Origin of the sequence: Prauserella halophila, assembly GCF_024171895.1 — a bacterium.
Lineage (GTDB): Bacteria > Actinomycetota > Actinomycetes > Mycobacteriales > Pseudonocardiaceae > Prauserella > Prauserella halophila.
In genome coordinates, this window is sequence record NZ_JAMTCQ010000009.1 from 1,104,429 (window position 1) to 1,217,032 (window position 112,604).

Sequence of the window (112,604 nt, forward strand, 5' to 3'; positions counted from 1 at the left end):
CACAGCGCGCTGACACTCGAGGCGTTCCGCACCTCGTACACGTTCGACCGTGGCTTCCTGCACCCGGGCGACACTCCGGGACTCGGCGTGGAACTCGACGAACAGGTCGCCGCGCGCCACCCCTACACAGCCGCATACCTACCGGTGAACCGTCTGCTCGACGGCACCGTCCACGACTGGTGAGTCGGGAAAGGACACACGTGATGAGCGAACGTCGGGCACTGCCCCGGTGGACCGCCGAAACGCGGCTGGTCGTCGTCCTCCGCGGTGAGCGCGCCGACGACTACGCGCCGGTGATCGACACCATGGTCGAATCGGGGGTGCGCAGCTTCGAGCTCACGCTCACCACGCCGGGAACGGTCGCCGCTCTGCCCGGGCTCGTCGAACGGTACGGCGACACCGCCGACATCGGCGTCGGCACCGTGACGCGCCCCGACGAGGTCGACGCCGCCGTCGGCGGGGGAGCGCGCTACGTGGTAACCCCGGTATCGGACATCCCGGTCGTCGACCGGGCCCTGGAACGGGACGTCCCGGTCGTCCCCGGTGGGCTCACTCCCACCGAGCTGTGGTCCACGTGGCGCCGCGGGGTCCCCGCGGTGAAGGTGTTCCCGGCGGGCCGGGTGGGGCCTGGGTATCTCGAGGACCTGCGTGGTCCGTTCCCCGACCTCGCGGTGGTGCCGTCCGGAGGTGTGGACCTGGAGTCGGCGCAGGCGTGGCTCGCGGCCGGTGCGGCGGCTGTCAGCGTCGGCGGGCCGCTCCTCGGGGACGCCCTCGGCGGCGGTGACCTGGACGCGCTCGCGGCGCGGGCGCGGAAATTCGTCGACGTGTGTGCGGGGAGGGCAGGCGCATGACCGGCGGGGTTCTGACGTTGGGCGAGACGATGGGCCTGATCACGGGCGGGCGCCTCGGAACGCTGGCCCATGTGTCCGAGGCGCACGTCGGCATCGGCGGCGCCGAGACGAACGTCGCCGTCAGCCTGAGCCGCCTGGGCGTGCCCGTCACGTGGCTCGGCCGGGTCGGCGACGACTCGCTCGGCAGGCGGATCGTGCGCGAAGTCCGCGGTGAGGGTGTCGACGTGCGTGCCCAGGTCGACACCGAGGCGGCGACGGGGCTGATGCTCAAGGAACTCACGGGCCAGGGAACCGCGCGGGTGCACTACTACCGCGCGGGCTCGGCCGGTTCGCGGCTGGCGGCGACGGACGTGCCCGCCGGTCTGGTCGAAAGCGCCGGACTCGTGCACCTGACGGGCATCACGCCGTTGCTGTCGGACTCGGCACGGGAGACGTGCCGGTCGGTGGTGCGGCGCGCGCGGGAGGCAGGCGTGCGCGTCAGTGTCGACGTGAACTACCGCGCGACACTCGCGCCCGCGCACGTGGCCACCGAGGTGCTCGGGGAACTGGCCGAACAGGCCGACCTCGTGTTCGGCTCCCCCGGCGAGCTCGCGCACCTCGCTCCCGACGGTGACCCGGCGATTCCCGAGCAGGAGGCCGGCGTCGACATCGGTGCGCTGGTCCGCGCGGTCGATCCCGGTGGGACACGCGAGATCGTGGTCAAACGCGGTGCCGACGGAGCGAGCGCCTGCCGTGACGGTTCCCTCGTCGATGTTCCCGGGCATCGCGTCGGCGTCGTCGACACGGTCGGCGCCGGGGACGCGTTCGTGGCCGGGTACCTCAGCCGCGACGTGCACGGGTGGAGTGTCGAGAAGAAGCTCGCCCGCGCGAACGCCTGCGGAGCTCTGCTGTGCACGATGCCCGGCGACTGGGAATCGGCGCCCACCCCGGCAGAGTTGGAGGCCTTCCTGGCGTCGGGAGGCGATCCGGTCCGGCGCTGAGTCGGCGTCTCGGATACTGGCGATCCTGCGGCGCGCGGGGACGCGTACCGGCCGGTCGTGCTCACTGAGCGGAAACGGGGCCCGAGGCGAGTGGGTGCAGGTCTGCTGTGGGGCCGACCGCTGGAGCTTCTCGTCGGGGTGCGACTACTCGTCATGGGCGTTGCTCGGTGCGATCCTGGTCGGCGAGACCGGTAACCCTGTCGACTTCCTGACGGTGCTTGGGCCGAGGTCGGAATACGCGATCGAGGATGTATTGGGACGTCGTCGGACTACGCGGGGCCGCCAGCGACGACATCGTGACCGAGAAGACGGCGGCTCCCCGGCGCCGGGTCATGCGCAATGACGACCAGGCGCAACTGCGCTGCCCCGGGCACAAGGTCAATGAAGGCCCCTTGACCGCGTCCCGTTCGGCGCCATGTTCACCAATGCGGTTGCGTTCGGGAGGAAGATCCCGTGCACCGCGTCCCGAATCGCGCCGATCGATCGCCGTGGCCAGTTCGTGCAGCTGGTCGGAGATATCCCGCTGGTCGTCGTTCACTCGGTCTCCGCAGTGGGATCCGCTACCGACGCCATGCCACTGGCAAGCAGCTCGGGTGATTCCGCGCGGCCGTCGAGCACTCGGCTGGTGCGGGTGGTGACCAGCCAGCCGTCCGCACCTCGCCGCAGGCGCCAATGGTTGGCGGTCGCCCTGCGTACCACGAATCCGTCATCGCCAGTGACGATCATCAGCGAATAGCAGACCGCGACCGCGTCGTCGCCGTTCACGCTCACGCGCGGTGCTCCGATGACATGTGCGCAACCGTTCGTGATCCAGTGCTGGTGGAACTCCGAGGTCACCATGGCGGCGATCTGCTCACGTCCGTTCATCACCAACTCGTCGACGTCGTAGACGCCGTCGGGTTCCCAGATCGCGGCCACGGCGTCGGCGTCTCCACTGTCGACGAGCGGTCCGTAAGACAGGATCAGGCGGGTCACCTCGACTTCGTCCTCCAGAGCTTGGAGCCGGTGTTCCAGCTGAACGAGTCGCTCCGCCTGTGACAGCTGATCTGCCTGCCCCCCTCGATCACTGCTCTCGGTCATCGGGCCCTCCGAGGTCGGTGTGGAGATTGTTTTCGCGACGGCAGTTCCTGGCGCTGCTGTCGGTGACGGCCGGCGGCTCGCCGAGGATCGTGACGAGCTGCGCCGGCCTTGGTACCGCACGGGGGCCGCCCGGGTGGACGGGGTCCCGTTCACCGGGAACGGGCGTGCGCGGGCCGGCCGGGACGAGCCGGCGCGCGCCGCGCGATGACGGGACAACGGGTGGTCTCGCTGGTCGGGAGGAGCGCGTCGTGCGGTGCCATGGGTCTGCCACAGTCCCGGCCAATACCTGTTGGCGTGCTACCGGAGAGCTGGGGCCACATGTCGGAACCGAGCTATGAATCGACGTTGCGTGAGCTGCACGCGGATCACGTGTGTCCTCCGCTGTCACGAAGCGGGCGACGGTCCACCGCTGGTGATGCTGCACGGATCCGGCCCCGGTGTGACGGGGTGGCGCAACTGTCGCGGCAACCTCGCCGCCTTCGCCCAGCACTGTCGATGCCTCGTACTCGATGCTCGGCCTTCCCCGCGACCTCGCGCCCACCACCGCGTCATGAGTTTCGCCGCTTTCCACTGTCTACTGTGCACGAACGTGAGGAACACATGCCCATCGACGTCGACGTAGCGCTGGCAGCCCCGGCTGCCACCAAGGAGGTCTCCTGGACCTGTCGCGACGTGCCGCTGTACCACTTGTCTCGCGGCGCCGGCCGGGACGCCGCGGTCGACCCTGAGCCGTCCTGGCCGAGATCTACGTGCAATACGACGATACACAGGAAGTGGTGACTGTCGGATGATCGACGAGCAGCGTTATGGACCGTGGGCTGTCATCGCGGGCGGTTCGGAAGGCGTGGGCGCCTCGTTCGCGCACCAGCTCGCCGACGCGGGCATCCACGTCGTACTGATCGCACGTAAGCCCGGCCCGCTGGCCGAGACGGCGGATGCGGTGCGGCGCAAGGGTGTGCAGGTGCGCACCCTTGCGATGGACCTGCTAGATCCGTCCGCCGTTGACGAGATTAGACAGTCCACTCAAGACATCGACGTCGGGATTCTCGTGTTCAACGCGGGGGCCAACAGCTACGGTCACGAGTTCCTCGAGGGTGAGCTCGAGGGCTTCCAGGGCGTGATCGACCTGAACCTCGGTACGCAGCTCGCGCTGACGCATCATTTCGGCAGGCAGATGCGCATGCGAGGACGTGGCGGCATCATTCTGGTCGGTTCGCTCGCCGGTTACCTGGGTCAGGCACGGCAGAGTGTCTACTCGGGGGTGAAGGCGTTCAGTCGGGTCTTCGCCGAGGGCCTGTGGCTGGAGCTGAGCGAGTACGGCGTCGATGTACTTGAGCTCGTCCTCGGGGTCACCCGGACGCCCGCCATGGAGCGGGCCGGGCTCAACTTCGACATCCCCGGCCTGAACGTGAGCGAACCCGACGATGTCGCACGGGAGGGCTTGGCCAACGTGGCGAACGGCCCGGTGTACATCGCGGGTGGTAACGAGACCGCCGCGGAGCAGCGCAGCGGGTTGGACCGGGCGGGATTGGCGCTCGGTGCCCACGAAGCCACCAAGCGGCTGCTCCCGGACGAGTAGGTCGTCAACCGATACTCGTGTCGCGGTGCTTCCGGTAACCGGGAGACCTCGCCCATGGTGGGGTCGGCCGCCGCACTCTATGCCCCATGAACGCAGCAAAGACACCCGTACGACGCTCCGTGGCCCTCGTGACCGGCGCCAGCCGTGGTATCGGCAGACAGACCGCGCTGACGCCGGCTCGCGAGGGCTTTGACGTCGGTCCGGGCTCGCGGCGGTACCAGTACGGTCGCCGAGCAGGCTGTTGCGACGAACACGTCGCACTCCGAGCGTTGCCGAAGCCCGGCTCCCTGTCAGGGAGATGCAGCACAAGCGCCGTGCCCCGGGCTCTTGACCTACCGGAATTCCCGATGACTCAACGGTCGCCGCAACAGATTGCGGCCACAGCATGCCGCAACAGGAGAAGGGAGTCGCTATGCATCGCTCACTCGGAGCTTCCCGGCCCCGGCGTCCTATGCGGACGGTGCGGAGAAGTGCGATGTCTCTGTTCAGAACAGATTCAATCTCGTCGGCCGGGATTCCGAGAGCCATGGGTCAGGGTGGAGCGATCCTGGTGAGGTGATCTCGGCGAGGTCGACGTGAGTCGGCCGCGTTGGAAATGGGTGAGCACGAGTGCGGCGTTGATGATGTCGGCGCTTATCTCCACCCCACCCGGACTCAGTCAGCAGGCCCGGTGAACGCACAACGGCATCAACCGGACCTCGCTGAGCTCCCCTCAGTACAGGATCTTCTCGTGGCGTTCCCGATCGAACTCCGGTAGCGGACGCCCTTCCCGGAGGGTGGTGGCCAGCCCGGGGTCGGCCAGATGCAGGCGGCCGATCGCGATCAGATCGAACTCCCCGGCAGTCATCCGCCGTTCCAGCTCGGGGATGTTGTCGACGGTCGGCACGGAACCCTTGAGCCGGCCCTCGCGCAGTGACCGCCCCAGCCCGACGCTGCCGACCGCCATCGTGGTGGCACCGGTGAGCTTCTTCGCCCACCCCGCCAGCGACAGGTCACTGTCGTCGAACGCAGGGATGTCGAAACGGCGGATACTGGCGTCGAGCACGTCCACGCCTGCGTCGACCAGAGGCCCGAGAATCACGCCCAGCTCGTCCGGAGTCGCTGCGATCCGCGCCGCGAAGTCCTGCTGCTTGTGCTGGGAGAACCGATACACGATCGGAGCACTCTCCCCGATGGCACGGCGGATCGCCTTGACGACCTCGACCGGGAACCGCGTGCGGCGGGTCAGATCCCCACCCCAGTCGTCGTTGCGCTGGTTGGTGCTCTCCCAGAGGAACGAGTCCAGCAGGTAGCCGTGGCCGCCGTGAATAGCGACGCCGTCGAAGCCGATGTCGATGGCGTTGGCGGCAGCCCGTGCGTAGGAGTCGATGACCGAGGCGATGCCGGCGTCGGTCATCGGCTCGGTGGGCACCTGTGCACGCGAGACGTAGTCGTCAGGGTATGAGGTGAGCCCGGGCGTGCCCCACAGCCCGGACGGGCGCATCGGTGTGCTCGCCGGATCGACCTTGCCCATCGCTCCCCACAGCGGGCCGACATGCCACAGCTGGGGGACGATCGTGCCGCCTGCTCCGTGCACCGCATCGATCACCTCGCGCCAGCCGGCCAGGACCTCATCGCCGTGCAGCCGCGGCACGTTCGGGCTGTCCACGGCCGTCGGGTCGTCGATCGCGACGCCTTCGGTCACGATCAGGCCGGTGCCACCTTCGGCGCGGCGGCGGTAGTAGTCGGCGACGTCGCGGCCGGGGACACCGCTGGGCGACTGTGCCCGGGTCATCGGCGACATGACGATGCGGTTTCCGAGTGCGACCGAGCGCATCTCCAGCGGCTGGAACAGGGGCGTGGCACCGGTCGAGTCGGTGCTGGGACTGGTGGACATCGCCTGCTTTCTTACCCCAGGCCCCGGTCACCGGGCAGCGGCTTCCCGGTGACCGGGAGTCCGCTCGCTGCATCCGGTCCGGGCGGAGCAGCATCGCGCCCACTGCGCTGGGGGTCGAGGCCCGTGTCCGCAACAACCACGCGCGGCCGGGTGTGCTCGACGGCGTAGGCGATCTCCTGCGGTGACCACCAGGCATTGAAGGCGACAGCCACCGCGCCGACCGACACCGTGGCCCAGAATGCTGTGACCCATTCCGGCGTGTTGGCGCCGACGATGGCGGCGGTTTTGCCGGAGGGTGCGTTGTGAGCAGGTTTCCCGCTACGGCCCCGGTGCGGGACCGTGCAGGGGGCGCTGCTGTCCCGGACGAGACGTCCTCACCGCGCGGTCGCGCCAGCTCGCTGTGCGCCGAGTCGACGCCGCCGATCGCGGCGATCCGCTCGCCGAGCAGGTCCTGCAGTGGTGTGCCGAGCGTGGCCACGGCCGTGGTGTTCATGGTCGCGCACGTGGTCGTGGCGGCTGTCGTCATCGCGTTGCCGGTCGGCCGGCCGGGCACTGGGCGTCGAACCCGCCGGCGCTGAACCCGGCGGTGCCGGCCCCGGCGATGATCACGTGCGGGGCCGGCACCGGGGCGTCATGCGTCGAGGTCGAAGACGTCCAGCGACTTCACCGTGACGTCACCGCCGGTGGCGAACGCACCTGCCCGGTTGTTGCCGTCGTCGGGGAAGACCAGGTCGGTGATCACGGCCTGACCGCGGTCCCCGAACACTTGCACGTTGGCCCGGTCGATCACGGCGCGGATCCGGAGGATGTCTCCCGCCGTGGTCAGGGCGACCGTGTGCCGTGCGGGGAAGGTGTCGTGGACCGTCGTCTGTCCGGAAGCGCGCCGGTCGACGAACAGTTCCTGCGTGCTGGCGTCGTAGCCGATGCGGGTGCGGCAGGAATCGCCCGCGAAGACGTCGAATCCGAACGTGGTCGCCGTCGCTCCGACGAGCTGGAATTCGGCGACGATGTCGAGCACCGTTCCCGAGAATTCGGGAGCTCCGCGCTGGTCGGAGACGGTGCCGTTCCAGGATCGCCGGTTGCGGCGCACCCGGTTCAGTTCCTTGACCGGCTGCTGCGCGAGCCGGGTTCCGGCCGTGGTGGAGACCAGTTCGAGTTCGCGCGGGACGGACATGCCACCGCGCCACGGAGACGTGGGGATGTCGCCCGCGTAGTTCCAGTTGCTCATCCAGCCCACCCATAACCTGCGGCCGTCGGGAACGTCCGACCAGGACACTGCGGCGTAGAAGTCCGATCCCTCGTCAGCCCACAGGACCTCGCCGGGTGCGTTGTCGGCGGTGAAGGTGGTGCCGTCGAAGTCACCCAGGAAGTACTGCATTCCCGAGCCACCCGCCGGTCCGCCCGGATTGATGCTCACGATGAGGACCCACTTGCTGCGGCGGTGGTCGCCGTCCACCGGTAGCTGGAAGAGATCGGGGCACTCCCACACGCCGCCGTGCGCGCCGTGATTCGCGCCGAACTCGCTGAGTTGCTCCCAGTGGAGGAGGTCAGGCGAGCCGTAGAAGCGGATGCGATCCCCCACGGCGATCGACATGACCCACCGGTCCGTCGGCGAATGCCAGAAGACCTTCGGATCGCGGAAATCAACATCGCCGGAGCTGGGGATCACCGGGTTCCCGGAGTATTTGGTCCAGGTGCGGCCTCGGTCGCTGCTGTAGGCCAGGCTCTGCTGCTGCGTGTCGCCCGCACTGGTGTAGAGCGCGACCAGACCGGGCTTGCCGCCGAAGAGACCGCTGGTGTCGTGGCGGTCGACCACGGCGCAGCCGGAGAAGATGGCTCCCAGTTCGTCGGGCTCCAGCGCCACCGGCAGGTGCTGCCAGTTCACGAGGTCGGTACTGACCGCGTGGCCCCAGGACATGTTGCCCCATTGGTCGCCGTACGGGTTGTGCTGGAAGAACAGGTGGTACTCGCCCTTGAAGTACACCATCCCGTTCGGGTCGTTCATCCAGTTGCGCTCCGGGGTGAAGCACACCGAGGGACGCCACTGCGACGTTTCCGAGTCGGTGCCGGTCGTCGTGGCTGCGGCACGGGCGGTCGGTGAACCGGGCAGGGTCGTCGTCACCCCCAGGCCGGCCAGAGCGCCGGCGCCGGCCAAGAAGCTGCGGCGCCCGAATGCTCGTTTCAGTGACTGTCGTGCATCGGTGGCGTTTCCAGCGAAGTGCTCCATCACTACCTCCTCGGTGTTCCTGCCGCCCGTGTGGGCATGCGGGAGTTCATGGGCGGTGTTCCTGCGGATTCCGGGACGGGGTCTACCGGTTCCTGCCGGGTGTGGGATCCGGGTCGTCGCGGGCGGCGTTCCACGAGGAAGCCGTGCCGGTGCACCGGGGGACCCGGCAGAGATGTGCTCGATGGTGGCGAGCCTGCAGTCACGCGATCCTCCTTGATCGGGAAGTGACGGCTTGTGCGGAGGGATGCCGCTCCGGAACTGGGTCGAACGGAACTGGGTCGAACGGAACTGGGGCGAAGGGCGGGAGCGGGTTCGGCGAGCCATGGGGCAGCCGGGCAGCCGGGTAGTTCCGTCCTCACGCCGCGCGTCGGGGTCGACAGGCCGCTCGCCGGCTGCCGGTGGTCGGCTGGCTCATGGATGCCCGGTTGGAGCCGGTTCGTCTTTGGTGCCGACTGATTGTGCTTGCTGCTGCCGGATTGTCAAGGTTGTGGAACCGGCTGACGGGCCTGCCGGATCCCGCGGGGCCGGGGAGCCCCGCATCACCGTCGTCGTCGGGGTCGCCGGTTCAGGAGTGCTTACGCGACGAACGTCGTGAGCACCGACGTCGCCGTCGACGCCGTTGTTCAGGCGGATTTCCGTGGGGTGTGCTGCTCGTTGTCGGGCCGCTTCGTAGCAGGCCGGGTGGCGGTACCGTTGTCCGGTTTGGCCGTGAGGGTTGACAAGCACGTAACAGCAGTCAAAATCAGGCAACACCAAAACACACCGGAGGGAAACGGGCATGTACGGCGCGGAGCGTCAACAGCTGCTGGCACAGCAGGTGCGCACGGACGGACGGGTCGATGTCACCGTCACGTCCGAGGAGCTCGGTGTCGCGCCCGAAACCATTCGGCGCGATCTCGCCGCGCTGGAACGGCAGGGACTGGTTCGCCGGGTCTACGGCGGCGCGATCCTGCTGGAACGGCTGGATTTCGAACCCGCGGTCAACGAGCGTGATCAGACCCGCTCGGACGAGAAGGACCGGATCGCGCGTGCGGCGCTCGACCTGGTGCCGCAACGCGGAACCGTGCTGTTGGACGCAGGGACCACGAGCAGCCGCCTGGCGGCGTCCCTGCCGCAGGGGCGGGATCTGACGATCGTCACGAACTCGCTGCCCATCGCCTCGCAGCTCGCCACCCGCTCCGATGTCAACCTGCACATGCTGGGCGGCCGCATCCGGGGCACGACACTGGCGACGGTCGAGTCGTGGGCACTCGACGTCCTGGACGGTCTGACCGTCGACATCGGATTCTTCGGCGCGAACGGCTTCTCGGTGGCGCGGGGGTGTACGACTCCGGACACCGCCGAATCCGCGGTGAAGGCAGCGATGATCCGGTCCTGCCGTCGCCGGGTGCTGCTCAGCGATCACAGCAAGTACGGCGACGACCAGTTCGCCCGGTTCGCCACGCTCGGAGAGATCGACGTCCTGGTGACCGACAGTGGTCTCGACGAGCAAGCCGTCTCCGAACTCAACGAGGCCGCGATCGAGGTGGTGCTCGCATGATCTCGATGCGCGCAGGTGCGGGACGGCACGACTCCTGCGCCTGCCGGACGGGCGGGTCGCCCCCGGCCCACCAGCGGCACGGAAAGCCCCGGTGCCTCCGCGGAAGGCCGTGACCCCGCGAAAGACCGTGGCCGCGCGAAAGACCGTGGCCGCGCAGAAGACCGTCGCCCGACGAAAGACCGTGGCCGCGCAGAAGACCGTGGCCCGACGGAAGACCGTGTCCCCGCGGCAGATCCGGTGGCTGCGCAGAACCGAACCCGGTCGATTCGCCGACTCCCCACCACGCTCCCCGTTCCCTTCAACGAGGAAGGTTTCCCGCCATGAACGATGCACCACCCCGGGCAGGTAATCCTGCCGGGAAACGACTGGCGCTACGCAGCGCCGTCATCGCCGCGCTCGGCGGCCTGCTGTTCGGTTTCGACACCGCCGTGATCTCCGGTACCACCGACGCACTGAAGGACGTCTTCTCGCTGAACGCGGGCGGCCTGGGCTTCACCGTCGCGACCGCCCTGATCGGCACCATCGTCGGTGCGGCCGCGACCGGGCTCTGGAAGCCGGCCGACGTGTTCGGGCGCAAGAAGGTCCTCTACGCGATCGGAATTCTCTACCTCGTATCCGCCATCGGTTCCGCGCTCGCGCCGGACTGGGGCACCTTCATGGCGCTGCGCTTCATCGGCGGCGTCGGGGTCGGCGCGGCGGCCGCGGTCGCACCGATCTACAACGCCGAGGTCGCCCCGCCCAAGCTCCGCGGCAGGATGGTGGGGCTGTTCCAGTTCAACATCGTGCTCGGCATCCTGCTGGCCTATCTGTCGAACTACGTCATGCTTCAACTGGCGCCGGAAGCGACGGCGTGGCGGTGGATGTTCGGTGTCGAGGCGCTGCCGGCGCTCGCGTTCGCACTGCTGCTCGTCCTGGTGCCGGAGAGTCCGCGCTGGCTGATGAAGGTCGGCCGGGTGGCAGAGGCCGACCGTGTGATCGAGGCGCTCGCGTCGGACCCGGAGGAGGCACGCCTCGCCCACAAGGAGATCACCGAGGCGCTCGAGACCGACGACGCGGAACAGCGCCCCAAGTTTTTCACGCGCCGCCACCGTAAGGTCATCTTCCTCGCGCTCGCGATCGCGGCGTTCAACCAGCTTTCCGGGATCAACGCGGTGCTCTATTACGCCCCGTCGATCTTCGAGTCGGCAGGGATGGGCGAGAGCGCCTCGTTCCTGAGCAGCGGCGGTGTCGGGCTGATCAACCTGATCTCGACGATGCTCGCCCTGTTCGTGATCGACAAGCTCGGACGGCGCAAGCTGATGCTCATCGGATCGCTCGGTTACCTGATCACGCTGGGCCTGCTCTCGGCGACCTTCCTCAGTCAGGGGGCGGACTTCTCCGGCACGGCCAGCATGTTCGTCGTCCTGCTGGTGATGCTGTTCGTCGCCGCGCACGCCTTCGGTCAGGGTGCGGTGATCTGGGTCTTCATCTCCGAGATCTTCCCGACCTCGATCCGGGCCAGGGGACAGGCGTTCGGTTCACTGGTCCACTGGGGAGCGGCGGCCGTCATCTCCTGGATCTTCCCGCTGCTGGCCGAGGTGGTCGGCGGTGGCATGGCCTTCGCCTTCTTCTTCGTGTGCATGGTCGGCCAGCTCGTCTGGGTGCTGGTGTTGATGCCGGAGACCAAGGGGGTTCCGCTGGAGAAGCTCAAGGGCGTGCTCGGAGTCGGTGACAGCCGGCCCGTCCACTCGGAGTCCGGCCGGTAGCGACAGGGAAACGCGCGACCAACGACGGTCTCCCCGGACGCGCACGTCCGGGGAGACCGCTGCTGTCCGGGGACATGGCGTCGACCGCCGCGACGCTCGAGCTTGCGCCCGAGAACGGCCGGCCGTTGTTTCCCGACGTCCCGATCGAGACGTTCTCACTGCGCGGCGGTGAGGTCCCGCCAGTATCGCTTGCGGACGTCCAGCAGGACCGACACGTCGAACGACAACACGCCGGGCAGCGCGCCGAGGTCGCCGGTCAGGAACTCGGCGAGGCCGTCCTCGTCGCGGAACACTCCCTGGTGGATCACCGACGAGTTGCCGCCGACGACGGAGACGTACCGCGCCGAGGGATGCCGGCCGAGTGATTCGCTGACGGCGCGGATGGAGCCGGGAGCCACGGTCAGTGCGACCACCGCTTCCAGTCCGTAGCCGAGCAGCCGGGGTTCGATCTCGACGCGTGGCCGCACGATGCCGCGTTCCAGCAGCTGGTGCAGCAGGCGGTAGGCGGTGGACTGGGTACTGCCGAGCTCCCTGGCCACCTGTGCCGCGGTGATTCGGCCGTGTTCACGCAGCAGTCGCGCCACGCGCAGCGCGTCCTCGGTGAGCTCGACGGGCGACTCGGTCCGCAGCTGTTCGGTCTCGGCGTGCGAGCGCAGTATGTCGAGCTGCTCGTCGGACAATCGGTGCAGCCGCCACGAGTCGGCCAGGGCCACACCGCGTAGCACCAGCTCGCTGTGCGCCGAGTCGACGCCGCCGATCGCGGCGATCCGCTCGCCGAGCAGGTCCTGCAGTGCGTTCCGTTCCGTGGCCTGCACGGCGCAGTAGACGTCGGCCCGGCCCGCGGTGGTGGCCACGAGCTGCGACTCCGGGAGCTCCGCGATGGTGGTGGCCACTTGCCGGCCGCGACCCGGTCCTGCGTTGACCCACACGTGCCACGGGTTGCCGTGCCCGGTCACCGACCAGTCGAGCTGCCCGATGACCCGGAGTACGCCGTCGGACTCCAGCCGCGCCATCCGTCTGCTGACGGTGCTGGACGAAACGGCGAGTGTCGAGGCGAGCGCGGCCAGCGGCGCACGCGGCGCGACCTGCAGTGCGGCGACGAGGTCGAGGTCCTCGGGTTCCAACTCCCCGGTGCCGGCCGAAGCGTCAGTGCTCATCGAATCCCCGATGCTGATCGATCCCCCCAGCGTTTCCCAATGCTCCGTGTGCTGTCCGTACCCCCAGCTTTCATCGAACGAAATTAGCACTCGAACCGGGTTCGGCGGTCGAAACGTGCGACACGCACTCGCAACTTGACCAAACCGTTCGTTAGCCTCTCTAATCAGGCGTGTTCCTCACCCACGGCGAATGGGGCCTCGTGACTTCCACGGAAACGAACGCGGTGCCGCCCGCGACCTCGCGGCCGATGCGGTTGCTGTTGCGGCTGCTCGGTGTCATCGAACGTGCCGGCAACAAGCTGCCGCACCCGTTCTGGCTGTTCGTGCTGATGGCGGGCGTCGTCATCGTGCTCAGCGCCGTATTGGACGCCGTCGGTGCCTTCGCGATCTCGCCCGCCGACGGCGAGCGGGTCGAGATCACGAGCCTGCTGTCCCAGGCCGGTCTGCACCTGATGCTCGGCGAAGCCGTCGACAACTTCGCGACGTTCCCTCCGCTGGCGCTGATCGTGGCGGTGATGCTCGGCGTCGCGGTCGCCGAACGCAGCGGCCTGCTCACGGCGTTGCTGCGGCGCACCGTGACCCGGGTGCAGCCGAAGTACCTGACGTTCGCGCTGTCGCTGGCCGGGATCTCCGCGAGCGTGGCCTCGGACGCCGCCTACGTCGTGCTCGTGCCGCTGGGCGCGCTCGTGTTCAAGGCGGCCGGGCGCAGTCCGATCCTCGGTCTCGTCGTGGCGTACGCGTCGATCGCCGCGGGCTACGACGCCTCGGTGTTCATCACCGCGGGCGACGTGCTCTTCGCCGGGATCACGACGAGCGCCGCCGAGCTGGTCCAGCCCGGTTACGTCGTCAGCCCGCTGGCCAACTACTTCTTCACCGCGGCCTCGGCGATCGTGCTCGCGCTGGTGATCACCGCTGTGACCGAGTTCGTGCTCACGCGGCGGGCGCAGAGCATCGAGGTCGACGGGGACGGGGTCGACGAGGAGCTCGGCTCGATGAACCTGTCCGACGCGGAGCGCAAGGGTCTGCGCAACGCGGGCTGGACGCTACTGGGCATCGCCGCAGTGGTGGCGCTCGCGCTGATCCCGCCGGGTTCGCCGGCGCGCGGCGAGGACGGCGGGCTGCTCGACTCGGCCGTGGTCACCGGTATCGCCGTCGTGCTCGGGCTGACATTCCTGCTCACGGGATACGTCTACGGCCGCACCACCGGCAGCCTGACCAGAGCCCGCGAGATCCCCGTCGCCATGGCACAGGGCGTGCGCGACCTGGCGCCCGTGATCGTGCTGTTCTTCGCGGCGAGCCAGTTCATCGCCTACTTCAAGTGGACGAACATGGGCGAGGTCGTCGCGATCCGCGGTGCGGAGCTGCTCGAGGACGCGGAGGTGCCGACGCTCGTGATGTTCCTCGGCATGCTGGTCGCAGCGTGCGTCATGGGCGTGCTGCTGACCAGCGGGTCGGCGTTGTGGACGCTGATCGCCCCCGTGTTCGTGCCGATGTTCCTGCTGCTGAACGTTCCGGCGGAGACGACACTCGCGCTGTACCGTATCGCCGACTCGGGCACCAACCTGATCAGCCCGATGAGCCCGTACTTCGCGATGGCGCTCGGCTTCCTGCAGCGGTACCGGAAGCAGGCCGGTATCGGGACGTTGATGTCATTGACGTTGCCGATCGCGCTGAGCGTGATGACGGCGTGGACGTTGTTGTTCCTGGCCTGGTGGGGAATCGGTATCCCGCTCGGGCCCGGCGCACCCGTGCGCTGACGAGAAGGGGAGAGAACATGTCGGAGTTGACCATTCACGGCTGGGCCGAGCGTGCCTTCCCGGAGATGACCGCCGATCTGCGCACGCTCGTCGAGCTGGAAACCCCCAGCGACGACAAGGCGCTGCTGAGCGCGGGGATCGCGGCGATCGAGCGCTGGCTCACCGAACGGCTCGGTGAACCGGGCGAGCGGCGGATGCACGACGGCGGGAAGTACGGGGACGCGCTGGAGGTCTCCTATCCCGGCACCGCACCGGGAACGGTGCTGGTGTTGTGCCATTACGACACCGTCTGGCCCGAGGGAACGCTGGCGGAGTGGCCGCTGACCGTCGACGGCGACCGCGCGAGCGGGCCCGGCGCGTTCGACATGAAGCTCGGTCTCGTGCAAGCGGTGTGGGCGTTGCAGTGCCTCAGCGAGCTCGGCATGCCGCGTCCGACGGTGCGGCTGCTGCTCAACGGGGACGAGGAGATCGGCAGCCCGGTCGCGCGGCCGATCATCGAACGCCTCAGCGAGGACGTCCTCGCGACGCTGGTGTGCGAGGGGGCGGCGGACGGCAACCTGAAGACCGTGCGCAAAGGTGTCGGGCTGTTCGACGTCACGGTCGCCGGTGTCGAGTCGCACGCGGGACTCGATCCCGACGCGGGTGTCAGTGCGATCCACGAGCTCGCGCGGCTGGTCGGTCAGATCGCGACGTTCGGGGACCGGGAGCGGGGCACCACCGTCAACGTCGGTCTCATCGAGGGCGGCACGGGGTGCAACGTCGTCGCCGGGTCCGCGACGTGCGGCATCGACGTTCGGGTGTCGGAACCGGACGAGATGGCCAGGATCGATGCGGCGTTCGCGGCGTTGCGGACGTCGGACTCCCGGGCGAGCGTGACGGTTACGGGCGAATGGAACCGGCCGCCGATGGTGCCCAATCCCGGTTCCGAGGACCTGTTCGGCATCGCCGAGGGGGTCGCGGTCGAGGCAGGCTGGGAGCTCGGCCAGGTCGGTGTCGGGGGAGCCAGCGACGGCAACTTCGTGTCGGCGCTGGGCAGGCCGGTGCTGGACGGGCTCGGGGCGGTCGGCGGCGGTGCCCATGCGCGGCACGAGCACGTACTGCTCGACCACGTCCCGGGCCGCACGGCGCTGATCGCGGGCCTGCTCATGGCGCTGGCGGGGACGTGACCGGGCAGCCGCCGCGCGAGCCGCGCTGTGGCCGGGGCAGTCGCCGAGCTGTCGGTGACCATCCCGGCCGTGGTGATCTCGATGGCAGCGCCGGTGTCCTTCAAGGAGCCGGGGTTGGTCGTGGTCACCAGACTTCTTCGTTGATCAGGCTGGAGGTGTCGATGCCGTACGCTGCGTTGTAGTCCCCGTTCCACACGTGTAGGTCGCCGAAGACCGGCTGGCACATCGCGGATACCGCCGCGTCCTGGAGGGCTTGGTGGGGCAGCGCGACGATGTAGGGTTGCAAGAAGCGGATCACCTGTCCGGTCTCTTCCGGCTCATGCCGCAGAATGTGCCGCAGCACCCTGCGCCGGGCAAGGTGGTACGGACCGTCGGCACCGGCCGAGGTCGCAGCACTGCGCTTGGCGCGCCGTCGCACGGCTTTCCCGGTAATGCGGTAGGCACGCGCCAGCCGATCCTCCGGCGCGCTGCCGTCGGCAGCACTCCCGTCCAGCAGCAGGAAGACAAACCGGACCAGTTGCTCGTAACGGTCGCTGTCAAGGTGGTCCGCCGCTCTCGTGAGCATCGCCCGGAGTGTAGCGGCACGCCGAGCCGGCCCGGGCACTCGGTTTTCAGCCGGGATCCCGCCTCTCTCCGGAAAATCCACGGCGTTGTTCGACGCACGCACCGTCGCAGGTAATCGGGCACGACTGCGACATGATCGGGACACGATACGTGCCGCATCCGGACATTCGATCGTGAGCATGGAGACGTACTCGACACCGACACAGGGACTGGAGTTCGTCTCACATGAGCCAACCGCGAACCACCCCACGATGGCGCGCCCACATTCCACACGGGCGGCTACTCGGCATCGACGTTCTCCGCGCGCTGGCGATACTCGGCATGGTGTGGACCCACTTCGCACTGTCCGGATGGGTGAGTCCGGGGCAGGGACCCGAGACACCCGAGGTGCTGGACTGGGTGAACGGACTCGTCCATGTCCGCTCCCGGGAGATTTTCTTCCTGCTCGCGGGCGTCACCGTCGCACTCGCCACGGGCGGAGCCGCCCCGCACCGTGGGCGGACACTGGCCGGAAGTTCGCTACGCATGCTGGTGCGCGCGGTGGTGTTGCTGATCCTCGCGCTGGTGCTGGGCGAACTGGGATCGTGGGACATTCAAATCCTGCACTACTACGCGCTGTGGCTCGTGCTGCTACTGCCGTTGACGCTGCTGCGGGCGCGGACACTGTTCATCACCGCGGGGGTGCTGGCGCTCGTCGCGCCGGTCGGCAAGCTCCTGCAGAACAACCTGAACCTGTTCGAACCGGACATGTCGGTGATGATGCGGCTACAGGAACACCAAGGTTTCAGCTTGCTCCTGCACCCGGGAGACTGGCTGCCGACGCTGCAACACGTCCTCGTCGGCACCACCCCGACGGCGCAGGACACGATCGCCGTGCTCCCGTTCCTCGTGCTGGGACTCGCACTGGGCAGGCTCGACCTTCGCGAGCACGCAGTGCGCACACGACTACTACGTACAGGCGGCGCCACCGCGCTCGGCGCCGTCGTCGTCTCACTCGCGGCGATGTACCCGTTCGGCACAGCAGGCATTGTCAATGCCGCCGGTGAACCGGACGCCGCCGGCAACGCCCCCGCGCCGTGGCAGGAACTGGTCACACTCGGATCGCCCGGCCCCGCGCACACCATGTTCAGCATCGTCGAATACGTCGGAACGATGGGCCTGATCGCAGCGCTGCTCGGCGGACTCCTCATCGCCGTGGACCGGCAGGCGTGGCGCCGCCTCCTCTGGCCACTCGCCGCGTTCGGAAGTATGGCGCTGACCTGGTACTTCGCGCATTTCCTCATCCTGGACTCCAGCATGTTCACCACCACACAGGGCATGCCAGCCAACCGCACGCTACTGGCGTTCGTCGTGTTCGCCGCCGTCGCGCTCGCCGGTTCCGTGCTGTGGCGGTTGTGGGCGGCACGGGGGCCGCTGGAGTTCCTGCAGCACCGGGCCATCGGGCTCGTACCGCAACGACAGCCCGCGAAGCAGACGGAGCCCGAACCCACCGTCCGGTAACGCACCCTGTCACCCCGCGACCCCTCGGGAGAGCTGTCAGCCAGCGGTGTGCCGGGTCGACCGCCAGAATCGGTGCCCCGGCACACCCTGTTCACCCCTCGGTTTTCACTCATGCCGTCACGGGGGCCGCGATCTCACCAACCGTGTCGAACAGCGCGTGCAGTTGCTCGGGGGTCTGCAGCAGGAGGCGTGCGAGTTTCGGGCGGAGGTAGGGCAGTGGTGTGTAGTCGCCTGCTTCCCAGCGGATGACCGTGGATCGGTCGATGTGCAGCGCAGCGGCCAGGCTTTCCTGGGTGTGGCCCGCAGACTTGCGTGCGGCCGCCAGGTTCGTTCGTCGACCGGACATCGTGGGGCCTCCCCTCAGCTTCCGGGAGCCATATCGGCAAGAGTGTGTTTCCGCAGGTCAGTTCGCTGAGTGCAACATTTGGGCTGCGAAGGTCCGTCGTTTCTGCTCTGGGACCCCGCCCGCTGTGGCGTTTGGGTTGGTCGCAGGCGCCCGGTGCCGGGATGTTCCTGCCGGAGACGGACCTGTTCCCCGACGCCGATGTCCGCGCGGTTTTCCCCGGCGCCGGGTGCTTCCACAACGGAGGAGGGGCGATGGCACCGGTAAGAGCCACGATGACCGGCACAGCAGCGACACACGACGAGGACACGGCGGCGACCTGGATGACCTGTGCGCCCGATTTGGTCGAGCACGTCGTCACCGACGAGTCGTTCGCGGCCGGGCGTAGCGAGGGCGTCTTCGACAGCGTGTGCGGGGCACGCGTCGTTGCGGCGTCGATGCTCAGCGCCCCACGCACGAGATGCTCTATCTGCAGACATCGCGTAACCGCACCGCACTACTACTCGGACGACGAAGGCATGACACCGCGGCAGAAGCCCGGCCGGGTCCGGCGACTTCTCGGGAGGTGGTTCCGATGACTCCGTCGGAGCCACTGTTGCGGTTCGTCCGTCCGCTTCCCGGGACGGTGGGTGAGACGCAGCGGGTCTGTCACGTCGTCCCGGCCGACCGGGACGCAGCGGCGCCACCGGACGTGCTCGTCGCTTACTGCCGCGTGCAGCTGTCACGCGAGCGCGTCGAGTTCCTGTCTCAGGTTCAGGGACAGCCGTGCTTCCTGTGCCTCGTTCGCGTACTCGCCCCGGAGACGGTTGACCGGTAGCGGCGGGCGGCTGCCCCGTAGCGCTGATCCGCGTGCGCCCCGGAACTGCTGGTCGAATCGATCAGCGGGGTATCGTGGAGCAGCGCAGGATTGTTCGCCTTGCTGCACGGTCGAAGGAGGCCCGCCCGGATCGGCGGACAGCGCGTGAAGCTGCCGTCCATCGCAATGGGGAGTCACGTGACCGAGAGCTGGCACACCGGCAACGCGGCCGACGACGGCGCCGGCACGCGAGGCCGGCTCGTGGGCCACTTCCTCGACCCTTCGCACGGCGTTCGCTCCACCGGAGACGTCGAGATCAAATGGGCGAACCATCCGGAGGGCGACGAGCGTCCCGAGTGGACGGACGGCGACCAGCGGACCACCCTCGTCCTGCTCATCAGCGGCCATTTCCGTGTCGAGTCGAGCGAGGGTGCGGCCACGTTCACGCAGGCCGGTGATTATGCGATGTGGGGGCCGGGTGTGGACCACACGTGGCATGCGCTGGCCGATTCGGTGGTGCTCACCGTCCGGTGGCCGTCCGCCTGAGGCGAGCGTGAGCGTGGCTTCATCCCTCATCGAGGAGCCATGCTCAGCGCGCCGTCGAGCCGGATGGTTTCGCCGTTGAGATACCCGTTTTCCGGAATGCTGCAGGCCGAGTGGCCGAATTCTTCGGTGTCGCCGAGGTGGGACGGGTTGGGCACGGACCCCTCGAGCGACGCGCACCTCGCCGTCCAGCCGGGGCGTGTCCATGATCCTCGGTGCGAAACCTGCAGGCATACAGGCGGGGACGGCAGTACGTGGCCGATCCGCCGCGCTTCGCACCGCCGACGAGTACGAGGTCGCCCGATTGGCGCTCGTTTCGGCGACCGACGCCGAAATCGCTTCCCGATTCGGCGAAGGCGCCGTCACGGCCTGGCCTCTCCACTCTCCGCTGCTCAAAGCCATGGGCATGAAGCGCAAGCCGCGGCTGGGGTCATGGTTCCGGTCCGCGTTCACGGTGCTCCGCGGGATGCGCCGAATGCGGGGAAGGACCATCGATTGCCGGCGGTGCCGGTCAGCCTCCACGTCGGTCTTGCCCATGACCACGAACACCGCCGCATTGGGGGATCGCGCTGGTCCGGTTGCGCCATAGCCAATGGATAGAGGCACAACTGGCTCGGGGTGCAACGCGGGATCACCATCATCGACGCCAGTGCGGGTGGTCTGGGCGGCTGCCCCTACGCCGGCAGTGCGACAGGCAACCTCGCCACCGAAGACCTTGTGTGGCACCTGCACGGACTCGGCATCGACACCGGTATCGACCTGCAGAAGCTGGTGGATACCAGTGCGTGGCTCGCCGGATACATGGGCCGGACGTGCCTGGCGCGCACTGTCGCCGCACTGACCTGACTCTTGTGCGAGTCACAGGGTCCTGGGTCGGCCTGCCTCTGATGTCCGTTTGCTGTGGACGGTCCGGAGGGTGGTGGTCTCACCCTCGTTTTCCGGGCTTCGCGTTCGGGGTGCTGAGGTGTTGGCTGAGGATGTGGGCTTCGTGGAGGAGTAGTGCGCCGAGTTCGGGTTGCCGGGCGGGTGTGAAGCGGGATTCGATGCCGGTGAGTGTGAGGGCCCAGGAGGGGCGTCCGGCGGGGTCGAACACGGCGGCGGCCATGCCCCAGCTGCCTTCGACGACGAGGCCGGGGTTGACCGCGTATCCCTCGTGGCGGGTGCGTTCGATGCGGGCACGGATGTCGTCGGGGGAGTGGGCCTGCCCCCAACGGTGGGTCAGATCGGTGCGGTCGAGGTAAGAGTCGATCTCGGAGTCGTCGAGGAAAGCGAGGGTGACGAGTCCTGCTGAGACGACGCCGAGGGGGAATCGGGCGCCTTGGTAGAGCACGAACGAGCGGATGGGGAAGTCGCCGTCTTCGCGGATCAGGCACACGGTTTCCTCGCCGCGTAGTGCGGAGAAGAAGGCGCTTTCGCCGGTTGCTTCGGCCAGTCGGTGCACGCCGGCGCGGGCGTGGTGGGTGACGTCGTAGCGGTTCCCGGCGGTCTGGCCCAGTAGGTAGAGCTCCGGGCCGAGAAACCAGCGGCCGGTCCGCTGGTCACGGTCGACGAAGCCTTCTTCGGCCAGCGCGTTGAGCAAGCGGTGCACCGTGGGTCGTGGGAGGTCGGTGTCACGAGCCAGGTCGGCGGTGAGGGCGCCGCTGTCGTTTCTGGCGGACAACGCGCGCAGCACGCCTCCGACTCTGCCGACCAAGTGTGCGTTCGACGCTTCGCGCATGGCTCGATCGTAGGCGTTCACTGAGTGAACGCACAGGAACAAGCGCGCTCGGTGGGCGATCACTTTAGGGCGGATCTACCTCGACATATTGCCAAACAGCGAGCGAGTCGCTGTACTTCTCGCCGTTCGCTGTTCGGACACAAGGAGGTGGTGAGGTGTCGAAGCTGCGTGTTGATGCGCGGGAGGCGCTGGCCGATGTACTCGTGGACGGGATGACGCTGGCTGTCGGCGGGTTCGGTCTGTGCGGGATCCCGAACGACCTGATCGAGGTGGTGCGGGACAGCGGGGTGACCGGGTTGACGGTGGTGTCGAACAACATGGGCGTCGATGGCAAGGGCCTCGGGATTCTGCTGGAGAACAAGCAGGTGGCCAAGGTGATCGCGTCGTATGTGGGGGAGAACAAGCTGTTCGCCCAGCAGTTCCTCGACGAGACTCTGGAGGTGGAGTTCGCGCCCCAGGGCACGCTGTCGGAGCGGCTGCGTGCCGGCGGCGCGGGTATCGCGGCGTTCTACACCCGTGCCGGGGTGGGAACGCCGGTGGCGCAGGGTAAGCCGCTGGCCGAGTTCGACGGGCACCTGCACGTCCAGGAACGGGGGATCGTCGCCGACGTGGCGCTGGTGCACGCGCACACGGCGGACCCGGCGGGCAATCTCGTCTATCGAGCCAGTGCGCGGAACTTCAACCCGGTGGTGGCGACCTGTGGCCGGGTGACGGTGGTGGAGGCCGAACACCTCGCCGGTGAGTTCCTCGACCCGGAACGGGTCGTGACGCCGGGTATCTACGTGGACCGCCTGGTTCGAGCGGCGCCGCGTGTCAAGGACATCGAGAAGCGTACGGTGCGCCCTCGCGCCGACGTGCCGACCGACTAGGAGCTGCTGATGGCTTGGACACGTGACGACATGGCGGCGCTCGCGGCCGCCGAGCTGCGCGACGGTGATTACGTCAACCTCGGGATCGGCATCCCGACCCTGGTCGCGAACCATGTGCCGGACGGGGTGGAGGTGACGCTGCAGAGCGAGAACGGCCTTCTCGGTGTCGGGCCGTTCCCGGTCGAGGGGGAGGAAGACGCCGATCTGATCAACGCCGGGAAACAGACGGTCACCGTCAACCCCGGTGCCAGCTATTTCGACTCGGCCGCATCGTTCGGCATGATGCGCGGTGGGCACATCGATATCGCCGTCCTGGGTGCGTTGCAGGTCAGCAAGCATGGCGATCTGGCCAACTGGGCGATCCCGGGGACTCTCGTCAAAGGGATGGGCGGTGCGATGGACCTGGTCGTCGGAGCCCGTCGCGTCGTCGTGCTCACCGACCACGTGGCCAAGGACGGCACCCCGAAGATCGTCGACGAGTGCACCCTGCCGCTGACCGGCTCGGGCGTCGTCAACCGGATCATCACCGACCTCGCGGTGCTCGACGTGACCGCCACCGGCCTCCGACTGGTCGCGCTCGCCCCCGGCGTCACCGAAGACGAAGTCCGGGCCGGCACCGGCGCCCCGATCGCGGAGACGACCGTGGCCGGTCACGGTTGACCGCCGAACGAGGCAATGCCGCGTTCAGCCAGGCGCGCCGGCGTCCTACGCGTAAGAGTGATCTTTGAGCTCCTCCCCGCTTGTCCGGAGGCGTTGGCACACCAAAGTCTCCGGCATCACGGGGGTTCCTCAGTGACTGCGAGGCCACGTATTGCGGCGCCCGTACGAAGGTCTTCTCGATCTCGTCCAGGCTCGTGCGGTATCGGTCCGGCGGGAGGTAGCCCTTCTCGCTCAGGGGAGGTGTCAACGAGTCCCACTCCGCAGTTGGGCAGTTGTGATACCTGGGGCACAGCTGTAGCGAGTAGGGGCTCGCTACCGGATGCGATCAGGCGATATCCGACCGCGATATTTCGGCCACGGGCGTGAACGCTGCCCCGACACGGTCGGAGTCCGGAACCGCCAGGGCGGGACGCCAGCCGGGCATGCGCACCGATGGAGTCGCTGCGTGATCACGATCGGGCGCCCGTCGCATGGCACGTCCGGCCGCTCGTTCGAGGCATGTCGCGAACATGACTGGGTAGACAAAGGGCCCCTGGCGTTCAACGAGGGGGAGGTGGAACGCCAGGGGCGCCGAGAAGGATGACACACCGGCCGGCGGCCACGATCCCCGCACTCTCTCCGGAGGGTGCGGGGATCGTCTCGTGTCTCGGGCAGGTAGTGGTGTACACCCTGCGCACGAGTGGTGCGCGGTTATGGGCCGGTATTTGTCCGTCTCCGGGTGTGGCCGGCGCTGTCCAGCATTCCGGGTGGTGTGGGGCCGCCTGCCCGGCCGGGAGCGAGGGGTGTCACCGGGCGGGCAGACGAGATCACCGGCAGACGAGATCACGGACAGCCCCTGGCCTGCTCCCTGGTGAACTGATCTCCAGCGGGGCTGGACAGTTGCTGGATCAGTCTCGAGCACGAGAAGGACGTGGCATCGGAGCCCGACTGTCGGTGCGGACATGGCTGTCGGCGGGGTTCGTCATCACCACCGTGGGGTTCGCCCTGATGGCCTCGCTCCAGTCCCCGACGGTCGTGTTCGCCGGAGCGGCGGCCTTGGATCTCGGAAACTCTGTGGTCGGGGCGGTGGCTGGTGTGCTGCAGATCCAGCACACCCCGGCGCTCTCCGTGGACGAGTGCCCAGCGTCAAGACAGCCCTGCTAACGGTCGCTGCACCGGCGAGGATTGGGCTGGCAGGTGTGCTCGCCGAGATCGGCTCACCGCTGCTGGCGGCGGTGAGCGTCACCGGGGTCTGGATCCTGGTGCTAATGGCCGTGCTTGCCTCGCGCGATCTGGAATCGAAGGAGATACTCGATGCTCAGCAGTGAACTCGCCGATCTGGCCGGCGTCACCGTGCGCACGCTGCGCCACTATCATCAGATCGGCCTGTTGCCCGAGCCGCCGCGATCTGACGGAGACTACCGACAGTACGGCATCGGCGATCTCGTGCGCGTGCTGCGGATCACAAGGCTCACGGCGTTGGGAATTCCACTGTCCGAACTCCCCGCGGTGCTGGACGACCCCACCGCTGCCGGTGAGCTCCTCAACGAACTTGACCGCCAAGCCGCGGCCGAGATCGAACGACTCAGCGCCCGCCGAGCCAGCATCGACGTACTGCGCCGCACCGGGGCACTGCCCGATCTGCCGCCGGAGCTCTCCACCTGGCAGTCGGCTCCCGATCCGGATGCCCCCAAGGACATGCTCCAGTACGAGCATGAGCAGCTCATTCTGCTCGGACACCTACTGGATGACGACGGTCGGGCAGGTCTAGCCGCCCTGCTCAATGCCTCAGAAGACAGCAGGACGACCTCCGCCTCGCTGACGGCACGCTTCTATGCCCTCGATGCCGACGCACCAGACCACGAGGTCGAGACGCTCGTTGACGATTGGATCGCCCACCTCCGACCACTCCTGGCACACACAGACGGCTTATCGTCTCTCAGCCCTCGAGCCCCCGCACTCCTGGACCAGTTGAACGAACACCGTCTCAGGCCGGTGCAGCACCGCGTCCTGCGTACCCTCCAGTGGCGCCTCACTCATTCGGGCGACACCTCACCGGTACGCAGCCGCACAACACGAGAATGATCTTAATCACGGCCACTGCGCTTGAGTATGACGCGACGTCGGGGATTTGACTGAGACTCATCGCACCCGCCGATCGGAAGGGAATGCCATGACAACTGTTCCCGCACTGTTCTCTGTCGAAGACTTCTTCGCACCACCCACCCGCAGCCGCGCCGTACTCTCCCCGAACGGGACGCAGATCGCCTACCTCGCCCCTTGGCGCGGCCGGCTCAATGTTTTCCTGCGTGACGTGGACTCAGATTGGTCCACTCCCGACCTCGACGACGACTCGGGCACTCTGAACGCCCGCCGTGTCACCTCCGAGACACGGCGCAACATTGACCTGTTCTTCTGGAGCGTCGACGGGCGTTACCTGCTGTTCCAACAGGACACCGACGGGGATGAGAACTGGCATCTGCATCGCGTCGACCCGGCGCGACCCCAGCAGCCTGCCGTTGACCTGACTCCGTACGAGGGCGTGCGACTCATCGGTACGCAACTGTCGCCGGACCAGCCCGAGACTGCGTTCGTGCAGCTGAACAAACGGCGTGCCGATCTGATCGACTTCTTCAAGCTCGATCTCACAAACGGTGACCTCACCCGCATCGCCGAAAGTTCCGGCGACGTGATCTCGTGGCTGCGTACACCGGAACGAGTGCTGGCCTTCACTATTGGGGAGGGAGGCGAACACATACTTTCGGAGTGGTCCGCTGACCAGACGCGCACGATCGCCCGTTTTCCCTCGTCAGATATTCTCCTCGGCATCCTCCCTGTTGTTCCTACCGCGGACGGCACAGGGTTGTGGATCGGGTCCTCACGCGGCTCGGATCGCACCCGGCTGGCCCGTCTTGATCTGAATACCGGTGAGGAGACAGAGGTGGACAGCCATCCGGTGTTCGATCTGGATACTCCCCGGCCGGAGACTGATCCACGGTTCGCCTCCTCGCTGATCCTGCATCCAGCCACCGGTGACCTCCTCGGGGCTCGGTATCTCGGGGAGCGTCAGGAAATCCACGCTCTCGATACACACTTCGCCGAGGTGCTGCCTCACCTGGCCGAGCTCTCGGACGGGGACCTCTCCCATGTCTCGTGTGACACGACAGGACGGCGCTGGGTCGTGGAGTTCACGCATGATCGCGACCCTGGCGTGACCTGGTTCTATGATCACACCTCGGCAGAGGCGCGCCATCTGTTCCACCCCTTCCCCCACCTCGATCCCAAGCAGCTGGCCCCTGTCACCCCCATCGCCATCACGGCCCGTGACGAACTCTCCCTGCCCTGCCATCTCACGTTGCCGCTCGGCATCGAGCCACGTGGCCTGCCAACCGTGCTGCTCGTCCATGGCGGGCCGTGGTACCGCGACAGCTGGGGATACGACCCCGAGGTGCAGCTTCTCGCCAACCGTGGATACGCGGTGCTGCAGGTCAACTTCCGTGGATCCACCGGATATGGCAAAGCCCATCTCGACGCCGGAATCGGTGAGTTCGCCGGGCGCATGCATGACGACCTCATCGACGCTCTCGACTGGTCGATCCAGCAGGGACACACCGACCCGGAACGAGTGGCAATCTACGGCTGTTCGTACGGTGGCTACGCTGCGCTGGTCGGAGCCTCCTTCACACCCGATCGGTTCGCCGCAGCGATCAGTTACACCGGCATGTCAGACCTCGTCGACCTCGTCGAAGGGGTCGTACCGTTCGCTCGCCGAGCCGTCGAGAACAGCTATCTGCGCCACATCGGCGATCCTGAGATCCCCGAACAAAGAGCAGACATGCTCGCACGCTCACCCATCAGCCGTGTCGACGAAATCACCTCCCCGGTGCTGCTGATCCACGGCGCCCACGACGTCCGTGTTCACCGCCGCAACGCTGACCGCATGGCCGAGGCGCTCCGCGCCCGCGGCGCGGACGTCGAATACCTACTCAACGAGTCCGAAGGCCACTGGTTCATCAACCCGGAGAGCAACATTGAGTTATACAGCCGGCTCGAGACCTTCCTGGCCAAGCATCTAGGAAGAGATGCATGAGGGCTGAAGATCATTGATGCTCACACCACCGGGACGCGTCGAAGTGTCGCGTCGCCGGCATGCGATCTGAATCCGCCTTCTCCATGAGCTTCAGAGACTCAGCGCCGGGTAATCGGTGTAGCCGCGTTCGTCCCCCGAGTAGAAGGTGAAGCGGTCTGGGCCGTTGAACGGCCCGCATGAGAGACGAGGCGGGGTCGATTTCGCAGTCGCAGAGGAGTGTGCCGCCTACAACGAATGCACAGCGTACACGGAGGTCTACGGCGACGCGGTCATCGACATCGAACATGCGGACGCACTCCCGAAGTTTCGCCGAGATGTGCCAAGACAGGGCATCACCAGGACCGATGATCCTCCGAGACCGCGACCTCGTCACCCCGATGACGACGACTGCGTCTTCCAGACCTGCACATACCAACACCCGAGAACTATTCGCCGCAGGCAACCTCGCAACCCCAGGCCATTCGCTGCTCAGTTGAGAACCGCGGCAGCTCCTCAAGGTCAACGCGAAGCCGAAGCTCGTTGACAGTCACGCGGAGGCGCTATCGGACTCTCCGGTGATCGACGCGACTGCTGCCATGACCGCACGCCGGTGTTGGAGAATCCGATCAGGAGCGGAAGGATCGGACCCGTCAGCGCGGAGCAGCCCGATAGGCGTGAGCACCCACGCCTGAGCGATTGCAGAGATGATGACAAGAAGGTCGACCGCGGAGATCACGCCGTCGCGCCCGTTACCGGCCGAGACTGTCTTGGCCGGGTAGGCCTCCACCGGCTCTGCAGCTACGTCCGGCCGCTCCAACTGCGCCCACAGACTCACCCGCAACGCGGTCGGGTCCGCCTGATGATAGTCGAACAAACGCCCCGCCCATTGCGCCAGTGCCTCAGACTCGGGTGGCAGTTTGGCAACAGCTGCATGAGGTGTTGCTGGCCCAGCTCAACGCCGCCGGGCTGATCGACTGGTCCCGGGCAGCGGTGGATAGGAGAGACGGACTGCCGGGCGTTGTCATGCCAACGGGACTGATACCTCGCTCGACGGGTTCATCACAGAAGGCCCCACGCCGATATCGCCAGGCCGGCGACTACCACGAGAACCAGGGTTGAGACAGTCACGGCCAGGAGTCCAAGGAACCCCAGGATCTCGGTGTGCCGGTTACCCATCGTCCACACCTCCGCGGCCGGGAACGCAAACAGGACCGGACGTCATTGTCCGTCCGAGTCCAACCCCGCGCAGGCCGACAAGCCCACCCAGGCGCCACGACGGACAGCTTTCAGTCCGGGCACACCGCGCTTCAGCAGTCGTTCGGCGAGCTGGAGCAGCGGGCGGAGCACATCCGCGTGTTCGAGACCGTGCTCGTGCCCGGCCTGGTACAGACCCACAGCTACGCCCTGGCGGTGTTCCGCGGACTGTCGGCGCTGCGTGGCACGACTCGCGACCCCGACCAGGCTGCCGCGGCACGTATGCAGCGCCAGACGATCCTCTACGAACCGTCAGCCCAGGTCGACATCCTCGTCAGCGAGGCCGCGCTACGTACACCGCCGCCCGGCGTCGACCCGGATGGCGACTGGTTCGAGACCATGGCCGGCCAGATCGACCGGCTACTTGCGCTCGTCGGCGGCCCTGCTGTCGGCTTTCGCGTGCTCCCACTCGGCATGCCTCTCCCGACGGCGCCACTCCACGGGTTCACGATCCTCGATGACCTCGTCGTCGCCGAATTGCTGCACACCAGTATCCGCACCAGCGACGGCAACGACTACGCGTTCTACGACGACCTGTTCCGGCAACTCTGGGACGCTGCCGCGGCCGACGACGCTGCTCGGTCGATCCTGCTCGACGTTTCGGCCGGCTACCAGCAGGCACGACGGTAGCCGACCGAACGGGTCGAGGCGCGACTTCACAGCACGTATCCCAGCATGCTCCTCGATGACGCTGTCGCGATTGCCTCGAACGTCTGCCGATCGACACGTCGCCGCGTTCGATGTTGCCGAGATACCCGTGCCAGAGCCCGGCGAGCTGCGCGGCGGTTTCGAGGTTCAGCTGCCGCCAGGACCGGGCCTCGCGGATCCGGCGGCCGATGGGGGTCGTGTCGTTGTCGCTCGTGGGCGCACCTCTCACGTCTGCGGAGTGAGGTTCAGCTGCGGAACGCCCCCGGTGGCCAAACCGGGGCCGTTCCTCCGCAGATGAGATGCGCCCATTCACCGTAGCCGGTGAATGGGGCAGCCTGCGAGCGATCATCCGGACGGCTTGTGCACTCAGCCGCAGGCCTTCGTCTGGTTCGCGCCGTAGGTGGCCTGCTCCCTGGTGAACTTATCTCCGGCGGAGCTGGACAGTTGCTGGATCAGTCTCGAGCACGAGAAGGACGTGTAGTCCAGGTAATCCTTGGCGGAGGTTGCTGCCTGCTCGTTCCAGTCCACGTCGAGGGTGCCGACTGCCTGGGTCGCGACGTCCTTCGGGTAGTCATCTCCGGCGGAGCTCGACAGCTGCTGGATCAGCCCGTCCCGCGAGAAGGCCGTGTAGCCCAAGTAGTCCTGGGCCGCCCGGACCGCTTGCTGCACCTGCGGGGGAAGTTGGGGTGAGGTCGGCTGCTCCGAAGTGGTGGGCTGCTCTGAAGCTGTGGGCTGCTCGGTGCTGGTCGGCTGCTCGGTCGACGTGTCCTGACTGGAGGGTTGCTGCCGGCTCGTGTCGCTGCCCGTCGCCACGCTGGGCGCAGAGTTGCCGTCGTCGCCGTTGGTCATCGCTGCGATGATGATGATCAATGCGGCGAGACTGCCGAGGAACCACGGCCACTTGCGGCGCCGTTTCGGTTGCTGCGTCGGCGGTTGCTGCGTCGGCTGTTGCGGGTAGGGCGGGTTGTTCGGAACAGACATCAGTGCTTCCTTTCGCGGGTTGCCGTGTACAGCCGTCGTTCGGTGTGCGACACGTGTGAGCTGTGGTTATGGGAATGCGTGCGGCATCGTGTCGCCGCTGTTACCTGTGGTCGCCGGACTCGGCTGGAGGTGTCAGGAACTGTCTGGTTCCTGCCCGCTGACCAAGGCTTTTCGCGTCACCGCACTCAGTCTTCCGGGGCGTCGCGGTCGGGCGGGTCCTCGGCGAGCCACGCGCGCGGTCGGGCGAGTAGGTGGCGCAGCGCGGCGATCGCTGGGTATGACCCCGCGACTCGGCCCACGACGGGTAGTCGATGAGCGTGAGTGCGTCGACGATGTCCCGGTCGGTGTACACCACGTCGCGTGCGTCAATCAATCGGTCGCGGTACGGGGTCGCGTTCGAGTCGAGGAGTCACGAGCCGCAGTCGGCGACGATCTCGACGCGGCCGCCGAGCAGGCGCACCTGCTGCGCGTGCGTCCACTCGTGCCGCACGATGTCGGCGACGCGGTCGCACGGCTGGTCCTCGTCGATGGACACGTTGCCGTTGTCGTACTCGACATAGCCGGAGCAGTTGGTGGGTATCTCGTCGGCTGGCACGACGGACCAGCGGGCGGGGTTGCTGACGAGCTCGCGGATCGCGTCGGCGAGCTCGTCGTTCCAGACGCACTCGGCTGGCGGGGTCGGGCCAGTCGTGGCGGTCGGCGGCATGGCCGCGGCTCGGGCGAGATCGTCTGGGCGGCTGAACCGATCAGGGTCACGACGGGGTACGTCGCGATGATCGGCCACATGGCGAGCCGGGGTCAGATGCTGGCGGACGGTGCGTGGGCGCCGCGGGTGCGGCTCGTCGAGTCGACGGCAGACGCGGGCGAGTGTGCGGTGTGCGCGAGCAAATGGACCGTTTTCGGACCACCGCGCCCGTGGGGCTTCGTGGAGAGCAGGCTGCGCATCTTCTGACCTGCAGAAACTGCAGGCCAGAGAGAGGGCGCCCCCGGCAGGACTCGAACCTGCGACCTAGAGATTAGAAGGCTCTTGCTCTATCCAACTGAGCTACGGAGGCCCGGCGTGACCGTACCGACCGCGGTGAGTCAGCTTAGTCATCGCCGCACGTGTGATCGCTCGATGTGTCCGATTCGTTTCACTCGTGTCCCGCGGTGCTGTGTGGATCACATTCGGTGGACCGCATTCGGCGGACCACACGGACGGCCGCAGTGCGGCCGTCGCGTCCGTATCACCGACACGTCGGCGGAGGTGAGTCGACCACGCACGATCGCCAGGATACCGACGGGCTGTCTCGTTCGTGAGTGGTGGCCGCGGGAACGGTGGCCGAGCCGCGGCGGGTGCCGTGGGGGCGCCGGGCGCGGGGCAGAGCGCGGGGAGCACGCTCCGGCATACGGCGCCCCCACGGCGCGGTCACGCTCGGGGCGACGTGACCGCTTCCGGGCCGGCTTCCGTGGTGTCACGGGTTCCCCTTCCGTGACATCCGCACGGGCCGGCCGGGATCGGGGAAGACGGAGGCGTCACTCCCAGATTTGAATCGCCCGTACGACGTACGGCGCCTGTGGAACGAACGTCCCCGGGCCCGGATAGGTACTGAAATCCGCCTGGGTGGCACATTCCCGGTCCTGGTACACCGTGATGTGACGTTCCATTCGGGTAGCGAACGAGTGTGCCTCCATAGCATTATCGAGTGCTACGCAGTCGTCGGTGTGTGTATTTCGGAGATCGAATCGCTGGAGCTTTCCGCCGTAGAACTCGTCCTGCCAGGCACAGAATTCTCCCGAGTCGCAGGCGAACTCCGGGTGGTCCGGCTGCGGTGACGCGGCTGAGGATGCGGCTGAGGACGGGGTCGCGGCAGGTGCGGCCGGACCCTGGGCCGTCCCTGCCGCGGCCGGTGTCGCCAGTCCGGCCGTCGCCGCGGCGACGCTGAGCAGAACGGCGGGCAGGGCGGTGCGGAAGGTGACATGACGTCGAGTCATCGGTTTCTCCCCCAGAGGTGAATCGTCGGGTTGGGTCGGATCCAACGATGGCGAACGTCGACCGGAATGTCAGCAGGAAAACGCGATTCTGTGGACAACTCGCGATGTTCGACTCGTTCGAGTTACGGGCACCTACTCATGTTCGGCGGTTGTCCACAGATTCTCGGAAGCCGCTTGTGGCGCGTGGCGATCGCTGCTAGTCGAGCGCGAGCGTGCCCGGCATCACGCGGTGACCGGCGGGACCGCACGCTGACGCTCGGCCTACCCTCATAGGCGTGTCCACCGAAGCCGACCTCGAGTCCGACGTCCGCGCGCCACGCGGGGCGGGCATCGCACCTCTCCTGGCCGTCGGCGCGCTCCTCGGCGTCGTCGTCGCGGTCGGACTGGTCGCGCTGACGGGCGGGCTCGGGGCAGTCGCCGGCATCTCCGACCCCGGCCCTCTCACCACCTACGGCATCACCGCCGTCCGGGTCGCGGCCGACCTGGCCTCGGCGGTGTGTATCGGGTCGCTCCTGCTGGCCGCCTTCCTGGTGCCGCCCCAGCGCTCCGGCATCCTCGCCGTCGACGGCTACGCGGCCGTACGCACGGCCGGTTACGCCGCGTGGGCCTGGTTCGTCCTCGCCCTGACCTCGGTGTTCTTCGTCGCCGCCGACGGTGCCGGCCGCCCGGTCACCGAGCTGCTCGACCCCGATGCCTTCCTCAACTTCGTCGGGGCCATCGAACAGCCCAAGGCCTGGCTCATCACCTCGGGCATCGCGCTGCTGCTCGCCCTCGGCTGCCGACTGGTGCTGACGTGGAACTGGACGACGGTGCTGTTCTTCGTGTCGGTCTTCGGGCTCGTCCCGGTCGCCGTGACCGGACACTCCGCCAGTGGCGGCTCGCACGACATGGCCACGAACAGCCTGCTGTACCACCTGCTCGGTGCCGCACTGTGGGTCGGCGGGCTCATCGCGCTCCTCGCGCACGGGCGCAGGCGCGGGGCCCACCTGACGCTTGCCGCGACCCGGTTCTCGAAGGTCGCGCTGGTCGCATGGATCGTGATGGCCGCCTCCGGGATCATCAACGCACTCGTGCGGGTGGCGCCGGGGGACCTGCTCACCACCGACTACGGCCTGCTCGTGCTGGCAAAAGGCGTTCTGCTCGCGATGCTCGGCGTGTTCGGTCAGCAGCAGCGCAGCCGCAGCATCGCGGGTCTGCGCGACGGTGCGGGCGGCGGTCAGCTGCTGCGCCTCGCCGGCGTCGAGGTGCTGATCATGCTCGTCACGATCGGCCTCGCCGCGGCGCTCGCGCGTACCCCGCCACCGGCCGAGATCGCCGCCGAGCCGTCGACGGTCGAGTTGCTGCTGGGCTACGAGCTCGCCGGTGAGCCCACGTTCTGGACGCTGCTCACCGCGTGGCGGTTCGACCTCGTCTACGGCACCGCGGCAATCGTGCTCGCGGGCGTGTACCTGGCCGGTGTGCGCAGGCTGCGCCGTCGCGGTGACGCCTGGCCCGTGGGCCGCACCTGGGCCTGGGTGCTCGGCTGCGCCATGTTGCTGGTGGCGACCTCGTCCGGAATCGGGCGCTACTCGCCGTCGATGTTCAGCATGCACATGGTGAGTCACATGTTCCTGTCGATGGGCGTGCCCGTGCTTCTCGTCCTCGGCGGGCCGGTCACGTTGGCACTGCGTGCGCTGCCGACCGCGGGCAGGAACGCGCCTCCCGGACCCCGGGAGTGGCTGCTGGCGTTGGTCCACTCGCCCGTGACCCGCGTGCTGACCAACCCGGTGGTGGCGACGCTGCTGTTCGTCGGGTCGTTCTACGGTCTCTACTACTCGGGGATGTTCGACTCCGCGCTGAACTATCACTGGGCACACCTGGCGATGAAGGCCCACTTCCTGCTGGCCGGTTACGTCTTCTACTGGCCGGTGATCGGCATCGACCCGTCGCCGCGCCGGCTGCCGCACCTGGCCAAGCTCGGCATGGTGTTCGTGTCGATGCCGTTCCACGCGTTCTTCGGCGTGACGCTCATGAACATGCAGACCGTGATCGGGGCGTCGTTCTACCGGGGACTCGGTCTGCCCTGGATCGACGACCTGCTGCTCGACCAGCGGACCGGTGGCGGCATCGCGTGGGCGACGGGTGAGATTCCCGTGGTGGTCGTGATGGTCGCGCTGCTCGTCCAGTGGGCCAGGGCCGACGACCGCGAGGCGCGCCGCCGTGACCGGCGGGAAGAGGTCACGGGCGGGCAGGATCTGGCCGCCTACAACGCGATGCTCAAGGAGCTCGCGAGCGGCAACCGGCGCGAGTAGCACGGCGTACCGACGATTTCGGCGTGATCCGGCCTCGCCGCGGCCGGGTTGTCCACGTCGCCGTCGGTTGTCCACAGATTCGCCGCGGCGGCGTTCTCGGCCGTACTCGCAGGGCACGGTGGAACTCACCGAACATCCCGGCGAGAAAGGAACGGCAATGGCGATCGGCGAGACCACGGTGACCGTGGTGGGCAACATCTCCAGCGACGTGTTCATGAAGGACACCCACAGCGGCGCGGTGGCCGCATTCTGGCTGCGCAGCAATGAGCGGCGCTACGACAAGGAAGCAGGGGAGTGGTGCAACGGCCGGTCCCTCGCGGTGCGGGTCTCGTGCTGGCGGCGGCTCGCGGAGAACGTGCGGGACTCGCTGGCCAAGGGCGACCCCGTCGTCGTGACCGGCCGCTTGTACACCACCGAGTTCGTCACGGACGGCCAGTCCCGCACCGTGACCGAACTGGATGCGCAGGCCGTGGGGCCGAATCTGTCGTGGTGCACGAGCGGTGTCCAGCGCAGTCCCCGGGGCAAGAAGCGTCCTGAAGCTGGTCACAGCGCTGTGGAACCGGGAGAGCCGGTGGCGGCGGCCGTTCCGGCGGCCTGAGTGTGCCCGTGGCGGCCGAGTGCCGAGCCGCGGATCCTGGTTCGGAGAAGGCGAGGCGCCGTCAGCCGGTTCGCGGCTCGGCTCTACGATCGCGGTATGGCCGAGTTCATCTACACCATGAAGAAGGTACGCAAGACCGTCGGGGACAAGGTGATTCTCGACGATGTCAGCACCGCGTTCTTCCCGGGCGCGAAGATCGGCGTCGTGGGCCCGAACGGTGCGGGCAAGTCGACCGTCCTGAAAATCATGGCGGGACTCGACCAGCCCAGTAACGGCGAGGCGTTCATCCAGCCGGGCGCGAGCGTCGGCATCCTCCAGCAGGAGCCGCCGCTGAACGAGGAGAAGACCGTGCGCGGCAACGTCGAGGAGGGCCTCGGCGAGATCAAGGTCAAGCTCGACCGGTTCAACGAGATCGCCGAGCAGCTCGCGACCGATTACACCGACGAGCTCATGGCCGAGATGGGCAAGCTGCAGGAGGAGCTCGACCACGCCGACGCGTGGGAACTCGACTCGCAACTCGAGCAGGCGATGGATGCGCTGCGCTGCCCGCCCGGTGACGAGCAGGTGGAGCACCTGTCCGGTGGTGAGCGCCGCCGTGTCGCGCTGTGCAAGCTGTTGTTGTCCAGGCCCGACCTGCTGCTGCTCGACGAGCCCACCAACCACCTCGACGCCGAGAGCGTGCTCTGGCTGGAACAGTTCCTGGCCAACTACGACGGTGCGGTCCTCGCCGTGACACACGACCGGTACTTCCTGGACAACGTCGCCGAGTGGATCATGGAGCTCGACCGCGGCAACGTCGAAGGCTACGAGGGCAACTACTCCACGTATCTCGAGAAGAAGCGCGAGCGCCTCGAGGTGCAGGGCAAGAAGGACGCCAAGCTCGCCAAGCGGCTCAAGTCCGAGCTGGAATGGGTGCGCTCGAACGCCAAGGCCCGGCAGTCCAAGTCCCGGTCGCGTCTCGAGCGGTACGAGCAGATGGCGGAGGAAGCGGAGAAGAGCAAGAAGCTCGACTTCGAAGAGATCCAGATCCCGCCGGGTCCGCGGCTGGGTAACACGGTGGTCGAGGTCGAGAACCTCAAGAAGGGGTTCGAGGACCGCCTGCTCATCGACGGCCTGTCGTTCACGCTCCCGCGCAACGGCATCGTCGGTGTCATCGGCCCGAACGGCGTCGGTAAGACGACGCTGTTCAACACGATCGTCGGCCTCGAGAACCCCGACGAGGGCAGCGTCAAGATCGGCGACACCGTCAAGCTGGCCTACGTGGACCAGACGCGGGCCGGTATCGACCCGAACAAGTCCGTGTGGGAGGTCGTCTCCGACGGGCTCGACTTCATCAACGTCGGTCAGGTCGAGATGCCGTCGCGTGCCTACGTCAGCGCCTTCGGATTCAAGGGGCCCGATCAGCAGAAGAAGGCCGGCGTGCTGTCCGGTGGTGAGCGCAACCGTCTCAACCTCGCACTGACGCTCAAGCAGGGCGGCAACCTGCTCCTGCTGGACGAGCCGACCAACGACCTGGACGTCGAGACGCTGGGCTCGCTGGAGAACGCGCTCGAACAGTTCCCGGGCTGCGCCGTGGTCATCTCCCACGACCGGTGGTTCCTCGACCGCATCGCCACCCACATCCTCGCCTGGGAGGGTGACGACGAGAACCCGGCGAAGTGGTTCTGGTTCGAGGGCAACTTCGAAGGTTACGAGAAGAACAAGATCGAGCGCATGGGCCCGGATGCGGCGCGTCCGCACCGGGTGACCCGCCGCAAGCTCACCCGGGACTGATCACCCGGCCCAGGGACCGCTGCGACGTTGGATAGGGTCGGTCTCTCGCGAGTCGGCGGCCGGGCCGCGCAGCCCGAGTAGGGGTGTGCAGGTCCGAACCGCCGGCTCGTCGGCACGCCCGTCTGCAGGAATGGAAGGCCTCACAGAGCGGAGTCCCCGTGGTTGCCACTGAGTCGGCCGGCACGCACGTGGTCAACGGCCGCGACACTGCGGTTCCTCGCGGTGTGCACCGAGAAGACGCCACTCCCGGCGGCGCAGGCGACCTGTCCGCGGTGGAGCAACTCCTGCACCGTGCCGACACGATGGAGTGGCGGGCGCCCGAGCTCGCCGCGATCCTCGGTGAGCGGGCCGCGAGCCTGGCGGAATCCGCGGGCGCGAACGCGCTGTGGGTGCGCGCCGAAGCCACCGTCGTGCATGCCCACGTCCTGCTCGGTCATCGCGCGTCGACGGTGGGTCGCGCCGTTGCCGCGTTACGTGCCGCGGAGGACGCGGAACTGCCGGTGATCGCCGCGCAGATCCGCACCGACCTGGCGGTGTGTGCACGCAGCGTCGGTGCACCCCTGACCGGACTGGCCATTCTGCGACCCGTGCTCACCGTGGGCGGCCTGTCGACCGTGCGCCGTGCGACCGCGCTGTGTCACCTGGTCGGCTGCCTCGGCACGCTCGGGCGGAAGGCCGAGCTCGACCGGGTCCTACTCGAAGGCGACCGCCTCGTGGCAGGCGATGCCACCCTCGACGAGGACGACAAGCTCATGGCGCGGGGCATGATCCGGCTCGGGGTGTCCGCGCACCGCAGACGGCACGGCGACACGATGGGCGCCGCCGACGCGGCCAGGACCGGCATCGGCCTGCTCGACCGGATGGCCGACCCGTCCCGCGACGGCGGAGTCGCCAGGGTCCGCCTCGTCCTCGAACTCGTGTGCTCGCTGCTGGACCGTGGTGATGGCGAGCCGGCGCTGGAAGCCGCGCAGCCGCTGCTCGACGAGCCGGAGCGCGCCGCCGCCGTTGCGCCGACCGCATGGCTCCGCACGGCGCTGGCCACCCGGGTCCTGCTGACCAACGGCGCGGCCGAAACCGCAGCCACGATGCTGCGCGATGCGTTGTACGGCGTCGTGCGCCACGACCTCGATGCGATCGTCTCGCGGCTCTGGCTGGAACTGGCGAACGTCGAGGAGCGCATCGGTGACCCCGCCGAAGCCGTGACGTGTCTGCACAACGCGCGTGCCGCCGAGCAGCGGGACGCCCGCGCACGCAGCCAGGCGCGCGCGGTACTGCACGGCGAGTTCGGCTCGGGGGAACAGGCGCCGGTGGACCTGGCGGAGATCGTCACGTCGGCGCGTCCCCAGCAGGCCACCTCCGGTGCTCGGGCCGCGGAGGCGCCGGCGGTCGACGGAGCCACCGCTGTTCACGACACTGCGTTCAGCACCGCCGCCGTCGACGCGGCGGCCCTCGATGCCGATCCCCAGACCGCGGCAGGCCGGCCCGCGCCGGGCGGTGCTCCGACCGGTACGAACGGCGCTGCGGTCGTGAACGGTCATCCACCGGTGAACGGACACGGCGCAGTGAACGGACACGGTGCAGTGAACGGACACGGTGCAGTGAACGGACACGGCGCAACGGCCGGAGACGGTGCGGCCGCCGCCGAAGCGACCATGGTGATGCCGGCGGTACCGCGTTCCGACGAACCGGCCCGCGACGAGTCCGCTGCTGTGGCCCCGGCCGATGCGGCGACGACCGGTCCGTCGGGGACCGGTGAGACCACCTCGACGAGTGCGGCCGCCGACACGGCAGCCGGGCAATCGGATGCCGCAGAGGAGAAGGCCGAGTCGGCCGGGCAGGCCGACGCAACGTCCTCCGAGCAGGGTGCGCCGCGCAAGCGCCGGCGGCACGACGTCGACCACGGCTCGGTCGCCGCGCGCTCGGTGCTGGACCGCCTGGGCATTGCACCGTCTGGTGGCGGTCGCCGCCGAGCAGCGGCGTCCGACTCACCGGACACCGGTGACAGCCGGGAACCGGGCCCGCTTCCCGGTTCTCCACTGTCGGGGTTGTCGCTTCCGGGTTCGTCGGTGCTGGGTTCGTTGTCGCCGGGCTCGTCGTCGTTCGTGTCGCCGGTGCTCGACTCGTTCGCGTCCGACTCTCCGGTACCCGAATCCCCGATGCCCGACTCTCCCGTATCAGCACCGTCATCGACGGTGGACAGCGGAGCAGCGACCGCTTCGCAGGCCGGACCGGGCCACACCGACGTGTCTGACGCGGTGGATTCGGCGGCGTCCGATGTCCTGGATTCATGGGCCGCCGGGGCCAGTGTCGAACCGATCCTCGCCGCGGCGACCGCCTCCGCACCCCAGACGGACGATGCGACGGCGATCATTCCCGCGATCACCGACGACGCCCTGGCGGCGTCGGCGCACGCCGGTACCACCGGTACCGGCACCGGGGGTGGAGTCGATAGCCGCGGTGACCACGGGATCGGCCGTCACGGCGAAACCGGTCCTCGCGGTGATACCGGCCGTCACGGTGATACCGGCCGTCACGGTGATACCGGCCGTCACGGTGATACCGGCCGTCACAGTGACATCGGCCGTCACAGCGCTACGGACCGCGATGCCCCCACGAGCCATGGAACGACGAACCATGGCATGGCCGACCACGGCGGCGGTGCCGCGGAGGACCCCGTCGGCGACCCGTGGCTGCCGCGGGTCAAGCTGCCGCCGCCGTTGCTGCCGACGGACGCACTCGGCGCCGGTGACGAATCGGTCGGTACCGGTGACGGCGCGACGGCGGGGTCCGACGCTGCGCTCGCCCCCGGGTCACCCGCCGCGGACACGCCGGCCGCACACCCGCAGCCTGCCGACCTGCCGACCGGGGCCGCCGCGACCGGGCCTGCCGACCTGTCGACCGCCGGGATGCCGGCCGGTGAGTCGCAGCCGAGCTTCCCCGCTGCTCCCACGGTGGATCCTGCGGTCCCCGGGAGCGGCGCGGACAGCGGGAGCGGCGCGGACGCCGGTAACGGCGCCGAGACTGTGAGCGGTGCGGAGACCGGTCATGGCACCGAACCCGCCGCGACCACGGATCCGGCGTTCACCGCAGCAGGCGGGTCCGAACCCACCGGCCCGGATTCCCCGGCCGGAACCGGTGTGGAGACCGGCGAGGCGGCCGCGAGCGCGGTGTCCGGCCTGCCGCGGCACGAACTCCCGCTCGACGAGCCGCCGGAGGACGCCGGCCTGGCGGAACTGCTGGCACGCGCACTCGCCGAGCACCAGGTCGCGTCCGGATCCGCCCTTGCGTCGACGTCCGGCGGGGACGACCGTGACGGCCACGCCGTCGGCAGTGGTGCAGGCGTGAACGGCAGGCGCCGCAACGGCAGTGCCCACGCCGGGGGACACGGCGGCCGCCACGATCGATAGGACCGGCGCCATCCGGCCACCCGAACGGCAGCGTCCCGATACAGTGGCGGCGACCGCACGGCACATCCGAGCTGCCATCGCCAGAGTTGGAGAGTTGCGTTGCCCGACATGAGCTCGACCGGTGTTCAGGCCCGTCCGCAGAACGAGGGCGGGCAGGGCGCCACGCCCGGCCGGCGCAGCCCGGAACAGCTTCGGGACGATCTGGTGGCCGCGGCGGCGGCCCAGGCCCCGGACATCGCCGACCTCATCGGTCATTACTACCGGCTGATTCCCGCCGAGGAGATCATCGGTGAGAGTCCCGGTGATCTCGTCGGTGCCGTGCGATCCCACCTCGAGCTGGCGCGTAACCGGGTCCCGGGGCGGCCGGCGCTGCGCCTGTTCAACCCGACGACCGCCGAGGACGGTTGGTCGAGCGAATCGACCGTCATCCAGGTCGTCACCGACGACATGCCCTATCTGGTCGACTCCGTCGTGGCCGAACTGGCCCGCGGTGGTGTGCAGGTACAGCGCATCGTTCACCCGATCATGTTGGTCACTCGCGACATGTCCGGCGGCCTGCAGCAGCTGCACCCGGGCGGCGACGTCGAGCAGCCGCCCGCCGGTGCGACCGTCGAATCCTGGATGTACCTGGAGATCGATTCGATCACCGATGTGGAGCGTGCACGCGAGTGCGACCACCGGCTGCTGGCGGTGCTGGAGGACGTCCGCGAGGTCGTGGAGGACACCGACCGCATGGCCGCCGCCGCGATCTCGCTGGCCGACGAGCTCGACGCCACGCCGCCGCCGTTGCCCGAACAGGAGGTGCACGACGGTGCGCAGCTGCTGCGCTGGCTGGCGGACGGCCACCTGACGTTCCTCGGCTACCGCCACTACGAGGTGATCGACGACGCCGGCGAGCCTGCACTGCGTGCGGTGCTGGCATCCGGGCTCGGAGTGCTGCGACAGGACAGCCTCGCCGCCCGCAACCTCACCGCGGGACCGGACTCGACGGCGCAGGCACTGAAACCGGAGCTGCTGGTGCTCACGCAGGCGGGCGCACCGTCCACAGTGCACCGGCCGATCTACCCGTACTACGTGGGCGTGAAGACGTTCGACTCGGACGGCAACGTCACGGGTGAGCACCGTTTCCTCGGCATGTTCACCACCACCGCGCTGCACGAGAACGTCCTCGACATCCCGGTCGTCGAGCGCCGAGTGCGCGAGGTCATCCATCGCGCGGGGTTCCCGATGCAGTCCTATTCCGGCCAGCGGATGCTCGAAGTGCTGCAGAACTGGCCGCGTGCCGACCTGTTCTCGGCCGACCCGGACTCGCTGTACGCCACGGCCACGGGCGCGATCACGCTCGCCGACCGGCGCAGGTTGCGGCTGTTCCTCCGTCGTGACACCTACGGCCGGTTCTACTCGTGCCTGGTGTTCCTGCCGCGCGACCGGTACACGACCCGGTCGCGGCTGGCGATGCAGCAGGTGTTGCTCGACGAGCTCGAGGGCACGCACCTGGAGTACGCGGCGCGGCTGGGGGAGACGCAGCTCGCGCAGGTGCACTTCACCGTTCACACCGACCCGGGTGTGACCGTCGCACCCGACACGCTGCGGATCCAGGAGCGCCTCGCCGAGGCCATGCGCAGCTGGGACGACCTGATGGTGGAGGCGATCCTCGCCGAACGGCGCGAGCGCGCGGGCGACGGCAAGGCTGTGACGTTCGCGGGTGAGGAATCGGCCACGCAGCAGGCTCAGCGCTACGCCACGGTGTTCCCGGAGGCCTACAAGGAGGACTTCGACGCCGAGTCCGCGCTGCGCGACCTGCGCATGCTCGAGTCGCTCGACGGGCGCGGCGATGTGCGGATGTCGTTCTACCTGCCCGCCGACGCGGCGCCGGGGGAGCGCCGGTTCAAGCTCTACACCCGGGGCGACGGTGTGACGCTGTCGACGATGCTGCCGTTGCTGCAGCGCATGGGTGTCGAGGTCGTCGACGAACGGCCGTACGAGGTCTCGCGGGAGGACGGCGCGCGGCTGTGGATCTACGACTTCGGCCTGCGCATCGACCCGGCGGTGCTCGCCGTGGCCGGGTCCGAGGACGACCTGCAGGTGCGCTTCCAGGACGCGTTCGCCGCCGAGTGGCGGGGCGATGCCGAGGTCGACGGCTTCAACGGCCTGGTGCTGCGTGCCGGGCTCGACTGGCGGCAGGTCGCGGTGCTGCGCGCCTACGCCCGATACCTGCGCCAGGCCGGGTCTCCCTATTCGCAGGACTACATCGAGACGACAGTGCTGGCGCACACCGACATCGCCACGGCGCTGGTGCGGCTGTTCGAAACCCGGTTCGGCCCGGACGACACGCAGTGCGAGAACCGTACGAGCGAACAGATCGACGACATCAACGCGATGATCGACGAGGTCACCAGCCTCGACCAGGACAGGATCCTGCGCAGGCTGCTCTCGGTGATCGTGGCGACGCTGCGTACGAACTACCGTGTCACCGACGGCGACGGGAACCCGCGCCGATACCTCGCGTTCAAACTCGACCCGCAGCAGGTGCCCGACCTGCCCGAGCCGCGTCCCGCGTACGAGATCTTCGTGTGCTCGCCGCGCGTGGAAGGTGTCCACCTGCGGTTCGGCTCGGTGGCACGGGGCGGGCTGCGCTGGTCGGACCGCCGCGAGGACTTCCGCACCGAGGTGCTGGGCCTGGTGAAGGCACAGGCGGTGAAGAACTCGGTGATCGTGCCGGTCGGCGCCAAGGGTGGGTTCGTCGTCAAACGCCCGCCGGTGGCCACGGGCGACCCGGGGATGGATCGTGAAGCACACCACGCCGAGGGCGTCGCCTGCTACCGCATGTTCATCTCCGGCCTGCTTGATCTCACCGACAACCTCGTCGACGGCGCCACGGTGCCGGCCCGCGACGTCGTCCGCTACGACGGCGACGACAACTATCTCGTCGTCGCCGCGGACAAAGGCACGGCGACGTTCTCCGACATCGCCAACGAGGTCGCGAAGAGCTACGGGTTCTGGCTGGGCGATGCGTTCGCCTCCGGTGGCTCCGTCGGTTACGACCACAAGGTCATGGGCATCACCGCCAAGGGTGCGTGGGAGAGCGTCAAGCGGCATTTCCGCGAACTCGACGTGGACACGCAGAGCCAGGACTTCACGGTCGTCGGCATCGGCGACATGGGCGGCGACGTGTTCGGGAACGGCATGCTGTTGTCCGAGCACATCCGCCTCGTGGCCGCGTTCAACCACCTGCACGTCTTCCTGGACCCCACCCCCGACGCGGCGAGTTCCTTCGCCGAGCGGACCCGGTTGTTCGAACTGCCGCGGTCGACGTGGGACGATTACGACCGGTCGTTGATCAGTGAGGGCGGCGGGATCTACCCGCGCAGCGCGAAGACCATCCCGATCACGCCGCAGGTGGCCGAGGCGCTCGGACTCCGCCCCGAGATCGAGAGCATGTCGCCGGCCGAACTGGTCCACGCGATCCTGCAGGCTCCGGTCGACCTGCTGTGGAACGGCGGTATCGGCACCTACGTCAAGGCCGAGCGCGAGCGGCACGCCGAGGCGGGCGACAAGGCCAACGACGCGGTCCGGGTCAACGGCAGGCAGATGCGCGCCAAGGTCATCGGTGAAGGCGGCAACCTCGGCCTGACCCAGCGTGGGCGGATCGAATTCGCCCGCCACGGCGGCAAGGTCAACACCGACGCGCTCGACAACTCGGCCGGCGTCGACTGCTCCGACCACGAGGTCAACATCAAGATCCTGCTCGACAAGCTCGTCGAGACGGGTGAGTTGGACGTCTCCGAACGCAACGAGCTGCTCGAGGTGATGACCGACGAGGTCGGCGAGCTCGTGCTGCGGGACAACTACACGCAGAACGGTGTGCTCGGCGTCGCGCGCCACCACACCGACGCGATGGTGTCGGTGCACCGCAGGCTCGTCGGCGCGCTCGAGGCCAAGGGAGCGCTGGACCGGGGGCTCGAGGCGTTGCCCGTCGACTCCGGGTTCGGCGAGCTCGAACAGGAGGGCGAGGGGCTGACGTCGCCGGAACTCGCTACGGTGCTGGCGCACGTCAAGCTCGACCTCAAGGACGAGATCCTCGCCAGCGAACTGCCCGACGCCGAGGTGTTCAGCCGCCGTTCCATCGAGTACTTCCCGTCGGCGCTGCGGGACCGGTTCGGCACGTCGGTGGCCAAGCACCCGCTGTTGCGGCAGATCACGACGACCTGGCTGGTCAACGAGGTCGTCGACGGTGCGGGCCTGACGTACGCGTTCCGGTTGGCCGAAGAGCTCAACGCCACGGCGACCGACGCGGTGCGGGCGTACTCGATCGTCACGAACGTCTACGGGCTGTCCGAGGTGTGGGAGGCGATCGCGGAGCTGGACAACGTCGTGGCGACCGAGGTCGCCGACGAGATGACACTGGAGACCCGCAGGGTCCTGGACCGGGCGTCCCGGTGGTTCCTGACGAACCGCCCGCAACCACTGGCCGTCGGTGCGGAGATCAACCGCTTCGGCGCGCCGGTGCGGGCGCTGACCGGCGAGGTGGGCAAGTTGGTCCGCGGCCGCGAGGCCGAGAAGGTGCGTGCCGAGGTGAGCAGGCTGACCGCGGCGGGCGTGCCCACCGAGCTCGCGGAGCGCGTCAGTGAGCTGCTGCTCGGCTACGCGCTGCTGGACATCACCGAGGTCGCCGAACTGGCCGAGTCGGACGGTGACGGGACGCCGGTGGACGTCGCCGAGCTGTACTTCGCGCTGTCGGACCACCTGGGTTTCGACCACATGCTGGCGTCGGTCAACCAGCTCGAGCGCGACAACCGGTGGCACGCGCTGGCCAGACTCGCCCTGCGCGACGATCTGTACGGCTCGCTGCGCGCCATCACGCGCGACGCCCTGCGGCACAGCGACCCCGGCGACTCGGTCGACGACAAGATCGCCAAATGGGAGGAGGCCAACGCGTCCCGGTTGGCGCGCTCCCGCGTCACGCTCGACGAGATCTCCCGGTCCGGGCGGATCGACCTGGCGACGCTGTCCGTCGCCGCGCGGCAGATCCGGAGCACCGTCGGATGAGCACCGGCGAGTACATCACGCACGTGCAGCCGCGGTGGTCCGACATGGACGTGTTCGGCCACATCAACCACGCGCGCATGGTGACGTTGCTGGAAGAGGCACGGGTGCCGCTGCTGTTCGACGACGCGACCGCACAGGGACTGGGCGAGTTCGCGAAGGGTACGGTCGTTGCCGAGCTGGGAGTCGAGTTCAAGGCGCCGGTGATCGTCGACGGTAAGCAGCTGCGGGTCGGCATCACCTTGAGCCGGCTGCGGCAGGCGTCGTTCACGCTCGCGTACCGGGTCCACAACGGGCCGTCCGAGTCGGACCCGGTTGCGGTGACGGCGTGGACACTGCTGGCGCCGTACGACATCGGCGCGGCGCGACCTCGCAGGCTCGGCGCGCAGGAGCGGGCCTTTCTGACGGAACACATCCCGGAGGCCGACAGTGCCTGAACTGAGAATCCCCGACCCCGCCGACCGTGAATCGCTCGGTGCGTTCATCGCCAGGGCGGTACGCCTCGACGCGCAGACGGTCGTACGACTGCGCATGCGCGGGCCCGGCGTGCTCGAAGCCTGGGCAGGCACGCCGTTCGAGGTGCTGGTGACGAGGGCGGTGGAAGGTGAGGTCGATCCGGGCGATGTGACGGTGTCCGGATCGGAACTGCTCGCGGCGTTGACCGTGTCGCCGGGTGAGCGGATGGACCCGGGGCCGCCGCGCGACCTGCTGTGGCGGTCCGAACTGCCGGTCACGGCGGGGTGGCGATCGGTCGACACGCTGCCCGCCGCCGTCGTGGCCGACCTCGCCGACCGCGGGGTCACTGTCGCCAGGGAGAGCGTCGGACCGCTGGGCACGCCGCCCGCGTCGCTCATGGATCAGACGGTCCTCACCGTCTCCGGCGAGGAGGAGACCGAGATCGAGGTGCCGATGCGGTGCCTGTTCGCGATGTCGGGCATGGGTTTCGTCGACTCGTCCGTGGAAGACGACGTGGTACGGGTGATCGCCACCGACGCGTGGTTGCGGCTCGACGGCCGGTACGGCGCGGTCGTCCGTCGCAGGCACGCGCTGCTGCCCCTGCTGTTCTGATCCGGCGCGCGGACGTCGAACTCCGCGTCACGGCCGGAGCAGGGTCCGCAGCAGCTGCAGCTGAGCGCGGTTCCGCTGCTGAATCAACTCGCGAATACGCCTGTTGTGGTTCGCCGCGACCGGCGCCGTCGGCAGGGCCAGCACGGGATGCACCGGGTCGGGGAGGACGACGAGTTCGCGGAGCAGTGAGCCCGCGGCGCCGGTGGCGACCTTGTCCTTCACGGCATCCATGAGGTCGTCGAGTCCGGCGTCGGAGGAGCGGATGCAGTCCGATGAGGACAGAATGTCGGCGAACCAGCCTCGAGTGTCGGCCACGTAGCACTCGTCGGCTCGCGCTCGCACGGCCGGGTCGGCCAGTGAGGTGCGGATCCGTTCCGCGTGCTCAGGTCCGTCGAGGCGGGCGATTCCGATTCCCCGCCGCGGTGAGAACGTATGGCGCCTACTGCTGTCGGAGAGAGTGAGGATCGCCGTGCGATGCGCCGTCATCGTGAACCCGGCACCGTGCTCCGCGAGTCGGAACCAGAGGTCCCAGTCCTCGAACCCCGCGACCGTCGTGCTCCAGCCGCCGACCTCGGACGCGAGAGACCGGACATGGCCGACGCGGGACGGCTCGTACATCGCGTTCAACGTCTGCAGCTCGGGATGCCACACGGTATCCAGCACGCCGGAGCGTTCCCGGACCCGGCCGTGGGAATCGACGCGGACGCAGCCCGTTGCCGCCAGGGAAGAACCCGATTCGAGTTGTTCCAGGAGGAGTCGCAGGTGGTCCGGCTCCCATCGATCGTCGTGGTCCAAATAGGCCACATGCGGCGAGGTCGCCGTGGCGAGGCCGACATTCCGGGGTCCGCCCGGACTTCCGTGCGCATCGACGCTCACCACCTCGATCCGGGGGTCGTCCATGGAGCGGACCACGTCCACGGTCTCGTCGGTGCATCCGTCGGCCACCACGATGAGGTTCCAGTCCTCGACAGTCTGGGCGAGGACGCCGTACAGCGACGGGAGAATGCCGGTCGAGGCGTTGTGGGTCGGGCAGATGACGTCGATACATGCGGTAGGCACAAGATTCTCCGGTATCGATCAATCGGGCCGTGTTGTGGACAGCCACGACGGAGGACCGGGTTCGAGATTGCTGCCCTTGTCGATCACGGTCAGGTTGTGGTGGAAGTGGATTCCCGTGATGTGTGCGTCGGTGCCACGTCCCGCCCGGGGCGATCGAGACGTGAGCTCCTGATGGTTCAGTCCGTCGACGAGGTCCTTCAGCATGCCCATGCTCGTCGCGGGATCGCACATCACGTCCTCCCTGCCACCGAAACTGGGCCAATAGGATGTCTGCAGATCTTCGATCACGTACTTGCCCCCGGGACGCAGTCGTGGAAACAGGCACGTGAACGTGTCGATGACGTGTTTACTGATATGGCTTCCGTCGTCGACGATGATGTCCGGATCGCCGATTTCGTCGAGCACTGTCGCCAACGAGTCCGGATCGGACTGGTCCGCCCGGAACGTCCTGACGCGTCCCTCGTCGTGTGTGCTCTTGTCGACGATGTCGATGCCGTACACCAATGCCTGCGGGAAGAAGTCACGCCACATGCGCAGCGACGCGCCTCCCCCGGTCGGATCATGGTATCCGCCCACGCCGATCTCGAGGATCGTGATCGGCAGCTGTCGCATCGGGCCGAAGTGCCACTGATAGTGGGGTGCATAATTGTGCATCCCCCATTTGTCCGAGCCGTAACGCACGGCGAGGGCGGCGAGTTCGTGGTCGCGGTGGTGGTCCATGGCTGCGAGGAGCCGGTGCACCACCGTGAAAACATGCGGCGGCGAGTGGAAGGCGGTGAAATCGTCCTTGTCCCGCCAATGCACGGAGCGGGTCGCGGCGCGGGCGGCGGAGGGTACGAAGATGCCGTGCAGCACCTCCGCGAGGTCCTGGGTCACCACGGCAGCGGGAACTTCCGTGGTCGCCGCGCCCATGCCCAGCGTCCAGCCCGCGGACCCGGATCCGACCTCGAGATCACGTTCGACGACACCGGCGGTGGCCGGCATGCGGAGCCGGACCGTTAGCTCGTGGTCGAACTCGGCTTCTCCCGAAAGCCGTAATCGCGGCGTCAGCTCGGACACCACCAAATCCGCGGCCTCGTCGGGTCCGACCGCCGCAATCGCGGCGGTCACATCGTCCACGCCGCACAGGGCGGCACGTAGCAGTCTTCTGGCGGTACCGGCTGTCATGGCATCGCTCCCAGCTTCAGATCGGCGGCTCCGACCCACACTGACAGCCCAGGCGAGGATGACGGGCCGTTCTGCGTGCCCGTGGCAGCTCTGGCAGACGTGAGTCACTCTCCGCGCATCCGTGAACCACCGGGCGCCCTGGCGCTACGTACCTGTCATCGCGTCGTACCGACGGCACGGGAAGCAAACGGTGCGGGAGGAGCACGAGCACATGAGCACGTCGACAGTCGCCGGACCATCGAGCGGATCGCAATGGCGGGACCACCCGGCGATCGCCACGGTCGTCCGCGTGGAGCTGATGCGGCTACGGCACGGTTTCCTGTTCTGGTATGCGTTCCTGGCGCCCATCGTGGCCGCCGTGCCGTTGTACATCGGTTCAGCGGGCTCGGCGGAGGCCGAGTCGGGACGGTACTGGGAGGTCTTCCGGGACGTATCGCTCGAACTCTGGGGCGTTCTGGTTCCGATCACCGCCGGGCTCATGGCTGCGCTCTCGGTGCGCGCCGACCACGACGCATGGCGGTTGATGTTCTCCTACGCCGTGCCGCGAAGCCGGTATTTCGTCGGCAAGGTGGTGGCTCTCGCGCTGCTTCAGTTGTTCTCCACCGCGATCCTCGCAGTGCTACTCGGCATCGGTGCCGCGCTGCAGGGAAGGCTGATCGACGACGGCATGACGGTTCTCGGTGGGGCGCTTCTGCCGTGGGTGGCTGGGCTCGGCACCGTCGCGGTGGCCGTCTACGTGGCGATGCGGTGGGGGCTCGGGGCCGCGATCACGCTCGGCGTGGCCGGAATGCTGTGCGGGGCGTTGATCTCGGACAAGGACTTCTGGTTCGCGGTCCCGATGGCGTGGCCGATGCGCGTGATCCTACCGCTAGCCGGTATCGGGCCGAACGGTGTGCCGCTACCGCCCGACAGTCCGCTTCGTGACATGGGTGCGGTGCCGGTCGCGCTGGTGCTGTCCGCTCTCCTGGCGGCGGTCGCGCTGGTCCTGGGCGGGCATTACCTCAAACGCAAGCAGATCTAGTCGCGGCGCTGCGTGCTCACGAGCGTGCCGTCGCCGACCTACCAGCCGACAACCGATACTTCCGGGAGGAATCCGATGAACACCGCACTGCGGGTCTCCGGTGTGGCCAAGCATTTCGGGGCTCACCGAGCGCTGGACGGAGCCGATGTCTCCGTTCCGACCGGACACGTCTACGGGCTCCTCGGGCCGAATGGTGCGGGCAAGTCCACGCTGATGAAGATCATCCTCGGTCTGCAACGGCCGACTGCCGGAGAGATCGAGGTGTTCGGCATGCCGCACCACGGTAGGGCTCGATGCGATATCGGAGCGCTGATCGAGACGCCCGGTCTCTGGCCAGGGCTGGACGCGCGCACTCATCTGCGCGCACACGCGAAACTCCGTTGTGTGCCGGAAAGCTGGATCGAATCGGCACTGGACACGGTCGGGCTCCGTGGCGTCTCGGGGCGCAAGGTGGGGCAGTTCTCGCTGGGGATGCGCTGGCGGCTGGGTATCGCGATCGCCTTGCTCGCCAAACCGCAACTGCTGTTGCTCGACGAGCCGACCAACGGACTCGATCCGATCGGCATTCGGGAGATGCGCTCCACGATCCGAGGCCTTGCCGATATGGGCGTGACGGTGCTCGTCTCCAGTCACCAGTTGGCGGAGATCGCCCAGATCTGCGACGACGTGGGTGTTCTCGTCGACGGCCGCACGAGGTACGAGGGGGACGTGGAGGGCCTGGCCGCCGACGACGACCTCGAGGCGGGGTTCTTCCGTATCGTCGCCGAATCCGGCTCGACCGGAGTGCGGTGAGGGACCGGAAGCCCGAGGGCCGGGCGGTGCTCGGGACCTGCCGCGGTGGCCGGGCTGCAGGGCGGCTGGTGCGGACACCATGATGCGGTTCGCCTACCCTGCGGTTCCGTATCGGTTCGTCGCGATCAGTGTTCTGAGTTCCGATCGACTGTCGACGTCGAGTCGATCATACAGCGAACGAATCTTGCGGTACATTGTGCGCTCGGAACAAAAAAACTTGCGGGCGATGGATGAAACTGTTTCTCTGCCGCAAAGTAGTGTGATCAGAATGTCGGACTCGTGGTCGTGGTTCTGGTTCGGCGCTTCCGGTCGGTCCGAGGCGATGGAGGACCCCGCAGCCGTCTCCGCAAGTTTCGACCTCGCCTGGGTGATCGGAGTCGACGACTTGGCCGTTGTCCACGAGGGGCTTGCACTACTGCGGGCCAGGGACATCTGCAGTGTGCGAAACTGGTTATCCAGTGATATGGCCAGGTTGATGACCTGAGAGGCGCCGCGCTTGATCGCCATGTAGGTCTGGTGGCCACTGTAATCGTCGACCACGGCGACGAGCGGGGAGACCGAGTAGCCGAGTTTTCCTCGCAATTCGGACAGGGTCTCAGCTTGCAGCTCGTTCGTGGCGGGCAGGAGGACGGGTCGGCCGTCGTCAACGAGCACGTCCAGTTGCTGAGTGTCGAAGAATATGACTCGAAATCCGAACTGTTCGAGTGGCAGTGCCGACGAATCCCCTGTGACGTTACTCAGGTGCTCGTGCACTCGAATCGAGCAGTCGGGACATAGACACGCAGCGTCATCGCGGTTCAACACTTCCCCCAGTGTTGGTCGACCATCTTCTATAAGATTGATTCATGCTATAGGGGGAGTTGAAACGTGTCAATTGACAATTGGTTTACCGACGTTTCGGGTGGTGATGATCCGGCGCAGGCGGCTGGCGCGTTCGGGGATTCTCCCGTGGTAGTGGTAATAACTCGCGGTGGCTGCTGAATCAGGAGAGTTCAAAGTTCACCGGAAAGGTGGAACGTCGCCGTGGAATGCGGTTCAGTCGTTGCACAGTGCGACGGCCTTGCTCCGAAGTGCACCGAGACTGATCGGTTCCCCGTTCGCTCCATCGGCCCGAAGCGGGGCGATGTCGGGGTGGTCGGCGTCGGCGGCACGCTCGTTGAGCGCATAGGTTTCTCCGTCCGGTGCGGTGAACAGTGCCCGGTCGGGCTTCTCACACGCGATCGTTCCGCTGTGTACGGTCAGCGGCCAGATGTGCCCTATGTTCTTTTCGCCGATCTGCTGCCGGCCGTGCTCCGCCGGAGGCGCGGGCTCGGGATCATCGATCGCCGGATCCTCGCGGCCGGCACCCCCGCCGCATGCACCGATTAATGCCACGGCCGCCAACAGCATGCTGCCCACTGCGCCGTGGGCCGTCCACCGTGTCATGACGCCACCGCCGAATCTTCGGAATCGTTCTGCAACAACGCGACGTAACCGTCTTCGAGGCTCGGATCGACCAACCGGGCTCCGGGAACCGGGGCCGGGCTGACGACGCGGTAGTCCGTGCTGCCTGTCTGGGTGACGGCGTTGACGACGGTGGCCTCCGGTGGGACGGCGACACCGGGGGGTACGTGGTAGGTGTGGCCCGCCGCTGCGGAGGTGAGTCCGCTCGTGCTTCCGTGGTAGGCGAGCCGTCCCCCGGCGAGGACGGCCACATCGGGGCAACTTTGTGCCACGTCGTCGAGGATATGGGTGGACAGTAGGACGATCCGCAGGCCGGACAGGCTCGCCAACAGCGAGCGGAATCGCATGCGTTCGTGAGGATCGAGTCCGGCTGTCGGTTCGTCGACGATGAGGAGGTCCGGGTCGCCGAGCAGCGCCTGCGCGATCCCGAGTCGGCGCTTCATCCCACCCGAATAGGTGCTGATGCGCTCGCCTGCGAGTTCGGCCAGGCCGACCTGATCGAGCAGGTCGCCTGTCTGGCGCCTCCGTTCGGCCTTGCTGCCGATGCCCTTGAGCAGTGCGATGTAGTCGAGGAACTCGGCGCCGGTCAGCTCAGGGTAGAGGGCGAGTTCCTGGGGCAGATACCCGAGAATGTGCTTGACCGCCCTCGCGCCGGTACGGGTGGTGACGTCGTGTCCGCCGACGAGGATACGTCCGGACGTCGGTTTCAACACGGTCGTCAGCATGCGCATCAAGGTGGTCTTGCCCGCGCCGTTGGCGCCGAGCAGGCCGATCATGCCTTCGCCGATCTCGAGATCGAGGCCGTCGAACACGCGCTTACCGCCGCGGTAGGTCTTGGTCACCCCGCTGAGTGCGATCTCCATGGGTCGTCTCCTTAGTCCTCGGCCGAAGCCCGAGGTCAGTGCCGTGCGGCGAGTCGGATGTTGGTGATCGAGAGCAGTAGCGCCGCCACCGCCAGCACGACGAGCACTTGCAGCGTCGCCGTTCCGCCACTGACCACGGGTCGTAGCACGCCGTCCAGCCCGTACGTCGCTCCGGTCTGCGGCGCATGCAGCCATGCCGCGGCCGGGTACCTCCCGAGAGGGGAGAGCACAGTTCCGGTGACCGTCGGCACCGGCAGGATTGTGGGGTTGAGGACCGTTGCCCAGATCCATGCGACGACCGTGATGGCACGGGCGAAGGCGGCGGGCATCAGAACACCGAGCAAGGTCGCGAAACTGGCCAGGACCACACTCGCGGGCAAGATGATCACCGCGGCGGCCACGAGCCCAGCGACGAGAGCGGATGCGGATCCGGTTTCGATCGCGATCGTGACGACCAGCGTGCAAAATCCGATCAGCGGAACGGCGAGCGCGACCGCGAGCGAGCCCAGGAAAGAGCCGACGAGGCGAACCGACCCACGCGCGGCCGTGGCATCGAGTAGATCCGTGAGCCCGGAACGCCGATGGATCCTCAGCCTGTCCGTCAGGCCGACGGCGACGCCGACGGTGCACAGGAGCGAGAAGACGATCGCCGTCTCGGCGACCCGCCGCACCGGATCGGCATTGCCGACGACTTGTTCGGATGTGAGTGCCAGCAAGACGGCCAGTAGGGTCAGCGGAGTCAGCGCCCACCACAGCATCCTGCCGCGTGCCGCCATGAGCGCCTCGTACCGTGCTGTCGCCACGAGCGTTCGGGACATGACGGTGGTCATGGGGCGACCTCCGTTCGCCGGTCGGCCCCGGGGACTCCGGCCGTCCGGAACCGAATCAGTGCCCAGATCGTCGCGGTGGTCCCCACGAGTACGGGGACCACGAGGCGGGCACCGCCGTCGCCGAGAAGTCGCTCGAGGATCAGCACCTGTCCGAGCCAGACGCCGACCACGACCGCCGAGGCGCCCGCTGCGGACCGGAGCGCGGCGCCCCCGGCCGCTCCTGCACCGACCAGTAACACCGACGAGCACCAGGCGAGCGTGAAGAACCGGCCCACGTGCGTGGTGGGTTCGATCAGTCCTGTGGTGAGGGCCGCGAGAACGGCACCGGCCGTGACGAGGCCACCTGCGACCGCGAGCCGACGTGCGATCGTGCGGGGGTAGGGATGCGGCACGCTCGCGTGCAGTTCCGGTGCGGGCTCCGCCGTCACCACGCTCGCTGCCGGCATCACGGCGAGGATCGGGAACAGGGTGCCCGCGACCAGCTGGTGCCACGACACGTCGACCACAGCCGCGGTGACGACCGCCAGGATCGCGGCGACCGGCGGCAGGGCGAACGCCGCTCGGCCGCAGTGCCGTGCGTCGTAACCCCACAGCGTCCAGCTCCACCGTCTCGGGGCCTGTCCCGCCGAGCCGTGTGTTCGATGTCCCCACAGCGAGTGCATGTTCGGTACGTAGCACCGAGATCGGTCGCGGTTCACGGTTCGCTCCGAACGACGTGTCAGTGCATCGGACGCGGCACTCGCAGGCGCAGCACCGCGACCGCGAGCAGGGCCACGCCGAGGGCCAGGACGAGAGGAGATGTGCTCCACAGCGTCGAGACCGCGGAGTGCAGCGGTAGTCCCGACGCGGCCGGAACACTGCTGGTCGCCCCGAGGAGCCATGCGAGGCCGCCGGTCAATACTCCCAGTACCGGGGACCGTCCGACGGCGAACACGAGCGCGATGCCCGCGGTCAGCAGTGCCTGGCCGAACCAGCTCGCGAGCAGCGATGGCAGGTCGTCGGCCGCGCCGAAGAGCCTCACGAGCGCCGAACACGCCGTGGCGATCGCCAGGTCGATGCCGAGCACGCCGACCACCCGGCAGGTGAACACGGTCGGCGGCGATATCGGCAGGGCGACCAGCGCTTCGGTCCGCGGGTCGCGGTTCTGGGACGAGGTCGTCAGCACCCCTGTCAGCACGACCAGAACCACGAGGGCACTGAAGACGTGCTCGGCCAGGCCGTTCCCGGGAAGTGCCAGGGCGAGCCCGACGGCGGCGGCGAACCCGAGTGCGCTGACCGGCCCCAGTGCGCCGGGCAGCAGGCGCACCTGCGCGGCGACGAGTGCCGAGACGAGCCGAAGGGTTTCCCGCGGTGTTCTCCGGGGGACGGGGTCCGCCGCGACCGGGCTCGCGGTGGGCAGTGCGGCTCGGACCGATTCGAACGACGGAACACGCAGATCGGCGGCGGACTCGGCCGCGACGACCCGGCCGGCGTCCGAGAGTTTCCGCATCGCCGCGAAGCGTTGCCGGCAATCCGCGCAATTCCGGAGATGCTCGTCGGCCGGAAGCGCGTCCGCCGTCGCGTCGGTCCTCCGCAAAGCGTCGAGAAGCCGTTCGTCATCCCAATGCGTCATCGCCGTCTCCCTTCCGGCAGCGCCGTGTCGTGCTCACCACGTCCGACCTGTTGTGCAGCGCTTGCCAGCCGCTTCTTCGCGTGTGCCATCCGGCTCTTCACCGTGCCGGCGGGGATACCGAGCACGCGTGCGATGTCGCCGTACGGCAACTGCTCCACGACGACGAGGTCGACCACGTCGCGCAGATGGTCCGGAAGCTCGCGGATCGCAGCGACCACGTCGTCGAACTCCATCGCGGAGATCACCCGATTCTCGACGTCCGGCCCGGACTGCGCCACGTCGACGGTCTCGTCCAGTTCGACCGTCGAGACCGAGGCGCGACGCAGCCGGTTGTGCGCCTGACGGCGCGCGACACCCAGTAGCCACGCACGTGCCGAGGCGTCGCCGCGGAAGGCTGCCGCGGACTGCCACACCGCCAGCCAGGACTCCTGCAGTATCTCTTCGGCCTCGGCACGGTCCGAGGTGAGTCGTCGGATGAGCCGGAGCATCGCGGCCGCGTGGCCCTGATACAGCGCGGCCAACGCGTCCTCGTGCCCATCGGCAACCCTGGCCAGCAGTCCTGCATCGGAGCGGGTCCCCGGCTCGCTCACGTCGTTTCCCTCTCCTTGCGTCGCAGTGCTCTGCGAACTGTCCACCGTTGTACGTAGCGCGCGAAGGCGGTGCGGTTCACGGTGTCCTGTCGACGGACTGACTTTCCTGCCATCCGACGGCGTCGGCCTTGCCCCCGGGGCCGGCCGGTTGCTTGTGTGAGCTTGCTTCGCAGTACCTGATCAGGCCCTACCAGGAGTGAAGCACACCGAATGCGCGGCGTCGGGGGACGACCGGCGTCGTGTCGATCATCGAGGAGGTAAAGATGTCCGCTCCTGTGGACGAGACCGTGGAGACGGGTGAGGTCGACCTGTTCGACCTCGATCTCCAGGTCGGTTTCGAGGCGACGATGGCCAACCCGGCCGTCACCAGCGTCTCGTACTGCACCCCCGGGTGTACCAGCGAGGGCGGCGGCTCCGGCTGCAGCCACTGTTGCTGACACGCAGGGTTGCTGGGGTGGGCGTTCGGCGCATGCCGGGCGCTCACCCCGGCGCCCACCTCGATTCCACCGTCCATCTCGTCGAGAACGGGGTGCACCATGACTGACCGCTCGTCGGCCGAAGGGCTGTTCCGAGCCTGGGATTTCTATCTCTGGCGTGCACCCGTCGGAGCCGATCGCCCGGGGTTGCACGGCGATGTGCCGTGCGTACGTGACACCGGCGCACACCACGAGATCGTGAAGCGGGCGAGTGGTGACGCCCGGCTCATGGAGGCCATCACTGTGGCAAGCCCGAGCCTGGCGGAATTCGTGCGCAGGATCGCGGCGGAAGGAACCGACACGGCCAAGCCTTCGCGACTCCGACGAGCCGCCTTCGCCGTCTTACGTTACGACCTGAGAATGCGCAGTCGGCCGACGCCGTTCGGGTTGTTCGCCGGCATCGCCTGCGGTGACTTCGCCACCGCTCCCGACCCGACCGAGCTCCCGTACGTCGCCGTTCCGGCTGCTCCCACCACGCGCACGCAGGTCGACATGCAATGGTTGCTCGCCGCGTTGCGCCCGGTGGAGGAGCGTGCAGGAGACCTGCCCGGGCTCAGGGTGCAGGCGCATCCCGCCGCGCGGGTGCGTGGTGACCGGCTGGTGCTGGACTGCGCCTCGACGTTCGGACAGGCTCCGTCGAGTACCAGCCGGGCATCCGTATCGGTCCGGTACACCGAACCGGTGCGCCGGGCGTTGGAACTCGCGGAGCGCCCGGTCGCTCTCGGTGTCCTGACCGAGGCGTTGACCGAGCGATTCGGCGCAGCGGTGTTGCCGCGCGTGCGTGGTCTGCTCGATTCGCTTGTCGCCCAGGAAATCCTGCTCACCGAGCTCCGTCCACCGTTGGACGGTGACGACCCGCTGGCGCACGTGATGCGCGTTCTCGACGGCGCCGCGATATCCCTGCCGGAGCAACCGGCCGCGCTGCTCGACGCCCTGAGGGGCCTGGAGGCGAGGATCGCGACCTACGATCGGGCGTCCGCAGGAACGGGTGTAGCGGAGCTGGCCGAGGCCGCTTCCGCCGCGCGAGAAGTGAGCGAGCATCCGACACCACTACATGTCGACACGTGCCTCACCGCGGGCACGGTGTTGCCGCGTGCGGTCGCGGAGGAGGTGGAACGCGGGGTCGAGCTGATGTGGCGCATGTCGACACCGAAGCTGGGGTTGTACTCACTGCGTGACTATCACCTGCGGTTCCTGGAACGCTACGGCACCGACCGGCTCGTTCCCCTGCTCGACCTCATCGACGGGGATACGGGCCTCGGTCCGCCGCCGGGATACTCCTGGCCGAACAGCGAGATGCCGGAAGACACGGCGGAGGCCGAGCCGGATAGGGACCGCAGCCGGACGTTACATCTGCTACTGGCCACTGCGCTGCGGGAGAGCAAGCGTGAGGTCGAACTGGACGACGACACGGTGAACGCGCTGTGTCGCGGCGCCCCGACAGTTGCGGACCTGCCCAACTCGTGCGAGGTGACGGTCCACGTGACCGGTGTGTCGTCGCGGGCAGTGGCGGAGGGCGAGTTCCTCGTGACGCTGTCGCCCAGCCCCGGATCCCACCAGGCAGGGTCGACGTTCACCCGGTTCGCGAGGGCACTCGGCGGTTACCAGGACCGGCTCGTGGGTGCTGCGACCGCCGTGCCCACGCATGTCGTGGGCGCGCGCCGTGCCGACATCGCCTTTCTGCCTCGGTCGGGCAAGGCCGCGAACCTGGCCCACACCGCTCCCTCGACGGGGACGCGGATCGGCGTGGGCTTGTTCCCTTCTCCCCACGCCGATGAGGTGACTCTCTCGGACATCGCGGTCGCGGCGACACTGGAGCGGTTGTGTGCGGTGCACGTACCGAGCGGCCGGGAGGTCACGCCGATCCTGGCCAACATGGTCAGTACCACCGCGCAGGCTCCGAATGCAGCGCGGTTGCTTTGGGAGATCGGCTTGGAAGGTCAACGGCTGTGGGAGCCGTGGAAATGGGGAACGCTCGCCGACTCGCCGTTTGTGCCCCGCGTCCGGTACGGCCGCTTCGTATTGGCACCGGCGGTGTGGCGGCTCGACGAGCTCCGGGACTCGCTCGACAGTCCGGAATGGACAACAGCCGTCGCGGTGTGGCGGGATCGCTGGACGGTCCCTCGGCGGGTGCTTGCCGTGAGCAACGACCAACGTGTCGAACTGGACCTGGACGAGCCGTGGCACGTCGAACTGCTGCGCGAGGAGCTACGTAAGGCCCCCGGGCTCGTGGCGCACGAGATCCCCGGTTCGGCTCATGTCGACGACGGGGATGTCCCGGTCGGCAGCTCGGCCGAGTTCGTGGTCCCGCTGCAACGGCGTGAGGCCGTGCCCCGGCGCAGCGTCACTCCTGCACACCGGGAGGAGCGGGCGGCCGTGCACGGACTGGGTGGACGCTGGTTGTATCTCAAGCTCTACGGTACGGCGAGCGGCCAGAACGAACTGTTGCGCACGCGGCTCGGCGAACTGGTCGACACCGCTCGTGCCCGGGGCGCGGAACGCTGGTTCTTCCTGCGTTACACCGACCCGGACGGCCACCACCTGCGGCTGCGGCTCACGGCCGACACCGCGGTGCTGTGGCAGGACATCGTTCCTGCGTTGGGTCCGGTGTTGGAGCGTTGGCAGCACGAGGGGCTGCTCCGGACACACCGCGTCGACGAATACGACCCCGAGTTCGAACGCTACGGCGGTGCCGAACTGGCCCCGTGGGTCGAGGAGCTCTTTCATGCCGACAGTATGGCGGCGGTCGATTTGCTGACCCTCGCTGCCGATCCGGAATGCCCTTACGACATCGACACGATGGCCGCCATGTCCGTGTCGTTCCTGGCCCACACGTTCGGAACGCCAGCCGTGCCGCACTCCGGGGACGACGTCGGCCGGGTGCAGGATCCGGCCGAGGTGTGGATGTCCCGGACCGGAACACGCCGTGAACTCCCAGAGCGGTTCCGACGGGATCCCGCCTACTGGGCGGAGCTGATTGATCCTCTGGGCGGGAGTCCGCGGCTGCGGGGAGACGTGTTCGGCGACAAGATCCTGGCCGCGCTGCGTGGGCGGGACGAGGCTGTCGCCGTCACAAGGCGGGCTATGGACGTTTTCCGCGCCGACGGTGCATGCCGGTCGGACGAAGGCCGGTTCGTCGGAAGCCTGATGCATATGACGTGCAACCGCCTCCTCGGCGGCGACAGCGAGCGCGAACGGGACGTGGTGGCGTTGGCACGCGGGTGCGTGCAGGACGCGGCACGGAGAAGGAGGCACCGCGGATGAGCACATCGGCGACGACATCACAGGCGACATCGGTTTCGTCGAGCACGGACGAAGCGCAGTCGAGGAGGCGTGTCGGGAGGACGGAACCGGAACCACCGATCAGTGAAGCCGATCGGGTCCGGGCGGAGGAAGCCGTGAACGCCGTGGCCAATCGACTCGCGGATCCCGACCGGATCGCGGCGATCGCCGGCAGGGAGGACAACCGGGATCCTATCTATGACACCGTCATGTGGGCGCCTGCCACACTGTCGAACGGATGGCCCGGTGTGGCGACCTTCTTCGCGGAGCTCGCGGCGCGTGACACAGAGACGACATCGTGGTGGGCGGCGGTCGCCCATGAGCACCTCGCTCGCGCAGGATCAGCCCTCGACGGGGTTCCGCATCGTGGCATGTACGCGGGACCGGCGGCTGTGCTGTCGGCCGCGCAGACCGCAGCCGGGGCGGCAGGTCACTACGGTGGGCTCCGTAGCAAGCTCGCCGAGTGGCTGGCCGATACGGTACTGACGCGGCTGGAGCACGAACGACAGCGTGCTGACGGCGACGGTGTCGATTGGTTCTCCTATGATCTGATCAACGGGCTCGCCGGTTCCGGTCGGCTGCTGCTCGACGCTGCGCAGGATTCCGGGGAGACGGGTCCACGGGTTCGTCGGGCGTTGGACGGCACCTTGCGCCACCTGGTACGGCTCGCTCGGCCGATCACGGTGCACGGGCACCGAGTGCCCGGCTGGTGGGTTCCGGCGGCGTCGCAACCTACCGAGCGTGACCGCGGCGACTATCCCGACGGTGACTTCAATCTGGGGCTCGCGCACGGTGTCCCCGGTCCACTCGCTGTTCTCGCCCACGCCGTCCGAATCGGGTACGAAGTGGACGGTCAACGGGATGCGATCGCGGAAATGGTGGAGTGGCTGCGTGGTTGGCGACTGTTCGACGATGCCGGACCGTATTGGCCGTGCAGGGTGAGCTTCGCCGAGGAAACCGCGGACCATCGCATGACCACGAGCGAGTTCACCCGCACAGCGTGGTGTTACGGGGCGCCGGGGGTGGCCGTCGCTCTGCACGCTGCCGGCACCGCGCTCGGCGAGCCCGAATGGATCGACGAGGCGGTATCCGCATTGCGCGCGGCACTTGAACGGGACGAATCGTCCTGGGCGATCGACGGGCCCACCATCTGCCACGGGTACGGCGGGCTACTCGCGATCTGTACCGATATCGGCAGATCGACCGGTGATGCGGCCCTGTTGCGGGGTACCGCACGGCTGGTGCGTTCGGTACTGGACACCGCCGACGATGCGCGGCCGTTCGTGTTCCCGCATCTGATGCGGTATCCGCGTGCCCAACAGAGTCCCGGGCGTGTTTGCAGATCAGTGGATGTGGCAGGGCTTCTGGAAGGTGCCGCCGGAGTCGCCGCGGCGCTGGTCCCCTTCTCCGGCGAGGCGGGTCGACGAAAGGGAGGTCCGCTGTGGCATCGCTGCCTGGGCCTGTCGTGAGCGAGTGCGGGGTGGGTGATGGCGCTGCCGAGCACCCGGCCGTGGAGATCGAGAACCTTGTGGTCCGCTACCCGTCGGTGCTGGCTGTCGACGGCCTTTCGCACATCTGTCCCTCCGGCCGGATTACGGCGCTGCTGGGTCCCAACGGCGCGGGAAAGTCGAGCGTCCTCGGTGCGGTGAGCACTGCCGTACCGGCCGACTCGGGAGAGATTCGGATCTTCGGTCATGACCTGCGGCGCCGAGCAACCGCGGCGCGGGCGCGGCTGGGTCTGGTGTTCCAGGAGCGCACGCTGGACAAGGACCTCTCGGTACAACGAAACCTCTGGTTCCACGCGCGGCTGTTCGGGATGGGCAAGGCGGACGCCCGTGAACGGATCGACCGAGTGCTCGCGGTGTTCGGCCTGGGAGACCGGCGCAACGACGACGTCCAGAAACTCTCGGGTGGTTTGGCCCGGCGTGTGGAGGTCGCCCGCGCGCTGTTGCATCGCCCGGGCCTGTTGGTTCTCGACGAGCCGACGACCGGCCTGGATCCGGAGGCACGGTGGCAGGTCTGGCAGGACCTGCGGAGGATGCGGACCGAGTTCGGGGTCAGCATTCTGTTCTCCACCCATTACATGGACGAGGCCGAGTTCGCCGACGAGATTGCGATCATCAACGAAGGCAAACTGGTGCGGCACGGATCCGCCGATGAATTGAAGCTCAGTCTCGGGAGTTCCAGCGTGCTGGTGCGCACGGAGGACGACGCGGCGGCGTTGGCGAACCTGAGCGCGGCGGGTCACGATGTCCGGTTCGACGCTCCCGGGCTCGTCGTGCGGTGTGCGGAGCCGGAGAAGGCCATCGCCCAGGTTGTCGCGTCGACGGGCACAGGAGTCCTTGAGGCATCGGTTCGTCACCCGACGATGGACGATGTGTACCTGTCGGTCACGGCAGGTTCCGGGGGTGATCGGAAGTGAACATGAGCACGGTTCACCACCGGTCTACGACGCGGCCGCCGGACTCTGCAGCCGATGTGGATGCGCCCGAGCACGGTGCGGTCAGTGCGACGAGGGCGATCGTCGTGATCGCGCAGCGTGACTTGATCCGGCAGGTCAAGCATCCTGGGATGCTGGTGAGCCAGGCCATGCAGATGGTGTTCATCGTGGTGATCTTCGGTGTCGGTTTCAACAGCATGATCCGGCCCAGCGATGGACTTCCCTTCAGTGCCTACGTGTTCCCCGGCATCATCGCGATCCAGGTTGTGACGGTCGGCATCAACTCCGGTCTCGGGTATGCATGGGACCGCGAGTTCGGTGTGTTGCGGGAGATGCTCGTCGCGCCCGCGCCGAAGATGTGCCTTCCTGTCGGCAAGATCTTCGCGACGGGCACCGTGGTGTGTGTGCAGAGCGCGATCATGTTGTTGCTGTCCCCGATACTCGAGGTACCGCTGACACCGGCCGGTTTCGCGTACGGGACCGCGGCCTACACGTTCGTCGGCATTGTCTTCTCCTCGATCGGGCTCCTCCTGGCGACCGCGATCACACGGATCCAGACGCTGCAGTCCAGTGTGTCCCTAGCGACATTCCCGATGCTGTTCCTGTCGGGATCGGTTTTCCGGCCGGACGATCTCCCCGCATGGCTCAGTGGACTCATCACGGTCAATCCGATGAGTTACGGCGTGGATCTGGTTCGACACCTGTTGCTGAACGCCGCCGGCACCGGGGTCCCGGGCAGCGGCCTGGCTCACCCGCTGGTTGATTTTGCGGTGTTGTGCGGGTTCCTCGTCGCTGGGTTCACGGCTATCCGGATCAGGGTGGGCAGATGACATTCGTTGCTTCCGGTGCGGGACATTCGGGTGATTCGTCGTCAAGGCGATCGGGCCGAGAGCGGCGCGGCGAGCTCGACGAGTCCGTGGACGAGGACCGGCTCGCGTTGTCGGCGCTCGAGTGGTTGCACGCTCAGCGCCGGTGGTTCGATCCTTGCTATTGGGAGGAATACCTACCCGCCCGGCGGTTTCGGCCGGGCCCGCTTCTCGAGTTGATCGTGTTGCTCCGGTGCGTAAGCCGTGGCCCGTACGCTCAGTATGCCCGGGCGCTGACGGAATCCGGCTTCGCGTTGGCCGAGTCGGTCTGCCGGTGGAAGTCTTTTCGCCAGGGTCTGCAGCGCTGGGATGAGACGTTTCCCTACTTCGCGTACTTCACCGCGGTTCTCGAAGCTGCAGGGCGAGATGCCGGTCCGGCACTGGACGCGGTGGAGACTGCCCTCGCACTCGGGTGCGGAGATGTCTCGGCCGCGGATCGTCCGGCCCTGACCAGGCTCGAATTGGCGTATGTGACGGACCTCGGCGGATTCAGCACCGTGCCGGTCGAGTGGTCCGATGCTGTCGAGCTGTATCGGACCAGTATAGCCGGGACGCGTGACAACACGCTGTTCATGCGCGACGATGAAGCCTACGCGTTAACGCACGTGCTCTTCTATTTGTCTGATTTCGGTTCACGGGCGTTGCCCTTGCCGGCACCGGTCGAGGCTGATCGGGTGCGTGATCAGGTGTCGGTGCTGCTCGGCTCGTGCCTGGCCCGCGATGACCTCGATCTCGCGGGTGAATTCCTGCTGTGTGCGGAAACGTTGGGATCGGCAGACGATCCGTTGGTCGCGCACGGATGGCATCGGCTCGCCGCTGCCCAACATGACGACGGAGCGGTGCCGAGCCCGCTGTACAACCCGCACACGGCTGCGATGCTCGAGGGCGCGAAGCGGTCGGCGTATCTGTTCGGCACGTGTTTCCACACGACGATGGTGGCGATCATGGCGTCATCGGAACGGCGGCGGCATGCCAGGTAGTGGTATCCGGCGGACGGGCACCACCGTCGACGTCGGCATCGGCGTGCTCGAGACGTGGCTGGAGTGTTCTCAGGTAGACGCCGATGCCGAGATCGGACTGTGGTTGTGCCGAACCACCGCCGGTGTCGGTTCCGATTCGTACCCAAGACAGGATTCCGAGGCTGTGTTCGCACGCTGCCTGCTCGCAGACGTGCAGGCAGCCGGAGGCATCCCGGCGATTCCGGAGCAGCTGCTGTACGGCGATCCGCGGCACACGGCCGATCGCGTGACGCGGTGTGGCGTCGGGGGCGAACGGCGGGGGAGCGGAGCGTCGGACAGCCGGCCTCGCACCGTTCGTGTTCTGGAGGCGCTAGCCGTCAATGCCGTTCGTACACGGGACATCTCGGCGCTTGCCGCGCTCATCCGGGCGGCGCTGGTGTGGGGAGCGGATGGCCGGCACACGGTGCGGCGTGGGGTCGAGACGCTCGTTGCGGCCGTCGCGCCGGACGGCGGCGTGCTGCGTGACGACGAGGGCGGCTCCGGCAGTGGGCTGCCAACGGCCGTACAGGTTGCGTGGGCTCTGGTCGAATACCGGCGGCCCGGGTTCACACGCAACATGTGGCGGGTCGCATGACGGCGCTCGGCGTGACGGTCATCGGCGGATCGCAACGGGGAGCGAAGCGGGTCGTTGTACGGTGGTGAGTGTCCGAGAACGGCAGAGGCCGGACAGCGGCTACGGCCGGAGATGCCGTTCGGCTTCGCCCTGCTCGGTTAGCTCGGCGTAGAGCTGAGGGTCGTCGAGATCCGACTCGTGGACGACCCATGCCGACCACGGAACAGGGCACGGAGGTTCGTGTTCGGGGTCGGGGCACAGGAGCCGCACGAACTGCTCCTTGACCTCGTTCGCCTGTGTTTCGGTGGCGTAGACGCCGATTCGGATTTCCCAGACGCTGGGTTGTTCGCCGGTAGGGGCGGAATCGTCGTGGGCCTGCTCATCCGGCACTGGTAACTCCTCGGGTGTCTCGCCGTTTCGTAACGGGGAGGTGGGTGCCCCACCTCCCCTGCGCGACGTTACCACCAGCGTTTGGCGTCGCAGTGTCGTTTCCTGTGTCCTTCCGGGACCGGAACGTTGCGCTTTGCGTTGTTGAGCGCCTTCGTCTTGGTGTTTCCGGAACCGTCGGCGCGTTCGTAGCCGACGACGTGGTTGTCGCTGATCCGCACGATGTGGCACTGCACGGTGACGTGCCAGATCTTGGTGATGCCGGTCGCGGGTTCGGGTGCCACCGTCTGGCTCGCTGTGGCTGCAGGTGCGGCGGCACCGCCGAGGACGAGGGTCATGAGTCCGGCGACGGCCGCACGGCGAAGAATCGTCACGGTTGTTCCCTTCGGGTTCGACTGGTGGTTAGGACGGGATCCGGAAATCGACAATGGAGCGTCCGATTTCCCGTGGCCACGACTTTCGCACAGTGCGGACCCGGCGGGGCGGCATAAGGGCGACGACGGCAGTCGAGTGGCAGCGTCGGCAGTGCCGCCGGCGGCGAGAGTGTCGGTGGCGGCGGTCCTGGAGATCCACATGCGACGGGTCCCGGCGCACGGTCACGGCTGGACCGCCGGCCCGTTCGCGAGCTGGTGCGGGCACGCGCTGCTGCCCTTGCTGTTCCGAGCACGCGTGCATGACGGGTGACCTGCGGCAGAACGGTGACACGGAACAGCTACCGGTGCCATGACGGCTCCCGGCGTGATGGTTGGCGGACGAGCGATGAGCCACGACGCGAGGAGCGGGAGCGGACCGATGAGTCCGTCGATCCGACCGCCGGGTCCTGGCAGAGGGCCGCCCGGAGGTGACGCCGTGGCGGATCGAACGGCCGCCCGAGGAAGGGACCGGGGTGCCGATTCCCGACACCAACGAGTACAACCGCTTCCGGCGGGCCGCGAGCGCCCTCGGCTTGAACTGCTCCTCAGCGGCCGGAACTGAATATCACAGTCCAACCACCGGGGAGCAGTTCATCCCTCGGTGACATCGCTGTTTCAGACCCAGCTGTTCATCATCGACTGGGCCGCCTTCTCCAGGTACTCCCACAGCTTTGTCCGGTACGGCTCCGGGATACCGGTCTCGTCGACGGCGATTCGCATGGCCCGCAGCCACGCATCCCGTTCGATCGGGCCGATCTTGTACGGCGCGTGCCGCATCCGCAGCCGCGGGTGGCCGCGCTGCTCGGAGTAGGTCTGCGGACCGCCCCAGTACTGGATGAGGAACAGCCGCAGGCGATCCTCGGCCGGGCCCAGGTCTTCCTCGGGATACAGCGGTCGCAGCACCTCGTCGTCGGCGACTTCGGCGTAGAACCGCGCCACGAGCTTCCGGAACGTCTCCTCACCGCCCACTGCGTCGTAGAACGTACGCGGGTCGGCGGTTCCGCCGTTGGCCTCTGACACTTCGGGTACCTCGGCTATCTCGAACGTGGGTCTATCTCGAACGTGAGGCCATCTCGAACGATGGCCGGGTCGGGTCCATTGTCCCCGTGGTTCAGGCGTTGTTGCCGCTGTTCGGGAACAGTCGCTGCAGCGGCGGTTGGAAGCCGGCCCGCTCGAAGGCGGCCATCGCGTCGGCACGCAGCGCACGCTGGATGGACCATTGCTTGCCGGGACGCACCTTCACGGTCAGGCGCAGTAGCACCGCCTCGGGCGTCACACTCTCGACACCCAGCACCGTGGGCGCTTCGAGCACGTCGGGGGCCAGGTCCTCGCGCTCGGCCGATGCCGACGCCACCTCGGAGAGCAGTGTCGTCGCCCGGTCCAGGTCCGCGTCGTAGGCCACCGGGATGTCGACGACACCGACGGCGTAGCCCTGGCTGAAGTTGCCGACGCGGAGCACCTCACCGTTACGGACATACCAGACTGTGCCGTTGAGATCGCGCAGCGTCGTGATGCGCAGGCCGACGGCCTCGACGGTGCCGATGGCCTCGCCGACATCGACGACATCGCCCACGCCGTACTGATCCTCCAACATCATGAAGATGCCGGACAGAAAGTCTCGGACGAGGTTCTGTGCACCGAAACCGACAGCGACCCCGACGATGCCCGCCGAGGCCAGGATCGGAGCGAGGTTGATGCCCAGCTCGCCGAGGATGAGCACTACGGCGATCGTGTAGACGAGGACACTGGTGATCGAGTTCAGGACCGAGCCGAGGGTCATGGCCCGCTGCCTGCGGCGTTCGAGGACGCCGGGGCCGACGAGGTCGGGGGCCTTTTCCTTCAGGGGTTTGAGCAGGGCAGGCGTCTTGTCCGTGCCGTTGTTGGCGGGGGTGCGGGTCATCCGGTCGATGAGCCTGCGGACCAGCAGGCGCACGACGACCGCGACGACGGCGATGACCAGGATCGTGAACGGCTTGGCGATCAGCCAGTCCGCAGAACCGGCCAGCCATTCGTTGCCGGTGATCTGCCAGATCTGTCGGCACCAGGTGCCCGCCTCCTGAATGCAGGACGGGGGTTCGCTGAGCAGCTGGTCCACGGGGAGAGCTTTCCTTCCATAGCCTGGTCGCGAAAATGTGTGACGCCGCCCACTTCGTCGGTCCTGCAGAAGTGCAGGTAAGGCATGTTGAGCACGTCGAACTCCACAGCCACGGTACTCGGGACGGACACGTGCCTTAACACACGTGCGTTCCAGGGGCGATGTGTGGTCGACTAGGGCAGCACCGGTGGAGGTGGTCGCGTGCCAGACCGACAACCGAGCCCTCACGGCGCTCACCCCCGGCAGCCGGCCGGGACGGCGCCGGAGGTCCCGCTGTGCGCGCCGGCGTCCGGCGTGAACCGCGGTGGAACGGCTCCGACGGGGCCGCACCCCACCGGCCCGCCGCGAGCGGGCAGGGTTCCCCGAACGCCCGGGGCGTGGCGTTCCCGCGAGGCCGGTTCCGGTTCGTCGGGTCCCGGCTGGGGTAAACGCCGGGTCCTGCTGCTCAACGCGACGTTCGAACCGTTGACGGCGTTGCCGTTACGCCGGGCGATCGTTCTGCTGGTCTGCGGCAAGGCCGAAGTCGTGCACGAGGATCCGTCGGGCCTGACGCTGCACGCCGCGACGATGACCGTGGACGTTCCGTCGGTGATCCGGTTGTCGAATTATGTGCGCGTACCGTATCGAGCACAGGTTCCGCTCACGCGCGCAGGCCTGTTGCATCGTGACCGCTTCCGCTGCGCCTACTGCGGCGGTCGTGCCGAAACGATCGATCACGTCCAGCCGCGCAGCCGCGGCGGTGAGCATTCCTGGGAGAACTGCGTCGCCTGCTGCGCCAAGTGCAACCACCGCAAGGCCGACAAGCTCCTCTCGGAAATCGGCTGGACGATGCGGACCATCCCGCGGACGCCGCACGGACCGCATTGGCGGCTGCTGGCGCATGCGAAGGAGACCGATCCGCTGTGGCGGCAGTATCTCGGAGCACCTGCGGCCTGATTCCGGAGCGCCCGCGGCCTGAACCGGAGCGGCCGCGGCCTGAACCGGCCGCCTGAATCGTTCCGGGCCGGTCGTCGGGGTCGACTGCCCGACTCGGCGGCCGGAATCGGCGCGCAGACGCTCCGGCGGCGCGGGATGCGGCCGGCCGGAGCTTCTGCGGCGACTTTCGTCGTGAACGTCGCCGACGCCGGAACGTCGCGGCGACGGACGGGGTCGTACCGGTCAGACGGTGACGCGGGTACCGCACGTGACCCGGGTGCCCATGGTCACGCGCGTGCCCATGGTGACGCGCGTGCCGGAGGTGACCCGGGTGCCTCGCGTGACGCGGGTTCCCATGGTCACGCGGGTGCCGGAGGTGACCCGGGTTCCCCGCGTGACGCGGGTTCCCATGGTGACGCGCGTGCCGCGGGTCACGCGTGTACCGCGCGTGACCCGGGTACCGGCCGTCACCCGGGTGCCACAGGTGACACGGGTACCGCGCGTGACTCGCGTTCCGAGCTCTGCGGGGCGGGCGACGTCGGAGGACGTCGTGTTGTCGCTCGTCGCGGCGGGGCTCAGGACGTGAAGCATGTGTGCCTCCTGTGACCGGCAGAAAATCAGCGGGGTTGGGAACATCGGGCGCAAGAACCCGTACGTGTGAAAAACGTACGAGGGTCCGTGATCCGTGACAAGCTTGATGCGGCCGGTGAGGCCGGGTGTACGTCGAGTTGCAAACGTCTGCCAGGGGCGCTTCGGCTCAACGTGCCATTGCGTCTCCGGCAAGCGGCGGACGGTGGTAGAGATGCGGCGAGCGGTGCGGGGCAATCCGGCGTGGCGGACGCGCCAGGTGGCCGTGATCCCGGAGTGGTCGGATATCCTGCGCTCGTGAGCATCCTCGAGACGATCCTGGTCTTCGCGGTGGTCCCGCTTGCCATCTGCGGCGTTTTCGCGCTGGTCACCCTGCGCTCGAACTTCGCAGGCCGGCCGCGGTATCGCCCGGGGCAGGAATGGGATCACCCTGCGACATGGTGGAGTGCCAACCCGGTCAGTGCCGGTACGTCCGGCAAGCCGTCGACGGACCGAGGAGGTGCCCGTGGCAACTGGTGAACTGGTTCACGACCGTGAATCCGCCGCCGTCGACCCTGCGGATCTGCCCTTCGGCGCCGCGGTTACGGAAAGCGGCCGTATCTCGCGCGCCCAGGAATACGCACCCACTACTCCGAACGGCCCATTCACGACCCGGCAGCTGAGCCGTATCGACGAGGCGCTCGCGCTGGCGACGCGTGACAGCGGCATCGACTTCAGCATCTACCTCGGTCCCCTCGGAGCCGAGGACACGCGCGCGGCCGCGGAGCAGCTGCACGACCGGCTCGGTGAACGAGGCGACAGTGCCGTGCTGATCGCCGTGTCGCCGGGCGAGCGGGTCGTCGAGGTCGTCACCGGCGCGAAGACCAGACAGCGCGTGCCCGACCGCACCGTGAAGCTGGCCGTCATGACCATGGTCGCCTCGTTCAAGGAGGGCGACCTGACCGGTGGCTTCGTCAGTGGCCTGCGCATGCTGGCCGATCATGCGGGCAGCAGGCCCGCACGCTGACGACCGATTCCGCGGACCGGAACTGCTCGCGATGTGGCCGGTCCTCGCGATGTGGCCGGTCGATGTGATCGGCCACCGCAATCGGTCACCACAATCGAAATGCAGCGCCCCGGCACCGATTCGTTCGGTGCCGGGGCGCTCTGCTGTCGGACCCGCGTCGCTGTCGAACCCGGGTTGCTCTCGGGAGCGCGTCAGCTCCCGTCGAACTCCCGGGCGGCGAGTGCCCGTGCGACCCCGGCACGCCCCTCGACGACGAGCCGATGCAGTGCGGGCGGGCGGTCGCCCTCGAGCCATGCGTCGGCCGCGGCGATGCACTCGCGCGTGACCGACCACGACGGGAACAGGCCCACCACCGTCGGCTGGGCGGCTTCGCTGGAGCGGCGCGCCCACACGTCGTCGATCGTGGCGAAGTACGTGTCGACGTAGTCCTCGAGCAGGTGCTTCTGGCCCGGATGGGAGAAGCCGGTGATGATGGCCTCGTTCACCGCGTTGGGCAGCTCGTCGTCGTGGACCGCGCGCTCCCAGGCCTCCGCCTTGGCCTCGGCCGTCGGCCGCAGCGCCCGGGCACGCTCGGCGTGACGGCGGCCCGTGGCGGTGTTGTCCCGCTCGTGTTCGGCGTCGATCTCCGCCTCGCCCGCCCGGCCGTGGGCGACCAGCGCGTGCAGCAGCCGCCACCGCAGGTCGGTGTCGACGACGAGTCCGTCGAGGGTTGCCGAGCCGTCGAACCAGCCGGCCAGCACCGACAGGGTCTGCTCGTCCAGCACCGCTGAGGTCAGCGCGTTGACGAACGCCAGCTGGTGGTCCGAACCCGCCTCGGCGGTGCGCGCCAGCTCCAGCAGCCGCGCCGTGAACGCTGGCCAGCCCTGCTGCTGTGCCCACGCGGGCTCGGCGTAGGAGTTCAGCGCCGTCTGGGCCTGCATCAGCAGTCGCTGGACGACGCCGACCTCGGTCTCCGCGCCGATGCCGCGCTGCACGAGCGTGACGAAGTCGCGGGCCTTGAGTTCGGCCTCTCGCGTCATCTCCCACGCAGCCGACCAGCACAGAGTCCGGGGGAGCGGGTCGGTGATGTCGCCGATGCGATCGATCAGCGTCACCAGCGAGTCGCTGTCGAGGCGCATCGTGCAGTAGGTGAGGTCGTCGTCGTTGACCAGCACGAGCTTGCCGCGGTCGGCGCCGACGAGGTCGGGCACCTCGGTGCGGTCGCCGTCGATGTCGAGTTCGACGCGGTTGGTGCGCACCAGCTTTCCGTCGACGTCGTCGTAGATGCCGACGGCCGCGCGGTGGGTCCGCAGCTCGCCCGCGCCCGGCTTGGCGCCGCCCTGCACGATCGACAGCGACGTGAACCTGCCGTCGGCGTCGGTCTCGAACGACGGGCGCAGCGAGTTCAGGCCCGTCGTCTCGAGCCACTGGGCGCTCCACCAGGACAGGTCGCGGCCGGACGCCTCTTCGAGGGCGGCGAGCAGCTCGGCCAGCGTCGCGTTGCCCCACGCGTGGCGGTCGAAGTACAGCTTCAGCCCCGACAGGAAGTTGTCCTGCCCGACGTAGGCGACGAGCTGTTTGAGCACGCTCGCGCCCTTGGCGTAGGTGATGCCGTCGAAGTTCACCTCGACCGCCTGCAGGTCGACCATGTCGGCGGCGATCGGGTGCGTGGAGGGCAGCTGGTCCTGCCGGTAGGCCCACGACTTCTCGATGTTGGCGAAGCTCGTCCACGCGCCGGTGTACTCGGTCGCCTCGGCCTGTGCGAGGACGCTGGCGAACGTCGCGAACGACTCGTTCAGCCACAGGTCGTCCCACCAGCGCATCGTGACGAGGTCGCCGAACCACATGTGCGCCATCTCGTGCAGCAGTGTCTCGGCGCGGCGCTCGTAGGAGTAGCGGGTGACACGGCTGCGGAAGACGTAGTCCTCCCGGAAGGTCACGGCGCCCGCGTTCTCCATCGCGCCCGCGTTGAACTCGGGCACGAACAGCTGGTCGTACTTCGAGAACGGGTAGGCCACGCCGAAGTTCTCGTGATAGAAGCCGAACCCCTGCTTCGTCTCGGCGAAGAGCCGTTCGGCGTCCATGTACTCGGCCAGCGAGGAGCGGCAGTAGATGCCGAGCGGGATGGTGCCGTTCTCGTCGCGGTACTCGTCGCGCCATTCGGCGTACGGCCCGGCCACGAGGGCGACCAGGTAGGTCGAGATGCGCTCGGACTCGGCGAACACGAGCCGCACCGCGCCCTCGGGCGTCTGGGACTCGGATGCGACACGCGCGTTGGAGACGACCTTCCAGCCCTTCGGGGCGATGACGGTGAGCCGGTACGTCGCCTTGAGATCCGGCTGGTCGAAGCACGCGAACATGCGCTTGGCGTCGGCGGTCTCGAACTGCGAGTACAGGTACACCGATTCGTCGACGGGATCGACGAATCGGTGCAGTCCCTCGCCGGTGTTCATGTAGCGGCAGTCGGCCTCGACGGTGAGCTCGTTCGTCGCCGCCAGGTTCGGCAGGGCGAGGCCGTCGTCCTCGACGTACCCGTCGACGGGGAGCGGCATGCCGTTGAGCGTCGCCGACCGCACACCCTCGGCGACGATGTCGACCCAGGAGTCCGTCCCGGGCCGGTCGGCCGCGAAGGTGATCGTGGTCCTGGAGTCGAACGTCTTCTCGCCGGGGCGGCCCTGGCCGTCGGTGAGGTCGAGAAGGACGTCGTAGGACTGGACGTCGAGCAGGTCGGCGCGCTGCTGGGCAGCGTCCCGGGTCAGATTGGGGGCGGGCACGGACACCTCGGTCATCGGTCGTGGATGGACAACAGAACGTCCGCCGATCCAATCATGGCCGTTGTCCCGCCCGCACGGGGAATCGACATCGTGCCCACCCCGGGACGCGTGCCCACTCCCGGGACGCGTGCCCGCGCCGGCTCGCCGCAGCGGGAACAACGTCCGTTCGAGTGGTGTTGGCCGGGGTAGATCAGACCAGGCAGAGCGAGGAGCAACGTTTCATGACCGAGTCCCGTCCCCGTGTCGACTTCTACTTCGACCCGCTGTGCCCGTTCGCGTGGATCACCTCACGCTGGATCCTCGAAGTGGAGAAGCACCGGGACATCGACCTGAACTTCCGTGTGATGAGCCTGGCCGTGCTCAACTCCGGAAGCGAGCTGTCCGACGAGTACGTCGAGCTGATGAAGAAGGCGTGGGGCCCGGTGCGGGTCGCCATCGCCCTGGCGCAGCACCAGGGCGAGCAGGTGCTGCGCGACTACTACACGGCGTTCGGCACGCGGTATCACAACCAGGACAACAAGGACATCGACCTGGTGCTGAAGGAGGCAGTCGCCGAGGTGTCGGCACCGGCGGAGCTGCTGGCCGCGGCGACGTCCACCGAGTACGACGAGGCGCTGCGCACGAGTCACCACGAGGGCATGGACCCGGTGGGCATGGACGTCGGCACGCCGACCCTGCACGTCGACGGCGTCGCGTTCTTCGGCCCGGTCCTGTCGTCCATCCCGCGTGGTGAGGACGCGGTGAAGCTGTTCGACGGCGCCGTCGCGATGGCGAGCTACCCGGACTTCTACGAACTCAAGCGCACCCGCACCGGCGACCTCAACTTCGACTGAGCGCGCGTTGTGGCGCCCCCAAGGGCACTTTAGGTTGCGTTGAGTGCAACCAAAGTGCCCTTGGGGGTATTCAGGCGCAGTAGGGCTCACAGTGCGGCAGTTCCTGGCCGCTCAGTGTGAGTAGGCCAGGCCGGATCAGTCCGGCAGGGTCATTTCGGCCCCGTTGATGAGTGCCGAGACGAGGTTCGCGGCGCCGGTACGGAACGCCACGGCCAGCGCGTACCCGATCGCGGCGTCGGCGGGTTCGGTGTCGGCGCGGCTGACGAGCCACTGCACGAGGAAATCGCCGTGTTCGTCATCCATCGAGGGTTCGAAGATCTTCTTTCCCGCGCGGATCAGTTGACTTGTGGCGATGGAGTTGGGCTTGAACCTGTACTTCGTCCCGGCGACGCTGACGTCGACTCGGTATGATCGTCTGGTCCATTTTCCTTTCCCCGGGCGAAGTTCCGCGATGGACCCGTCGACCGTCATCGTCAGCTCGCCGGCCTCCCGGGAGCCGATGGGAACGAATCGGTTCACGGCCGCGTCCGGGGACCGGGTGATGATGACCGTGGGAACCTTGCCCCCGGAGACTTCGACCCTTCCGTCAGGGTCGCTGGTGCAAATGGTCAGTTCGTCGTAGAACGGGTCGTCTTCCGTGCGGGTGGCAGTAAGTGGCATTCGACTTCACCGTCTTGGTCGGCTTTCGAACCGATGCGCTCCGCATCGGCCGCGCGGCGTTTGCTCGACGACTGCGGACGTGCCCGGCGCGCAACGCCGATGTACTGGCATGCCCGCCCCGGGCGGTCATTCTTCGGCGTCGAGTCCGACGTTCATCATCGGCGTGCGCCACGGGTTGTCGACATCGGAGAGCTCGATCAGGTTCGCGCCGTTCCACGCGGCGACAGTGTCGAGCACCGCGTCGAGCTCGGCGGTAGTGGTCACGGTCGCGGGACCGGCGACGTCGTACCAGGCGGTCACTGCCACGGCGGTTTCCTTCCTCCACGGTATGTCTGCATGAACGGCGTGCCGTCAGGTTCGGTGCCGTGCACTGTCAGCGACGAACCAGCGGGCAGTAGCACTGACACGAGGTTGTCACACGACAACGCACCTTGACATGGCCGGTTGTTGATCACGACGGTCACCTCGGTGATGTTGTTGTCGGCCATGTGTGCGGCAAGTTTCATCTCGACGTCGGCACTGGTCGCAACCGGCCACGGCATCCCCATCTGCGCGACTCGATGGCGTGGAGGTCCGCACGCACGGCACGGTGCTGTACAACTCGCTCTACCGCTTTGACGACGACTTGCTCGTCAACGGCCACGCGCACGGTGCGCTCGCTGGACAGAATCCCGTGCTGCACCTACGGCGGCAGCCCGAAGGATCGATGTGGCAGCACTACATGCGGTCGTTCGATCGCGTATGGGAGCGGGCAATCCCCGAACCGAGCTGGGAGGCGTGAATGCCATGCATCGACTACATCGACGACCCGAACGCCCCCGCCGTGAACAGCGTCGTCCCCTCCGTGACGGTTGCGGTCCGCGATACGGAGGGCCGTATTCTGCTCGTTCACAAGGTGGACAATGACCTTTGGGCATTGCCAGGCGGCGGCCACGACCCGGGCGAAAGCATCACCGATACGGCCGTTCGGGAAGTGAAGGAAGAAACGGGCGTCGATGTCGAGGTGACCGAACTCGTCGGCACCTATACCAACCCTCGCCATGTCATGGCATACGACGACGGAGAAGTTCGCCAGCAATTCTCATTGTGCTTTGCCGGGCGCTGGGTTGGCGGCCAGCCACGCGAGGACGGTTCAGAAACGAAGGCCGCCAAGTGGGTTGATATCGCCGACATCGGCGAACTGAATATCCACCCCTCGATGCGGATGCGCATCGAGCACGCCGTCGACAGCACCCGAAACCAACCACACCTAGGCTGATCGGGCTGAAACACGGAATTCTGTGCGCTCAACCGACGCCCGAAGGATCGGCGCGGCCTCTGTCCATGTTCGGTGTACGGGGTGGTCGGGCGAGTACCGCCGAAGTATCTCGGATATGCGCTCGTCGTACGTGAGCCGTTCGCCGCTGGGCCCGGTCGTCAGATCGGCCGTGACAAGCGCATCCATAACCGGGCCGTCCTGGTACGGGAATTCCGCGAGCTCGTCGGACATACCCCGCTCGGCAGCCTCATAACGAGCCCCTGAATGGTGTGCCACGAGGTTCACGATCTCCTCGGGCCATTCGTGGTCACGCAGGTAGCGAGCACCGTCCAGCGGGTGAAACCGCGTATCGCCGACCTCAGGCGCATAGCCGATGTCATGGAGCCAGGCGGCAGCCAACAACGTATCGCGCCGATCGTCGTCGACAGCGTCGACGAGTTCGCTTGCCCGGTTGGCGACACCCTGCACGTGCTCCCAGCGTCGGCCGAGCGGGGCGACCAGGGTTTCGGCCAGTGCACGGGCGGGGGCCGCGAGCGTCATGAACTCACGATAGCGCGGCTACACGCCGACCCAGGACATACCACCCGGGCTGGGATTCTCCGAACCCGAGCGCACCCGCACCGGCGACCTCGACGTCGACTGACCGCGGGTGGGTTGGATGCCCCAAGGGCACCTTGGGGCATGCGGCGCAGCCACGCGGCAGCGTGGCCGTGAGGGGTGGCGGGCGGGGGCCCGAATCTTCCCCTCACGCTTCCTTCGGTCGCCGGTCGCCGGTCGCCGGTCGCCGGTCGCCGGTCGCCGGTCGCCGGTCGCCGGTCGCCGGTCGCCGGTCGCCGGTCGCCGGTCGCCGGTCGTGGTGCGGTGACCGCGCCGGTACGCTGCAGCGAGGGGAGGAATTGGGGCGCTCAACGCCCCGAAGGGGCCCTTGGGGGCTTTTCGTGCCGCCGGTGCGGCGGAGCCGGTGGGGCCTGCACCAGTGGGACGTCGGGGGCGTGCGGGATGTCCGCGCGGTGGTGGTGCGGGACAGGGTTGACGGCATGACGTCGACCGCAGCTGAACCGTCCGAGACCAGACAGGGCAGCGACTTCGCCGTGCTGTCCCGCCGCATCGCCGACGCGGGACTGTTCGCCCGCCGGCCCGGCTACTATGCAACCCGCATCGGCATCGTCGCGGCCCTGTACGGCGCCGGCATCGCCGCGTTCTTCCTGCTCGGTGACACCTGGTGGCAGTTGCTGCTCGCCGCGTTCTTCGCGGTCGTGTTCGCACAGGTCGCGCTGGTCTCGCACGACCTGGCGCACCGGCAGGTGTTTCGCACTCGCAGGGCGGGCAAGATCGCCGGACTCCTCGCGGGCAACCTCGGTATCGGGATGAGCTACGGCTGGTGGACGGACAAGCACACCCGGCACCACGCCAACCCGAACCACGAGCAGCACGATCCGGACGTGATTCCGGACATCCTGGTGTGGTCCCGGGAGCAGGCGCTGGCCAGCAGGGGACTGCCGCGCATCATCGGACGCAGGCAGGCCCTGTTGTTCTTCCCGCTGCTCACGCTGGAAGGCTTCAACCTGCACTTCTCCAGCGTGCGGGCGGTGATCGGCCGGCACGCGAACCGGCGCATCACGCACCGCGCCGTCGAAGCCTCGGTGCTCGCCGCGCACATTGCCGCGTACCTCGGTGCGCTGCTGCTCGTCCTCTCACCGGGGAGGGCCCTCGCGTTCCTGCTCGTTCACCAGGCGCTCTGGGGTGTCTACATGGGGTCGGTGTTCGCTCCGGGGCACAAGGGCATGCCGACCCTGAAACCGGGTGAGAAGCTCGACTTCCTGCGCAAGCAGGTGCTGACCACCCGCAACGTCCGCGGCGGCCCGCTGGTCGACAACGTCATGGGCGGCCTGAACTACCAGATCGAACACCACCTGTTCCCGCACCTGCCGATGCCGCACCTGCGCAAGGCGCAGCCGATCGTGCGGCAGTACTGCGCGGAGATCGGCGTGCCGTATCACGAAACCGGGCTGGTCGGGTCCTGGCGCGAGGCGCTCGGCCACCTGCACCGGGTCGGTGAGCCCCTGCGCCGCGGCGAGACCGTCTGAACGCCGGGAGTCACGGCGCCGGGGCACGCCGCCGGAGTTCGGGCCAGCGGAGTTCGCGACCGCAGTTCGCGACCGCAGTGGTGCGCGGCTCGGCTGTGCACCGTGGAGGTTCACGACAACGCGGCGCGGCAGGCCTCCGGCGGCAGGGGAGCGGAGTCGACGGCCGCGGAGAGCGTGAGTGTGCCGGCGCGAACGCCCGACTGCAGGTCCGCCAGCGTGCGCAGATCCGCCCGCGCCCGCGCGACGAACGCGGCGTCGACGGGGTCGCCGTGGCCGGGAACGACCACCCGCGGCCGGTGGGCGAGCACGTGCTCGAGGGTGGTGGGCCACGCCGCCAGGTGCGTGTCCGGCCCGAAGGACTCCTCGGTGAACGATCCACCCGGTGCGTGTTCGACGAGGTCTCCTGCGAATACGACGTTCCCGGCGACGGCGATCACGTCGTGGTCGGTGTGCCCCGGCCCCGGATGGACGAGGTCGACGGTGCGGCCGCCCAGGTCCAGGCGCGTTGCACGGTCGAAGGTCCGCGTCGGTGCCGCGATCGGCGTTGCGGCGAGATCGTCGGCGAGTGCGTGCTCACCCTCGCGGCGGTACCGATCCGTCCATTCCCGACGGTCGGACTCGGCGCGTTCCGCCAGCGCGTCCCGGCATCCGGTGTGTGCCCATATCGGACAGTCGCCGAACGCCGCCTTCAGCGACGCGGCGCCGAAGGCGTGGTCGAAATGAGCATGGGTCAGCACGATCACGGGTGGCAGGTGTGTCACCTCGCGGACCGCAGCGGCCAGTTCCTCGCCCTGTCCGCGTGATCCGCGGGTGTCGATCACCAGGCACCGCTCGGACCCGACGACGAGCCCGACGGTCAGGTCCAGCTCGGCGTAACGGCGCGCGTACACGCCCGGTGCCTGCTCGGACCAGTCAGGCACCGGCCAGCACCCCGTCGTCGCCGAGCCTCGGCACACACGGCGACACACCGACCTCGACGGCACGCTCGAGGAGCTCGCGGTCGCCGTGTGCGGTCAGTTCGCGGCCCGAGGCCGAGCCGCCCACCGTCGCGGGTGTATCGGCCACGGCGAACGCCTGCGCCGCCACAACCGCCTCGGGCGAGACGGCACCGTAGGACTGCAGCCCCGCGACGACGGCACCTGCGCCGAGCTGGTCCTCGAGGCACGGCCGCAGCGGTCCCTCGGATCCCGGCGCGGCACCGGCCGCTACGCCCCACTGTTCTCCCGCGGCGAGCACGCCGATCGGCCCGCCCGCAGCCAGGTCCGCGGCGTGCTCGGCGACGGCGTCGGCGTTGCGCAGACAGGCCGTGAGCACGTGGGCACCCGTCGTGGCGGCATCGATCGTCAGGGTCGCCCCGTTCGGCGACTGCAGCGGCTCGGCGGAGTCTGCGGGCGCGCTCCCCGGGCCCGTCCAGCGCACCGGCCTCACGGTGGTGCCCGCCGCGAGCGACAGGTCCACCCGCGTCGAGAACGACAGGACGTCCACGATCACCAGCACCGCGCAGTGGCCGCCGAGGGCCGCCAGTCCGCACGCGCCCCAGTCGAGCCGCACGTCGTGGCCGTCCTGGGCCGGGAGCGCGGGTGTCTGTGTGGTCGCGGGGTCCGTCCCCGGTGCCGTCGGAGTCGCGTTCGGCGGCATCGCATCCGTCATGGCTCACACCCTGCCGGGTGGCCCGAGGCCATGTGCAGCGGGGATGGCACACTGCCGCTGTGCGTGTCTACCTGGGATCCGACCATGCCGGCCTCGAGTTGAAGAGTCACCTCGTCGCCCATCTCGAGAAGCAGGGCCACGACGTCACCGACGTCGGCCCACACGTCTACGACGCCGCCGACGACTACCCGCCGTTCTGCATCGAGACCGCGCGTCGCGTCGTCGCCGACGACGGCAGCCTGGGGATCGTCATCGGCGGTTCGGGCAACGGCGAGCAGATCGCCGCCAACAAGGTGCCGGGCTGCCGGGCGGGGCTGGCGTGGAGTGTGGAGACCGCTCAGCTGACGCGGCAGCACAACCATGCCCAGGTCATCGGTGTCGGTTCCCGGATGCACAGCGCGGAGGAGGCCACCGGGATCGTCGAGGCGTTCCTGGACACCGCGGTGGACGACGACCCGCGGCACACGCGCCGGGTGCAGCAACTGACCGACTTCGAGCAGACCGGCAACGCCCCCGCCCTGCCGGAGGCCTGATGCCCGAAGGGCACACCCTGCACCGGCTCGCCCGGCTGCATCAGCGGCGCTACGCGGGTGCGCCGGTGCGGGTGAGCAGCCCCCAGGGCCGGTTCGCCACCGAGGCCGCACGGCTCGACGGCGCGACGTTCGTGCGTGCCGAGGCCCACGGCAAGCACCTGTTCCACGACTACGGCCCGCTCGGCGTCGTTCACGTCCACCTCGGGCTCTACGGCGCGTTCACGGAATCGCCGCTTCCCGAGACGGAGCCCGTCGGCCAGGTGCGGATGCGCCTGTCCGGCCGGACACAGTGGACGGACCTGCGCGGTCCGACCCGGTGCGAGCTGCTCACCGAACCCGAGGTCGACGCGATCACCGCGCGGCTCGGCCCCGACCCGCTGCGCCGCGACGCCCGGCCGGAGCTCGCCTGGCAGCGCATCTCCCGTTCCCGGACGTCGATCGCGGCCCAGCTGATGGACCAGAAGGTGCTGTCCGGGGTCGGGAACGTCTACCGCGCCGAGGTCCTGTTCCGCCACGGCGTTCCCCCGATGCTCGCCGGTCGCGATCTCGACGAGACGGTGTGGAAGGCGATGTGGGACGACCTCGTCGCCCTCATGCGCGCGGGCGTGCGCAGCGGGCGGATCGACACGGTCGCCGACGAGCACCTGCCCGAGGTCACGGGCCGCGCGCCGCGGCAGGACCGGCACGGCGGCGAGGTGTACGTCTACCGCCGCGCCGGACAGCCGTGCCTGGTCTGCGCCGCGCCGGTCGCCCATACCGAACTGGCGGGCAGGCATCTCTACTGGTGCCCGGCCTGCCAACCCGCGTGAGGGTGTGACGACGTGAGGCAGTGAGGGAGTGACGTACCGGGGCGGTCAGAACCCGAAGTCGAATCCACCGCCCATGTCGCCCATGTCGCCCATGTCGCCCATGCCACCCATGTCGCCTCCCATGTCACCGCCGGCGTCGCCTCCCATGTCGCCGCCGTCACCACCGTCGCCACCGTCGCCGCCGGCGTCACCACCTTCGTTCATGGCGTCCTCCTGGCCGGCGTCGTTGCCGCCCGCCCAGGCTTCGCCGCTGGGGATGCCCGCCATACCGGAGAACATCGCGCTGAACAGCATCATCGAGCCCATGCCCCACGCACCCGCGACCAGCGCAGGCTTCCACCACGGCTCGCTGTACCAGCCCTGCGGTACCGGCCTGCCGGCGACGCGGCCGCCGGGGTAGTAGTGCGGGGTGTCGGCGCCCGGCTCCGGGGAGGCCTCGTAGTGCTGGCCTTCGACGTCGACGGAGCGATGCTCGGTGACCTTGCCCGCGGCCTGGCGCTCCCGGTCCTCCGGCAGCTCCGGTCCCGGATCGAGCCCCATCGCCTCCCGCGCGGCGCGGACGTAGTACAGGCCCTCGAGTGCGGTGTCCTTGACGAGTTTCGCCTGTTCCTCGGTCTGGGCCTGTTCCATCTGCGACCCGGCGGCGTTGTAACGCTCGGACGCGTCGGCGATCGCCTGCTGGGAGGCCGTGTCGGTGCCCGTCAGGTTGAGCACCTGCCCGCCGAGCCGCTCCAGCCAGCGCCGCGCCTCGGCTTTCGCGTCCTCCAGCCGGTTGCGCTTGGCCTTCTGATGCGACTGGATCAGGTAGTACCCGCCACCGACGATGATCAGTACGAGGACGACGAGGACGAGCTCCATGAGGTACTCCGCTTCATTAGTGCTCAGGCTCCATTGGATGCCCGGCTCCATCAGGTGCTCAGGGGCGTGCGTGTTGCCTGCGGAGCCGCCGGCGGACCGGACAGACTCCTTCGAAACGGACAACGCCCGCGGCGCCTCGGAAGTTCCCGCCGTGATCATCCGGTACGGCCCGGGTAGTACGAGTTCGCCCGGACGAGTTCGCCCGGGTCCGTCGAGACGGAGTCAACTCTGGCGCACGAAACTAGAACACGTTACTGTTTTGCGTCATGAGGTTCACACTGTCGGTGGCCCTGACCCCGCTGGATCAACTGACCGAGCTGGCCGTCACGGCTGAGGAGTGCGGGTTCTCCTCGATCGCCCTTCCCGACTCGCTCTTCTACTCGGAACAGGTGTCCGCGGACTATCCCTACACTCCGGACGGAAGCCGGTTCTGGGACGAGAACACCCCGTGGGTCGACCCGTTGATCGCTGCGGCGTCGATGGGGGCCGCCACGAACAGGATCACGTTCTACACGTCGGTGCTGAAACTCGGTTCGCGCAATCCGGTGCTGTTGGCCCGTCAGGTGGGTTCGGTCGCGAACCTCACGGGCGACCGGTTCGGGCTCGGCCTCGGTGTCGGCTGGGCGCCGGAGGAGTTCGAGTGGTGCGGGGTGCCGTACCGGCGGCGCGGCAAGCGCGTCGACGAGGCCATCGACGTGCTCCGGCTGATCCTCGACGGCGGGATGGTCGAGTATCACGGCGAGTTCTTCGACTTCGACAAGCTGTGCATGAGTCCTGCGCCGAAGCGGCACGTGCCGTTCTACGTCGGCGGGCACAGCGAACCGGCGCTGCGCCGGGCGGCGCGCGTCGGCGACGGCTGGTCGTCGGCGATGATGAAGCTCGACGACCTGCGCGACACGATCGCGCGGCTGAACACACTGCGCGCCGAGTACGGCCGCGCAGACCAGCCCTTCGAGTTCCAGGCCGTGTGCATCGACCGGTTCGGTCTCGACGGCTATCGCGAGCAGGCCGACGTCGGCGTCACCGACGTGATCACCGTGCCGTGGGTGTTCGACGGCCTCGGGTTCGACGCCCCGGTGGAGCAGAAGAAGGACTCGATCAAGAAGTTCGCCGCCGAGATCATCGAGCGGTTCTGAGGAGGTCCGGCGGATGAGTGTCAGGGTGTGCTGGGACGTCGAAGCGCAGCAGCCGCCCGCGCGGGTCGCGGCGTTGCGGTCCATGGAGGCCGTCGCGGCGGGGGACAAGCAGCGCTGGCTGAGCCTGTTCGACCCCGCGGCGGTGATCGAGGATCCGGTGGGCCCGTCGCCGTTCGATGAGGGGGGAAAGGGGCACCACGGCGCGGACGGCATCTCGGCGTTCTGGGACCTGACGATCGCGAACGTGCGGCGGTTCGAGTTCGCCGTCCGCGATTCGCACGCGGGAGGCGACGAGGTGGCGAACGTCGCCACGATCACCACGTTCTTCGACGGCGACTACCGCGTCGACACCGACTGTGTGATCGTCTACCGGACCGGTGTCGACGGGCTGCTTCTGTCGGTGCGCGCGTTCTGGGAGATGGACCGCGCGGCGGCGACGGCCCGCCAGGACGACGACGCCTCCCGGTGATGTCGGCCCGGTGACGTCGTCGGCCCCGGCGCACTGGCGGCGGCCGGAGGCCTATCTGGACGCCCGCGTCCGGCGGAACTGTTCCGCCCTGGCCCAGACCGATGAGGTGGCGGTGTCGCGGGGCATCGAGCGGTTGCGACGGGACCTCGCCTCCGGCCGTTGGCACGAACGGCACCGCGACCTGCTGGGCCGCGACGAACTGGATGTCGGCTTCCGGCTGGTGACCCGTGACGGGCGGGGTGAGTGAATGGAGGCGCGCATGAGGATCGTGGTCGATGATCTGTCCGGTCCGCGGATCGCGGAGTTCCTGGCAGATCACCTGGAGCAGATGAAGGCCACGTCGCCACCCGAGAGCAAGCACGCCCTCGATCTCGACGAGCTGCGCAAACCGGACGTGACGTTCTGGTCGGTACGCAGCGGCGAGGCCGTGGTCGGCTGCGGTGCGATCAAGCGTCTCGACGGCGAGCGCGGTGACCACGGCGACCACGGCGAGCTCAAGTCGATGCGCACGTCGCCCGACCGCGCCCGCGGCGGCATCGCGTCCGGACTGCTGGAACACATCCTCGCCGAGGCGCGGCGCATGGGACTGTCACGGTTGAGTCTGGAAACCGGTTCGGACGAATTCTTTCTCCCGGCGCGGAAGCTGTACGAGAAGTTCGGCTTCTCCTACTGCGCGCCGTTCGCCGACTACCGGCCCGATCCGAACAGTGTCTTCATGACGAGGACGCTTTGACGGTCGAGCGGCCACGATCCGTCCCTGGACACACGAAAGGCCAGGGCCCTGAAGGGCGCCTGGCCTGGGGTTTCGTGCGCTGAGCGGGCGACGGGAATCGAACCCGCACCACCAGTTTGGAAGACTGGGGCTCTACCATTGAGCTACGCCCGCATGCTGCCGGTGACCGGCTGCGTGGGCAGTCTACCGGTAGCGCTATGGTGTGTGCACACCACCCCGCGTGGTGGACGGGGTGTGGCGCAGCTTGGTAGCGCATTCGCTTTGGGAGCGAAGGGTCGCAGGTTCAAATCCTGTCACCCCGACCGTGCCGGAACCGCCTCTGGCCTGCAGGGACACTGCGGGTCGGCGGATTGCGGGTCTGGAGGCTACGACATTCGCGTCGAGCCGACCCGCTGTCATCCTTGCGGGCGGTACCCTCGCGTCAGACCGTTCGCATGGTTCGGTCCCGGCCTCCGGGGCTTCGCGACGGTTCCCGACCACGTGACGGAGGACACTCCATGCACGACGACACAGCACACATCGGTCGCCGTCTGCGCGAGATCCGATCCTGGCGGCAACTCAGTCTGCGCGCCGCAGCGGAGCTGTCCGGTATCTCGCACGGATACCTTGCCAAGCTCGAACGCGGCGACAAGGCGATCAACAGTCGCCGGGTGCTCGAATCGCTGGCCAACACGCTGCGCGTCGCACCGTCGGAGATCACGGGGTCGCTCAATGAGCCGGTGGACGCCACGTCCGACGAGTTGCACGCCTCTATCCCCGACGTGGTCGACGTGCTGACCGGCTGGCAGGTCGACGAGGCGCCGGACGCCCGGGTCCGCCCGTGGCCGGAGATTCACGCCGACTGTGAACGGCTCACCAAGGTGTTGCGCCCGGCTGCCGACCTGGCAGGACAGGCCCGCATGCTGCCCGGGCTGATCCGCGAACTGCTGACTGCGGCCAACGACCCGGCCCACCAGCGCGCCGCACTCACCGACCTGCTGGGTGCCTACAAGGCGTCGGCCTACCTGGCGCACGACCTTGGTGTGTCCGGGCTCCCCACTCTGGCTGTGGAGCGCATGCGGCAGGTCGCCGAACGCATGGACGACCCGGTATGGACGACCTACGCCGGATATCACCGCGCACAGCTACTCAGCGGCGGGAACCGGCGGCGACAGTACGACCTCGCCGTAGGCATCGCCGACGCTCCTGACGCGCGCGTCGAGACCCGAGGCATGGCCCACCTGACCGCTGCATTGTCCCGTGCTGTGCAAGGTGACGAGGACACAGCCCAGACTCACCTGTCCGAGGCTGCGGCGCTGGCCGGGCAGCTGGAACCGGACGTGTCCCCGTGGCAGCAAACCAACTTCGGCCGTACCAACGTCAGTATCTGGCGCACCACCATCGCCGTTGAGCTGGGCCACGGCGGAAAGGTGGAGGAGATCGCCTCCACGGTGCGCCCGGTGGGTGTGTCCACCAGCCGGCAGGCCGCGTTCTGGCTGGACTACGGCCGCGGCCTGCTTGCCGAGCCGCGCCAGCGCACCCGCGGCGTTGCGGCGCTGCTGAAAGCCGAGCAGCTGGCCCCACAGAAGGTCCGCACCAACGTTTTCGCACGTGAGGCCGTGGCCGACAACCTGCGACGTGCTCGCCGCGACGCCGGCGGCCGCGACCTCCGCGGCCTGGCCTGGCGCATGGGAGTTGCGCCTAACGGGTGAAAACTCCCGATGTGTCCCGATAGGACACATCCCTCCGCGGCGGCTCCATAACGTCCCCGGCATGTGGACGCAGCACGCCGACGGCGGCCTGGTGACCATCGGTCCGGACGGATGGCCGATCGAGGCCGACCTCGACACGCCTGATTTCGACACCGTGCCCGGGTGGCGTCCGGTGGCCGAAGGTGTGCGCCACATCGGTGGCACCCATGACGAACCCCCGGCGGGCGTGACGGCCGAGATGCTGTGCGGCCGACTGGTCACGGTGCCGCGACGGCTCCGACGTCGGGAGCCGGTGTTGTTCGACTGCAGCGCGTGCTGGCACGTGTGGCTGGGTGTCGACTGATCTCGCCGGTTCCTCCGGTGATACCCCGCACTCCCGGCCGGGCAGGCGCACCAATTTCAGCGGCGGGTCGTCGTCGCTGGTTGTGACCGCCGACCGAGGAAGGACATGTTTCGATGACGTTGACAGCCGACGACTCGACCATCCACGGCGATCCGCCGTTGACGTTCCTGTGGCTGGAAATCACCGGCAGATGCCAACTCGAATGCACCCACTGCTACGCGGGCAGCTCCCCGGCCGGCGACCACGGCACGATGACGACCCCTGACTGGCTCAGCGTGCTGGATCAGGCCGCCGATCTCGGCGTGTCGATGGTGCAGTTCATCGGCGGCGAGCCCACCCTGCACCCCAGCCTGCCTGAACTCGTGCGGCACGCGCTATCCCACGGGCTGCGGGTTGAGGTGTTCAGCAACCTCGTGCACGTCACCGACGAACTGTGGGACGTCTTCGCGCTCCCGGGCGTGAGCTTGGCAACCTCGTACTACTCCGACGACCCCGCCGAACACGCCGCCATTACCGGCCGACCCTCGCATGCACGGACCCGCGCGAACATCGCCAAGGCTCAGGCCAAGGGCATTCCGCTGCGCGCCGGGGTGATCGACCTCGCCGACGACCAGCGCGCTGACCAGGCGCACGACGAGTTGGTCAACCTCGGCGTGCCGGAGGTCGGCCGCGATCGACTCCGGGAGGTCGGGCGCGGAGGCGATGGCGCGCCGGGCACGGTCGACCAGCTGTGCGGCCGGTGCGGCCAGGGCACGGCCGCAGTGTCGCCCGAAGGTAGCGTCTGGCCGTGCGTGTTCTCCCGCTGGCTGCCTGTCGGCGATGTCCGAGACGACACGCTCGTGAACATCCTCGAGGGCGCCACGATGCGCGAAACCGCTGGCGCCCTCGCGGCACACTTCGCCACCCGCGAGACAATGGGACCGTGTGATCCGAAATGCGGGCCGAACTGCGGCCCGGCCTGCTTGCCCCAATGCTGGCCCACGGGGTCCGGCCCGTGCGGGCCGAAGGGCGGGTGCCAACCCAACTACGGCTGAACGGGAGGCCGACATGTTCGTCCGTCGCGCGTACGTACCGGACTCGCTCCAGCCGCCCACCACGGAGCACTGGCCGTTCTCCGTGCCTGCGGTCGCCGAACTGGTCGAAGACGGCCTGGAGTTCACTCATCCGGTGACGTTCATCGTCGGCGACAACGGGACGGGTAAGTCGACGCTCGTCGAAGCCATCGCCGAAGGATTCAAGCTCGACGCCCGCGGCGGGCGTGCTGGAGCACGGACCGGCAAGGCCGACCCGACCAAGACCCCCCTCGGCGAGGTCCTGCGTCTGGAGACCACCGCCCAGGGATCCCGCATGCTGGCCGGTCCGCGGTTGAAGAAGAAGGGCTTCTTCCTCCGCGCTGAGACGGCGTTCAGCATGACCGAGAACCTGGGCGGTGTTCCCGGCTACTGGGAAGAGAACACGGCCGAGATGAGCCACGGCGAGGGGTTCGTCGCGGTGTTCCAGTCGATGTTCCGCGACCCCGGTTTCTACGTGCTGGACGAGCCGGAGTCCGCGTTGTCGTTCACCGCCTGCCTGCACCTCGTGGGGCTGATGCACGATCTCGGAGAATCGGGCGCGCAAGTGGTGTGCGCGACACACTCGCCTGTCCTCGCCGCCACGCCCGGTGCGGACATCATCGAGGCCGGCGAGCACGGCTTGCGTCGTGTGAAGTGGGCTGAACTGGAACTCGTCGACCACTGGCGTCGCTACCTCGACAACCCCGACACCTACCTGCGGCACATCACCGACGATGAGTGACTACCTCGCCGCTGAACCCGCCACTGACCCCGACGCGGTGTTCCGCAACTTCATGCGCCACAACCTCGGCCGAGCCGCAGCGCAGTTCGACGTCACCGTCGCCGGCGAACCGGTGTTCGGTTGGCGGCTGCGCTCGATCGGCGCGCCAGCACACGGTTCGGCTGGAGCGCGGTGGCTCCGCGTTGTTTCGCAGGAACCCCAGTGGGCGTGCGGCGAGTCGTGGACCGGCACGGAGGACGCCAACGCGATCACCGGGATCGCCAAGCCCTACGTGCTCGACGTGGCCGAGTGGCCGGAACGAGATTGGCGAAACCAGCGCGCCGAGCTGATGACCCACCTCGACGGCCAACCGTGTTCCCCCACGGACGTCCTCCGAGGCGACCCGCCTGTGACCACCGGCTGGTGGTCTGCGCTGGCAGGCACCCTCGACACACTCTCGACGGTGCCCACCTGTCGGGTCCACGCCGACCAGGCCAAGATCACCCAGCGGATCACCGACCGGTTCGGCGCCGACGCTCCCACCACGGTCGACCGGTGGGAAACCGTGCACGGCGACCTGCACTGGTCGAACCTGCTCCGGGATCCGTTCGGACTGCTGGACTGGGAGCTGTGGGGACAAGGACCGGTCGGGCTCGACTCTGCGACCCTGTACTGCTTCAGCCTGCTCCACCCGGGCATCGCCGCGGACATTCGCCGCCGGTTCGCGTACAAGCTCGAGACGCCAACGGGGCGGGTCGCCCAGTTGTATGCCACCGCCCGATTGTTGCGGCGCATCGATGGTGGCGACTTCCCCGACCTTGCCGGCCCGCTCCGCGACCACGCCAACGGCCTCCTCGACGGCTAGCGGGCTGCGTCGCGACGCGCCTTGTTGGGTCGCATCTTCCGGACGCGGCGGATCGGACTGCGGCGACCGGGGCGAGTCAGCCTGCTACCGCGATCTTCCCGACCTCCGTCACGAGGTGCTGCACCTCGGATTCGGTGGTGTACGGCGCGATCCCGGCACGGACGGCACCGGTGTCGCCCAGGCCGAGACGGCGGGAGCATTCCAGTGCGTAGAACGTGCCCGCGGGTGCGTTCACGCCGCGTTCGGCCAGCCGGGTGTAGACCTCCGCCGGGGCGAGGCCGTCCACCGAGAACAGGACCGTGGGTGTGCGGTGCCGAGTTCGGGATCCGTGCAGCGTGACCCGGCCGGTCGCGGTCAGGCCGTCCTCCAGGAGCGCCATGAGCGCGTCCTCGTGCCGCGCCACGACGTCGAACGCGGTCGCGAGCGCGTCCCGTCGCGACCCCGTCGGCGCGTCCGGCGCGATGCCGGCGAGGAAGTCGACCGCTGCCGTCGTCCCGGCCAGCAGCTCGTACGGCAGGGTGCCGAGTTCGAATCGCTCCGGGACGGCGTTCGTGGAGGGCGCGAGCTTGTCCGGCCTCAGCGTCTCCAGCAGCTCCGGCCTCGCGGCGACGAATCCGAGGTGCGGACCGAAGAACTTGTACGGCGAACACGCGTAGAAGTCCGCGCCGAGTGCGTCGACGTCGATCAGCGCGTGCGGTGTGAGGTGCACGCCATCCACATAGGACAACGCGCCTGCCTCGCGGGTGGCGGCAGTGATCGCGGGAATGTCCGGGCGCGTGCCGAGCAGGTTCGACGCCGCCGTCACGGCGACCATCCGGGTGCGAGCCGAGAGCAGGTCCGTCACCGCTGCGACGTCGAGTTCCCCGGTGGCGGCGTCGAACTCCGCCCACCGCACCGTGGCGCCGCGCGCTTCGGCAGCCTGCACCCAGGGGCGGATGTTCGCGTCGTGATCCAGCGTGGTGACGACGACCTCGTCGCCCGGGCCCCAGTCCTTCGCCAGTGTGCGCGCGAGGTCGTAGGTCAGTTGCGTCATGCTGCGCCCGAACACGATCCCGTCGGCCGCGGCACCCACGAGGTCGGCCGCGGCGCTGCGGGCGTCGAGCACGATCGCGTCGGCGCGTCGTTCCGCGGCCGTGTTCGCGCCGCGGTTCGCGACCGCCGAGCAGAGCGTGTCCGCCACGGCCGACGCGACCGGCCGTGGCACCTGGGAGCCACCGGGTCCGTCGAAGTGTGCGGCACCCTCGGCGAGTGCGGGGAAGTGGGAGCGGAGCTGGGTGACGTCGAAACCGGCCATGCCCCGAGTATGGACCAGACCAAGCGAGAGGCCGTCCGACGCGACGCGCCGGACGGCCTCTCGTGAGATGCGGGACGGACCCGTCAGTGCGTCGTCGCCTTTTCGGCACCGGCGCCGGTGAGGGAGCGAACCTCCATCTCCTTGTGCTTCTCCTCGAGGTGTTCCTTCGAGGAGAGCGTGCCGATGATGCCCAGCAGGAACGACACGGGGATCGACACCAGGCCCGGGTTCGACAGCGGGAACCAGGAGAAGTCCGCTCCCGGGATCATCGCGCTGTCGCTGCCGGACACGGCGGGGGAGAAGACGATCAGCACGATCGTCGTCGTCAGGCCGCCGTAGATCGACCACAGTGCACCGCGGGTGTTGAACCGCTTCCAGAACAGCGAGTACAGGATCGTCGGCAGGTTCGCCGACGCCGCGACGGCGAACGCGAGCGCCACCAGGAACGCGACGTTCTGTTCCTTCGCGAGGATGCCGCCGATGATCGCGACCGCACCGATCACGCACGCGGTGATCCGCGCGACCTTCACCTCCGTGGTCTTGCTGTCGACGTTGCCCTTCTTGATCACGTTGGCGTAGACGTCGTGTGCGAACGACGCCGAGGCCGTGATCGTCAGACCGGCCACGACGGCGAGGATCGTTGCGAACGCCACCGCCGCGATGAAGCCGAGCAACACCGGACCGCCGAGTTCCAGTGCCAGCAGCGGAGCCGCCGCGTTCTCACCGCCCGGTGCGTTGTTGATCGTCTCGGTGCCGACCAGCGCCGCGGCGCCGTAGCCCAGCACGAGCGTGAACAGGTAGAACAGGCCGATCCACGAGATCGCCCACACCACGCTGCGCCGGGCCTCCTTCGACGTCGGCACCGTGTAGAAGCGCATCAGCACGTGGGGCAGACCCGCCGTACCGAGGACCAGCGCGATCCCGAGCGACAGGAAGTCGAGCTGTGTCGTGCCGCTCTCGCCGTACCTCTCACCGGGGTTGAGCAGCGCGTCATTGCCGCCCGCGGCCTCGGACGCCGAGCCGAGCAGCTCCGAGAGGTTCAGGCCGTACTTGCCGAGCACCCACACCGTCATCACGGCCGTGCCGGCGATGAGCAGGCCTGCCTTGATGATCTGCACCCAGGTCGTGCCCTTCATGCCGCCGACCAGGACGTAGATGATCATCACGATGCCGACGACCCCGATGACGATGCTCTGCCCGACATCGCCTTCGACACCGAGCAGCAGTGACACCAGACCGCCCGCACCGGCCATCTGTGCGAGCAGATAGAAGAACGAGACCGCCAGCGTCGACGTGGCGGCCGCCGCGCGCACCGGACGCTGCCGCATCCGGAACGCCAGCACGTCGCCCATCGTGAACTTGCCCGTGTTGCGCAGCAGCTCCGCGACGAGCAGCAGCGCCACCAGCCAGGCGACGAGGAAGCCGATCGAGTACAGGAAACCGTCGTAGCCGTAGACGGCGATGGCGCCCGCGATACCGAGGAACGAGGCCGCCGACAGGTAGTCACCGGCGATCGCGGTGCCGTTCTGCGGCCCGGAGAACGACCGGCCGGCCGCGTAGTAGTCGGACGCGGTCTTGGTGTTGCGGGAGGCGCGGAAGACGATCACCAGCGTGATGATCACGAAGAGGGTGAAGATTCCGATGTTGACCAGCGGGTTGCCGCCTTCGACGCTGCCCTGGGCAAGGGTGCTCACTGCTTGTCACCACCTTCGACCTCGTTGCGGACGCTCTCGGCGATCGGGTCCAGCTTGCGGTTCGCGTAGCGCACGTAGAGCCCGGTGATCACGAACGTCGACACGAACTGCAGCAGGCCGAGGATCAGGCCGAGGTTGATGTTGCCCACGACCTTGATCGACATGAAGTCGTGTGCGTAGTCGGCCAGCAGTACGTAGGTCAGGTACCAGACCAGGAACAGCGCGGTCATCGGGAAGACGAAGTTCCGCAGCCGTTTGCGCAGCCGTTGGAAATCCTCGCTGGCGTGGACTTGCGCCCACATGTCCGCCTCAGGTGGCTGAGGCTCGGTGGAATTCACGGTGACCTCCTTGTCACGGTGCACGCCTCGACAAAGGCACGGGGAGTGTGCTGGCGACACGGTAGGGGCGGGCCCGACCCGGGTGAACCGGTCAGCGGCCCAGCCGGCGCGTGATGCGACGAACGGCCGACGAGCGGCGTGCCGGCCACGACGAGTGGCCCAGGTCACGCGCCGCGCCGTCGCCCTGATCGCGGGAGACGAACGGGGAGAGACGGTGTTCGTGCAGGTGCAGTCGCAGCATCGCGGCGGTCGCCCACGGTGCAGGCCTGCCCAGCCGCGACACGACGATCATGGTGAGGAAGGCGAGCGGCACGGTCCACGGGGCGGGCTGGGCGACGAGGATCGCCACCCAGCCGTGCAGGTCCGGGCCGCCGACGCTGATCAGGAACGCTCCGATCGTGGACACGAGGCCTGCCGTGACGCCGGCGAGCGCGCCTGCGGCCGTGAGCCGGCGCCACCAGATACCGAGCACCAGCAGCGGGCAGAAGGTCGAGGACGCGACCGTGAACCCCCAGGTGACGAGTGTTCCCGCGTCGAGCCCTGCCGCAGGCAGTGCGAGCAGCACGATCACGGCGGCCGCGCCGACGACCGCCAGGCGCAGCTGTCTCAGGCCGCCGGGCACGAGGTCGTGGGAGATCGCACCGGACACGACGAGCAGCAGCCCGAGTGACGTCGCGAGGAACGCCGCGAAGGCGCCCGCGGTGAGGAGCCCGGTGAACACGGTGCCTGCGGTGCCGTCGTCGACCTGGGCCGGCAGTGCGACGACGGCGCTGTCGGTGGCGCCGGTCAGGTAGAGGTGAGGTACCAGCACCCGCCCGAGTACGCCGTAGATGCCCGGGAACAGGTAGAACACACTCAGCAGGGCGACCGTGAACGCGGCGGTGCGGCGTGCGGCGCGGCCGTCGGGGCTCGTGTGGAACCGCATGATCACGTGCGGCAGTCCCATCGTGCCGAGCATCGTCGCGATCAGCACCGCCCACGTGCCCAGCAGCGGGTAGCCCTCGTCGTCGAGATCGAGCAGTGGCCGCTCCCACCCGTCGGCACCCGGCACGGCTTCGCCGCGGACCTCGGGCACCGGCGTGCCGTCGGCGAACGTCACGGTCGTTCCCGGAGGTACCTCCCAGGCGCCGGACTCGAGTTCGCGTGGCCCTTCGTCGCGGTCGACGAGCTCGGCACCGGCCGGCACGTCGAGCGTCGCACCGACACGGAACGTGACCGTCGTGTCCTCGTGGAAGTGCGTGAACTCGGTGGGCTGTGTCGCCTCGGTGCGCACGTCCGGTCCGGCCTGGATGAGCAGCCACATCGCGGGCACGATGAACAGCACCAGCTTTAACACGAACTGGAACGCCTGCACGTACGTCGCCGCGCGCATGCCGCCGAGCGCGAGGGTGGCGCTGACGACACCGCCAGCCAGCACGACGCCCACCCAGTAGGGCGTCTCCGTGACGACACTGAGTACGAGACCGGCCGTGCGGAACTGCGGCACCAGGTACAGCACGCCGATCACCAGCACGACCACCGCTGCGAGCTTGCGCAGCGGGGCCGAGGCGAGCCGGGCCTCGGCGAAGTCCGGCACGGTGAGTGCCCCCGACCGGCGCATCGGGGCGGCGACGAGCGCGAGCATCGCGATGTAGCCCGCGGTGAAGCCGACCGGATACCAGAGGGAGCCGATCCCGTCCTTGACCACCAGCCCTGCGACGCCGAGGAACGAGGCGGCCGACAGGTACTCACCGGACACCGCGGCGGAGTTGAGCAGCGGCGACACGCGGCGGGAGGCGACGAGGAAGTCCGAGGTCGTGCGCATGGCTGCCACACCGCGCAGGCCGATGAGCATCGTCACCAGTACGACCGGCGCGACCGCGAGGGCGACGATCACGAGGCGTCCTCACCCACCCCGTTGTCAGAACTTCCGGTCTTGTCAAAATTGTCGAGACTGTCGGTATCAAACGCGCGTTCGGCCTGCTCGGCGCGGTGCAACTGCCAGAACGCCACAGCCACCATCGCGGGGAACGGCACCACCACGATCGCGGCCCACGACAGCGGGACACCGGCCACGCGCACCTCGTCCAGCCCGGGCCACAGCGACAGCGACAGCGACAGCGGCAGGCCGACGATCAGGACTCCGAGCGCCGCCAGCGCGGAGACCGCACGCTTGCGTCCGGCGCGGTGCAGCGCGATCGCCCGCGGCATCTCGGCCGGGTCGAGTGTCGCCGGCCGCCACGGCCCCCGGTAGCGCCGCCGGGCGTGGGCGAGACGGGTCTGCGGACTGGTGACGGCGACACGGCGACCGGTCATGTCGGCCGTTCGAACTCGCCCTGCTGCGCGGCCTTCAGTAGCCGCTCCCGAAGCATCCGGGCGTGGCGCCTGCTGACGGGAACGTCGCCCAGGTCGGTGTGGGCGAGCACCCCGCCGACGGAATCGCTCCGCAGCTCGCGCACCGCCGACAGCGCGACCAGGAACCCGCGGTGGGTACGGACGAACCCGGCGCCCTCCCAGTACTCCTCGAGTCGCGAGATCGGCATGCGCACCAGGTGTACGCCCGACGGCGCGTGCAGCCGCACGTAGTCGCCGTGTGCCTCGGCGAAGCGCACCTCGCTGCGTTGGACGTACCGGGTGCGGCCAGCGGCCTCGACCGGCAGGGCGGCCATCGCGTCCGGTACCGGCGCGTCCGTGCCCGCCCGTGCGGGCTGCTCGTCGGCGCCCGCCATCCGGGAGACCCTGCCGAGCGCGTCGGCGAGGCGTTCCGCGCGTACGGGCTTGAGCAGGTAGTCGATCGCGCCGATACCGAACGCCGCGATCCCGTGCTCGTCGTAGGCCGTCACGAAGACGATCACGGGAGGTGTCGCGAGCTTGCGCAACAGCTCGCCGAGCTCGAGCCCGTCGAGGCCGGGCATCGCGATGTCGAGGAACACCGCGTCGTACTCGCCGCCCCGGATGGAGCGCAGCGCCTCGAGCGGATCGGCGGCGGCCGTCACCGCCGCCACCTCGGGCGCCTCGCGCAACAGGCTGCAGAGATCGTCGAGCGCAGCGGGCACGTCGTCGACCGCCAGCACCCGCAACCCGGGTGCTGCGGTGTGCAGCGGCTGGGGATTCTCCTGCACCGTCACGGCACCACTCCCGGTTGGAAGCGCGGAACCCGCACCACGACCCGGGTGCCCGCGCCCTCCGCGGTTTCGACCACGAGCCCGAACCACGGTCCGTACACGTTGCGCAGCCTCCGATCCACGTTGGCCAGTCCCATGCCCCCGGTGTCCCGTGCGCCGGCGCCGCCCTCCGCCAGCAGTCGTTCGGCGTCGCCCGGGTCCATGCCCGCGCCGTCGTCCTCGACGCTGATGACGCAGTCCGATCCTTCCGCCTCGCCGAGAACCTGGACCGTCCCACCCCCGGTACGGCGTTCGATGCCGTGCCGGACGGCGTTCTCCACCAGCGGTTGCAGCACCAGGTAGGGGATCGCCACGGCGAGTACCTCGGGTGCGACCCGGACCTGCATCTTCAGGCGGTCGCCGAGTACCGCTCGCTGCAGCGCCAGGTAGGTCTCGATCGCGTGAAACTCGTCCGCCACGGTCGTGTACTCGCCGTGGCCCGCCAGGCTGTAGCGGATGTAGTCGGCGAAATCGAGCAGCAGTTCGCGCGACCGGGCCGGATCGGGACGCACCAGTCCGGCCACGACCGTCAGCGCGTTGTAGACGAAGTGCGGCGAGATCTCGGCCCGTAGTGCCCGGAGCTCGGCCTCGGACGCCTCTTCCGCCGACGCCTCCAACCTGCCGCGTTCCAGGGCGGCGACGAGTACCCCGGCGACCTCGCGCAACGCCGACACGCGCGCCGTGCCCGCAGCCACCAGCACGCCGGCCAGTTCGTCGTGGACGACGAGCGGTTCGGCGATGACCTCGGCCCGGCGTCGCCGGTGCTCGGTGTGCAGCACTTCGTCGACGATCGCCGCCACGTCGACGTCCCGGGGCAGGGTTCCCGCGACGGTGAGCTCGCCCGACAGGCCCGACAGAGCCACGCCCTCGCACGCGAGCAGCCGCCGGATACCACGGGCTGCGGAGCGGACCCGTGGCCCGCCGAGCCCGTCGACCAGGTCGTCGGCGATGTGCCGTGCGGTCTGGAGGATCGCAGCCGGGTCGCGCAGCCTGCGCGGTCGGGCGAACCCGCCCACGGGCCCCTGCTGCGCGGGCACGGACATGCGAACTCCCGGTAGCGCCGACGACTGTGTCCTGCGTGCTCAGTGCTGTGTCTTACGTGCTGTGTCTACGGACTACGGACTACGTCCTACATCGTCTTACGGACTACGTCCTACATCCTGAGTGATCGACCGTTGCGGATCACCGACGGTGTGAATCTAGCCGTTCGGCACACCGAGCGTGAAGGCCCGCGTACGTGGCGCCCGACCGGACGAGATCCGGGAACGGGTCAAATCGATGCCGGGTTGGGACTGTCCGTAACGGTCGTGCTGATCCATAATCGAATGTGGTGATGCCGTATGGGCCTGCGTGACGAGGAACGGCGACAGCTCGCCGAGATCGAACGCCGCCTGGGCGAGGACGACCCGCGTCTGGCCCAGAGCCTGGCCACTTTGCGGCCGGGCACCGCGCGGACGCTGTGGATCGTCGCGGCCCTGGCCGCGCTGTTCATCGTCGGCGGCGTCGTCATCGCCGTGGGCGCGGGAAGCGGCTCGCCCGTCGTGGTGGCGATCGGTGTGGTCATCGCGGCCGGAGTGCCGACCGCCGTCATCTGGCGGCTGTGGCTGCGCAAACTCGGCAACGGCATCGGTGACGGCTCCGACGACGGTTCCGAGTTCGGCGGTGGGTCCGGAAACCGTTCCCGTAATGGTTTCGGCGGTTTCGGCGGTTTCGGCAAGGGCAAGGGTGGCCGGGGCAGCACCGGTGACGGTCCCGATACGGGATCCGGTTCCACCGACTGACGACCCGTCGCGGCACGGTCCGCGCACGGTCCGTGAGGGGCGGCCCAGCCTCCGGCGGTCGGCTGACTTAGACTCGGACATCGGTTCCCCATCGTCACCTGCGGTGCCCGTGGGCGAGACCGTGAAACCATACGCACGCCTGCGCGCCCATCCGGCGCGGACGCGCGTGCGGACATGGGTCCGAAATGCGGACCGATGCGAAATACCGACCGATACCACTGTCCCGGCTAGGAGAAAACGTTGAAGAGCACCGTCGAGCAGCTGAGCCCGACGCGCGTGAAGATCAATGTCGAGGTGCCGTTCGACGAGCTCAAACCGAACTTCGACCGCGCCTACAGCAAGATCGCTCAGCAGGTCCGGATCCCCGGCTTCCGCCCCGGTAAGGCACCGGCCCCCGTCCTCGAGAGCAGGATCGGCCGCGCCCCCGTGCTCGACGAAGTCGTCAACGAGGCCATTCCGGCCAAGTACATGGAGGCCGTGGAGAGCGGAGACGTCCGCACGCTCGGACAGCCCGACTTCGAGGTCACCAAGCTCGAGGACAAGGACGTCCTCGAGTTCACCGCAGAGGTCGACATCCGCCCCGAGATCACGATCCCGGATCTGGACGACCTGTCGGTGAGCGTGGCCGACGTGGACGTCACCGACGACGAGGTCGGCGAGGAGCTCGACAACCTCCGCGCCCGGTTCGGCACGCTGACCGGCGTCGATCGTCCCGCCGAGCACGGCGACTTCACCTCGATCGACCTGTCCGCGACGGTCGACGGCCAGGAGGTCTCCGAGGCGTCCACGTCCGGCCTGTCCTACGAGATCGGCTCCGGGCAGCTCATCGACGGCATCGACGACGCGCTCGTCGGCCTGTCCGAGGGCGAGTCGGCCACGTTCACCACGAACCTGCTCGCCGGTGAGCACGCCGGCAGGGACGCCGAGGTCACCGTCACCCTCGGCAGTGTCAAGGTGCGCGAGCTGCCGGAGGCCGACGACGAGTTCGCCCAGCTGGCCAGCGAGTTCGACACGATCGACGAGCTGAAGGCCGACCTGCGCGAGCGGCTCGGGCGCTCGAAGCGGATGCAGCAGGGTGTCGAGGCGCGGGACAAGGTCCTCGAGCAGCTGCTCGAGCGCGTCGACGTGCCCGTGCCGGAGAAGGTGCTGCAGGGCGAGATCGACAACGCCAAGCACGAGGCCATCCACCCGTACGAGCACGACGAAGAGGCCTACAAGAAGGACCTCGAGGCTCAGGGCGGCGACCCGGAGGCGTGGGAGAACGAGGTCCGCACCGAGGCCGAGAAGTCGGTCCGTACGCAGCTGCTGCTCGACACCCTCGCCGACGAGAAGGACGTCCAGGTCGGCGACCAGGAGCTGACCGAGCGGATCATCTACCAGGCTCAGCGCTTCGGCGTCAGCCCGGACGAGTACATCCAGCGCGCCCAGCAGTCGGGTCAGCTGGGCGCGATCTTCGCCGACGTCCGCCGGGGCAAGGCACTTGCGGCGGTCGTGCGCGGCGCCACGGTCACCGACGAGTCGGGGCAGGCCCTCGACCTGACCGAGCTGTTCGGCGAGGAAGAGGACGAGACCCCGGACACCGTCGAGGGCGAGACGGTGGAGGTCGCGTCCGAGGAGGACACCGAGACGGCTTCGGAGTCCTCCGAGTCGTCGTCGGACAAGTGATTTCTCTTCATGCTCTGAGCGAACTCGGGCGGTGTCAGGCATTCTGCGCCGCCCGAGTTCGTTAGGGTCGGTTGCAAGATCTGAGACTTCGAAAAAAGGCAGGCAGACGTGACGCAGCACATGCCCGAGGGGCGCACCAGCACCGCGGGACTGAACCTGACCGACTCGGTGTACGAGCGGCTGCTCCAGGAACGCATCGTGGTGCTGGGCTCCGAGGTCAATGACGAGGTCGCCAACCGCATCACGGCGCAGCTGTTGCTGCTGTCGGCGGAGGACTCGCAGTCCGACATCCGCTTCTACATCAACTCGCCGGGTGGCTCGGTCACCGCCGGGTTCGCCATCTACGACACGATGCAGCTCATCGAGCCGGACGTGGCGACGTACGCCATGGGCATGGCGGCCTCGATGGGCCAGTTCCTCCTGTCGTCGGGCACTCCGGGCAAGCGCTACGCGCTGGAGCACGCGCGCATCCTGATGCACCAGCCGTCGGCGGGCGTCGGCGGTACGGCGTCGGACATCGCCATCCAGGCCGAGGTCTTCGGCAAGTGGAAGCAGGAGCTGGCGCGCATCACCGCCGACCAGACGGGCCAGTCGGTCGACCAGGTTCTCGCCGACGGTGACCGCGACCGCTGGTTCACCTCGCAGGAGGCCCTCGACTACGGCTTCGTCGACCAGGTGCTGACGCGCGAGAACCCCGCGCCGGCCTCGAGCTCGAACTGACCGGGACCCGAGAAGGAGACGACCCATGAGCAACTTCCAGCTTCCTCAGGCCCGGTACGTGATGCCCTCCTACGTGGAGCGCACCAGTTACGGGATCAAGGAGTCGAACCCGTACAACAAGCTCTACGAAGAGCGCCAGATCATGCTGGGCGTGCAGGTGGACGACGCGTCGGCCAACGACGTGATGGCCCAGCTGCTGCACCTCGAGCACGAGGACCCGGACCGGGACATCATGATCTACATCAACTCGCCGGGCGGTTCGTTCACGGCGTTGATGGCCATCTACGACACGATGCAGTTCGTGCGGCCCGACATCGCCACGGTGTGCCTCGGCCAGGCCGCCTCCGCTGCGGCCGTGCTGCTGGCGGCGGGTACGAAGGGTAAGCGGTACGCGCTGCCGAACGCCCGGATGATGATCCACCAGCCTGCCACGGAGGGCACCTACGGCCAGGTGTCCGACCTGGAGATCCAGGCGGCCGAGATCCAGCGGATCCGTCGGCTCATGGAGACGACGATGGCCAAGCACACCGAGAAGACCGAAGACGAGGTCCGCAAGGACATCGAGCGGGACAAGATCCTGACGGCCGAAGAGGCCAAGGAGTACGGGATCATCGACGAGGTCCTGCCGTACCGCAAGGGCGCAGGTTCGGGCTGAGCACACCGACCGCCGGGCGGAGCGTGTCGTCACCCGACAGGTTCCCGCCCGGCGGGCTAAGGTGTCGGGAAGGCCGTCGCGTGCTCCCCGCGTGAGTGGGGATGGTCCGGCGGACTCCCATCGGTCCCGCCCGGCGGGTACCGTCGACAGACAGCGCGTGGCGCCTGTTCACTGGGTACACCAGGCGGCACCGAGACGAGCCAGGTGCGCCTGACGCACCAGAGGGGACGAGGTCAGCGGCCATGGCACGCATCGGCGAGGGCGGAGACCTGCTCAAGTGCTCGTTCTGTGGGAAGAGCCAAAAACAGGTGAAGAAGCTCATCGCCGGTCCCGGCGTCTACATCTGCGATGAGTGCATCGATCTCTGCAACGAGATCATCGAGGAGGAACTGGCCGAGGCCGGCGACGTCAAGCTCGACGAACTGCCGAAGCCGACGGAGATCCACGAGTTCCTCGAGCAGTACATCATCGGCCAGGACGACGCGAAGCGCTCGCTGGCCGTCGCGGTGTACAACCACTACAAGCGCATCCAGTCGCAGGGCTCCGCAGGCCCGAAGGAGTCGAAGGACGAGCCGGTCGAGCTCGCCAAGTCGAACATCCTGATGCTCGGCCCGACCGGCTGCGGCAAGACCTATCTCGCGCAGACCCTCGCGAAGATGCTCAACGTCCCGTTCGCCATCGCGGACGCGACCGCGCTGACCGAGGCCGGCTACGTCGGCGAGGACGTCGAGAACATTCTCCTCAAGCTGATCCAGGCCGCCGACTACGACGTCAAGCGTGCCGAGACGGGCATCATCTACATCGACGAGGTCGACAAGATCGCTCGCAAGTCCGAGAACCCGTCGATCACCCGCGATGTCTCCGGCGAGGGCGTGCAGCAGGCGCTGCTGAAGATTCTCGAGGGCACGACCGCCGCGGTGCCGCCGCAGGGCGGCCGCAAGCACCCGCACCAGGAGTTCATCCAGATCGACACGACGAACGTGCTGTTCATCGTGGCCGGTGCGTTCCAGGGGCTCGAGGAGATCGTCAACGAACGCATCGGCAAGCGCGGCCTCGGATTCGGTGCGGAGATCCGCACCAAGCAGGAGATCGAGCAGACCGACGTCTTCAGCGAGACGATGCCGGAAGATCTGATCAAGTTCGGGTTGATTCCCGAGTTCATCGGCCGGGTTCCGGTCATGGCGAGTGTGACGAGCCTGGACAAGGCCGCGCTCGTGCAGATCCTCACCGAGCCGCGGAACGCGCTCACGAAGCAGTACACGAAGCTGTTCGAGCTGGACAACGTGGAACTCGAGTTCACCGATACCGCGCTCGAGGCGATCGCCGACCAGGCGTTGCTGCGCGGCACCGGCGCCCGCGGTCTGCGGGCGATCATGGAAGAGGTGCTGCAGCCGGTCATGTACGACATCCCGAGCCGCGAGGACGTGGCGAAGGTCGTCATCACCGAGCAGATGGTGCGGGAGAACGTGAACCCGACGATCGTGTCGCGGCAGCCGTCCCGGCGGCGTGGCGGTGAGCACGGGGAGAAGTCCGCCTGACCGGGCGGGCGCCGCTGATGACGACGTCGCAGGACTTGCCCGCGCGGGAGTTGCCGGCGTTGCAGCGGACGGCTGGGGACATGGTGAACGAATCGGACGACGTGGCGGCACGTCTGGTCGCGGCCCTGCGCCTGCGGCAGCCGCGGGTACAGCGGGTGATCGCCGGTTTTCTGGTCGTGTTCATGGTGGTGTGCGTGGTCGCAACGGTCACGCGGACGTCTGCGTGGCCGCTGCTGCCGTTGGCGTCGTTCGCAGGCTCGGCGGTCGCCGCATGGCGGGCGTCGAGCGCCACCGACGACCGCCACGTGGTCGCTTGGACGACGGTTGTGGCCGGCGGGGTGGCGCTCGGGTTCTGGCTGCTCGGGATCATCAACCGGTTCTGGTGAACGGTGCCGCGGGGACGTCCTCTCCCGAGGTTTCGCGATCCCGCGTTCCGGTTAGCCCTTCCCGGTAGGGTGTGCCGACGCGAAGAGGACGCCAAGCTGTGACCATCATGGGCGAGCTCGCGACCAGCGAGTTCTCGCACGAGGCTCTGCTCTACCGCGACGAGGACGCGTACCTGAATGTGATCACGGCATTCGTGGCGGGCGGTGTCGAGAATGGTGAGCCGGTCGCACTGGCATTGCCGACGGACCGGTTGGTGGCGGTCGAGCGCGTGCTCGGCGATATCGCCGCCGAGGTGACACTCGTGGACATGACCGAGGCCGGCCGGAATCCGCCCGCGATCCTCGGCGGCGTGCTGCGATCGTTCGCCGACAGTCGTGCCGGCCGGGTGCGGATCGTCGGCGAACCGATCTGGCCGGAGCGGTCCGCAGCCGCATACACCGCCGCGGTCGAGCACGAGGCATTGATCAACGAGTTGTTCGCGGGCGTCCCTGCGATGATCCTCTGCCCCTACGATGCGTCACGGCTGGACCGATCCGTCATCGACGATGCCGCGGCGACCCATCCGGATCTGATCGACGAGACGGGCAGGTACCACAGCGAGGCCTACGACCCCCACGCCGTGATCGACGGTTGCAACCGGCCGCTGCCGGTGCCCGCGGGTGCGCCTGCGTTCCGGTTCGACCTGCACACACTCGCCGAGGCACGGCGCTTCGCCACGGCGCACGCGGAATGCCACGGTATTGCGCGCGAGCGGCTGAAGGACGTCGCCTCGGTGGCGGGCGAGCTCACCGCGAACAGCGTGCAGCACGGAGGCGGGTCGGGCACGCTGTGGGTATGGCACGAGCCGTCGACCGGTGCGGTCGTCTGCCAGGTCGACGACACCGGGCGTCACACCGACCTGTTCGCCGGACGAGTGCCGGTGCCTCCGGACCAGTTCGGTGGACGTGGTCTGTTGCTGGTCAACCGGATCGCCGACCTGGTCCGGACCTACCGCGGTGCGGCCCACACCGCCACGCGGGTGTGGTTCGCCCGGTAGTCGCTCAGGCGTGGGGTTCGGCCGGCCCGGGCGCGTAGCGGCCGAGAAACGAGACGAGGCCGGGCACCGTCGAAGTGTAGAAGTTCCCGCTGTGGCCGCCTTCGCTGAACCTCGCCACCTCCGGGTCGGCGCGCCGCACGAATCGCCGGGTCCCGACGACGAACGGGTCCGACGTGCCGCACCACACCCCGAGCGGGGTGTCGCCGAGCGTGTCGGTGTGCCGCAGCGGGTCGAGCGCAGCCCACGCCTGCTCGTCGCGAAACGCCTCGCGTTCCCGCATCTCGTCCCACTCCGTCAGCAGCGCCGGAGCGAGCACTCCGGTCGCGGCGAGCGGAGTCCCGCGTTCGTGGCGCCTGCGGGTGTAGACCAGCGCGCCGAAGCCTCCCATCGAGGTCCCGGTGGCCGCGAACGGGCGCCCGTGCGCACCGCCGAGTCCCCGCACGGCGAGCCAGTTCGGTACCTCGTCCAACAGCATGGCCATGGGGTCGTCACCGGGTACGGACTCGTGCCAATAGGCGTACGGACCGCCGTCGACCGCGACGAGGCCGAACGCCGGTACGCGGCCCGACTCGGTGGCCCGGGCCAGGTAGGGCGCCATCCCGTTCGGTGTGGCGGCCCGCGCGGTACCACCGCGGGCATGGAGCACCACGGCCATCGGCAGGCCCTGTGCCGGGACCGAGTGCGGCAGCAGGAGCACGAGGTTCACGAAGCGCCCCCGCGCCCGGGAGAACACGGATTCGGAGCGGATGTCGGGGGCGAGCGCCGTCACCGTGCGATGCGCCGCCGATGACCCGGTGAGCGCGGACAGCGCCGCCGTGGCGGCGACAGCGGCTCCGCCGAGAACCACCGAGCGGCGATCAGCCTTCGGCAACGCGATCCCCCCTGGTGTAGACGTTCATGCTGCTCCCTCGCAGAAAACCGACGAGCGTCATGCCCTGTTCGGCGGCCAGCTCCACGGCCAGTGACGACGGAGCGGACACGGCGGCCAACAGGGGGATGCCCGCCATCGCAGCCTTCTGCACCAACTCGAACGAGGCACGTCCGGACACGAGCAGACCGCGGTCGGAGGCGGGTACGGCTCCGTCGAGCAGTGCTTTCCCGAGCACCTTGTCCACGGCGTTGTGCCTGCCGACGTCTTCGCGCACGTCCAGTACGGTGCCGTCGGCGGTGAACAGGGCCGCGGCGTGCAGCCCGCCCGTGCTGGCGAAGACCTTCTGCCGCTCACGCAGCGCGTCGGGCAGCGTCGAGAGCATCTCCGGCGTGACTGCCGGACCGGTCTCGGCAGGGGAGAACCGCGTACTGAGTTTCACCGCGTCGAGCGCCGCCTTCCCGCACACCCCGCAGGACGACGTCGTGTAGAAGTTGCGCGCCACGCCGGGGTCGGGCCCCGGGACGCCGGGGGCGAGGGCGACGTCGAGAACGTTGTAGGTGTTGTGTCCCTCGTCGTCGGTTCCTGCGCAGTACCGGGCCGTGGTGACGTCCTCCCGGTCGCCGATGACGCCTTCCGACAGCAGGAACCCGTGTGCCAGTTCGACGTCGTTGCCCGGGGTGCGCATGGTGACGGCGAGGGGGGCGCCGGCCACGCGCAGTTCCAGGGGTTCCTCGGCGGCGAGGGCGTCCGGGCGCGTGCGTTCGCCGTTCGGCGTGAGCATGCGTACCGGCCTGCGTACCGTCACTCGGCCCATCGGTAGGTCCACTCCAGACGTGGTTCGGCGATTCGGGGTGCCGCGGTGAGACCGGGTGGCCGACCGTCACGCGAGCACCGTGGCTCCAGCGTAGAAGAGGAGAGCGAGCGGGCCCGCTTTGCTGTCCGTTCGCCGCGGGTGTCCGATTACAGCGGCCGGGTGGTTTTACGCCTGTTTCACCCGTGGCGTCTTGCGGCGGTCGTTAGCCGTCCGAAAGGGTGGGCAGCCGATCCCGACAGGGGAGCAGCTGCCGACCGGAGGTTTTCGTGGCCGTATCCCGATCCGTCCGCCGCGGACTCGCCGCCTTCGCCGTTCTCGTGACCCTTCCCGCGCTGACCACACCCGCGGGCGCACAGGAGCCGACGGAACACGGCGCATCCGGGGCCGCCGCGCACCGCGAGTCCGGACAGCTGGCCCGCAGCGGTGCCACCTCCGCGGCCACCCGGCTCGCGATGCCGGGGGAGAACCGGCAGATCGGACGGCAGGACGGCTACCCGCGGCAGACCAGCCTGCGGGAGTTCCCGGAGAATCCCGACGACAAGGCGATCAAGCTCGGTCTGACGCCGTATCACGACATCGCGCCGCAGCTGAACGAGCTGCAGGAGCGCAGCGACCGCGTCTCCGCGGAGGTCGTCGGGCAGAGCACCCAGGGTCGTGACCTGTACCTGGTGACGCTCACCGCGCCGGAATCGCCGGCGGAGGCGTCGCGGCAGGCGCGCTGGCGCGAGCTCATCGAGGAGGACCCGGCCGCGGCGGCGGGTAACGAGCGACTGGCGCGCGAGTACAAGGCGCCGGTGTGGATCAACGCGAACATCCATGGTGACGAGTGGGAGGGCACCGACGGCGCACTGGACGTCATCGAACGTCTCGCCACCGGCACCGATCCGGCCCATGCCGAGCTGCTCGAATCCACCCGGCTCTACCTGACCGTCACCAACAACCCCGACGGCCGCGTCGCGGGCACCCGCGCGAACGCCGCGGGGTTCGACATCAACCGTGACCACATCACTTCGAGCCAGCCGGAATCGCGTGCGGTGCGGGACGTGCTGATCGAGACCCAGCCGCTGGTGATGCTCGACGAGCACGGATACACCGGCACGACGCTCATCGAGCCGGGAACGCCGCCCCACGGCCGGGACTACGAGTACGACCTCTACATCAAGCACGCCTACGAGAACGCGCTCGGGATGGAGCGCGCCATCGGGAAGCTGGGCTACGACGAGACCGTGCGGGCCGACATCCCTTTCCGCGACTTCGAGCCGGGCGAGTGGGACGACTGGCCGCCCATCTTCACCCCGATGTACTCGATCCACCACGGCACGGTGGGACACACCGTCGAGGTGCCGCTCCGGGTGAACCGCAGCGAGTACGAGGAGCTGCCGGTCGAGGAGCTGCGGCGCCGGTCGGCCATCAATCGCGACGTGGTCGCCGCGACGATCACGTCGGCGGTCGACTACGCCGACAGCCACCGCGCGGAGCTGATCGACGACCAGATCGAGACGTTCCGCCGAGGCTGGGCCGGCGAGCCGCAGCGCGAGATCCCCGACGGGTACGTCCCCGGTCTCGGCGAGGAGGATCGCTACTCGGTGGAGTTCCCGCGGGCCTACGTGATCCCCGCCGGCGACGGTCAGCGGTCGGCGCCGGCCGCAGCCCGGCTCGTCGACCACCTCGTCGCCCACGACGTCCGGGTCACGCGTGCGGAGCACACGTTCCATCTGGGCGGCGAGCGGTACCCGAAGGGCTCGTACGTCGTCGACATGCACCAGCCCAAACGCGGTCTGGCCAACGTCATGCTCTCGGCAGGTCAGGACATCTCCGGGAACGTCCCGCGGATGTACGACATCTCCGGCTGGAGTCTCGGGCTGTTGTGGGGCGTCACCGTCGACGTCTCCGCCGACGAGGCGCCCGCGGTGCGCACGTCGCCGGTGGTGACGGCCGGGACGACGGGGTCACTCCCGCCGTCACCGAACGCGGACCTGGAGCTGGCGCTCACCGACGGTGCCGACGTGCAGGCCGTGACGTACCTGCTCGAGCGCGGCGTGGAGGTGACCCGTGGTGACGACGGCGTGCTCGTCGTCCCCGCATCGGCGCGCCGTGAGGCGGCGACGGCGGCCGACCGGTTCGGCGTGGTCTTCACCAGGGCAGGCAAGGACGCGGCCGGAACCGAACTGGCAGCGCCGGTGATCGCCGCCGCGGTGTCCGCCGGCGAACTCGCCGTGCTGCGCGGACTCGGGTTCGAGGTCCGTCCGGTCTCGACCGCGGTGCTGAACGACGGGTTCGACTTCGACGGCGTCAGCGCACTGCTGGTCTCCACCGGGCTCGACCACGACGCGCTGACGGCCGAGGCGAAACGCCGGTTGCGGGCGTTCCTCGACGACGGCGGGGTCGTCACCCGCGGTGCGGGCGGTGCGGCGTTCAACGAGGCGGCCGGTCTGTTGCCGGTCACCGCGGTCGAAGGACGCCCGGACGCCAACGGCGTCGTGTCGGTGACCGACGGTGACGGCGGTCTGCTCGACCGCGCGCCCGCGCAGTCGTTCGTCTACTCGCCGGTGTGGTTCACGGGCCTCGGTGAGTCCGTGGCCGCCGAGCAGCGCTACGCCCGCGATCCGCTCGTCGCGGGCCACTGGCTGCCGGGCGAGGACGTGGGCGGCCCCGCCGAGGCCGCGGGCGAGGCGTCCGTCGTCTCCGGGGTCTCGGCAGCGGGAACCCGGGCGGTGCTGTTCGGCACCGAGCCGATGTTCCGCGACCACCCGAAGGGCCTGTACGCGCAGGTCGCCGACGCGGTGTTCTGGGCGGCGTCGTAGCGGGCGGTCGCGGCGAACCAGTGGTGAACGCGTGCGACCGCGGCTAGGGTGCGGCCATGCTCATCGCGGAGGACCTGCTGCTCCTGGCGTTCGACGACACCGAGGGCAAGCCCGTCTCGGGGATCGACAACCTCGACCGGGCCGTGGCCGGGGCGCTCCTGCTCGAGCTGACGCTGCTCGGCAAGGTGGACGTCACCGGCGACGCGGACGAGGGCACGGCGGGCCGCATCATCCTGCGCGAGACCACGCCCGTGGGTGAGGCCGAACTGGACGGGGCGCTCGCCCTGCTCGCGGAGGAGCAGGGTTCGAAGCCGAAGGACGCCGTGGCCCGATTGGCCGAGGACGATCCGGTCGAGCGGCTGCTGTCCGGACTCGCCGACCGCGGCGTGCTGCGACGGGAGAGCAGGAAGGTGCTCAAGCTGTTCCCCGTCACCCGCTGGCCCGCAGCCGACTCCCGGCACGAGGAGAGCCTTCGTGCCGAACTGCACCGGGTGCTCGTCGACGACGGGGAGCCGGACGACCGCACGGCCGCGGTGATCGCGCTGCTCGTGGCCACGAAGTCCGTCCGGCATGCGTTCCCTACCGACGACGCCGAGGTGACGAGGAAACGGGCCGAGCAGATCGCCGAGGGCAACTGGGGCAGTGACGCCGTGCGCAAGGCCATCGACGAGGTGACGGTGGCCGTCATGGTCTCGGTGATGGCGGCCACCGTCGTCACCACGTCGTAGGCGTCCTCGCGGGCGAGACCACGCCGGTGACGAGGCGCCGGAAGCGGGTTCGTAGACTTACCGGCTGTGATGGAGAACGCGAACCAGCAGCACACGGACCTTCCCACCGCCTGGAACCCGGCCGACGAAGAGGCCGCCCTGTACCAGCGCTGGGTAGACGCGGGCTACTTCACCGCCGACGCGTCGTCGGACAAGCCGCCGTTCTCCATCGTACTGCCGCCACCGAACGTCACGGGCACGCTGCACATGGGCCACGCCCTGAACCACACGTTGATGGACGCGATGAGCAGGCGCAGGCGGATGCAGGGCTACGAGGTGCTGTGGCTGCCGGGCATGGACCACGCCGGCATCGCGACGCAGAACGTCGTCGAGCGCGAGCTGGCCGGTGAAGGCGTGTCCCGCCACGACCTCGGACGTGAGCGCTTCGTCGAGCGCGTGTGGGAGTGGAAGCAGGAGTACGGCGGCAAGATCCTCGGCCAGATGCGGCGGCTCGGCGAGAGCATCGACTGGTCTCGTGAGCGCTTCACGATGGACGACGGTCTCTCGCGCGCCGTGCAGACCATGTTCAAGCGCCTCTACGACGAGGGGCTGATCTACCAGGCCGAGCGCATCATCAACTGGTGCCCGCGGTGCATGACGGCGCTGTCGGACATCGAGGTCGACCACTCCGACGACGACGGCGAGCTGGTGTCGATCCGCTACGGCGAGGGCGAGGCGTCGGTCGTCGTCGCCACGACGCGCGCGGAGACGATGCTCGGCGACACGGCCGTCGCGGTGCACCCCGACGACGAGCGCTACCGGCACCTGGTCGGCACCGAGATCGAGCTGCCCCTGACGGGCAGGCGCATCCCGATCGTGGCCGATGAGCACGTCGACCCCGAGTTCGGCACCGGCGCGGTGAAGGTGACGCCCGCGCACGACCCGAACGACTTCGAGATCGGCCGCCGCCACGACCTGCCGATGCCGTCGATCATGGACGAGCGCGCGGTGATCACGGCGTCGGGCCCGTTCGAGGGCATGGACCGGTTCGAGGCGCGGCCCGCGATCGTGGCGGCGCTGCGTGAGGACGGCCGGATCGTCGCGGAGAAGCGGCCGTACGTGCACGCGGTCGGGCACTGCTCGCGCTGCGACACGGTCATCGAGCCGCGGCTGTCGCTGCAGTGGTGGGTCGGGGTCGGCCCGCTCGCCGAGGCGGCGGGCGACGCCGTGCGTGACGGCCGGGTGCAGGTCCACCCGCCGGAGCTGGCCAAGCGCTACTTCGACTGGGTCGACAACATGCACGACTGGACGATCTCCCGCCAGCTGTGGTGGGGGCACCGGATTCCGGTCTGGTACGGCCCGAACGGCGAGCAGGTCTGCGTCGGCCCGGACGACGAGCCGCCGTCGGGCGAGGGGTGGTACCAGGATTCCGACGTGCTCGACACGTGGTTCTCCTCGGGCCTGTGGCCGTTCTCCACGATGGGCTGGCCGGACGAGACCGCCGACCTGGCGAAGTTCTATCCGACGACCGTGCTGTCGACCGGTTACGACATCCTGTTCTTCTGGGTCGCGCGGATGATGATGTTCGGCCTGCACGGTATGCGTGACCGCGGTGCCGAGGAATCCGTGCCGTTCCAGCACATCTATCTGCACGGCCTGATCCGCGATCAGTACGGCAAGAAGATGTCGAAGTCGAAGGGCAACGTCCTCGACCCGATCGACTGGATGGACAACTACGGCGCCGACGCCACGCGGTTCACGCTCGCCCGCGGCGCCAACCCCGGCACGGACATGGCCTTGGCCGAGGACTGGGCGGCCGGGTCGCGCAACTTCTGCACGAAGCTGTGGAACGCGGCGCGGTTCGCGATCCTCAACGGTGCGACGACCGCGCGCCCGCTGCCCGCGGTCGAGGACATGACCGAGGCCGACCGGTGGATCCTCGGCCGGTTGGGCACGGTCCTGTCCGAAGTGGACGAACTGCTCGAGGAATTCCAGTTCGCCAAGGCGACGAACACGCTCTACCACTTCACGTGGGGCGAGCTCTGCGACTGGTACATCGAACTGGCCAAGGTGCAGCTGGCCGGCGAGAAGGCCGACGACGCCCGCGCCGTTCTCGGGCATGCGCTGGACACGGTGCTGCGGCTGCTGCACCCGTTCGTCCCGTTCGTGACCGAACGGCTGTGGACGACGTTGACGGGGGGAACTTCCCTGGTCGTGGCCGACTGGCCGACCGGCGAGCTGCTGCCGGCCGCCGACCCGGCCGCGGAGGGCCGGATCGAGGACGTGCAGAAGCTCGTCACCGAGGTGCGCCGGTTCCGTTCCGACCAGGGCCTCAAACCGGGGCAGAAAGTGGTCACGCGGTTGACCGGACCCGGTTTCGAGGCCGTCGCCGCGCACGAGGAGGCCGTGCGCTCGCTGGCGAAGCTGACCGAACCCGGCGACGAGTTCACGGCCACCGCGTCGATCGAGGTCGCGCTGGCCGACGGCACCGTGGCGGTCGAGGTCGACACGTCGGGCACCATCGACGTCGGTGCCGAGCGCAAGCGGTTGGAGAAGGACCTGGCGGCTGCCGAGAAGGAGCTCAAGCAGACCGACGGCAAACTCGGCAACCAGGCGTTCCTCGACAAGGCACCCGCCGACGTGGTCGACAAGATTCGCGTGCGCCGGGATACGGCGGCCGCCGACATCGAGCGCATCACCGCCCGGCTGGATTCGCTGCCCGACTCCTGACCTGTTGCCCGCCTCCCGATCCGCTGGCCGAGCACCCCGTGGCCCGCCCTCCGCGTCGTGGGGAGGCGCGGGCCACGGCCGTATCGGGCGGGTATCAGTTCCCCGCGCTCAGCGTGCGGCGGATCTCGGTGGCTACGCCGTACATGCCGGCCGCGTTCGGGTGGTACGACATCGCGACCAGCGGATTGGTGTCCTTGCCCTGGATCCACGCCTGCAGGCCGGCGCACGCGTCGTGGCCGTAGGAAGCCGGGTACATGTCCACGAAGGACGCACCGTGGTTCTCGGACGCCGTGCGGAGCTCGTCGTTCAGTGCGGTTTCGATGTCGTCGGCCCACGCCAGGTCGCCGTCGGCGAACGGCAGCACGTCCGGACAGGTGACGCCGGTTCCGGGGGCGGGCGTGATGCGTGGATATCCCACGACGAGCACCGTGGCGCGGGGCGAGGCCGCCGCGATCTCGTCGAGCACTGCGCCGACCCGCTCCCCGGTGCGGGCCACGGCCTCGGCCAGGGTGTCGGTGCCTGCTTCCGTGAAGTGGTCGCGGCACGGGCTGCCGGAGGGGTTCTCATCGCGCAGTCCGGGGCAGATGCCGACGAGGTCGCCGAAGACGCCCTCGTCGTTGCCGCCGATGCCGAGCGTCACGAGGTCGGTGCCGGGCCGCAGTGCGTCGAGCTGGGGCGGGTTCGTGCCGAGCGGGGTGCGCTGCGGTTCGGTCATGTGACCGGTGGCCGCGCCGCCGCAGCTGACGTCTCGGAACGATCCGACGTGGGTCTGCGCGGCGAGGATGGTCGGGTAGTTCGTCGTCGACCGGGCGCAGCCGAGCGGCGCGGTCGGCTTGGGCAGCGGGACCAACGGCCCCGAGGTGTAGGAGTCGCCGAGCGCGACGTAGTGGCCGAACCGCGGCTGCCATCCGGTGGCCGAGGCCGACGGCGTGATCGCGAGCGTCATGGCCAGCGCGAGGGTGAGGGCCCCGAGCGTGGTCAGCAGTCGCGTCCCGCGGCGCGTGCCCGGGCGGGTGCGCGGACGGGTGCGCGGACGGGTGTGCGGTGCGGTCCGGTCGCGCCGTGCCGGTGCGTGGAAGTCGGTGTGGGTGGTGTGGTCGCCTCGCGATGTCCGCATGCGTCCCCGATCGCCGTCGGACAGGTCTGTTCTGTCCTATCCGGTGGCGAATGCCGGTGGCCAGACGGCGAACGGGTGGACGCCGTCCCCCGACCCGTGCACCCGGCGAACACGATCCGTGATCGCCGGGAAGGGTGATCTGTCGGCGTTCGACGGTCACGGTACGGGCTCGGTTCCATGTTCGTCGGCGGCCGCGTCGGCGCGGATGGCCCGGATCGACGCGGGCACCACCTCCCGGGCCCGCTCGGCCACGGTGCGGATGCGGCCGGTCAAGCGTCCCGTGTCCAGCCACGACAGTACCACCGGAAGCGCGGGCACCTCGTCGGCGAGAGGACGCGCCACCGCACGCCCCCCGTCATAGGTGACCGAGCCTGCCGAGACCTGGTTGAGGATCGCGAAGCCGTGGCCGCGGGCGACGAGCGCCCGAACCGCCTCGTAGTTCGTCGTGCGGTAGCGGACATCGGGCTGAATCCCGCTGTCGCGCAGCAACCGGATGAAATAGTCGCGGCTGCCGGGAAGGTCGAGCAGCACCATCGGTTCGCTCGCCAGCTCGCTCAGCGACACCTGAGGCTGCCGCGCCAGCCGGTGCGTGGGCGGCAACAGCACGTACGGCGGCGCCTCGGCCACCACCTCGTGGTCGATGTCTTCCGAGAGCAACAGGTCGTAACCGATCGCCAGATCCACCGAACCCTCGCACAGCGCGGCGCCGACGTCGCTCGGTGCGGATTCGGTGACGATGACGTCGAGATCCGGGTAGCGACTGCGCAGGTCGGTCAGCAACGAGGGCAGTACGAACGGCATGAGCGTCACCATCACGGCGAGGCGCACGGTGCCGCGGACCGTGTCGCCGTCACCCTGGGCGGAGGCGACGACCTCACCGAGGTGGTCGAGCACCGACCGCGCGTCGCGGAGAAGGTCCCGCCCGGCGGGGGTCAGCACGAGCCCCTTCGAATGCTTACGGATGAACAACTGCGTGCCGAGCTGCCGCTCGAGCGCGGCCACCGCCGACGACACCGCTGACTGCGCCACGTGCAACCGCAGTGACGCCTCCGTCATACTGAGCCTGCTCGCGGCCTCCACGAAGTAGCGCAGCTGGGTCAGGGTCACCGAATGGGCGGGCGACGCCGCGGCGGCTCCACCGGAGTCGGGAACCGGCGTGAGGTCGGCGGCGGTCACGCCGGCTCCTGCGCCAGTTCACCGGCACGTACCCGCCGGAGAAGGCCGGACACGGCGGTGACGATCGTGTCGGCCTCGGTGCGGAGCGCCGCCAGATCGCTCTCGTACTCCGTGAGGTCGCCGAGTTTGTCTCCCAGGAAATCCGCGGGCGCGGCGAGCCGCGCCGCCAGCCACGTCTCCGGATCGGCCGACAGTTCGGGGTCGAAGACGCGGTCTCCGGGCTCGTTG

At 68.6% G+C, this 112,604-nt stretch carries 113 protein-coding genes, 3 tRNA genes and 2 pseudogenes (2 of these 118 cut by a window edge); 67 read left to right on the forward strand and 51 right to left on the reverse strand.

Annotation, left to right across the window (positions count from 1 at the left end; all coding sequences use genetic code 11):
* The 3 genes in view from manD to LY41_RS11355 are tightly spaced (at most 20 nt apart) and all read left to right on the forward strand, a layout consistent with a single transcriptional unit that may run on beyond the window.
* On the forward strand, positions 1-183 hold the 3' portion of the coding sequence (manD, locus tag LY41_RS11345) for a D-mannonate dehydratase ManD (RefSeq protein ID WP_253863831.1). Its footprint begins 1,062 nt before the window's first position; only the last 183 of its 1,245 coding nucleotides appear in the window; its start codon lies beyond the left edge, outside the window; its stop codon occupies positions 181-183.
* A gap of 20 nt (positions 184-203) precedes the next feature.
* Positions 204-851 (forward strand): bifunctional 4-hydroxy-2-oxoglutarate aldolase/2-dehydro-3-deoxy-phosphogluconate aldolase, encoded by a 648-nt coding sequence (locus LY41_RS11350; protein WP_253863832.1) that lies wholly within the window; start codon positions 204-206, stop codon positions 849-851.
* Positions 848-1,831 (forward strand): sugar kinase, encoded by a 984-nt coding sequence (locus tag LY41_RS11355; protein WP_253863833.1) that lies wholly within the window; start codon positions 848-850, stop codon positions 1,829-1,831. Before LY41_RS11350 ends, LY41_RS11355 begins: the two co-directional genes overlap by 4 nt.
* 151 nt (positions 1,832-1,982) lie before the next feature.
* On the opposite strand, the gene LY41_RS11360 is transcribed toward LY41_RS11355, so the two are convergent.
* Both LY41_RS11360 and LY41_RS11365 read right to left on the reverse strand, forming a co-directional pair.
* On the reverse strand, positions 1,983-2,369 hold the full coding sequence (locus LY41_RS11360; RefSeq protein WP_253863834.1) for a hypothetical protein: 387 nt from the start codon (positions 2,367-2,369) through the stop codon (positions 1,983-1,985).
* A complete protein-coding gene (locus tag LY41_RS11365; RefSeq protein WP_253863835.1) occupies positions 2,366-2,911 on the reverse strand; it encodes a nuclear transport factor 2 family protein in 546 nt (181 codons plus the stop codon). The genes LY41_RS11360 and LY41_RS11365 overlap by 4 nt, the downstream gene beginning before the upstream one ends.
* A gap of 787 nt (positions 2,912-3,698) precedes the next feature.
* Here LY41_RS11365 and LY41_RS11370 point away from each other — a divergent pair.
* Positions 3,699-4,490 (forward strand): SDR family NAD(P)-dependent oxidoreductase, encoded by a 792-nt coding sequence (locus LY41_RS11370; protein WP_253863836.1) that lies wholly within the window; start codon positions 3,699-3,701, stop codon positions 4,488-4,490.
* Positions 4,491-5,202: 712 nt separating this feature from the next.
* On the opposite strand, the gene LY41_RS11375 is transcribed toward LY41_RS11370, so the two are convergent.
* The 3 genes and pseudogenes from LY41_RS11375 to LY41_RS11385 form a co-directional block, all read right to left on the reverse strand.
* On the reverse strand, positions 5,203-6,366 hold the full coding sequence (locus LY41_RS11375) for an NADH:flavin oxidoreductase (RefSeq protein ID WP_253863837.1): 1,164 nt from the start codon (positions 6,364-6,366) through the stop codon (positions 5,203-5,205).
* A gap of 11 nt (positions 6,367-6,377) precedes the next feature.
* Positions 6,378-6,647, reverse strand: a pseudogene (locus LY41_RS11380) (AMP-binding protein); the annotation flags it as partial.
* Positions 6,648-6,997: 350 nt separating this feature from the next.
* Positions 6,998-8,593: a glycoside hydrolase family 32 protein gene (locus LY41_RS11385; RefSeq protein WP_253863838.1), complete on the reverse strand. Its 1,596-nt coding sequence runs from the start codon at positions 8,591-8,593 to the stop codon at positions 6,998-7,000.
* Between the two features lie 778 nt (positions 8,594-9,371).
* Here LY41_RS11385 and LY41_RS11390 point away from each other — a divergent pair.
* Both LY41_RS11390 and LY41_RS11395 read left to right on the forward strand, forming a co-directional pair.
* Positions 9,372-10,133 (forward strand): DeoR/GlpR family DNA-binding transcription regulator, encoded by a 762-nt coding sequence (locus tag LY41_RS11390; RefSeq protein ID WP_253863839.1) that lies wholly within the window; start codon positions 9,372-9,374, stop codon positions 10,131-10,133.
* A 320-nt stretch (positions 10,134-10,453) separates the two neighbouring features.
* A complete protein-coding gene (locus tag LY41_RS11395; protein ID WP_253863840.1) occupies positions 10,454-11,878 on the forward strand; it encodes a sugar porter family MFS transporter in 1,425 nt (474 codons plus the stop codon).
* Between the two features lie 155 nt (positions 11,879-12,033).
* Here the strand turns inward: LY41_RS11395 and LY41_RS11400 are convergent, their stop codons facing one another.
* Positions 12,034-13,035, reverse strand: a complete 1,002-nt coding sequence (locus tag LY41_RS11400) for an Lrp/AsnC family transcriptional regulator (RefSeq protein WP_253863841.1) — start codon at positions 13,033-13,035, stop codon at positions 12,034-12,036.
* Between the two features lie 248 nt (positions 13,036-13,283).
* Between LY41_RS11400 and LY41_RS11405 the strand changes: the two genes are divergently transcribed.
* The gene (locus LY41_RS11405; protein WP_253864092.1) at positions 13,284-14,792 is read left to right on the forward strand and encodes an AbgT family transporter; all 1,509 of its coding nucleotides are present in this window, start codon (positions 13,284-13,286) and stop codon (positions 14,790-14,792) included.
* A 17-nt stretch (positions 14,793-14,809) separates the two neighbouring features.
* Positions 14,810-15,958: a M20 family metallopeptidase gene (locus LY41_RS11410; protein ID WP_253863842.1), complete on the forward strand. Its 1,149-nt coding sequence runs from the start codon at positions 14,810-14,812 to the stop codon at positions 15,956-15,958.
* A gap of 124 nt (positions 15,959-16,082) precedes the next feature.
* Here LY41_RS11410 and LY41_RS11415 read toward each other — a convergent pair whose 3' ends face one another.
* Positions 16,083-16,523 carry a hypothetical protein gene (locus LY41_RS11415; RefSeq protein ID WP_253863843.1) on the reverse strand — a complete coding sequence of 147 codons (441 nt, stop codon included), beginning with the start codon at positions 16,521-16,523 and terminating at the stop codon, positions 16,083-16,085.
* Positions 16,524-16,747: 224 nt separating this feature from the next.
* On the opposite strand from LY41_RS11415, the gene LY41_RS11420 reads away from it, so the two are divergent.
* Positions 16,748-18,022, forward strand: coding sequence for an acyltransferase family protein (locus tag LY41_RS11420; RefSeq protein WP_253863844.1), 1,275 nt, complete (start codon positions 16,748-16,750; stop codon positions 18,020-18,022).
* A gap of 109 nt (positions 18,023-18,131) precedes the next feature.
* On the opposite strand, the gene LY41_RS11425 is transcribed toward LY41_RS11420, so the two are convergent.
* Entirely contained in the window at positions 18,132-18,368 is a 237-nt protein-coding gene (locus LY41_RS11425; protein WP_253863845.1) for a helix-turn-helix transcriptional regulator, read from the reverse strand.
* Between the two features lie 251 nt (positions 18,369-18,619).
* Between LY41_RS11425 and LY41_RS11430 the strand changes: the two genes are divergently transcribed.
* The 3 genes from LY41_RS11430 to LY41_RS11440 all read left to right on the forward strand — a co-directional run bounded on the left by LY41_RS11430 (position 18,620) and on the right by LY41_RS11440 (position 19,707).
* Positions 18,620-18,943 carry a hypothetical protein gene (locus LY41_RS11430; RefSeq protein WP_253863846.1) on the forward strand — a complete coding sequence of 108 codons (324 nt, stop codon included), beginning with the start codon at positions 18,620-18,622 and terminating at the stop codon, positions 18,941-18,943.
* Positions 18,940-19,182, forward strand: a complete 243-nt coding sequence (locus tag LY41_RS11435) for a hypothetical protein (protein WP_253863847.1) — start codon at positions 18,940-18,942, stop codon at positions 19,180-19,182. Before LY41_RS11430 ends, LY41_RS11435 begins: the two co-directional genes overlap by 4 nt.
* 177 nt (positions 19,183-19,359) lie before the next feature.
* Positions 19,360-19,707 carry a signal peptidase I gene (locus tag LY41_RS11440; protein WP_253863848.1) on the forward strand — a complete coding sequence of 116 codons (348 nt, stop codon included), beginning with the start codon at positions 19,360-19,362 and terminating at the stop codon, positions 19,705-19,707.
* 26 nt (positions 19,708-19,733) lie between these two features.
* Here LY41_RS11440 and LY41_RS11445 read toward each other — a convergent pair whose 3' ends face one another.
* Positions 19,734-19,862 carry a hypothetical protein gene (locus tag LY41_RS11445; RefSeq protein ID WP_308292228.1) on the reverse strand — a complete coding sequence of 43 codons (129 nt, stop codon included), beginning with the start codon at positions 19,860-19,862 and terminating at the stop codon, positions 19,734-19,736.
* Between the two features lie 47 nt (positions 19,863-19,909).
* Between LY41_RS11445 and LY41_RS24070 the strand changes: the two genes are divergently transcribed.
* The gene (locus tag LY41_RS24070; protein WP_372493230.1) at positions 19,910-20,293 is read left to right on the forward strand and encodes a DUF6537 domain-containing protein; all 384 of its coding nucleotides are present in this window, start codon (positions 19,910-19,912) and stop codon (positions 20,291-20,293) included.
* 29 nt (positions 20,294-20,322) lie between these two features.
* A pseudogene (locus LY41_RS11450) lies at positions 20,323-20,550 on the forward strand (hydroxymethylglutaryl-CoA lyase-like TIM-barrel protein); the annotation flags it as partial.
* 79 nt (positions 20,551-20,629) lie between these two features.
* On the opposite strand, the gene LY41_RS11455 reads toward LY41_RS11450, so the two are convergent.
* Positions 20,630-21,421 (reverse strand): IclR family transcriptional regulator, encoded by a 792-nt coding sequence (locus LY41_RS11455; protein ID WP_253863849.1) that lies wholly within the window; start codon positions 21,419-21,421, stop codon positions 20,630-20,632.
* Positions 21,422-21,576: 155 nt separating this feature from the next.
* Here LY41_RS11455 and LY41_RS11460 point away from each other — a divergent pair, with 155 nt between their 5' ends.
* Entirely contained in the window at positions 21,577-22,290 is a 714-nt protein-coding gene (locus tag LY41_RS11460; RefSeq protein WP_253863850.1) for a CoA transferase subunit A, read from the forward strand.
* A 9-nt stretch (positions 22,291-22,299) separates the two neighbouring features.
* Positions 22,300-22,950: a 3-oxoacid CoA-transferase subunit B gene (locus LY41_RS11465; RefSeq protein ID WP_253863851.1), complete on the forward strand. Its 651-nt coding sequence runs from the start codon at positions 22,300-22,302 to the stop codon at positions 22,948-22,950.
* Positions 22,951-23,772: 822 nt separating this feature from the next.
* Here the strand turns inward: LY41_RS11465 and LY41_RS24075 are convergent.
* Positions 23,773-24,042 carry an Ltp family lipoprotein gene (locus LY41_RS24075; RefSeq protein WP_372493195.1) on the reverse strand — a complete coding sequence of 90 codons (270 nt, stop codon included), beginning with the start codon at positions 24,040-24,042 and terminating at the stop codon, positions 23,773-23,775.
* 86 nt (positions 24,043-24,128) lie between these two features.
* On the opposite strand from LY41_RS24075, the gene LY41_RS23625 reads away from it, so the two are divergent.
* The 4 genes from LY41_RS23625 to LY41_RS24080 all read left to right on the forward strand — a co-directional run bounded on the left by LY41_RS23625 (position 24,129) and on the right by LY41_RS24080 (position 27,542).
* Complete coding sequence (locus tag LY41_RS23625; protein ID WP_301296820.1) at positions 24,129-24,257, forward strand: hypothetical protein; 129 nt, start codon at positions 24,129-24,131, stop codon at positions 24,255-24,257.
* On the forward strand, positions 24,244-25,014 hold the full coding sequence (locus tag LY41_RS11470) for a MerR family transcriptional regulator (RefSeq protein ID WP_253863852.1): 771 nt from the start codon (positions 24,244-24,246) through the stop codon (positions 25,012-25,014). Before LY41_RS23625 ends, LY41_RS11470 begins: the two co-directional genes overlap by 14 nt.
* An 88-nt stretch (positions 25,015-25,102) precedes the next feature.
* Positions 25,103-27,019: a S9 family peptidase gene (locus LY41_RS11475; protein ID WP_253863853.1), complete on the forward strand. Its 1,917-nt coding sequence runs from the start codon at positions 25,103-25,105 to the stop codon at positions 27,017-27,019.
* Positions 27,020-27,164: 145 nt separating this feature from the next.
* Positions 27,165-27,542 (forward strand): endo alpha-1,4 polygalactosaminidase, encoded by a 378-nt coding sequence (locus LY41_RS24080; RefSeq protein WP_372493196.1) that lies wholly within the window; start codon positions 27,165-27,167, stop codon positions 27,540-27,542.
* Positions 27,543-27,545: 3 nt separating this feature from the next.
* Here LY41_RS24080 and LY41_RS11480 read toward each other — a convergent pair whose 3' ends face one another.
* Positions 27,546-27,914: a hypothetical protein gene (locus tag LY41_RS11480; RefSeq protein WP_308292240.1), complete on the reverse strand. Its 369-nt coding sequence runs from the start codon at positions 27,912-27,914 to the stop codon at positions 27,546-27,548.
* 245 nt (positions 27,915-28,159) lie between these two features.
* On the opposite strand from LY41_RS11480, the gene LY41_RS11490 reads away from it, so the two are divergent.
* Positions 28,160-28,882 carry a DUF5753 domain-containing protein gene (locus LY41_RS11490; RefSeq protein ID WP_308292229.1) on the forward strand — a complete coding sequence of 241 codons (723 nt, stop codon included), beginning with the start codon at positions 28,160-28,162 and terminating at the stop codon, positions 28,880-28,882.
* 384 nt (positions 28,883-29,266) lie between these two features.
* Here LY41_RS11490 and LY41_RS11495 read toward each other — a convergent pair whose 3' ends face one another.
* Both LY41_RS11495 and LY41_RS11500 read right to left on the reverse strand, forming a co-directional pair.
* Complete coding sequence (locus tag LY41_RS11495; protein WP_253863856.1) at positions 29,267-29,881, reverse strand: Ltp family lipoprotein; 615 nt, start codon at positions 29,879-29,881, stop codon at positions 29,267-29,269.
* A gap of 409 nt (positions 29,882-30,290) precedes the next feature.
* Entirely contained in the window at positions 30,291-30,587 is a 297-nt protein-coding gene (locus tag LY41_RS11500) for a hypothetical protein (protein ID WP_253863857.1), read from the reverse strand.
* 78 nt (positions 30,588-30,665) lie between these two features.
* Here LY41_RS11500 and LY41_RS11505 point away from each other — a divergent pair, with 78 nt between their 5' ends.
* Positions 30,666-30,833, forward strand: coding sequence for a hypothetical protein (locus LY41_RS11505; protein WP_253863858.1), 168 nt, complete (start codon positions 30,666-30,668; stop codon positions 30,831-30,833).
* A 29-nt stretch (positions 30,834-30,862) separates the two neighbouring features.
* Here the strand turns inward: LY41_RS11505 and LY41_RS11510 are convergent.
* A tRNA-Arg gene (locus tag LY41_RS11510) sits at positions 30,863-30,936 on the reverse strand.
* A 460-nt stretch (positions 30,937-31,396) separates the two neighbouring features.
* The gene (locus LY41_RS11515) at positions 31,397-31,855 is read right to left on the reverse strand and encodes a peptidase inhibitor family I36 protein (protein ID WP_253863859.1); all 459 of its coding nucleotides are present in this window, start codon (positions 31,853-31,855) and stop codon (positions 31,397-31,399) included.
* 329 nt (positions 31,856-32,184) lie between these two features.
* Here LY41_RS11515 and LY41_RS11520 point away from each other — a divergent pair, with 329 nt between their 5' ends.
* From LY41_RS11520 to LY41_RS11550, 7 genes are all read left to right on the forward strand, one after another.
* Positions 32,185-34,146: a bifunctional copper resistance protein CopD/cytochrome c oxidase assembly protein gene (locus LY41_RS11520; protein ID WP_253864093.1), complete on the forward strand. Its 1,962-nt coding sequence runs from the start codon at positions 32,185-32,187 to the stop codon at positions 34,144-34,146.
* A gap of 157 nt (positions 34,147-34,303) precedes the next feature.
* The gene (gene ssb, locus LY41_RS11525; RefSeq protein ID WP_253863860.1) at positions 34,304-34,744 is read left to right on the forward strand and encodes a single-stranded DNA-binding protein; all 441 of its coding nucleotides are present in this window, start codon (positions 34,304-34,306) and stop codon (positions 34,742-34,744) included.
* Positions 34,745-34,840: 96 nt separating this feature from the next.
* On the forward strand, positions 34,841-36,517 hold the full coding sequence (gene ettA / locus LY41_RS11530) for an energy-dependent translational throttle protein EttA (protein WP_253863861.1): 1,677 nt from the start codon (positions 34,841-34,843) through the stop codon (positions 36,515-36,517).
* A 158-nt stretch (positions 36,518-36,675) separates the two neighbouring features.
* Positions 36,676-39,924, forward strand: coding sequence for a hypothetical protein (locus LY41_RS23870; RefSeq protein ID WP_308292230.1), 3,249 nt, complete (start codon positions 36,676-36,678; stop codon positions 39,922-39,924).
* A gap of 108 nt (positions 39,925-40,032) precedes the next feature.
* Complete coding sequence (locus LY41_RS11540) at positions 40,033-44,973, forward strand: NAD-glutamate dehydrogenase (RefSeq protein ID WP_253863862.1); 4,941 nt, start codon at positions 40,033-40,035, stop codon at positions 44,971-44,973.
* Entirely contained in the window at positions 44,970-45,407 is a 438-nt protein-coding gene (locus LY41_RS11545; protein ID WP_253863863.1) for an acyl-CoA thioesterase, read from the forward strand. Before LY41_RS11540 ends, LY41_RS11545 begins: the two co-directional genes overlap by 4 nt.
* Positions 45,400-46,038, forward strand: a complete 639-nt coding sequence (locus tag LY41_RS11550; RefSeq protein WP_253863864.1) for a DUF8010 domain-containing protein — start codon at positions 45,400-45,402, stop codon at positions 46,036-46,038. Before LY41_RS11545 ends, LY41_RS11550 begins: the two co-directional genes overlap by 8 nt.
* A gap of 27 nt (positions 46,039-46,065) precedes the next feature.
* Here LY41_RS11550 and LY41_RS11555 read toward each other — a convergent pair whose 3' ends face one another.
* Both LY41_RS11555 and LY41_RS11560 read right to left on the reverse strand, forming a co-directional pair.
* The gene (locus LY41_RS11555; protein ID WP_253863865.1) at positions 46,066-47,097 is read right to left on the reverse strand and encodes a glycosyltransferase family 2 protein; all 1,032 of its coding nucleotides are present in this window, start codon (positions 47,095-47,097) and stop codon (positions 46,066-46,068) included.
* 18 nt (positions 47,098-47,115) lie between these two features.
* Entirely contained in the window at positions 47,116-48,264 is a 1,149-nt protein-coding gene (locus LY41_RS11560; RefSeq protein WP_253863866.1) for a class I SAM-dependent methyltransferase, read from the reverse strand.
* Positions 48,265-48,475: 211 nt separating this feature from the next.
* On the opposite strand from LY41_RS11560, the gene LY41_RS11565 reads away from it, so the two are divergent.
* Both LY41_RS11565 and LY41_RS11570 read left to right on the forward strand, forming a co-directional pair.
* The gene (locus tag LY41_RS11565) at positions 48,476-49,285 is read left to right on the forward strand and encodes a lantibiotic immunity ABC transporter MutE/EpiE family permease subunit (RefSeq protein WP_253863867.1); all 810 of its coding nucleotides are present in this window, start codon (positions 48,476-48,478) and stop codon (positions 49,283-49,285) included.
* A 75-nt stretch (positions 49,286-49,360) separates the two neighbouring features.
* Positions 49,361-50,077: an ATP-binding cassette domain-containing protein gene (locus LY41_RS11570; RefSeq protein WP_253863868.1), complete on the forward strand. Its 717-nt coding sequence runs from the start codon at positions 49,361-49,363 to the stop codon at positions 50,075-50,077.
* 93 nt (positions 50,078-50,170) lie between these two features.
* Here LY41_RS11570 and LY41_RS11575 read toward each other — a convergent pair whose 3' ends face one another.
* From LY41_RS11575 to LY41_RS11605, 7 genes are all read right to left on the reverse strand, one after another.
* The gene (locus LY41_RS11575) at positions 50,171-50,830 is read right to left on the reverse strand and encodes a helix-turn-helix transcriptional regulator (RefSeq protein WP_253863869.1); all 660 of its coding nucleotides are present in this window, start codon (positions 50,828-50,830) and stop codon (positions 50,171-50,173) included.
* A gap of 282 nt (positions 50,831-51,112) precedes the next feature.
* Positions 51,113-51,502 (reverse strand): hypothetical protein, encoded by a 390-nt coding sequence (locus tag LY41_RS11580; protein WP_253863870.1) that lies wholly within the window; start codon positions 51,500-51,502, stop codon positions 51,113-51,115.
* Positions 51,499-52,383, reverse strand: a complete 885-nt coding sequence (locus LY41_RS11585) for an ATP-binding cassette domain-containing protein (RefSeq protein WP_253863871.1) — start codon at positions 52,381-52,383, stop codon at positions 51,499-51,501. The genes LY41_RS11580 and LY41_RS11585 overlap by 4 nt, the downstream gene beginning before the upstream one ends.
* A 35-nt stretch (positions 52,384-52,418) precedes the next feature.
* A complete protein-coding gene (locus tag LY41_RS11590) occupies positions 52,419-53,213 on the reverse strand; it encodes a hypothetical protein (RefSeq protein WP_253863872.1) in 795 nt (264 codons plus the stop codon).
* Entirely contained in the window at positions 53,210-53,875 is a 666-nt protein-coding gene (locus LY41_RS11595) for a hypothetical protein (RefSeq protein WP_253863873.1), read from the reverse strand. The genes LY41_RS11590 and LY41_RS11595 overlap by 4 nt, the downstream gene beginning before the upstream one ends.
* A 56-nt stretch (positions 53,876-53,931) precedes the next feature.
* A complete protein-coding gene (locus LY41_RS11600; protein ID WP_253863874.1) occupies positions 53,932-54,825 on the reverse strand; it encodes a hypothetical protein in 894 nt (297 codons plus the stop codon).
* Entirely contained in the window at positions 54,822-55,415 is a 594-nt protein-coding gene (locus LY41_RS11605; protein WP_253863875.1) for an RNA polymerase sigma factor, read from the reverse strand. The genes LY41_RS11600 and LY41_RS11605 overlap by 4 nt, the downstream gene beginning before the upstream one ends.
* Positions 55,416-55,678: 263 nt before the next feature.
* On the opposite strand from LY41_RS11605, the gene LY41_RS11610 reads away from it, so the two are divergent.
* From LY41_RS11610 to LY41_RS11640, 7 genes are all read left to right on the forward strand, one after another.
* Positions 55,679-55,852 (forward strand): gallidermin family lantibiotic, encoded by a 174-nt coding sequence (locus LY41_RS11610; RefSeq protein WP_253863876.1) that lies wholly within the window; start codon positions 55,679-55,681, stop codon positions 55,850-55,852.
* Between the two features lie 99 nt (positions 55,853-55,951).
* Entirely contained in the window at positions 55,952-59,155 is a 3,204-nt protein-coding gene (locus LY41_RS11615) for a lantibiotic dehydratase (RefSeq protein ID WP_253863877.1), read from the forward strand.
* 143 nt (positions 59,156-59,298) lie between these two features.
* A complete protein-coding gene (locus LY41_RS11620; RefSeq protein ID WP_253863878.1) occupies positions 59,299-60,642 on the forward strand; it encodes a lanthionine synthetase C family protein in 1,344 nt (447 codons plus the stop codon).
* Between the two features lie 11 nt (positions 60,643-60,653).
* Positions 60,654-61,595: an ABC transporter ATP-binding protein gene (locus tag LY41_RS11625; protein ID WP_253863879.1), complete on the forward strand. Its 942-nt coding sequence runs from the start codon at positions 60,654-60,656 to the stop codon at positions 61,593-61,595.
* 56 nt (positions 61,596-61,651) lie between these two features.
* Complete coding sequence (locus tag LY41_RS11630; protein ID WP_253863880.1) at positions 61,652-62,443, forward strand: ABC transporter permease; 792 nt, start codon at positions 61,652-61,654, stop codon at positions 62,441-62,443.
* The gene (locus tag LY41_RS11635; protein ID WP_253863881.1) at positions 62,440-63,459 is read left to right on the forward strand and encodes a DUF6895 family protein; all 1,020 of its coding nucleotides are present in this window, start codon (positions 62,440-62,442) and stop codon (positions 63,457-63,459) included. The genes LY41_RS11630 and LY41_RS11635 overlap by 4 nt, the downstream gene beginning before the upstream one ends.
* Positions 63,449-64,072, forward strand: a complete 624-nt coding sequence (locus LY41_RS11640) for a hypothetical protein (RefSeq protein ID WP_253863882.1) — start codon at positions 63,449-63,451, stop codon at positions 64,070-64,072. The genes LY41_RS11635 and LY41_RS11640 overlap by 11 nt, the downstream gene beginning before the upstream one ends.
* 99 nt (positions 64,073-64,171) lie before the next feature.
* Here LY41_RS11640 and LY41_RS11645 read toward each other — a convergent pair whose 3' ends face one another.
* The 4 genes from LY41_RS11645 to LY41_RS11660 all read right to left on the reverse strand — a co-directional run bounded on the left by LY41_RS11645 (position 64,172) and on the right by LY41_RS11660 (position 66,946).
* Positions 64,172-64,441, reverse strand: coding sequence for a hypothetical protein (locus tag LY41_RS11645; protein ID WP_253863883.1), 270 nt, complete (start codon positions 64,439-64,441; stop codon positions 64,172-64,174).
* A 68-nt stretch (positions 64,442-64,509) separates the two neighbouring features.
* Positions 64,510-64,812, reverse strand: coding sequence for a hypothetical protein (locus LY41_RS11650; RefSeq protein ID WP_253863884.1), 303 nt, complete (start codon positions 64,810-64,812; stop codon positions 64,510-64,512).
* Positions 64,813-65,466: 654 nt separating this feature from the next.
* On the reverse strand, positions 65,467-65,871 hold the full coding sequence (locus LY41_RS11655) for a globin (protein ID WP_253863885.1): 405 nt from the start codon (positions 65,869-65,871) through the stop codon (positions 65,467-65,469).
* A 91-nt stretch (positions 65,872-65,962) separates the two neighbouring features.
* The gene (locus tag LY41_RS11660; RefSeq protein WP_253863886.1) at positions 65,963-66,946 is read right to left on the reverse strand and encodes a mechanosensitive ion channel family protein; all 984 of its coding nucleotides are present in this window, start codon (positions 66,944-66,946) and stop codon (positions 65,963-65,965) included.
* Positions 66,947-67,147: 201 nt separating this feature from the next.
* Between LY41_RS11660 and LY41_RS11665 the strand changes: the two genes are divergently transcribed.
* Positions 67,148-67,882 (forward strand): HNH endonuclease, encoded by a 735-nt coding sequence (locus LY41_RS11665; protein WP_253863887.1) that lies wholly within the window; start codon positions 67,148-67,150, stop codon positions 67,880-67,882.
* A 222-nt stretch (positions 67,883-68,104) separates the two neighbouring features.
* Here LY41_RS11665 and LY41_RS11670 read toward each other — a convergent pair whose 3' ends face one another.
* A complete protein-coding gene (locus tag LY41_RS11670) occupies positions 68,105-68,452 on the reverse strand; it encodes a hypothetical protein (protein ID WP_253863888.1) in 348 nt (115 codons plus the stop codon).
* 294 nt (positions 68,453-68,746) lie between these two features.
* On the opposite strand from LY41_RS11670, the gene ctaJ reads away from it, so the two are divergent.
* Together ctaJ and LY41_RS11680 are read left to right on the forward strand one after the other, a co-directional pair.
* The gene (gene ctaJ / locus LY41_RS11675) at positions 68,747-68,968 is read left to right on the forward strand and encodes an aa3-type cytochrome oxidase subunit CtaJ (protein WP_253863889.1); all 222 of its coding nucleotides are present in this window, start codon (positions 68,747-68,749) and stop codon (positions 68,966-68,968) included.
* A complete protein-coding gene (locus LY41_RS11680) occupies positions 68,955-69,455 on the forward strand; it encodes a DUF5130 family protein (protein ID WP_253863890.1) in 501 nt (166 codons plus the stop codon). Before ctaJ ends, LY41_RS11680 begins: the two co-directional genes overlap by 14 nt.
* Before the next feature lie 191 nt (positions 69,456-69,646).
* Here the strand turns inward: LY41_RS11680 and pepN are convergent, their stop codons facing one another.
* Positions 69,647-72,208, reverse strand: coding sequence for an aminopeptidase N (pepN, locus tag LY41_RS11685; protein WP_253864094.1), 2,562 nt, complete (start codon positions 72,206-72,208; stop codon positions 69,647-69,649).
* Positions 72,209-72,429: 221 nt separating this feature from the next.
* On the opposite strand from pepN, the gene LY41_RS11690 reads away from it, so the two are divergent.
* Positions 72,430-73,041 carry a mycothiol-dependent nitroreductase Rv2466c family protein gene (locus LY41_RS11690; RefSeq protein WP_253863891.1) on the forward strand — a complete coding sequence of 204 codons (612 nt, stop codon included), beginning with the start codon at positions 72,430-72,432 and terminating at the stop codon, positions 73,039-73,041.
* 135 nt (positions 73,042-73,176) lie between these two features.
* Here LY41_RS11690 and LY41_RS11695 read toward each other — a convergent pair whose 3' ends face one another.
* The 3 genes from LY41_RS11695 to LY41_RS11705 form a co-directional block, all read right to left on the reverse strand.
* The gene (locus tag LY41_RS11695) at positions 73,177-73,701 is read right to left on the reverse strand and encodes a hypothetical protein (protein ID WP_253863892.1); all 525 of its coding nucleotides are present in this window, start codon (positions 73,699-73,701) and stop codon (positions 73,177-73,179) included.
* Between the two features lie 126 nt (positions 73,702-73,827).
* Positions 73,828-74,007 (reverse strand): Imm1 family immunity protein, encoded by a 180-nt coding sequence (locus LY41_RS11700; protein WP_253863893.1) that lies wholly within the window; start codon positions 74,005-74,007, stop codon positions 73,828-73,830.
* Complete coding sequence (locus LY41_RS11705) at positions 73,998-74,249, reverse strand: DddA-like double-stranded DNA deaminase toxin (protein WP_308292231.1); 252 nt, start codon at positions 74,247-74,249, stop codon at positions 73,998-74,000. The genes LY41_RS11700 and LY41_RS11705 overlap by 10 nt, the downstream gene beginning before the upstream one ends.
* A 17-nt stretch (positions 74,250-74,266) precedes the next feature.
* On the opposite strand from LY41_RS11705, the gene LY41_RS11710 reads away from it, so the two are divergent.
* Both LY41_RS11710 and LY41_RS11715 read left to right on the forward strand, forming a co-directional pair.
* On the forward strand, positions 74,267-74,482 hold the full coding sequence (locus LY41_RS11710; protein WP_372493199.1) for a hypothetical protein: 216 nt from the start codon (positions 74,267-74,269) through the stop codon (positions 74,480-74,482).
* Positions 74,483-74,959 carry an NUDIX hydrolase gene (locus tag LY41_RS11715; protein ID WP_253863895.1) on the forward strand — a complete coding sequence of 159 codons (477 nt, stop codon included), beginning with the start codon at positions 74,483-74,485 and terminating at the stop codon, positions 74,957-74,959.
* Here LY41_RS11715 and LY41_RS11720 read toward each other — a convergent pair.
* The gene (locus tag LY41_RS11720) at positions 74,951-75,499 is read right to left on the reverse strand and encodes an HD domain-containing protein (protein WP_253863896.1); all 549 of its coding nucleotides are present in this window, start codon (positions 75,497-75,499) and stop codon (positions 74,951-74,953) included. The two genes, LY41_RS11715 and LY41_RS11720, sit on opposite strands and share 9 nt — an antisense overlap.
* 497 nt (positions 75,500-75,996) lie before the next feature.
* Between LY41_RS11720 and LY41_RS11725 the strand changes: the two genes are divergently transcribed.
* Positions 75,997-77,046: a fatty acid desaturase family protein gene (locus LY41_RS11725; RefSeq protein ID WP_253863897.1), complete on the forward strand. Its 1,050-nt coding sequence runs from the start codon at positions 75,997-75,999 to the stop codon at positions 77,044-77,046.
* A gap of 110 nt (positions 77,047-77,156) precedes the next feature.
* Here LY41_RS11725 and LY41_RS11730 read toward each other — a convergent pair whose 3' ends face one another.
* Together LY41_RS11730 and LY41_RS11735 are read right to left on the reverse strand one after the other, a co-directional pair.
* On the reverse strand, positions 77,157-77,966 hold the full coding sequence (locus tag LY41_RS11730; protein ID WP_253863898.1) for an MBL fold metallo-hydrolase: 810 nt from the start codon (positions 77,964-77,966) through the stop codon (positions 77,157-77,159).
* Complete coding sequence (locus tag LY41_RS11735; RefSeq protein WP_253863899.1) at positions 77,959-78,696, reverse strand: 2-phosphosulfolactate phosphatase; 738 nt, start codon at positions 78,694-78,696, stop codon at positions 77,959-77,961. The genes LY41_RS11730 and LY41_RS11735 overlap by 8 nt, the downstream gene beginning before the upstream one ends.
* Positions 78,697-78,755: 59 nt before the next feature.
* On the opposite strand from LY41_RS11735, the gene LY41_RS11740 reads away from it, so the two are divergent.
* Both LY41_RS11740 and LY41_RS11745 read left to right on the forward strand, forming a co-directional pair.
* Positions 78,756-79,229, forward strand: coding sequence for a ribose-5-phosphate isomerase (locus LY41_RS11740; RefSeq protein WP_253863900.1), 474 nt, complete (start codon positions 78,756-78,758; stop codon positions 79,227-79,229).
* On the forward strand, positions 79,229-80,038 hold the full coding sequence (locus tag LY41_RS11745; RefSeq protein ID WP_253863901.1) for an Fpg/Nei family DNA glycosylase: 810 nt from the start codon (positions 79,229-79,231) through the stop codon (positions 80,036-80,038). The genes LY41_RS11740 and LY41_RS11745 overlap by 1 nt, the downstream gene beginning before the upstream one ends.
* A gap of 45 nt (positions 80,039-80,083) precedes the next feature.
* Here the strand turns inward: LY41_RS11745 and LY41_RS11750 are convergent, their stop codons facing one another.
* Positions 80,084-80,896 (reverse strand): hypothetical protein, encoded by an 813-nt coding sequence (locus LY41_RS11750; RefSeq protein WP_253863902.1) that lies wholly within the window; start codon positions 80,894-80,896, stop codon positions 80,084-80,086.
* Positions 80,897-81,162: 266 nt separating this feature from the next.
* On the opposite strand from LY41_RS11750, the gene LY41_RS11755 reads away from it, so the two are divergent.
* Genes LY41_RS11755 through LY41_RS11770 form a run of 4 tightly spaced genes read left to right on the forward strand, consistent with a single transcriptional unit; the run spans position 81,163 to position 83,234 of the window.
* Positions 81,163-82,032 carry a TIGR03619 family F420-dependent LLM class oxidoreductase gene (locus tag LY41_RS11755; protein WP_253863903.1) on the forward strand — a complete coding sequence of 290 codons (870 nt, stop codon included), beginning with the start codon at positions 81,163-81,165 and terminating at the stop codon, positions 82,030-82,032.
* Positions 82,033-82,045: 13 nt separating this feature from the next.
* Positions 82,046-82,501 (forward strand): nuclear transport factor 2 family protein, encoded by a 456-nt coding sequence (locus LY41_RS11760; protein WP_253863904.1) that lies wholly within the window; start codon positions 82,046-82,048, stop codon positions 82,499-82,501.
* Between the two features lie 10 nt (positions 82,502-82,511).
* Complete coding sequence (locus LY41_RS11765) at positions 82,512-82,748, forward strand: hypothetical protein (RefSeq protein ID WP_308292232.1); 237 nt, start codon at positions 82,512-82,514, stop codon at positions 82,746-82,748.
* A gap of 12 nt (positions 82,749-82,760) precedes the next feature.
* On the forward strand, positions 82,761-83,234 hold the full coding sequence (locus tag LY41_RS11770) for a GNAT family N-acetyltransferase (RefSeq protein WP_253863905.1): 474 nt from the start codon (positions 82,761-82,763) through the stop codon (positions 83,232-83,234).
* Positions 83,235-83,316: 82 nt separating this feature from the next.
* Here the strand turns inward: LY41_RS11770 and LY41_RS11775 are convergent.
* A tRNA-Gly gene (locus LY41_RS11775) sits at positions 83,317-83,387 on the reverse strand.
* Between the two features lie 75 nt (positions 83,388-83,462).
* On the opposite strand from LY41_RS11775, the gene LY41_RS11780 reads away from it, so the two are divergent.
* The 6 genes from LY41_RS11780 (at position 83,463) to LY41_RS11805 (ending at position 87,906) form a co-directional block, all read left to right on the forward strand.
* Positions 83,463-83,536 (forward strand) — tRNA-Pro (locus LY41_RS11780).
* A gap of 195 nt (positions 83,537-83,731) precedes the next feature.
* Positions 83,732-84,925 (forward strand): helix-turn-helix transcriptional regulator, encoded by a 1,194-nt coding sequence (locus tag LY41_RS11785; RefSeq protein WP_253863906.1) that lies wholly within the window; start codon positions 83,732-83,734, stop codon positions 84,923-84,925.
* A 61-nt stretch (positions 84,926-84,986) separates the two neighbouring features.
* Positions 84,987-85,268: a hypothetical protein gene (locus LY41_RS11790; RefSeq protein WP_253863907.1), complete on the forward strand. Its 282-nt coding sequence runs from the start codon at positions 84,987-84,989 to the stop codon at positions 85,266-85,268.
* 158 nt (positions 85,269-85,426) lie between these two features.
* Positions 85,427-86,302 carry a radical SAM/SPASM domain-containing protein gene (locus LY41_RS11795; RefSeq protein ID WP_253863908.1) on the forward strand — a complete coding sequence of 292 codons (876 nt, stop codon included), beginning with the start codon at positions 85,427-85,429 and terminating at the stop codon, positions 86,300-86,302.
* Between the two features lie 13 nt (positions 86,303-86,315).
* Positions 86,316-87,062 carry an AAA family ATPase gene (locus LY41_RS11800; protein WP_253863909.1) on the forward strand — a complete coding sequence of 249 codons (747 nt, stop codon included), beginning with the start codon at positions 86,316-86,318 and terminating at the stop codon, positions 87,060-87,062.
* Positions 87,055-87,906: a phosphotransferase gene (locus tag LY41_RS11805; RefSeq protein ID WP_253863910.1), complete on the forward strand. Its 852-nt coding sequence runs from the start codon at positions 87,055-87,057 to the stop codon at positions 87,904-87,906. Before LY41_RS11800 ends, LY41_RS11805 begins: the two co-directional genes overlap by 8 nt.
* Before the next feature lie 76 nt (positions 87,907-87,982).
* Here LY41_RS11805 and LY41_RS11810 read toward each other — a convergent pair whose 3' ends face one another.
* The 7 genes from LY41_RS11810 to LY41_RS11840 all read right to left on the reverse strand — a co-directional run bounded on the left by LY41_RS11810 (position 87,983) and on the right by LY41_RS11840 (position 95,418).
* Entirely contained in the window at positions 87,983-89,200 is a 1,218-nt protein-coding gene (locus tag LY41_RS11810) for a cysteine desulfurase-like protein (RefSeq protein WP_253863911.1), read from the reverse strand.
* 83 nt (positions 89,201-89,283) lie between these two features.
* A complete protein-coding gene (locus LY41_RS11815) occupies positions 89,284-90,894 on the reverse strand; it encodes a monocarboxylic acid transporter (protein WP_253863912.1) in 1,611 nt (536 codons plus the stop codon).
* Positions 90,891-91,232, reverse strand: a complete 342-nt coding sequence (locus LY41_RS11820) for a DUF485 domain-containing protein (protein ID WP_253863913.1) — start codon at positions 91,230-91,232, stop codon at positions 90,891-90,893. Before LY41_RS11820 ends, LY41_RS11815 begins: the two co-directional genes overlap by 4 nt.
* A gap of 91 nt (positions 91,233-91,323) precedes the next feature.
* The gene (locus LY41_RS11825; protein WP_253863914.1) at positions 91,324-93,108 is read right to left on the reverse strand and encodes a sodium/solute symporter; all 1,785 of its coding nucleotides are present in this window, start codon (positions 93,106-93,108) and stop codon (positions 91,324-91,326) included.
* Positions 93,105-93,527: a hypothetical protein gene (locus LY41_RS11830; RefSeq protein WP_253863915.1), complete on the reverse strand. Its 423-nt coding sequence runs from the start codon at positions 93,525-93,527 to the stop codon at positions 93,105-93,107. The genes LY41_RS11825 and LY41_RS11830 overlap by 4 nt, the downstream gene beginning before the upstream one ends.
* Positions 93,524-94,339 carry a LytR/AlgR family response regulator transcription factor gene (locus tag LY41_RS11835; protein WP_253863916.1) on the reverse strand — a complete coding sequence of 272 codons (816 nt, stop codon included), beginning with the start codon at positions 94,337-94,339 and terminating at the stop codon, positions 93,524-93,526. The genes LY41_RS11830 and LY41_RS11835 overlap by 4 nt, the downstream gene beginning before the upstream one ends.
* On the reverse strand, positions 94,336-95,418 hold the full coding sequence (locus tag LY41_RS11840) for a sensor histidine kinase (protein ID WP_253863917.1): 1,083 nt from the start codon (positions 95,416-95,418) through the stop codon (positions 94,336-94,338). Before LY41_RS11840 ends, LY41_RS11835 begins: the two co-directional genes overlap by 4 nt.
* A 297-nt stretch (positions 95,419-95,715) precedes the next feature.
* Here LY41_RS11840 and LY41_RS11845 point away from each other — a divergent pair, with 297 nt between their 5' ends.
* From LY41_RS11845 to LY41_RS11875, 7 genes are all read left to right on the forward strand, one after another.
* Positions 95,716-96,156 (forward strand): DUF3040 domain-containing protein, encoded by a 441-nt coding sequence (locus LY41_RS11845; RefSeq protein WP_253863918.1) that lies wholly within the window; start codon positions 95,716-95,718, stop codon positions 96,154-96,156.
* Positions 96,157-96,396: 240 nt separating this feature from the next.
* Entirely contained in the window at positions 96,397-97,821 is a 1,425-nt protein-coding gene (tig, locus tag LY41_RS11850) for a trigger factor (protein ID WP_253863919.1), read from the forward strand.
* A gap of 108 nt (positions 97,822-97,929) precedes the next feature.
* Complete coding sequence (locus LY41_RS11855) at positions 97,930-98,541, forward strand: ClpP family protease (RefSeq protein ID WP_308292233.1); 612 nt, start codon at positions 97,930-97,932, stop codon at positions 98,539-98,541.
* 25 nt (positions 98,542-98,566) lie between these two features.
* Positions 98,567-99,196: an ATP-dependent Clp protease proteolytic subunit gene (locus LY41_RS11860; RefSeq protein WP_253863920.1), complete on the forward strand. Its 630-nt coding sequence runs from the start codon at positions 98,567-98,569 to the stop codon at positions 99,194-99,196.
* A 242-nt stretch (positions 99,197-99,438) separates the two neighbouring features.
* Positions 99,439-100,734 carry an ATP-dependent Clp protease ATP-binding subunit ClpX gene (clpX, locus tag LY41_RS11865; RefSeq protein ID WP_253863921.1) on the forward strand — a complete coding sequence of 432 codons (1,296 nt, stop codon included), beginning with the start codon at positions 99,439-99,441 and terminating at the stop codon, positions 100,732-100,734.
* Between the two features lie 80 nt (positions 100,735-100,814).
* The gene (locus LY41_RS11870) at positions 100,815-101,120 is read left to right on the forward strand and encodes a hypothetical protein (protein WP_253863922.1); all 306 of its coding nucleotides are present in this window, start codon (positions 100,815-100,817) and stop codon (positions 101,118-101,120) included.
* Positions 101,121-101,227: 107 nt separating this feature from the next.
* Entirely contained in the window at positions 101,228-102,157 is a 930-nt protein-coding gene (locus tag LY41_RS11875) for an anti-sigma factor RsbA family regulatory protein (RefSeq protein ID WP_253864096.1), read from the forward strand.
* A gap of 4 nt (positions 102,158-102,161) precedes the next feature.
* Here the strand turns inward: LY41_RS11875 and LY41_RS11880 are convergent, their stop codons facing one another.
* Positions 102,162-103,028, reverse strand: coding sequence for an alpha/beta hydrolase (locus tag LY41_RS11880; protein WP_253863923.1), 867 nt, complete (start codon positions 103,026-103,028; stop codon positions 102,162-102,164).
* Complete coding sequence (fdhD, locus tag LY41_RS11885) at positions 103,015-103,842, reverse strand: formate dehydrogenase accessory sulfurtransferase FdhD (RefSeq protein ID WP_253863924.1); 828 nt, start codon at positions 103,840-103,842, stop codon at positions 103,015-103,017. The genes LY41_RS11880 and fdhD overlap by 14 nt, the downstream gene beginning before the upstream one ends.
* 266 nt (positions 103,843-104,108) lie before the next feature.
* Here fdhD and LY41_RS11890 point away from each other — a divergent pair, with 266 nt between their 5' ends.
* The 3 genes from LY41_RS11890 to LY41_RS11900 all read left to right on the forward strand — a co-directional run bounded on the left by LY41_RS11890 (position 104,109) and on the right by LY41_RS11900 (position 110,083).
* Positions 104,109-106,646: a M14 family zinc carboxypeptidase gene (locus LY41_RS11890; RefSeq protein ID WP_253863925.1), complete on the forward strand. Its 2,538-nt coding sequence runs from the start codon at positions 104,109-104,111 to the stop codon at positions 106,644-106,646.
* A 56-nt stretch (positions 106,647-106,702) separates the two neighbouring features.
* A complete protein-coding gene (locus LY41_RS11895; RefSeq protein ID WP_253863926.1) occupies positions 106,703-107,374 on the forward strand; it encodes a GOLPH3/VPS74 family protein in 672 nt (223 codons plus the stop codon).
* Positions 107,375-107,443: 69 nt separating this feature from the next.
* Positions 107,444-110,083, forward strand: coding sequence for a valine--tRNA ligase (locus tag LY41_RS11900; RefSeq protein WP_253864097.1), 2,640 nt, complete (start codon positions 107,444-107,446; stop codon positions 110,081-110,083).
* A 94-nt stretch (positions 110,084-110,177) separates the two neighbouring features.
* Here the strand turns inward: LY41_RS11900 and LY41_RS11905 are convergent, their stop codons facing one another.
* The 3 genes from LY41_RS11905 to LY41_RS11915 all read right to left on the reverse strand — a co-directional run.
* Positions 110,178-111,029, reverse strand: a complete 852-nt coding sequence (locus tag LY41_RS11905) for an SGNH/GDSL hydrolase family protein (protein ID WP_253864098.1) — start codon at positions 111,027-111,029, stop codon at positions 110,178-110,180.
* A gap of 327 nt (positions 111,030-111,356) precedes the next feature.
* Entirely contained in the window at positions 111,357-112,376 is a 1,020-nt protein-coding gene (locus LY41_RS11910) for a LysR family transcriptional regulator (protein WP_253863927.1), read from the reverse strand.
* On the reverse strand, positions 112,373-112,604 hold the 3' end of the coding sequence (locus LY41_RS11915; RefSeq protein ID WP_253863928.1) for an arginase family protein. 614 nt of this gene lie beyond the right edge of the window; only the last 232 of its 846 coding nucleotides appear in the window; its start codon lies off the right edge, out of view — the gene reads right to left on this strand; the stop codon is at positions 112,373-112,375. Before LY41_RS11915 ends, LY41_RS11910 begins: the two co-directional genes overlap by 4 nt.

Excerpts from the sequence above, each read along its gene's own strand:
- LY41_RS11750 (WP_253863902.1), bottom strand. The coding sequence starts at position 80,896 with ATGGAGCTCGTCCTCGTCGTCCTCGTACTGATCATCGTCGGTGGCGGG.
- LY41_RS11435 (WP_253863847.1), top strand. The coding sequence starts at position 18,940 with ATGACTCCGTCGGAGCCACTGTTGCGGTTCGTCCGTCCGCTTCCCGGG.
- LY41_RS11600 (WP_253863874.1), bottom strand. The coding sequence starts at position 54,825 with ATGACGCATTGGGATGACGAACGGCTTCTCGACGCTTTGCGGAGGACC.
- LY41_RS11585 (WP_253863871.1), bottom strand. The coding sequence starts at position 52,383 with ATGGAGATCGCACTCAGCGGGGTGACCAAGACCTACCGCGGCGGTAAG.
- LY41_RS11350 (WP_253863832.1), top strand. The coding sequence starts at position 204 with ATGAGCGAACGTCGGGCACTGCCCCGGTGGACCGCCGAAACGCGGCTG.
- LY41_RS11375 (WP_253863837.1), bottom strand. The coding sequence starts at position 6,366 with ATGTCCACCAGTCCCAGCACCGACTCGACCGGTGCCACGCCCCTGTTC.
- LY41_RS11900 (WP_253864097.1), top strand. The coding sequence starts at position 107,444 with ATGGAGAACGCGAACCAGCAGCACACGGACCTTCCCACCGCCTGGAAC.
- LY41_RS11735 (WP_253863899.1), bottom strand. The coding sequence starts at position 78,696 with ATGACGGATGCGATGCCGCCGAACGCGACTCCGACGGCACCGGGGACG.
- LY41_RS11415 (WP_253863843.1), bottom strand. The coding sequence starts at position 16,523 with ATGCTCACGAGAGCGGCGGACCACCTTGACAGCGACCGTTACGAGCAA.
- LY41_RS11505 (WP_253863858.1), top strand. The coding sequence starts at position 30,666 with ATGGCGAGCCGGGGTCAGATGCTGGCGGACGGTGCGTGGGCGCCGCGG.
- LY41_RS11560 (WP_253863866.1), bottom strand. The coding sequence starts at position 48,264 with ATGACAGCCGGTACCGCCAGAAGACTGCTACGTGCCGCCCTGTGCGGC.
- LY41_RS11495 (WP_253863856.1), bottom strand. The coding sequence starts at position 29,881 with ATGTCTGTTCCGAACAACCCGCCCTACCCGCAACAGCCGACGCAGCAA.
- LY41_RS11725 (WP_253863897.1), top strand. The coding sequence starts at position 75,997 with ATGACGTCGACCGCAGCTGAACCGTCCGAGACCAGACAGGGCAGCGAC.
- ettA (WP_253863861.1), top strand. The coding sequence starts at position 34,841 with ATGGCCGAGTTCATCTACACCATGAAGAAGGTACGCAAGACCGTCGGG.
- LY41_RS11800 (WP_253863909.1), top strand. The coding sequence starts at position 86,316 with ATGTTCGTCCGTCGCGCGTACGTACCGGACTCGCTCCAGCCGCCCACC.
- LY41_RS11640 (WP_253863882.1), top strand. The coding sequence starts at position 63,449 with ATGCCAGGTAGTGGTATCCGGCGGACGGGCACCACCGTCGACGTCGGC.
- LY41_RS11400 (WP_253863841.1), bottom strand. The coding sequence starts at position 13,035 with ATGAGCACTGACGCTTCGGCCGGCACCGGGGAGTTGGAACCCGAGGAC.
- clpX (WP_253863921.1), top strand. The coding sequence starts at position 99,439 with ATGGCACGCATCGGCGAGGGCGGAGACCTGCTCAAGTGCTCGTTCTGT.
- LY41_RS11515 (WP_253863859.1), bottom strand. The coding sequence starts at position 31,855 with ATGACTCGACGTCATGTCACCTTCCGCACCGCCCTGCCCGCCGTTCTG.
- LY41_RS11470 (WP_253863852.1), top strand. The coding sequence starts at position 24,244 with ATGCTCAGCAGTGAACTCGCCGATCTGGCCGGCGTCACCGTGCGCACG.
- LY41_RS11755 (WP_253863903.1), top strand. The coding sequence starts at position 81,163 with ATGAGGTTCACACTGTCGGTGGCCCTGACCCCGCTGGATCAACTGACC.
- LY41_RS11635 (WP_253863881.1), top strand. The coding sequence starts at position 62,440 with ATGACATTCGTTGCTTCCGGTGCGGGACATTCGGGTGATTCGTCGTCA.
- LY41_RS11845 (WP_253863918.1), top strand. The coding sequence starts at position 95,716 with ATGGGCCTGCGTGACGAGGAACGGCGACAGCTCGCCGAGATCGAACGC.
- LY41_RS11760 (WP_253863904.1), top strand. The coding sequence starts at position 82,046 with ATGAGTGTCAGGGTGTGCTGGGACGTCGAAGCGCAGCAGCCGCCCGCG.
- LY41_RS11895 (WP_253863926.1), top strand. The coding sequence starts at position 106,703 with ATGCTCATCGCGGAGGACCTGCTGCTCCTGGCGTTCGACGACACCGAG.
- LY41_RS11695 (WP_253863892.1), bottom strand. The coding sequence starts at position 73,701 with ATGCCACTTACTGCCACCCGCACGGAAGACGACCCGTTCTACGACGAA.
- LY41_RS11410 (WP_253863842.1), top strand. The coding sequence starts at position 14,810 with ATGTCGGAGTTGACCATTCACGGCTGGGCCGAGCGTGCCTTCCCGGAG.
- LY41_RS11580 (WP_253863870.1), bottom strand. The coding sequence starts at position 51,502 with ATGACACGGTGGACGGCCCACGGCGCAGTGGGCAGCATGCTGTTGGCG.
- LY41_RS11690 (WP_253863891.1), top strand. The coding sequence starts at position 72,430 with ATGACCGAGTCCCGTCCCCGTGTCGACTTCTACTTCGACCCGCTGTGC.
- ssb (WP_253863860.1), top strand. The coding sequence starts at position 34,304 with ATGGCGATCGGCGAGACCACGGTGACCGTGGTGGGCAACATCTCCAGC.
- LY41_RS11810 (WP_253863911.1), bottom strand. The coding sequence starts at position 89,200 with ATGGCCGGTTTCGACGTCACCCAGCTCCGCTCCCACTTCCCCGCACTC.
- LY41_RS11390 (WP_253863839.1), top strand. The coding sequence starts at position 9,372 with ATGTACGGCGCGGAGCGTCAACAGCTGCTGGCACAGCAGGTGCGCACG.
- LY41_RS11840 (WP_253863917.1), bottom strand. The coding sequence starts at position 95,418 with ATGTCCGTGCCCGCGCAGCAGGGGCCCGTGGGCGGGTTCGCCCGACCG.
- LY41_RS11545 (WP_253863863.1), top strand. The coding sequence starts at position 44,970 with ATGAGCACCGGCGAGTACATCACGCACGTGCAGCCGCGGTGGTCCGAC.
- LY41_RS11715 (WP_253863895.1), top strand. The coding sequence starts at position 74,483 with ATGCCATGCATCGACTACATCGACGACCCGAACGCCCCCGCCGTGAAC.
- LY41_RS11385 (WP_253863838.1), bottom strand. The coding sequence starts at position 8,593 with ATGGAGCACTTCGCTGGAAACGCCACCGATGCACGACAGTCACTGAAA.
- LY41_RS11875 (WP_253864096.1), top strand. The coding sequence starts at position 101,228 with ATGGGCGAGCTCGCGACCAGCGAGTTCTCGCACGAGGCTCTGCTCTAC.
- LY41_RS11670 (WP_253863888.1), bottom strand. The coding sequence starts at position 68,452 with ATGCTTCACGTCCTGAGCCCCGCCGCGACGAGCGACAACACGACGTCC.
- LY41_RS11805 (WP_253863910.1), top strand. The coding sequence starts at position 87,055 with ATGAGTGACTACCTCGCCGCTGAACCCGCCACTGACCCCGACGCGGTG.
- LY41_RS11500 (WP_253863857.1), bottom strand. The coding sequence starts at position 30,587 with ATGCCGCCGACCGCCACGACTGGCCCGACCCCGCCAGCCGAGTGCGTC.
- LY41_RS11590 (WP_253863872.1), bottom strand. The coding sequence starts at position 53,213 with ATGACCACCGTCATGTCCCGAACGCTCGTGGCGACAGCACGGTACGAG.
- LY41_RS11565 (WP_253863867.1), top strand. The coding sequence starts at position 48,476 with ATGAGCACGTCGACAGTCGCCGGACCATCGAGCGGATCGCAATGGCGG.
- LY41_RS11455 (WP_253863849.1), bottom strand. The coding sequence starts at position 21,421 with ATGCGCGAAGCGTCGAACGCACACTTGGTCGGCAGAGTCGGAGGCGTG.
- LY41_RS11860 (WP_253863920.1), top strand. The coding sequence starts at position 98,567 with ATGAGCAACTTCCAGCTTCCTCAGGCCCGGTACGTGATGCCCTCCTAC.
- LY41_RS11705 (WP_308292231.1), bottom strand. The coding sequence starts at position 74,249 with ATGGGGATGCCGTGGCCGGTTGCGACCAGTGCCGACGTCGAGATGAAA.
- LY41_RS11370 (WP_253863836.1), top strand. The coding sequence starts at position 3,699 with ATGATCGACGAGCAGCGTTATGGACCGTGGGCTGTCATCGCGGGCGGT.
- LY41_RS24070 (WP_372493230.1), top strand. The coding sequence starts at position 19,910 with ATGATCCTCGGTGCGAAACCTGCAGGCATACAGGCGGGGACGGCAGTA.
- LY41_RS11770 (WP_253863905.1), top strand. The coding sequence starts at position 82,761 with ATGAGGATCGTGGTCGATGATCTGTCCGGTCCGCGGATCGCGGAGTTC.
- fdhD (WP_253863924.1), bottom strand. The coding sequence starts at position 103,842 with ATGGGCCGAGTGACGGTACGCAGGCCGGTACGCATGCTCACGCCGAAC.
- LY41_RS11905 (WP_253864098.1), bottom strand. The coding sequence starts at position 111,029 with ATGACGCTCGCGATCACGCCGTCGGCCTCGGCCACCGGATGGCAGCCG.
- LY41_RS11355 (WP_253863833.1), top strand. The coding sequence starts at position 848 with ATGACCGGCGGGGTTCTGACGTTGGGCGAGACGATGGGCCTGATCACG.
- LY41_RS11430 (WP_253863846.1), top strand. The coding sequence starts at position 18,620 with ATGGCACCGGTAAGAGCCACGATGACCGGCACAGCAGCGACACACGAC.
- LY41_RS11425 (WP_253863845.1), bottom strand. The coding sequence starts at position 18,368 with ATGTCCGGTCGACGAACGAACCTGGCGGCCGCACGCAAGTCTGCGGGC.
- LY41_RS11395 (WP_253863840.1), top strand. The coding sequence starts at position 10,454 with ATGAACGATGCACCACCCCGGGCAGGTAATCCTGCCGGGAAACGACTG.
- LY41_RS11790 (WP_253863907.1), top strand. The coding sequence starts at position 84,987 with ATGTGGACGCAGCACGCCGACGGCGGCCTGGTGACCATCGGTCCGGAC.
- LY41_RS11595 (WP_253863873.1), bottom strand. The coding sequence starts at position 53,875 with ATGCACTCGCTGTGGGGACATCGAACACACGGCTCGGCGGGACAGGCC.
- LY41_RS11570 (WP_253863868.1), top strand. The coding sequence starts at position 49,361 with ATGAACACCGCACTGCGGGTCTCCGGTGTGGCCAAGCATTTCGGGGCT.
- LY41_RS11745 (WP_253863901.1), top strand. The coding sequence starts at position 79,229 with ATGCCCGAAGGGCACACCCTGCACCGGCTCGCCCGGCTGCATCAGCGG.
- LY41_RS11365 (WP_253863835.1), bottom strand. The coding sequence starts at position 2,911 with ATGACCGAGAGCAGTGATCGAGGGGGGCAGGCAGATCAGCTGTCACAG.
- LY41_RS11610 (WP_253863876.1), top strand. The coding sequence starts at position 55,679 with ATGTCCGCTCCTGTGGACGAGACCGTGGAGACGGGTGAGGTCGACCTG.
- LY41_RS11785 (WP_253863906.1), top strand. The coding sequence starts at position 83,732 with ATGCACGACGACACAGCACACATCGGTCGCCGTCTGCGCGAGATCCGA.
- LY41_RS11540 (WP_253863862.1), top strand. The coding sequence starts at position 40,033 with ATGAGCTCGACCGGTGTTCAGGCCCGTCCGCAGAACGAGGGCGGGCAG.
- LY41_RS11405 (WP_253864092.1), top strand. The coding sequence starts at position 13,284 with ATGCGGTTGCTGTTGCGGCTGCTCGGTGTCATCGAACGTGCCGGCAAC.
- LY41_RS11420 (WP_253863844.1), top strand. The coding sequence starts at position 16,748 with ATGAGCCAACCGCGAACCACCCCACGATGGCGCGCCCACATTCCACAC.
- LY41_RS11475 (WP_253863853.1), top strand. The coding sequence starts at position 25,103 with ATGACAACTGTTCCCGCACTGTTCTCTGTCGAAGACTTCTTCGCACCA.
- LY41_RS11720 (WP_253863896.1), bottom strand. The coding sequence starts at position 75,499 with ATGACGCTCGCGGCCCCCGCCCGTGCACTGGCCGAAACCCTGGTCGCC.
- LY41_RS11465 (WP_253863851.1), top strand. The coding sequence starts at position 22,300 with ATGGCTTGGACACGTGACGACATGGCGGCGCTCGCGGCCGCCGAGCTG.
- LY41_RS11870 (WP_253863922.1), top strand. The coding sequence starts at position 100,815 with ATGGTGAACGAATCGGACGACGTGGCGGCACGTCTGGTCGCGGCCCTG.
- LY41_RS11830 (WP_253863915.1), bottom strand. The coding sequence starts at position 93,527 with ATGACCGGTCGCCGTGTCGCCGTCACCAGTCCGCAGACCCGTCTCGCC.
- LY41_RS11615 (WP_253863877.1), top strand. The coding sequence starts at position 55,952 with ATGACTGACCGCTCGTCGGCCGAAGGGCTGTTCCGAGCCTGGGATTTC.